At 72.4% G+C, this 112,667-nt stretch carries 107 protein-coding genes and 1 pseudogene (1 of these 108 running past the window's edge); 54 read left to right on the forward strand and 54 right to left on the reverse strand.

All coding sequences use genetic code 11. The features are described 5' to 3' along the window. Window positions 1–2,290: M4 family metallopeptidase (locus ACFPIH_RS30965; protein ID WP_385877872.1), on the forward strand; the 2,290-nt coding region annotated here is incomplete at its 5' end. Window positions 2,291–2,371: 81 nt separating this feature from the next. On the opposite strand, the gene ACFPIH_RS30970 is transcribed toward ACFPIH_RS30965, so the two are convergent. The 3 genes from ACFPIH_RS30970 to ACFPIH_RS30980 are packed head-to-tail and all read right to left on the reverse strand — an operon-like array spanning window position 2,372 to window position 4,457. Then, entirely contained in the window at window positions 2,372–3,130 is a 759-nt protein-coding gene (locus ACFPIH_RS30970; protein ID WP_381175680.1) for a dienelactone hydrolase family protein, read from the reverse strand. 56 nt (window positions 3,131–3,186) lie between these two features. Continuing rightward, window positions 3,187–3,810: an L-threonylcarbamoyladenylate synthase gene (locus tag ACFPIH_RS30975; RefSeq protein WP_381175683.1), complete on the reverse strand. Its 624-nt coding sequence runs from the start codon at window positions 3,808–3,810 to the stop codon at window positions 3,187–3,189. Window positions 3,811–3,866: 56 nt separating this feature from the next. Beyond that, window positions 3,867–4,457: a TetR/AcrR family transcriptional regulator gene (locus tag ACFPIH_RS30980; RefSeq protein ID WP_381175686.1), complete on the reverse strand. Its 591-nt coding sequence runs from the start codon at window positions 4,455–4,457 to the stop codon at window positions 3,867–3,869. 95 nt (window positions 4,458–4,552) lie between these two features. Here ACFPIH_RS30980 and ACFPIH_RS30985 point away from each other — a divergent pair, with 95 nt between their 5' ends. Beyond that, complete coding sequence (locus tag ACFPIH_RS30985; RefSeq protein WP_381175689.1) at window positions 4,553–6,091, forward strand: helix-turn-helix domain-containing protein; 1,539 nt, start codon at window positions 4,553–4,555, stop codon at window positions 6,089–6,091. A 128-nt stretch (window positions 6,092–6,219) separates the two neighbouring features. Here ACFPIH_RS30985 and ACFPIH_RS30990 read toward each other — a convergent pair whose 3' ends face one another. The 10 genes from ACFPIH_RS30990 to ACFPIH_RS31035 form a co-directional block, all read right to left on the reverse strand. Next, on the reverse strand, window positions 6,220–7,443 hold the full coding sequence (locus ACFPIH_RS30990; RefSeq protein WP_381175692.1) for a cytochrome P450 family protein: 1,224 nt from the start codon (window positions 7,441–7,443) through the stop codon (window positions 6,220–6,222). Beyond that, window positions 7,440–8,678: a cytochrome P450 family protein gene (locus ACFPIH_RS30995; protein ID WP_381175695.1), complete on the reverse strand. Its 1,239-nt coding sequence runs from the start codon at window positions 8,676–8,678 to the stop codon at window positions 7,440–7,442. The genes ACFPIH_RS30990 and ACFPIH_RS30995 overlap by 4 nt, the downstream gene beginning before the upstream one ends. Continuing rightward, window positions 8,675–9,298: a GTP-binding protein gene (locus ACFPIH_RS31000; RefSeq protein WP_381175698.1), complete on the reverse strand. Its 624-nt coding sequence runs from the start codon at window positions 9,296–9,298 to the stop codon at window positions 8,675–8,677. The genes ACFPIH_RS30995 and ACFPIH_RS31000 overlap by 4 nt, the downstream gene beginning before the upstream one ends. Further along, entirely contained in the window at window positions 9,270–9,632 is a 363-nt protein-coding gene (locus ACFPIH_RS31005) for a DUF742 domain-containing protein (RefSeq protein WP_381175701.1), read from the reverse strand. Before ACFPIH_RS31005 ends, ACFPIH_RS31000 begins: the two co-directional genes overlap by 29 nt. Beyond that, window positions 9,629–10,051: a roadblock/LC7 domain-containing protein gene (locus ACFPIH_RS31010; protein WP_381175704.1), complete on the reverse strand. Its 423-nt coding sequence runs from the start codon at window positions 10,049–10,051 to the stop codon at window positions 9,629–9,631. Before ACFPIH_RS31010 ends, ACFPIH_RS31005 begins: the two co-directional genes overlap by 4 nt. Next, on the reverse strand, window positions 10,048–11,442 hold the full coding sequence (locus ACFPIH_RS31015; RefSeq protein ID WP_381175707.1) for an ATP-binding protein: 1,395 nt from the start codon (window positions 11,440–11,442) through the stop codon (window positions 10,048–10,050). The genes ACFPIH_RS31010 and ACFPIH_RS31015 overlap by 4 nt, the downstream gene beginning before the upstream one ends. Before the next feature lie 251 nt (window positions 11,443–11,693). Further along, window positions 11,694–12,170: a hypothetical protein gene (locus tag ACFPIH_RS31020; protein ID WP_381175710.1), complete on the reverse strand. Its 477-nt coding sequence runs from the start codon at window positions 12,168–12,170 to the stop codon at window positions 11,694–11,696. A 156-nt stretch (window positions 12,171–12,326) separates the two neighbouring features. Next, the gene (locus tag ACFPIH_RS31025; protein ID WP_381175714.1) at window positions 12,327–13,670 is read right to left on the reverse strand and encodes a DUF3500 domain-containing protein; all 1,344 of its coding nucleotides are present in this window, start codon (window positions 13,668–13,670) and stop codon (window positions 12,327–12,329) included. A 57-nt stretch (window positions 13,671–13,727) separates the two neighbouring features. After that, the gene (locus ACFPIH_RS31030; protein ID WP_381176123.1) at window positions 13,728–14,099 is read right to left on the reverse strand and encodes an ArsR/SmtB family transcription factor; all 372 of its coding nucleotides are present in this window, start codon (window positions 14,097–14,099) and stop codon (window positions 13,728–13,730) included. A 186-nt stretch (window positions 14,100–14,285) separates the two neighbouring features. Beyond that, window positions 14,286–14,660 (reverse strand): hypothetical protein, encoded by a 375-nt coding sequence (locus ACFPIH_RS31035; RefSeq protein WP_381175717.1) that lies wholly within the window; start codon window positions 14,658–14,660, stop codon window positions 14,286–14,288. A 240-nt stretch (window positions 14,661–14,900) separates the two neighbouring features. Here ACFPIH_RS31035 and ACFPIH_RS31040 point away from each other — a divergent pair, with 240 nt between their 5' ends. Next, entirely contained in the window at window positions 14,901–15,353 is a 453-nt protein-coding gene (locus ACFPIH_RS31040) for a flavodoxin family protein (protein WP_381175720.1), read from the forward strand. A gap of 6 nt (window positions 15,354–15,359) precedes the next feature. Here ACFPIH_RS31040 and ACFPIH_RS31045 read toward each other — a convergent pair whose 3' ends face one another. Then, entirely contained in the window at window positions 15,360–15,806 is a 447-nt protein-coding gene (locus tag ACFPIH_RS31045; protein WP_381175723.1) for a hypothetical protein, read from the reverse strand. Between the two features lie 363 nt (window positions 15,807–16,169). On the opposite strand from ACFPIH_RS31045, the gene ACFPIH_RS31050 reads away from it, so the two are divergent. Next, the gene (locus ACFPIH_RS31050; protein ID WP_381175726.1) at window positions 16,170–18,437 is read left to right on the forward strand and encodes a M4 family metallopeptidase; all 2,268 of its coding nucleotides are present in this window, start codon (window positions 16,170–16,172) and stop codon (window positions 18,435–18,437) included. Window positions 18,438–18,506: 69 nt separating this feature from the next. On the opposite strand, the gene ACFPIH_RS31055 is transcribed toward ACFPIH_RS31050, so the two are convergent. Further along, on the reverse strand, window positions 18,507–19,199 hold the full coding sequence (locus ACFPIH_RS31055) for a hypothetical protein (RefSeq protein ID WP_381175729.1): 693 nt from the start codon (window positions 19,197–19,199) through the stop codon (window positions 18,507–18,509). Between the two features lie 188 nt (window positions 19,200–19,387). Between ACFPIH_RS31055 and ACFPIH_RS31060 the strand changes: the two genes are divergently transcribed. Further along, the gene (locus ACFPIH_RS31060; RefSeq protein ID WP_381175731.1) at window positions 19,388–19,660 is read left to right on the forward strand and encodes a hypothetical protein; all 273 of its coding nucleotides are present in this window, start codon (window positions 19,388–19,390) and stop codon (window positions 19,658–19,660) included. A 158-nt stretch (window positions 19,661–19,818) separates the two neighbouring features. Here the strand turns inward: ACFPIH_RS31060 and ACFPIH_RS31065 are convergent, their stop codons facing one another. Together ACFPIH_RS31065 and ACFPIH_RS31070 are read right to left on the reverse strand one after the other, a co-directional pair. After that, the gene (locus ACFPIH_RS31065; protein ID WP_381175734.1) at window positions 19,819–20,865 is read right to left on the reverse strand and encodes a cytochrome P450; all 1,047 of its coding nucleotides are present in this window, start codon (window positions 20,863–20,865) and stop codon (window positions 19,819–19,821) included. A 92-nt stretch (window positions 20,866–20,957) separates the two neighbouring features. After that, the gene (locus ACFPIH_RS31070; RefSeq protein ID WP_381176126.1) at window positions 20,958–21,038 is read right to left on the reverse strand and encodes a tryptorubin family RiPP precursor; all 81 of its coding nucleotides are present in this window, start codon (window positions 21,036–21,038) and stop codon (window positions 20,958–20,960) included. A gap of 271 nt (window positions 21,039–21,309) precedes the next feature. On the opposite strand from ACFPIH_RS31070, the gene ACFPIH_RS31075 reads away from it, so the two are divergent. Then, window positions 21,310–22,155 carry a chitosanase gene (locus tag ACFPIH_RS31075; RefSeq protein WP_381175737.1) on the forward strand — a complete coding sequence of 282 codons (846 nt, stop codon included), beginning with the start codon at window positions 21,310–21,312 and terminating at the stop codon, window positions 22,153–22,155. 49 nt (window positions 22,156–22,204) lie between these two features. Here the strand turns inward: ACFPIH_RS31075 and ACFPIH_RS31080 are convergent, their stop codons facing one another. Continuing rightward, the gene (locus tag ACFPIH_RS31080; RefSeq protein WP_381175740.1) at window positions 22,205–23,539 is read right to left on the reverse strand and encodes an alpha/beta fold hydrolase; all 1,335 of its coding nucleotides are present in this window, start codon (window positions 23,537–23,539) and stop codon (window positions 22,205–22,207) included. Window positions 23,540–23,897: 358 nt separating this feature from the next. On the opposite strand from ACFPIH_RS31080, the gene ACFPIH_RS31085 reads away from it, so the two are divergent. From ACFPIH_RS31085 to ACFPIH_RS31110, 6 genes are all read left to right on the forward strand, one after another. After that, the gene (locus ACFPIH_RS31085) at window positions 23,898–24,281 is read left to right on the forward strand and encodes a hypothetical protein (protein WP_381175743.1); all 384 of its coding nucleotides are present in this window, start codon (window positions 23,898–23,900) and stop codon (window positions 24,279–24,281) included. Window positions 24,282–24,325: 44 nt separating this feature from the next. Next, a complete protein-coding gene (locus ACFPIH_RS31090) occupies window positions 24,326–24,976 on the forward strand; it encodes a hypothetical protein (protein ID WP_381175746.1) in 651 nt (216 codons plus the stop codon). 473 nt (window positions 24,977–25,449) lie between these two features. Beyond that, the gene (locus tag ACFPIH_RS31095) at window positions 25,450–26,937 is read left to right on the forward strand and encodes an MFS transporter (RefSeq protein ID WP_381176129.1); all 1,488 of its coding nucleotides are present in this window, start codon (window positions 25,450–25,452) and stop codon (window positions 26,935–26,937) included. Window positions 26,938–27,437: 500 nt separating this feature from the next. After that, window positions 27,438–28,295, forward strand: a complete 858-nt coding sequence (locus ACFPIH_RS31100) for a DUF1932 domain-containing protein (protein WP_381175749.1) — start codon at window positions 27,438–27,440, stop codon at window positions 28,293–28,295. A gap of 88 nt (window positions 28,296–28,383) precedes the next feature. After that, complete coding sequence (locus ACFPIH_RS31105) at window positions 28,384–31,356, forward strand: glycosyl hydrolase (RefSeq protein WP_381175752.1); 2,973 nt, start codon at window positions 28,384–28,386, stop codon at window positions 31,354–31,356. Window positions 31,357–31,373: 17 nt separating this feature from the next. Further along, window positions 31,374–31,541: a hypothetical protein gene (locus ACFPIH_RS31110; protein ID WP_381175755.1), complete on the forward strand. Its 168-nt coding sequence runs from the start codon at window positions 31,374–31,376 to the stop codon at window positions 31,539–31,541. 19 nt (window positions 31,542–31,560) lie between these two features. Here the strand turns inward: ACFPIH_RS31110 and ACFPIH_RS31115 are convergent, their stop codons facing one another. After that, window positions 31,561–32,472, reverse strand: a complete 912-nt coding sequence (locus ACFPIH_RS31115; protein WP_381175758.1) for an SGNH/GDSL hydrolase family protein — start codon at window positions 32,470–32,472, stop codon at window positions 31,561–31,563. A 175-nt stretch (window positions 32,473–32,647) separates the two neighbouring features. Between ACFPIH_RS31115 and ACFPIH_RS31120 the strand changes: the two genes are divergently transcribed. Next, window positions 32,648–32,911 (forward strand): WhiB family transcriptional regulator, encoded by a 264-nt coding sequence (locus ACFPIH_RS31120; RefSeq protein ID WP_381175761.1) that lies wholly within the window; start codon window positions 32,648–32,650, stop codon window positions 32,909–32,911. A gap of 4 nt (window positions 32,912–32,915) precedes the next feature. Here the strand turns inward: ACFPIH_RS31120 and ACFPIH_RS31125 are convergent, their stop codons facing one another. Further along, complete coding sequence (locus ACFPIH_RS31125) at window positions 32,916–33,584, reverse strand: TetR/AcrR family transcriptional regulator (RefSeq protein ID WP_381175764.1); 669 nt, start codon at window positions 33,582–33,584, stop codon at window positions 32,916–32,918. 107 nt (window positions 33,585–33,691) lie between these two features. Between ACFPIH_RS31125 and ACFPIH_RS31130 the strand changes: the two genes are divergently transcribed. The 3 genes from ACFPIH_RS31130 to ACFPIH_RS31140 all read left to right on the forward strand — a co-directional run bounded on the left by ACFPIH_RS31130 (window position 33,692) and on the right by ACFPIH_RS31140 (window position 35,799). After that, entirely contained in the window at window positions 33,692–34,426 is a 735-nt protein-coding gene (locus ACFPIH_RS31130; RefSeq protein ID WP_381175767.1) for an SDR family oxidoreductase, read from the forward strand. Window positions 34,427–34,647: 221 nt separating this feature from the next. Beyond that, window positions 34,648–34,935 carry a hypothetical protein gene (locus tag ACFPIH_RS31135; RefSeq protein ID WP_381175770.1) on the forward strand — a complete coding sequence of 96 codons (288 nt, stop codon included), beginning with the start codon at window positions 34,648–34,650 and terminating at the stop codon, window positions 34,933–34,935. A 111-nt stretch (window positions 34,936–35,046) separates the two neighbouring features. Continuing rightward, window positions 35,047–35,799 (forward strand): beta-glucanase, encoded by a 753-nt coding sequence (locus ACFPIH_RS31140; protein ID WP_381175773.1) that lies wholly within the window; start codon window positions 35,047–35,049, stop codon window positions 35,797–35,799. 11 nt (window positions 35,800–35,810) lie between these two features. Here the strand turns inward: ACFPIH_RS31140 and ACFPIH_RS31145 are convergent, their stop codons facing one another. From ACFPIH_RS31145 to ACFPIH_RS31155, 3 genes are all read right to left on the reverse strand, one after another. After that, window positions 35,811–36,185, reverse strand: a complete 375-nt coding sequence (locus tag ACFPIH_RS31145) for a roadblock/LC7 domain-containing protein (RefSeq protein ID WP_381175776.1) — start codon at window positions 36,183–36,185, stop codon at window positions 35,811–35,813. A gap of 113 nt (window positions 36,186–36,298) precedes the next feature. After that, window positions 36,299–37,153 carry a hypothetical protein gene (locus ACFPIH_RS31150; protein ID WP_381175779.1) on the reverse strand — a complete coding sequence of 285 codons (855 nt, stop codon included), beginning with the start codon at window positions 37,151–37,153 and terminating at the stop codon, window positions 36,299–36,301. Continuing rightward, on the reverse strand, window positions 37,150–37,500 hold the full coding sequence (locus tag ACFPIH_RS31155; RefSeq protein ID WP_381175782.1) for a hypothetical protein: 351 nt from the start codon (window positions 37,498–37,500) through the stop codon (window positions 37,150–37,152). The genes ACFPIH_RS31150 and ACFPIH_RS31155 overlap by 4 nt, the downstream gene beginning before the upstream one ends. 166 nt (window positions 37,501–37,666) lie before the next feature. Here ACFPIH_RS31155 and ACFPIH_RS31160 point away from each other — a divergent pair, with 166 nt between their 5' ends. From ACFPIH_RS31160 to ACFPIH_RS31175, 4 genes and pseudogenes are all read left to right on the forward strand, one after another. Further along, window positions 37,667–38,032, forward strand: a complete 366-nt coding sequence (locus tag ACFPIH_RS31160; RefSeq protein ID WP_381175785.1) for a hypothetical protein — start codon at window positions 37,667–37,669, stop codon at window positions 38,030–38,032. A gap of 456 nt (window positions 38,033–38,488) precedes the next feature. Continuing rightward, complete coding sequence (locus ACFPIH_RS31165; RefSeq protein WP_381175788.1) at window positions 38,489–38,665, forward strand: hypothetical protein; 177 nt, start codon at window positions 38,489–38,491, stop codon at window positions 38,663–38,665. Continuing rightward, complete coding sequence (locus ACFPIH_RS31170; protein WP_381175791.1) at window positions 38,665–39,921, forward strand: aminotransferase class V-fold PLP-dependent enzyme; 1,257 nt, start codon at window positions 38,665–38,667, stop codon at window positions 39,919–39,921. Before ACFPIH_RS31165 ends, ACFPIH_RS31170 begins: the two co-directional genes overlap by 1 nt. 144 nt (window positions 39,922–40,065) lie before the next feature. Continuing rightward, a pseudogene (locus tag ACFPIH_RS31175) lies at window positions 40,066–40,455 on the forward strand (abortive phage infection protein); the annotation flags it as partial. A gap of 146 nt (window positions 40,456–40,601) precedes the next feature. Here the strand turns inward: ACFPIH_RS31175 and ACFPIH_RS31180 are convergent. Then, window positions 40,602–41,237, reverse strand: coding sequence for a hypothetical protein (locus ACFPIH_RS31180; protein WP_381175794.1), 636 nt, complete (start codon window positions 41,235–41,237; stop codon window positions 40,602–40,604). Beyond that, window positions 41,234–42,892 (reverse strand): serine/threonine-protein kinase, encoded by a 1,659-nt coding sequence (locus ACFPIH_RS31185; RefSeq protein WP_381175797.1) that lies wholly within the window; start codon window positions 42,890–42,892, stop codon window positions 41,234–41,236. The genes ACFPIH_RS31180 and ACFPIH_RS31185 overlap by 4 nt, the downstream gene beginning before the upstream one ends. Before the next feature lie 269 nt (window positions 42,893–43,161). Here ACFPIH_RS31185 and ACFPIH_RS31190 point away from each other — a divergent pair, with 269 nt between their 5' ends. Then, window positions 43,162–43,668: a hypothetical protein gene (locus ACFPIH_RS31190; protein ID WP_381175800.1), complete on the forward strand. Its 507-nt coding sequence runs from the start codon at window positions 43,162–43,164 to the stop codon at window positions 43,666–43,668. A 198-nt stretch (window positions 43,669–43,866) separates the two neighbouring features. Then, entirely contained in the window at window positions 43,867–44,556 is a 690-nt protein-coding gene (locus ACFPIH_RS31195; RefSeq protein ID WP_381175803.1) for a hypothetical protein, read from the forward strand. 7 nt (window positions 44,557–44,563) lie between these two features. On the opposite strand, the gene ACFPIH_RS31200 is transcribed toward ACFPIH_RS31195, so the two are convergent. After that, window positions 44,564–46,195 carry an FAD-dependent monooxygenase gene (locus ACFPIH_RS31200; protein WP_381175806.1) on the reverse strand — a complete coding sequence of 544 codons (1,632 nt, stop codon included), beginning with the start codon at window positions 46,193–46,195 and terminating at the stop codon, window positions 44,564–44,566. Window positions 46,196–46,347: 152 nt separating this feature from the next. Next, the gene (locus tag ACFPIH_RS31205; RefSeq protein ID WP_381175809.1) at window positions 46,348–47,370 is read right to left on the reverse strand and encodes an NAD(P)-dependent alcohol dehydrogenase; all 1,023 of its coding nucleotides are present in this window, start codon (window positions 47,368–47,370) and stop codon (window positions 46,348–46,350) included. Window positions 47,371–47,461: 91 nt separating this feature from the next. Here ACFPIH_RS31205 and ACFPIH_RS31210 point away from each other — a divergent pair, with 91 nt between their 5' ends. The 20 genes from ACFPIH_RS31210 (at window position 47,462) to ACFPIH_RS31305 (ending at window position 64,960) form a co-directional block, all read left to right on the forward strand. Further along, on the forward strand, window positions 47,462–48,262 hold the full coding sequence (locus tag ACFPIH_RS31210) for an SDR family NAD(P)-dependent oxidoreductase (protein ID WP_381175812.1): 801 nt from the start codon (window positions 47,462–47,464) through the stop codon (window positions 48,260–48,262). Between the two features lie 84 nt (window positions 48,263–48,346). Then, entirely contained in the window at window positions 48,347–48,505 is a 159-nt protein-coding gene (locus ACFPIH_RS31215; RefSeq protein ID WP_381175815.1) for a hypothetical protein, read from the forward strand. Window positions 48,506–48,558: 53 nt separating this feature from the next. After that, complete coding sequence (locus ACFPIH_RS31220) at window positions 48,559–49,695, forward strand: acyl-CoA dehydrogenase family protein (protein ID WP_381175818.1); 1,137 nt, start codon at window positions 48,559–48,561, stop codon at window positions 49,693–49,695. 92 nt (window positions 49,696–49,787) lie between these two features. Beyond that, window positions 49,788–50,843: an alcohol dehydrogenase catalytic domain-containing protein gene (locus tag ACFPIH_RS31225; RefSeq protein ID WP_381175821.1), complete on the forward strand. Its 1,056-nt coding sequence runs from the start codon at window positions 49,788–49,790 to the stop codon at window positions 50,841–50,843. Window positions 50,844–50,957: 114 nt separating this feature from the next. Further along, a complete protein-coding gene (locus ACFPIH_RS31230) occupies window positions 50,958–51,746 on the forward strand; it encodes an enoyl-CoA hydratase/isomerase family protein (RefSeq protein ID WP_381175824.1) in 789 nt (262 codons plus the stop codon). Between the two features lie 50 nt (window positions 51,747–51,796). Beyond that, entirely contained in the window at window positions 51,797–52,192 is a 396-nt protein-coding gene (locus ACFPIH_RS31235; protein WP_381176132.1) for a Zn-ribbon domain-containing OB-fold protein, read from the forward strand. Then, window positions 52,189–53,334 (forward strand): thiolase family protein, encoded by a 1,146-nt coding sequence (locus ACFPIH_RS31240; RefSeq protein WP_381175827.1) that lies wholly within the window; start codon window positions 52,189–52,191, stop codon window positions 53,332–53,334. The genes ACFPIH_RS31235 and ACFPIH_RS31240 overlap by 4 nt, the downstream gene beginning before the upstream one ends. A gap of 17 nt (window positions 53,335–53,351) precedes the next feature. Then, window positions 53,352–54,554, forward strand: a complete 1,203-nt coding sequence (locus tag ACFPIH_RS31245; protein WP_381175830.1) for an acyl-CoA dehydrogenase family protein — start codon at window positions 53,352–53,354, stop codon at window positions 54,552–54,554. Continuing rightward, window positions 54,551–55,507, forward strand: a complete 957-nt coding sequence (locus ACFPIH_RS31250; protein ID WP_381175833.1) for a phosphotransferase family protein — start codon at window positions 54,551–54,553, stop codon at window positions 55,505–55,507. The genes ACFPIH_RS31245 and ACFPIH_RS31250 overlap by 4 nt, the downstream gene beginning before the upstream one ends. 20 nt (window positions 55,508–55,527) lie before the next feature. Further along, window positions 55,528–56,784 (forward strand): acyl-CoA dehydrogenase family protein, encoded by a 1,257-nt coding sequence (locus tag ACFPIH_RS31255; protein WP_381175836.1) that lies wholly within the window; start codon window positions 55,528–55,530, stop codon window positions 56,782–56,784. Next, window positions 56,781–57,557 (forward strand): SDR family oxidoreductase, encoded by a 777-nt coding sequence (locus ACFPIH_RS31260; protein ID WP_381175839.1) that lies wholly within the window; start codon window positions 56,781–56,783, stop codon window positions 57,555–57,557. Before ACFPIH_RS31255 ends, ACFPIH_RS31260 begins: the two co-directional genes overlap by 4 nt. Then, window positions 57,554–58,330, forward strand: a complete 777-nt coding sequence (locus tag ACFPIH_RS31265; RefSeq protein WP_381175842.1) for an SDR family NAD(P)-dependent oxidoreductase — start codon at window positions 57,554–57,556, stop codon at window positions 58,328–58,330. The genes ACFPIH_RS31260 and ACFPIH_RS31265 overlap by 4 nt, the downstream gene beginning before the upstream one ends. Beyond that, entirely contained in the window at window positions 58,315–59,112 is a 798-nt protein-coding gene (locus ACFPIH_RS31270; protein WP_381175845.1) for an enoyl-CoA hydratase/isomerase family protein, read from the forward strand. The genes ACFPIH_RS31265 and ACFPIH_RS31270 overlap by 16 nt, the downstream gene beginning before the upstream one ends. A 24-nt stretch (window positions 59,113–59,136) precedes the next feature. Continuing rightward, a complete protein-coding gene (locus ACFPIH_RS31275) occupies window positions 59,137–60,288 on the forward strand; it encodes an acetyl-CoA C-acetyltransferase (RefSeq protein WP_381175848.1) in 1,152 nt (383 codons plus the stop codon). Between the two features lie 60 nt (window positions 60,289–60,348). Beyond that, window positions 60,349–60,969: a TetR/AcrR family transcriptional regulator gene (locus ACFPIH_RS31280; protein ID WP_381175852.1), complete on the forward strand. Its 621-nt coding sequence runs from the start codon at window positions 60,349–60,351 to the stop codon at window positions 60,967–60,969. 183 nt (window positions 60,970–61,152) lie between these two features. Continuing rightward, window positions 61,153–61,512 (forward strand): nuclear transport factor 2-like protein, encoded by a 360-nt coding sequence (locus ACFPIH_RS31285; protein ID WP_381175855.1) that lies wholly within the window; start codon window positions 61,153–61,155, stop codon window positions 61,510–61,512. 40 nt (window positions 61,513–61,552) lie between these two features. Continuing rightward, window positions 61,553–61,933, forward strand: a complete 381-nt coding sequence (locus tag ACFPIH_RS31290) for a hypothetical protein (protein ID WP_381175858.1) — start codon at window positions 61,553–61,555, stop codon at window positions 61,931–61,933. A gap of 79 nt (window positions 61,934–62,012) precedes the next feature. Further along, on the forward strand, window positions 62,013–62,348 hold the full coding sequence (locus ACFPIH_RS31295) for an EthD family reductase (protein WP_381175861.1): 336 nt from the start codon (window positions 62,013–62,015) through the stop codon (window positions 62,346–62,348). A gap of 18 nt (window positions 62,349–62,366) precedes the next feature. Further along, window positions 62,367–63,866: a class I adenylate-forming enzyme family protein gene (locus ACFPIH_RS31300; protein ID WP_381175864.1), complete on the forward strand. Its 1,500-nt coding sequence runs from the start codon at window positions 62,367–62,369 to the stop codon at window positions 63,864–63,866. A 50-nt stretch (window positions 63,867–63,916) separates the two neighbouring features. Next, window positions 63,917–64,960: an MBL fold metallo-hydrolase gene (locus ACFPIH_RS31305; RefSeq protein ID WP_381175867.1), complete on the forward strand. Its 1,044-nt coding sequence runs from the start codon at window positions 63,917–63,919 to the stop codon at window positions 64,958–64,960. Window positions 64,961–64,994: 34 nt separating this feature from the next. On the opposite strand, the gene ACFPIH_RS31310 is transcribed toward ACFPIH_RS31305, so the two are convergent. Genes ACFPIH_RS31310 through ACFPIH_RS31320 form a run of 3 tightly spaced genes read right to left on the reverse strand, consistent with a single transcriptional unit; the run spans window position 64,995 to window position 68,046 of the window. Further along, window positions 64,995–65,753, reverse strand: coding sequence for an SDR family NAD(P)-dependent oxidoreductase (locus ACFPIH_RS31310; protein WP_381175870.1), 759 nt, complete (start codon window positions 65,751–65,753; stop codon window positions 64,995–64,997). Between the two features lie 56 nt (window positions 65,754–65,809). Beyond that, complete coding sequence (locus ACFPIH_RS31315) at window positions 65,810–66,847, reverse strand: phosphotransferase family protein (protein ID WP_381175873.1); 1,038 nt, start codon at window positions 66,845–66,847, stop codon at window positions 65,810–65,812. Next, window positions 66,844–68,046, reverse strand: coding sequence for an acyl-CoA dehydrogenase family protein (locus ACFPIH_RS31320; RefSeq protein WP_385877904.1), 1,203 nt, complete (start codon window positions 68,044–68,046; stop codon window positions 66,844–66,846). The genes ACFPIH_RS31315 and ACFPIH_RS31320 overlap by 4 nt, the downstream gene beginning before the upstream one ends. A gap of 133 nt (window positions 68,047–68,179) precedes the next feature. On the opposite strand from ACFPIH_RS31320, the gene ACFPIH_RS31325 reads away from it, so the two are divergent. Continuing rightward, window positions 68,180–68,824 carry a TetR/AcrR family transcriptional regulator gene (locus tag ACFPIH_RS31325; protein WP_381175879.1) on the forward strand — a complete coding sequence of 215 codons (645 nt, stop codon included), beginning with the start codon at window positions 68,180–68,182 and terminating at the stop codon, window positions 68,822–68,824. A 180-nt stretch (window positions 68,825–69,004) separates the two neighbouring features. Continuing rightward, entirely contained in the window at window positions 69,005–70,948 is a 1,944-nt protein-coding gene (locus ACFPIH_RS31330) for a CASTOR/POLLUX-related putative ion channel (RefSeq protein WP_381175882.1), read from the forward strand. Window positions 70,949–70,954: 6 nt separating this feature from the next. Here the strand turns inward: ACFPIH_RS31330 and ACFPIH_RS31335 are convergent, their stop codons facing one another. Beyond that, the gene (locus ACFPIH_RS31335) at window positions 70,955–72,025 is read right to left on the reverse strand and encodes a LacI family DNA-binding transcriptional regulator (RefSeq protein ID WP_381176135.1); all 1,071 of its coding nucleotides are present in this window, start codon (window positions 72,023–72,025) and stop codon (window positions 70,955–70,957) included. A 184-nt stretch (window positions 72,026–72,209) separates the two neighbouring features. Between ACFPIH_RS31335 and ACFPIH_RS31340 the strand changes: the two genes are divergently transcribed. The 6 genes from ACFPIH_RS31340 to ACFPIH_RS31365 are packed head-to-tail and all read left to right on the forward strand — an operon-like array spanning window position 72,210 to window position 81,555. Continuing rightward, window positions 72,210–73,442, forward strand: coding sequence for an ABC transporter substrate-binding protein (locus ACFPIH_RS31340; protein WP_381175885.1), 1,233 nt, complete (start codon window positions 72,210–72,212; stop codon window positions 73,440–73,442). Window positions 73,443–73,446: 4 nt separating this feature from the next. Further along, the gene (locus tag ACFPIH_RS31345; protein ID WP_381175888.1) at window positions 73,447–74,334 is read left to right on the forward strand and encodes a carbohydrate ABC transporter permease; all 888 of its coding nucleotides are present in this window, start codon (window positions 73,447–73,449) and stop codon (window positions 74,332–74,334) included. After that, window positions 74,331–75,227 carry a carbohydrate ABC transporter permease gene (locus tag ACFPIH_RS31350; RefSeq protein ID WP_381175891.1) on the forward strand — a complete coding sequence of 299 codons (897 nt, stop codon included), beginning with the start codon at window positions 74,331–74,333 and terminating at the stop codon, window positions 75,225–75,227. The genes ACFPIH_RS31345 and ACFPIH_RS31350 overlap by 4 nt, the downstream gene beginning before the upstream one ends. A 28-nt stretch (window positions 75,228–75,255) precedes the next feature. After that, window positions 75,256–76,503 carry a glycoside hydrolase 5 family protein gene (locus tag ACFPIH_RS31355; RefSeq protein WP_381175894.1) on the forward strand — a complete coding sequence of 416 codons (1,248 nt, stop codon included), beginning with the start codon at window positions 75,256–75,258 and terminating at the stop codon, window positions 76,501–76,503. After that, window positions 76,500–78,503, forward strand: coding sequence for an endo-beta-N-acetylglucosaminidase (locus ACFPIH_RS31360; protein WP_381175897.1), 2,004 nt, complete (start codon window positions 76,500–76,502; stop codon window positions 78,501–78,503). The genes ACFPIH_RS31355 and ACFPIH_RS31360 overlap by 4 nt, the downstream gene beginning before the upstream one ends. A 28-nt stretch (window positions 78,504–78,531) precedes the next feature. Further along, complete coding sequence (locus ACFPIH_RS31365; RefSeq protein ID WP_381175900.1) at window positions 78,532–81,555, forward strand: alpha-mannosidase; 3,024 nt, start codon at window positions 78,532–78,534, stop codon at window positions 81,553–81,555. A gap of 41 nt (window positions 81,556–81,596) precedes the next feature. Here the strand turns inward: ACFPIH_RS31365 and ACFPIH_RS31370 are convergent, their stop codons facing one another. From ACFPIH_RS31370 to ACFPIH_RS31400, 7 genes are read right to left on the reverse strand one after another with little or no spacing between them, the layout of a single operon-like run. Further along, window positions 81,597–82,397 (reverse strand): N-acyl homoserine lactonase family protein, encoded by an 801-nt coding sequence (locus ACFPIH_RS31370; RefSeq protein WP_381175902.1) that lies wholly within the window; start codon window positions 82,395–82,397, stop codon window positions 81,597–81,599. Between the two features lie 24 nt (window positions 82,398–82,421). After that, on the reverse strand, window positions 82,422–83,375 hold the full coding sequence (locus tag ACFPIH_RS31375) for a PDR/VanB family oxidoreductase (protein WP_381175905.1): 954 nt from the start codon (window positions 83,373–83,375) through the stop codon (window positions 82,422–82,424). After that, window positions 83,365–84,801, reverse strand: coding sequence for a glutamine synthetase family protein (locus tag ACFPIH_RS31380; RefSeq protein WP_381175908.1), 1,437 nt, complete (start codon window positions 84,799–84,801; stop codon window positions 83,365–83,367). The genes ACFPIH_RS31375 and ACFPIH_RS31380 overlap by 11 nt, the downstream gene beginning before the upstream one ends. A gap of 5 nt (window positions 84,802–84,806) precedes the next feature. After that, entirely contained in the window at window positions 84,807–86,159 is a 1,353-nt protein-coding gene (locus tag ACFPIH_RS31385) for a Rieske 2Fe-2S domain-containing protein (RefSeq protein ID WP_381175911.1), read from the reverse strand. Window positions 86,160–86,198: 39 nt separating this feature from the next. Beyond that, a complete protein-coding gene (locus ACFPIH_RS31390) occupies window positions 86,199–88,151 on the reverse strand; it encodes a primary-amine oxidase (protein WP_381175913.1) in 1,953 nt (650 codons plus the stop codon). Between the two features lie 19 nt (window positions 88,152–88,170). Next, window positions 88,171–89,844, reverse strand: a complete 1,674-nt coding sequence (locus ACFPIH_RS31395) for a gamma-glutamyltransferase (protein ID WP_381175916.1) — start codon at window positions 89,842–89,844, stop codon at window positions 88,171–88,173. Next, window positions 89,841–90,494 (reverse strand): cyclase family protein, encoded by a 654-nt coding sequence (locus tag ACFPIH_RS31400; protein ID WP_381175919.1) that lies wholly within the window; start codon window positions 90,492–90,494, stop codon window positions 89,841–89,843. The genes ACFPIH_RS31395 and ACFPIH_RS31400 overlap by 4 nt, the downstream gene beginning before the upstream one ends. Window positions 90,495–90,631: 137 nt before the next feature. Here ACFPIH_RS31400 and ACFPIH_RS31405 point away from each other — a divergent pair, with 137 nt between their 5' ends. Continuing rightward, window positions 90,632–91,336 (forward strand): GntR family transcriptional regulator, encoded by a 705-nt coding sequence (locus ACFPIH_RS31405; protein ID WP_381175921.1) that lies wholly within the window; start codon window positions 90,632–90,634, stop codon window positions 91,334–91,336. Between the two features lie 29 nt (window positions 91,337–91,365). Here ACFPIH_RS31405 and solA read toward each other — a convergent pair whose 3' ends face one another. From solA to ACFPIH_RS31455, 10 genes are read right to left on the reverse strand one after another with little or no spacing between them, the layout of a single operon-like run. Then, a complete protein-coding gene (gene solA, locus ACFPIH_RS31410; protein WP_385877913.1) occupies window positions 91,366–93,789 on the reverse strand; it encodes an N-methyl-L-tryptophan oxidase in 2,424 nt (807 codons plus the stop codon). Further along, window positions 93,786–96,152 (reverse strand): aldehyde dehydrogenase family protein, encoded by a 2,367-nt coding sequence (locus ACFPIH_RS31415; RefSeq protein WP_381175926.1) that lies wholly within the window; start codon window positions 96,150–96,152, stop codon window positions 93,786–93,788. Before ACFPIH_RS31415 ends, solA begins: the two co-directional genes overlap by 4 nt. 30 nt (window positions 96,153–96,182) lie before the next feature. Beyond that, on the reverse strand, window positions 96,183–96,632 hold the full coding sequence (locus ACFPIH_RS31420; RefSeq protein WP_381175929.1) for a cytidine/deoxycytidylate deaminase family protein: 450 nt from the start codon (window positions 96,630–96,632) through the stop codon (window positions 96,183–96,185). Beyond that, a complete protein-coding gene (locus ACFPIH_RS31425; protein WP_381175931.1) occupies window positions 96,629–97,393 on the reverse strand; it encodes an amidohydrolase family protein in 765 nt (254 codons plus the stop codon). The genes ACFPIH_RS31420 and ACFPIH_RS31425 overlap by 4 nt, the downstream gene beginning before the upstream one ends. Further along, window positions 97,390–98,364: an ABC transporter ATP-binding protein gene (locus tag ACFPIH_RS31430; protein WP_385877917.1), complete on the reverse strand. Its 975-nt coding sequence runs from the start codon at window positions 98,362–98,364 to the stop codon at window positions 97,390–97,392. The genes ACFPIH_RS31425 and ACFPIH_RS31430 overlap by 4 nt, the downstream gene beginning before the upstream one ends. Further along, a complete protein-coding gene (locus ACFPIH_RS31435; RefSeq protein WP_381175937.1) occupies window positions 98,361–99,371 on the reverse strand; it encodes an ABC transporter ATP-binding protein in 1,011 nt (336 codons plus the stop codon). Before ACFPIH_RS31435 ends, ACFPIH_RS31430 begins: the two co-directional genes overlap by 4 nt. Further along, window positions 99,368–100,057: an alpha/beta hydrolase gene (locus ACFPIH_RS31440; protein WP_381175940.1), complete on the reverse strand. Its 690-nt coding sequence runs from the start codon at window positions 100,055–100,057 to the stop codon at window positions 99,368–99,370. Before ACFPIH_RS31440 ends, ACFPIH_RS31435 begins: the two co-directional genes overlap by 4 nt. A gap of 5 nt (window positions 100,058–100,062) precedes the next feature. Then, window positions 100,063–101,148, reverse strand: coding sequence for an ABC transporter permease (locus ACFPIH_RS31445; protein ID WP_381175943.1), 1,086 nt, complete (start codon window positions 101,146–101,148; stop codon window positions 100,063–100,065). Continuing rightward, window positions 101,145–102,062 carry an ABC transporter permease gene (locus ACFPIH_RS31450; RefSeq protein ID WP_381175947.1) on the reverse strand — a complete coding sequence of 306 codons (918 nt, stop codon included), beginning with the start codon at window positions 102,060–102,062 and terminating at the stop codon, window positions 101,145–101,147. The genes ACFPIH_RS31445 and ACFPIH_RS31450 overlap by 4 nt, the downstream gene beginning before the upstream one ends. Continuing rightward, on the reverse strand, window positions 102,055–103,725 hold the full coding sequence (locus tag ACFPIH_RS31455; RefSeq protein WP_381175949.1) for an ABC transporter substrate-binding protein: 1,671 nt from the start codon (window positions 103,723–103,725) through the stop codon (window positions 102,055–102,057). The genes ACFPIH_RS31450 and ACFPIH_RS31455 overlap by 8 nt, the downstream gene beginning before the upstream one ends. 236 nt (window positions 103,726–103,961) lie before the next feature. Between ACFPIH_RS31455 and ACFPIH_RS31460 the strand changes: the two genes are divergently transcribed. Further along, a complete protein-coding gene (locus tag ACFPIH_RS31460; protein ID WP_381175952.1) occupies window positions 103,962–104,216 on the forward strand; it encodes a hypothetical protein in 255 nt (84 codons plus the stop codon). Beyond that, window positions 104,213–104,584 (forward strand): fic family toxin-antitoxin system, toxin component, encoded by a 372-nt coding sequence (locus ACFPIH_RS31465; RefSeq protein WP_381175955.1) that lies wholly within the window; start codon window positions 104,213–104,215, stop codon window positions 104,582–104,584. Before ACFPIH_RS31460 ends, ACFPIH_RS31465 begins: the two co-directional genes overlap by 4 nt. A gap of 12 nt (window positions 104,585–104,596) precedes the next feature. Here the strand turns inward: ACFPIH_RS31465 and ACFPIH_RS31470 are convergent, their stop codons facing one another. The 6 genes from ACFPIH_RS31470 to ACFPIH_RS31495 form a co-directional block, all read right to left on the reverse strand. Further along, complete coding sequence (locus tag ACFPIH_RS31470; RefSeq protein ID WP_381175958.1) at window positions 104,597–106,942, reverse strand: AbfB domain-containing protein; 2,346 nt, start codon at window positions 106,940–106,942, stop codon at window positions 104,597–104,599. 99 nt (window positions 106,943–107,041) lie between these two features. Further along, window positions 107,042–108,229: a S1 family peptidase gene (locus ACFPIH_RS31475; RefSeq protein ID WP_381175961.1), complete on the reverse strand. Its 1,188-nt coding sequence runs from the start codon at window positions 108,227–108,229 to the stop codon at window positions 107,042–107,044. A 179-nt stretch (window positions 108,230–108,408) separates the two neighbouring features. Next, window positions 108,409–109,656, reverse strand: a complete 1,248-nt coding sequence (locus ACFPIH_RS31480; RefSeq protein ID WP_381175964.1) for a GNAT family N-acetyltransferase — start codon at window positions 109,654–109,656, stop codon at window positions 108,409–108,411. Between the two features lie 179 nt (window positions 109,657–109,835). After that, window positions 109,836–110,615, reverse strand: a complete 780-nt coding sequence (locus ACFPIH_RS31485; protein WP_381175967.1) for an SDR family NAD(P)-dependent oxidoreductase — start codon at window positions 110,613–110,615, stop codon at window positions 109,836–109,838. Window positions 110,616–110,652: 37 nt separating this feature from the next. Continuing rightward, the gene (locus ACFPIH_RS31490; protein ID WP_381175970.1) at window positions 110,653–111,315 is read right to left on the reverse strand and encodes a TetR/AcrR family transcriptional regulator; all 663 of its coding nucleotides are present in this window, start codon (window positions 111,313–111,315) and stop codon (window positions 110,653–110,655) included. 56 nt (window positions 111,316–111,371) lie between these two features. Continuing rightward, window positions 111,372–112,262: a LysR family transcriptional regulator gene (locus ACFPIH_RS31495; RefSeq protein WP_381175973.1), complete on the reverse strand. Its 891-nt coding sequence runs from the start codon at window positions 112,260–112,262 to the stop codon at window positions 111,372–111,374. A gap of 128 nt (window positions 112,263–112,390) precedes the next feature. On the opposite strand from ACFPIH_RS31495, the gene ACFPIH_RS31500 reads away from it, so the two are divergent. Continuing rightward, window positions 112,391–112,667, forward strand: the start of a protein-coding gene (locus ACFPIH_RS31500; protein WP_381175976.1) for a DMT family transporter. The gene runs 713 nt beyond the window's last position; only the first 277 of its 990 coding nucleotides appear in the window; it begins with the start codon at window positions 112,391–112,393; the stop codon falls past the right edge of the window.

The raw sequence follows: 112,667 nt of genomic DNA on the forward strand, positions 1-112,667 counted from the left end.
CCCCCACCCCACCCCCCTGCGCACCGGCGGACTGTCCGCCGACCTCACGCCCGCCCAGCGGACGACGCTGATCAAGAGCGCCGAGGCGAAGACGACGCAGACGGCCGACTCCCTGGGCCTGGGCGCCCAGGAGAAGCTGGTCGTCAAGGACGTCGTGAAGGACAACGACGGCACCGTGCACACGCGCTACGAGCGCACCTACGCCGGGCTGCCCGTCCTCGGCGGCGACCTCGTCGTGCACACGTCCCCGGCCTCGCTGGCCGCCGGCACCGTGAGCACGACCTTCAACAACAACCGCCGTACGATCTCGGTCAAGTCCGTGACCGCCACGTACAGCAAGGCCTCGGCCGCGACCAAGGCACTGAAGGCGGCCAAGGCGCTCGACGCCAAGGACCCGGCCGTCGGCACCGCCCGCAAGGTGATCTGGGCCGGCGAAGGCACCCCCAGGCTCGCCTGGGAGACCATCGTCACCGGTCTGCAGGACGACGGCACGCCGAGCAAGCTGCACGTCATCACCGACGCCGCCACCGGCGCGAAGCTCTCCCAGTTCGAGGGCGTCGAGACCGGCACCGGCAACAGCCAGTACAGCGGCACCGTCACCATCGGGACCACGCTGTCCGGGTCGACGTACCAGCTGAACGACACCACGCGCGGCACCCACAAGACGTACAGCCTGAACAACGGCACGTCCGGCACCGGCACGCTGATGACCGACTCGGACGACACCTGGGGCACCGGCTCCGGGTCGAACACCCAGACCGCCGGCGTCGACGCACACTTCGGCGCCCAGACGACCTGGGACTTCTACAAGAACACCTTCGGGCGCAGCGGCATCAAGAACGACGGCGTCGCCGCCTACTCACGCGTCCACTACAGCTCGGCGTACGTCAACGCCTTCTGGGACGACGACTGCTTCTGCATGACCTACGGCGACGGCTCGGGCAGCACCCACGCGCTGACCTCGCTCGACGTCGCGGGCCACGAGATGAGCCACGGCGTCACCTCCAACACGGCGGGGCTCGACTACAGCGGAGAGTCGGGCGGCCTGAACGAGGCCACCTCCGACATCTTCGGCACGGGCGTGGAGTTCTACGCCGCCAACTCCTCCGACGTCGGTGACTACCTCATCGGCGAGAAGATCGACATCAACGGCGACGGCACGCCGCTGCGTTACATGGACGAGCCGGACAAGGACGGCGGCTCGGCCGACAGTTGGTACTCCGGCGTCGGCAACCTGGACGTGCACTACTCCTCGGGTCCGGCGAACCACATGTTCTACCTGCTCTCCGAGGGCAGTGGCAGCAAGACCATCAACGGCGTCACCTACAACAGCCCGACCTCCGACGGCGTCGCCGTCGCGGGCATCGGCCGGGCCGCTGCCCTGCAGATCTGGTACAAGGCGCTGACGACGTACATGACGTCCAGCACCAACTACGCGGGCGCCCGTACCGCCGCCCTCAACGCGGCGGCCGCCCTGTACGGCTCCAGCTCCACCCAGTACGCGGGCGTCGGCAACGCGTTCGCCGGCATCAACGTCGGCAGCCACATCACGGTCCCGTCGACCGGCGTGACAGTCACCAACCCGGGCAGCCAGTCCACCACCGTCGGCACCGCGGTGAGCCTGCAGGTCTCGGCCAGCAGCACCAACAGCGGCACCCTGACGTACGCCGCCAGCGGACTGCCCACCGGCCTGTCGATCAGCTCCACCGGTCTGATCTCCGGCACGCCGACCACCGCCGGCTCCTACAGCACCACCGTCACGGTGACCGACTCCACCGGCGCCACCGGCACCGCGTCGTTCACCTGGACGGTCAGTTCCACCGGCGGCGGTTCCTGCACCTCGACGCAGCTGCTGGGCAACAACGGCTTCGAGTCGGGCAACACCACCTGGACGGCTTCGAGCGGTGTGATCACCAACTCCAGCAGCCAGGCGGCCCGCACCGGCTCCTACAAGGCGTGGCTCGACGGCTACGGATCGACCCACACCGACACGCTGTCGCAGTCGGTGACGATCCCGAGCGGCTGCACCAACACCACGTTCACCTTCTACATCCACATCGACACGGCCGAGACCACCACCAGCACCCAGTACGACAAGCTGACGGTCACCGCCGGGTCCACCACCCTGGCCACGTACTCCAACCTCAACGCGGCCTCCGGGTACGTCCAGAAGTCCTTCAGCCTCGGGTCCTACGCGGGCAGCACCGTCGCCCTGAAGTTCACCGGCGTCGAGGACTCCTCGCTCCAGACCAGCTTCGTCGTCGACGACACCGCCGTGACGACCGGCTGACCGGCACCGCCCGACCGGCGTCCCGCACCCGGGTTCCCCTCGGGTGCGGGACGCCGTCGTCTCCGTCGTCCAGGACCTGTCCTAGGCGAAGGTGCGCTCGAGCAGGTCGAGCAGCGCCGCCCAGTGCCGCTCCGAGGCCTTCTCGTCGTACGCGGAGGTGTCCGCCTGGGTGTATCCGTGCTCGGCGCCCTCGTAGACCTCGTCCGTGTGGCGTACCCCGGCCGCCGTGAGGGTGTCCGCCAGCAGCCGGATCTGCTCCGGCGGCATGGAGGGATCGTTGTCGGCGTGGCCGAAGTACAGCTCGGCGGTGACCCGGTCGGCCAGCAGGTGCGGGCTGTCCGGTCCCTCGGCCGCGAGCTTCGCGCCGTGGAAACAGGCCGCCGCCGCGACCTGCTCCGGGTGCGTCCCCGCGGTCAGCAGCGCGAGCCGGGCTCCCATGCAGTACCCGGTGATCGCCGCCGGGCCTTCCGCCACCAGGGGACTCTCCGCCAGCCAGCGCAGATAGACCGCCGCGTCCTTCATCGCCAGGTCGTTCGTCAGGGACTGCATGATCGGCCACACGCTGCCGAATATCTCCGGGCGGGCGGCGGGGTCGATGAACTCGGGCAGCTCCACCACCGGGGCGCGCCCGTGGCGGTAGAACACGTTCGGCGCCAGCACCGTGTAACCGGCCCCGGCGAGCCGGTCGGCCATCGCCTTCAGATGCGGGCGCAGTCCGAAGGCGTCCTGGTACAGCAGCACACCCGGCCGGGGCGCCCCGTCCCCGGGATGGACCAGATAGGCGTCGGCGACGCCGTCCTCGGTGGGGATGTCGACGGCGGTTCCTTCTACAGAGGTCATGACTCATCGTTGCACGCACCACCGAACCGCCATCGAGGGCCCCGCCCCCGGGGGACCTACTCGAACCGCGAGGTGTCGCCCGCCCCGCGCCGCACGATCACCGCCTCGCCCTCGGAGAAGTCGATCACCGTCGTCGGCTCGGTGCCGCAGTCCCCGGAGTCCAGCACCGCGTCCAGCACATGGTCGAGCTGGTCCTTGATCTCCCAGCCCTGCGTCATGGGCTCCTCCTCGCCGGGCAGCAGCAGGGTGCTGGACAGCAGGGGTTCCCCGAGCTCGGTGAGCAGCGCGTGGGTGACGACGTGGTCGGGGATGCGCACGCCCACCGTCTTCTTCTTCGCGTGCTGGAGCATGCGCGGCACCTCCTTCGTCGCCGGGAGGATGAAGGTGTAGCTGCCGGGCGTCGACGCCTTGATCGCGCGGAACACGTCGTTGTCCACATGCACGAACTGGCCGAGCTGCGCGAAGTCCTGGCACACCAGGGTGAAGTGGTGCCGGTCGTCCAGCTTGCGGATGGTCCGGATCCGGTCGATGCCTTCCTTGCTGCCGAGCCGGCAGCCCAGCGCGTAGCAGGAGTCGGTGGGGTACGCGATGAGCGCGTCGTCCGCCCGGACGGCCTGGGCGATCTGCGCGATGGTGCGCGGCTGCGGGTTGTCGGGGTGCACGTCGTAGTACTTGGCCATTGACCGAGCTTATGCCGTGCGCCGGGCCCATGGTCCGTCCGTACGGCCCGGTGCGGTCAGCCGTTGCCGCCCAGCAGATGCGCCCAGCTGTCGGCGAGCAGCCCGAGCGCCGCCGCCGGGTCGGCCGGTCTGCCGTGCCGCATCCAGTACCGCGACAGCCGGTCGAGCTGGGCGAGCGCCAGGAAGCCGCGCATCCGCCGGGACGTCGGCTCGAAGCGGCCCGCCTGGTCGAGGCCCGCCTCGATGCCGGCGACCACCTCGTCGAACCACCCCTCGACCAGCTCGCGCACCTCCGGGTCCACCGCCGCCGCCTCGTGTGCGGCCAGGACGTACGGCCGGGTCCGCGGCCACCGGTCCGCCGAGGCCCGCAGCCAGTCCGCGATCCCGTCCCTTCCGCCGTCGCGTACGACGGCGACGAGCCGGGCGGAGTCCCCGGCCGAGAGCTCCTCGAACTCGCCGCACAGCTCCTTCATCAGCGCCGTGCGCGAGGCGAAGTAGGCGTAGAACGTCACCCGGGTGGTGCCCGCGGCCCTGGCGATGTCGTCGACCGTCGTCCCCGCGTAACCGCGCTCGCCGAACAGCTCCAGCGCCGTCGACAGCAGCAGCCGACGGGTCATCTCCTTCTGGGCTGCGCGCAGCTGGGCCACGGGACATATGGTACGACAGGTGCATGGGGTAACGTCCTGACCGGAATTCAACGGTTCGGCCCCGACGGGCCGCGAGATACGAGGAGAGCGCCGACATGGCCGGGCAGGACGACCGGAACCGTCACCCCGACGAACCGGACGGCTTCGATCCGACCTGGGCGCAGGAACTCCTCGACCTGCTGCGCCCCACCGGGTCCGACATCCGCAGGATCGTCGACTGGCTGGCCGGCACCCTCGACGCCGCCGTGGCCCTGCGCGACGGGACCGGCACCGCGCTCGCCGGAGTGCCCATGGCCCTCGACGAGCAGCTGGCCGCCGACATCCTGGGCGGCCGGCTCGCCTCCGCCGCCTGGGAGGGCGAGGGCCGCTTCCTGCGCCTGATCCGGGTCGAACTCCCCGGGCCCGGCACGGCCGCGCTGCTCGCCGTGTCCCGCACCGCCCCCTTCGACCGGCGCGCCGCCGACGTCGTCACCCGCACCGCGACCGTCCTCGAACTGCTGCTGCGCGCCCAGCGCACCGCCGCCACCGGGGACCGCCTCGCCCGCGCCACCGCCGACCTGCGGCTCGCCATCCTCCAGCTCCTCATGGTCGAGGACACCGTCGCCGCCCGCCGGGTCGCCGCCGGACTGTGGCCCGGCCTGCTCGACACCGACACCGCCTGCGTCTACGTCGTCGAGAGCAGCCCCGAGGACCGCGACCGGCTCGCCGAGGACTGCGTGGCCGCCACCCACGACCAGGCCCTCGTCGTCCGCTGCCCCGCCATGGACGGCCATGTCATCGTGGTCGTCCCCGGCGACGGCGCCGCCGCCGCGCTGCGCGCCCTGTGCGACCGCAGGCCCGACGCGTTCCTCGGCGGCAGCACCCGCCAGAGCCTCGCCCGCACCGCCACCGCCTACGGACAGGCCGTCAGCGCCCTCGCCGTCGCCCGGTTCCGCCCCGACATGACGGCCGTCTACGCCGAACGCACCCACCCCGAACTCCTGATGGACCCCGAGGCGCTGCGCGCCTGGACGACCCGGCTGCTGCGCCCGCTCGACACCCTCCCGCACCACACCCGCGCCGAACTCCTCGCCACCACCCGGCTCGGCCTGGAGTTCACGGCGGTGAACGCGGCGAAGGTGCTCGGCGTCAGCCGCAACACCGTGCGCGCCCGCATGGAACGCGTCGAGAACCTGCTCGGCACCGACTTCTCCGACCTCACCGTCCGGGCCACCGTCCACCTCGCCCTCAACACCCAGGTCGGCATCGCCGAGGACCCCACCGGCCGTACGACGGCCCCCGCGCGCCTTTCCGACCTGCTCACCGGACCCGCCCTGGGCGCTTGGGCCCGGGACCTCCTTGTCCGCCTCGACGCCGACGCCCGCGACCTGCGGCGCACCCTGCGCACCTGGATCGCCGCCGGCGGCAACGCCGAACGGGCCGCCCAGCTGCTCGGCGTGCACGCCCAGACCGTGCGCGAGCACGTCCGCAGCGCCGAACCCGTCCTCGAACACCAGCTCCTCGCCGGCGGCAGCGACCTCTACGAGGTCGTCCTCGCCCACCTCGCGACCGGCGAACTCGACCACCCCGACCTGCCCGAGCGCCCCGGGAAGGCGCAGGAAACGGGCGATTGGGACTCACCTGTGCACAGGTGAGTCCCCGGCCCCCGCGAACGGGCACCGGCACGATTCACAACCCGGTGACCAGGGACGTAACTTCGAGGAACCGCGGGGGTGCGACCGGCACGGGGGTACCGGTCGCCCTCCTGTGGAGGCGGCGGCCCTCAGCCGCGCAGCAGGACCGGGATCTCCTGCCAGCCGAAGGCGATGAACGAGGGCACCTGCCGCAGCTCCCCGGCCGCCGGGTCGAGTCGCAGGTCCGGGAACCGGTCGAACAGCGCCGGAAGCGCCGTCAGCGCCTCCATCCGGGCCAGCGGAGCCCCGATGCACCGGTGCACACCGATCCCGAACGCGAGATGGTCGTCCGAGGCCCGCGCCGCGTCGAAGACGTCCGCGTCCGCGCCGAACCGCTCCGGGTCCGCGTTGGCCGCCGCGTACGTCGTGATGATGGCGTCCCCGGCCGGGATCGTCACGTCGCCCACCTTCAGATCGCTCACCGCGAACCGCAGCGGCAGAGTGGCGATCGACGGGTGCACCCGCAGCGTCTCGTCCACGACCGCGTCCCAGCCGATCTCCCCGCGCCGCACCGCCGCCAGCTGCTCCGGCGCGCGCAGCAGCGCCACCACCGCGTTCCCGATCAGGTTCACCGTCGTCTCGAACCCGGCCCCGATCACCAGCAGCAGCGTGTACAGCAGCTCCTCGTCGCTGAGCCGGTCGCCCTCCTCGTCGCGCACCCGGATCAGCTCGGTCGTCATGTCGTCGCCGGGATGCTCCGCCTTGTACGCGATGAGCCCGCCCAGCACCGAGCCGATCTGCTCCTGCACCCGGGCCGCGTGCTCCGGGGTCGGATCGGTGGTGTCCATGATCGCCGCGACCAGCCGCACATGGGCCTCCCGCTGCTCCTCCGGGACGCCGAACAGCTCGCAGACGATCCGCATCGGCAGCGGGTGGGCGAACGTCTCCTTCAGGTCGACGGCGTCCCCGCCCGCGTCCAGTGCGTCCAGCAGCTCCGCGGTGATCGCCTCCACCCGGGCGCGCAGCGCCTCGGTACGCCGGTGCGTGAAGCTCGGCGCGACCAGCCTGCGCAGCCGCGTGTGGTCGGCGCCGTACGCCGAGAGCATGTTCACCACACCGATCCAGCCGAGCACCCAGCCCCAGGACGGGTGTTCACCGAGCTCCGGCCACAGCCGCCAGTGTGTGCGCGGGTCCTTGCTGACCTGCGGGTCGAGGATCAGCTCGCGCAGCGTGTCGTACCCGGTGGGCGCCCAGGCCGGGATCCCGCCAGGCAGCTCCACGGGCACGATCGGGCCGAGCGCGCGCAGCCGGGCGCTCTCGGCGTGCACGTCGCTGCCGAACGGGTCGAGGGCGATGCGGTCGGTGACGGTCATGACGGGTCTCCTGAGGGGTCGGCGGCCCGGGGGCTGAAACGGACGGGCAGCGCGGTGAGCGAGCGGTTGAACGGGCCCGGCCGCCAGGCGAGCCGCTCGCGGGGCAGAACGGGATCGAGGTCGGGCAGCCACTGGGTGAGCCGCTCGATGGCCTCGGTGACGATCAGCAGCGTGTGCTGCTTCACCGGGCAGGAGTGCGCACCGGCGCCCCAGGACAGATGCGAGGCGTCGTTCGGATGCCGGCCGGAGACGATCTCCCGCTCGGCGAAGAGCCCGAGCGCCCCGTACGACACCACCACCGGCACCGCCTCCCGCAGCCACACCCCGTGGAAGGCGACGGGCCTGCGCACGTAGTAGATGCCGTAGTTCGACAGCGGCGTCTCGTGGTGCAGCACCTCCACGACCGCGTCCATGACCGGGCGGGCGCCGCTGGTGAGGGTGGAGTAGTAGTCCGGGTTGCCCAGGATCCTCGACAGCGTGTTGGACAGCAGGTTCGCGGTCGGCCCGTAGCCGGCGCCGAGGGTGAGGAACACCTGCCAGGTGACCTCCTCCGGGGTCAGCCCGGCCGGATGGTCGAGCAGCCGGCTCGGCAGGTCGTCGCCGCGCCGCTCGGTCTTGGCCGCGATGAGGTCCAGCACGTACTGGGCGTACTCCGCCTCGCCCTCGCCCGCCTCCGCGCCGCCGTCGATCATCTTGCCGACGCACCAGTTGAGCCGGTCGCCCTGGCTCTGCGGGAGCCCGAACAGGTCGTTGAGCACCAGCGCCATCAGCGGCTCGGCGAAGTCCCCGACCAGGTCGGCCTCGCCCTTCGGCCCGATCCGGCCCACCAGCAGCCGCACCGCCCGGTGCACCCGCTCCCGCAGGTCGTGCGGTTCCACCAGGTCGAACACATCGATGAGGGTGGCGCGGTAGCGGACGTGCGCCGCTCCGTCGGCGAACAGCGCGTTGGGCCGCCAGCGCATCATGCCGAGCACCGGCGAGTCCTCCGGCACGGTCCGCTCCCACGCCCGCGGGTCGTGCGAGAACGTCTCGTCGTCCTGCAGGACGTCCAGCGCCGCCCGCCGGTCCGTGATCAGGTACGCGGGCACGCCCGGTGCCAACTCGGCCCAGCCGATGGGGCCCTGGGCGCGCAGGGCGCCGTAGTAGCTCCCCGGGTCGACGGCGAAGCCGTCCTCCCACAGCCGCACGGGCGCCGTGCGGAAGAAGTCCTTGTGGTCGGCGGGAAAGGTGGTCACCGGGCCTCCACCGGGTCACGGGTGATCAGATGGTCGACCAGCGCGAGAAGCGCGTCGATCGAGGAGTTCGCGTCCCGCGCGTCGCAGGTCACCATCGGCGTGCCCGGCTCCAGGTCCAGGGCCCTGCGCAACCGGTCCTCGCCGTGGTGCCGGGGCGCGTCCGGGAAGTCGTTGAAGGCCACCGCGTACGGCAGCCCGCTCTCCTCCACCAGGCCCAGCACGTCGAACGACGCGTCGAGGCGCCGGCTGTCCACCAGGACGAGCGCGCCGAGCGCCCCGTAGGCGATGTCCTCCCACAGCGCCCGGAACCGCGCCTGTCCCGGCGTGCCGAACAGGTACAGCACCACCCCGCCGGGCAGGCTGAGCCGGCCGAAGTCGACCGCGACGGTCGTCGTCGACTTGTCCCGCACCCCGGCCAGGTCGTCCACCCCCGCCGACGCCTCGCTCAGATGCTCCTCGGTGTGCAGCGGCCGGATCTCCGACACCGAGTCGATCAGGGTCGTCTTGCCCACCCCGAACGGGCCCGCGACCAGGATCTTGACGAGGTCGCGGGCGGTGTCGGGGAGATGGATGCCGTCGTGCGCGGGGCGGCTAGTCGTGCTTGAGGGCGCGGAGGCCATCGGCCACTCTCTTCAGCAGGTCGGGGTCGAACCGTTGGGCGGGCGGGATCGGTGGCCGGGCGAGCACCAGGCTGCGGTCGACGAGGTCGGCCGCGAGGACCCGCACCGCGGACACCGGCAGCCGCAGCAGCGCCGCAGCCTCCACCACCGCGAGGGAACCCCGTTCCAGGGCCTCCAGCAGGGCGAGTTCGGCGGCGGGCAGCTCTTCGGGCCGGTCGTCGCCGCTGAGGGCGAGCACCGTCAGCCGCTCCATGTGCGGGCCGCAGGCCCGGGTCACCCCGCCGGTCGACAGATAGGCGGGGACCAGGGGGCGGCCGGCCGGGCGCCCGGTCACGCCGACGCGGTGTCGTCGGCTCCTCGGGGCGCGGCGGCCATGGCCTTTTCGCCCAGCCGCGCCACCTGGGAGTGCACCCGGTGCGCCAGCAGGTCCAGCCGTACCTCTGCGTCGCCGTAGGCGGCGACGCAGGTGCCGTGGTCCGTGGGCACGATCAGCACGTACCCGAGGTCGGACTCGATGACGATCTGCCGTACCTCGGCCCGCTCCCGGTCGGCGAACGCCGCCGCCGCCGTCCGGCACGCGCCCTGCACCGTGCTGGTGATGGCGGCGACCCGCTCGGCCGACGGCTGCGACAGAGCGTCGGTGTACCCCGTCACCAGCCCGTCCCGGGTCAGCATGACGGCGGCCATCACGTGCGGCACCTGCAGGATCGGCTCCAGCACCCATGCGGTGTCGCCCGTGTCGCGGCTGGTCATCTGGCCGCTCCCCCTTCTGAGTGGTCGTTCTTGACAATGTCGGCGTCGGCGTCGGCATCGGCGTCGGCGGCGTCGGCCGTCCCGGCCCGCGCGGCTGCGGTTCCGGACTGCAGCGCCCCGAGCGCCGCCGCGGCCTCCTCCGGACGGGGTGCGGGGCGCGTGGGCGCCTCTTCCCCGGCTGCGGCGGCCCGGCCTCGGCCGCGGCGGCGGCGCTGCGGCAGGCCGTCGGCGTCGGCCGGGCCCTGATGCCCGGAAGGCTCCGCGACCGGGCTCTCGGTCCCGTACGCGTGTGCAGTGGCGGACCGTGCCGGCGCGGCCTTGCGGGTGGTGCGCGGCGCGCTGGCCGCCGGGGGCCGCTGCTCGGGGTCGATGCTGCTGAGGAGATGGCTTTCGACCCGCAGCACCGCGCGCACCCCGCCGTACGGGGAGGCCGAGGTCAGATCGACGGTCAGGTCGAACTGGCGGGTCAGCCGGCCGACCGCGGCCAGCCCCATGCGCGGCGGATCACCCAGCTCGGTCAGCAGGATAGGTTCGTCGCCGGCCACCAGCCGCTGGGCGCGGTCGCGTTCGTCGCGCGTCATGCCGAGACCCGCGTCGTCGATGGTCACGCACACTCCGTGGTGGACGTGCTCGAGACCGACCACGACGTCCGTGTCCGGGGAGGAGTGCCGCAGCGCGTTGTCGAGCAGCTCGGCGACGATGATGGCGACGGGCTCGACGGCGTGCGAGACCAACGCGGTGCCGGGCTCCAGGTGGTTCTGGACCTTGACCCGCTGGTAGCCCGCGAGCCGGGCCTGCCCGCCGGTCACCGCGTCCACCACGTGGGACTCCTCGCGGGCGAGCCCGACCCAGGCCCCGCAGACCACCGCGGCGACCTGGGCGCGCCGCAGCGACTGCTCGTTCTCGTGGTCGAGCCGGAACAGGGTCTGCGCCAGCTCCGGGTCGTCGTAGCGCTGTTGCAGCCCGCGCAGGGCGTCCTGGAGCCGGTACAGGGCCGCCTGGATCTCCCGGGTCGCACCCCGCATCCCGGCCTGCGCCGCGGCGTCGACCTGGGCGCGCTGGGCGGCCACCTCGGCCTGCATGGCCAGCAGCACGTTCTCCAGCGCGATGCCGAAGGGGGTGCCCACGGTCAGCGGCTGGAGTGTGCCCGGCACATCGAGATGCGGATGGGCGACCTGCCGGGCCGCCGCGGGCACGCGCTGCGCGGCCAGATGCTCGACCTCCGCCTTGAACGCCCGCAGGGTTCCGTCGAGTTGGGTGCGTAGGGCGGTGATCTCCGCGCGCTGCCGGGTCTGTTGCCGTCGCGAGCGCAGCAGCCCGCCGCCGAGGGCGAGCGCGGACAGTGTGCCGGCCGTCAGGCCGCCGGCCACCAAGTCCGGTAATTCCATCATCGATTCGGTTCCAGAAGGGTCGGGCGTCGTTCCGGGGTGCTCGGGGTGAGCAGGGCAGGAGAGGGCCCGGGACGTAGGTACCGGGCACGTGCAGCACAGTACACACCGTCATCGACCGATCCCGCGCGGTTGAGTAAGACTTCGCTCCGAAAGCGCCAGGCTTCTGTTCACTTCTGTGCCGAGTGTCGGAAATTCCCTCGGCGGTGAGTGAGTTGAGCGGCTCGCACTCGGGGCTCGCCGATGGGGGCTCGCTACTCGGCTTCTCCGGCGCCCGGCGGGGTCAGCAGCGCCAGTGTGCCGTTGGCCTGACGCAGCGCCAGCTCCAGTGTCACGGGCGCGTGCAGCGCCCCGGTGCCGGCCGGCGGCACGAGCCACTCCAGGAACCGGGAGGGCCGGTACGGCGGCGGCACCGCGACCCAGGATCCCCGGCCCGCGTACCGCAGCCCCGCGCCGACCCAGCGGCTGTCCGGGTCCGGCGGCAGGAAGAAGCCCACCCGGTGCGCCGCGGTGTCCACCAGCGTCGGCCCCGGCACGGGCAGCCCCGGCTGCCACAGCAGGTCCAGGGCGAGCAGCCCCAGCCGGTCCGGGACGCTCAGCACGTCCCAGTACCGGCCCGCCGCCAGCAGGGCGATCCCCTCGCCCCGGTCCCAGTCCCGTTTGCAGACCCGAGGGTCCTTCGCCGCGGCGGAGAGCCACTCCACGCCGCGTTCCCAGCTCACATCAGTCATCGTCCGGCTCCGTCACACAGACACCAGGGCCCCTGCATGCTGGTAGATATTTCTACCTGGCGGAAGGGGTGGCGCGGCCTGGCGTTTCGGTCTGTTTCGTTCGAGACCCGTACCCCCGTTCGCCCCGCCGTCCGTCACGAACGCGAACGGTACCGATCAGTGGTCGTTCTCCAGGTGCAGCTTCAGCAGGTCCGCTCCGTAGTCGGCGCCGTTGGGGGTGCGGACGATGGTGTGGATGTGCTGCTGGGTGGGGGTGCCGCCCGGGCCGCCCATGCCGCCGCCCCCGTTGCTGTCCTTGTTGCCGTAGGCGAGCGGGGACTGGGCGTCGTACTCGATGAGCACGACGGGGCTGTGCACGCGGTAGTAGAAGGCGGAGGAGTCCTCAGTCTCGCCGATCCAGTAGAAGTAGGTCTCGGCGAGGTGGTCCTCGACCTCCCGCATCCTCACCTCGGCGTGACCGTCGGCCATGTTGCCGACGTACACCCGCACCAGGTCGAGCAGGTTGTCCTTCTGGGTGTCGGTGAACCCGGAGGCGATCAGGCCCTGGTGGGCGAGCTTCAGGTTGTCCTGCCCGGCGCCGGCCCTGAGGTTGTCACCGGCCTTGGTCTCGGAGGAGATGACCTGCCCCCGCTGGGCGTCGGTGAGCGACCGCAGCAGGGTCAGGCCCGCCTGGGTCTCCTTCCCGAAGAGGGCGATCTTCTCGCCGTCGTAGGTGGCGGAGGTCGGCTCGGAGCCCATGAAGGTGGGCGTCATGACCACCTGGTCGCCGAGGACGAAGTAGTTGATGGCCACGTGGTGGCCCTCGTACTGGAAGCCCCACGGGTCGGTGGTGGACGGGGTGCCCATGAAGGTGAAGAAGTAGGCGCCCTCGGTGAGGGTGTCCCGGCCGCCGCCGCTGTAGTCGCCCAGGAAGGCGTTGAGCTTCATGATGTTGCGGGTCTGGGTGAGCCCGTCGGCGGACAGGGCGGCGCCGAGCAGGGCGTAGCCGAGGTTCCGCTGCTTCTCCGTCAGGTCGCCCATGCGGGCACCCTGGCGCTCGTAGCCGTCGACGTTGCTCCACTTCAGCCACTCGTCGTCGTCGACCTCGAAGACGGAGGCCTTGCGCTCCTTCGAGGTCAGCCCGTCGAGGAAGGCCTGCGCGGCCTTGACGACCTTGTCGGTCGACACATCCGTCGAATGCACCGCGTGGATGGAGTACAGGCCGTCGGCGACCTTGCCGTCGGTGGTGACCCCGACGAAGTCGGCGTACTTGACCTCGCTCGCGCCGGGTCCCATGCCCCCGGCCCCGCCGCCGGGTCCCCCGGAGGGCATGCCCGAGGGCGGGCCACCGTAGGACCCGGCGGCGTTCGCCGAGCCGGAGGAGCCGGAGGAGTCGGAGGAGCAGCCGGTCATGGTCGCCATCGCGGCGACGCCGCCGGCGAGCAGCGCCTTGTTCATGAACCAGAGGCGGCTGCGCTCGGCTTCGGGGGTGCGTGGTCGGTGTCCGTGGCTTCCGTGCATACGGATCAACGTTCACGACAAACCTGAAGCAAACCTGAAAGCGGCCGTACGGTCCCGTCAGCGCGGTACCGGCCCGCCCTGCGGAACCGCCACCGGCGGCGGGTCGGCCTGCCGCAGCTCGGCCAGCAGCTCGTTCTGCCCCGCGAGCAGTTCGGTGAGGATACGGCGGGCCGCCCGCAGCAGCTCGGCGACATCGCCGCCGGCCAGCGCGTAACTGACCGTCGAGCCCTCCCGGATCTGCACCACGATCCCGGACCGGCGCAGCACGGCCAGCTGCTGGGACAGGCTCGACGGCTCGATCTCTATCTCGGTGAGCAGGTCCCGCACGGCGACGGGGCCGCCCTGCAGCAGCTCGAGGACCCTGATGCGCACCGGGTGCCCGAGCATGCGGAAGAACTCGGCCTTGGCCTGGTAGAGGGGGACCTGCATGGTCAATCGCTCGCTCCTGCCGCGTTCGATGGGGTCCTGGGGCACGATCCTGGTCGCTCGGCGCTCCGCACACCCCTGTCATGCGCCGATCTGGATGTGCTCAGCTCCCGATATGCCCAGCTCCGGATGTGGCGACATGAAGAAATCTGCAAGTAGTGGGCATGCGAAGCCGAGGACCGCGCCCGGCTACACCTCGAGCTCGTTCTCGATCCGCTTCAGCTGGTGGCGGGCCATGGCCAGGTTGGAGCGCCCGCGGTCCAGGACGAGATAGATGAACAGCCCGCTGCCGTGACGGCCCTTGACCAGCCGGATGAGGTGGTACTGGCTGCCCAGGGTGATCAGGATGTCCTCGATCTCGCCCTTGAGACCCAGGTGCTCCATGGTGCGGACCTTGGCCCGGATCACATCGGTGTTGCCCGCCGCGGCCACGCCCAGGTCGAGCTCCTTGCCGCCGCCCATCGTGCCCAGGGCCATCCCGCTGGTGTAGTCGACGACGGCGGCACCCACCGTGCCCTCGATCGCGGTCATCATCTCCTTGAGTGAGACTTCGACGTTCGCCATGGGGCTCCTCCTGCCGGTTGCGCGGGCCAGGACTCCTCCGGTCCCGCTCGTGCTCCCGAACGTACGGAGCACGTCCGCCTCGGTGCGCGGATGCTCCGGGACTGGCCCGGGAACCTTCGGAACGCGAAGGTTCCCGCACCTTTTTGAACGCGAACAGACGAGACTTGAGCACATCGGCGGTGACACGGCCCGGCGGTGTCGCTTGCGGAGGGCCCGTTCCGGCAGGCAGGGTTCGGTGCCGTGCCCACCTTGCTGATCGTCCACCACACCCCGTCCCCCAACTGCCAGGCGCTGTTCGAGGCGGTGGTCGCGGGCGCTACCGCTCCGGAGATCGAGGGCGTCCGGGTCGTACGGCGGGCCGCCCTCGCCGCCACGGCCTCCGACGTCCTGGAGGCCGACGCGTACCTGCTGGGCACCCCGGCCAACCTGGGCTACATGTCGGGCGCCCTGAAGCATTTCTTCGACCAGGTCTATTACCCGTGCCTGGACGCCACGCGGGGCCGACCGTTCGGCTACTACGTGCACGGCGGCAGCGATGTCACCGGCGCGGTGCGCGCGGTCGAGACCGTCACCACGGGGCTGGGCTGGCGGCGCGCGGCCGAGCCCGTCACGGTCACCGGGGAACCGGGGAAGCCGGACACGCAGGCCTGCTGGGAACTGGGCGCGACGCTGGCCGCCGGCCTCATGGAGTGACCCCCGTCAGTTCCACAGCGGATACGTCATCACGGGTGCGAACTGCGCCGGCCGGTCGCCCGGGTAGGTGAGGGTGATCCGGCTGTAGTGCTCGACCCGGGGGTTCTTCTTCCACGGCTCGGACCGGTCCAGCTTCACCACCACGGGATACCGGTGGAAGGTGCCCACCGCGCAGTACGGGTCGCAGTCGTTGACGACGTTGATCCCGGTGGCCCGCGCCGAGTCCGTGCCCCAGTTGCTCCAGTGCAGCGAGACGAGCCGGCTGTTGCCGTCGCCGCAGGCGAGCAGGAAGTCGGCCGGACGCACCTGCGGGTGCCAGAGGCAGTCGACGAGGACGGGTGTGCGCACCTGCTGCCGGGCCGCGGGCGGCGAGCCGGCGGGCGCGGCCGAGGCCGTTCCGACCGCCGCGGTCAGTCCCAGCGCCGCACAGAACATCACCGCTGTCCTCGTCATGTGTCCTCGCATGCCCCGACGCTACGACGATGCGCGGTGGGGGACCACTCGAACGGCCGAGCGGCGGACGGGCACCCCGTCGGGCACGGCCGAAAATCGGTGCCGAGAGCGGCAATTTGCCTGACGGCCATGGTCAATTCAAGCCGTTGTTTTGGCATTCTCATGACAAGACTGTGCGCGCGGTGCCACTCTTCTGCCGAAGTTCACTGATCCTTCACAGCTTCACCACGCGGCGCAGCCGCAGCACCACCCCCCACCTCCTTCCACCCGCATGCCGTGCAGCGCTCCGGACCGGCGCACCCCGCCGCTCCGTCCGTCCACGGCCCCCACCACGGGCCGACCGTCGTACCGAAGGAGAACCCGTTGCCCCTGCGACACCGTGCCTTCCTCCGGCGCAGACGCGCCACAGCAATCGCCCTGACCACCGTCGGGACCCTGCTCGCCCTGGCGGCTCCCAACGGCGCCACCGCGGCACCCGTCGACCCGGGCCCCGCGAAGATCACCGCCACGCCCCGCGCGGGCGCCGCCCAGACGTCGCTGACGCCGGCCCGCCGCACCGCGATGATCAAGAGCGCCCAGTCCTCGGCCACCGACACGGCCCAGCGGATCGGCCTCGGCGCCAAGGAGAAGCTCGTCGTCCGGGACGTCATCCAGGACGCCGACGGCACCACGCACACCCGCTACGAGCGCACCTTCGCCGGGCTGCCCGTCCTCGGCGGCGACCTCGTGGTGCACGCCAAGAGCGGTAGCACCACCGTGACGAAGGCGAGCGGGGCGACTCTCGCGGTGCCGTCGCTCACCCCGAAGCTCTCCGCCGCCGACGCCGCCGGCAAGGCCGTCACCGCCTCGAAGAACGCCGAGGCCAAGGGCTCCGAGACCGGCAACGCACCCCGCCTGGTCGTCTGGGCCGGCACCGGCAAGCCCGTCCTGGCCTGGGAGACGGTCGTCGAGGGCGTCCAGCAGGACGGCACGCCCAGCGAACTCCAGGTCGTCACCGACGCGACCACCGGCAAGCAGATCCTCGTCGAGCAGAAGGTGGAGACCGGCACCGGCACCGGCCAGTACAGCGGCACGGTCCCGCTCGGCACGACCCTGTCGGGATCGACGTACCAGCTCACCGACGGCGAGCGCGCCGGACACAAGACCTACGACCTGAACCAGGGCACCTCGGGCACCGGAACCCTCTTCACGGACGACAACGATGTCTGGGGCACCGGACTGCCGTCCAACCGCCAGACCGCCGGTGTCGACGTGGCCTTCGGCGCCGCGGCCACCTGGGACTACTACAAGGACGTGTACGGCCGCAACGGCATCCGCAACGACGGTGTCGCCGCCTACAGCCGCGCCCACTACGGCAGCAGCTACGTCAACGCCTTCTGGCAGGACAGCTGCTTCTGCATGACGTACGGCGACGGCTCGGGCAACACCCACCCGCTGACCGCGCTCGACGTGGCCGCCCACGAGATGAGCCACGGCGTCACCGCCGCCACCGCCAACCTGACCTACTCGGGCGAGTCCGGCGGCCTCAACGAGGCCACCTCGGACATCTTCGCCGCCGCCGTCGAGTTCTACGAGAACCTTCCGGCCGATCCCGGCGACTACTTCGTCGGCGAGAAGATCGACATCAACGGCAACGGCACCCCGCTGCGCTACATGGACAAGCCCTCCAAGGACGGAGCCTCGCGCGACGCCTGGAGCTCCACCCTGGGCAGCATCGACGTCCACTACTCCTCGGGCCCCGCGAACCACTTCTTCTACCTGCTCTCCGAGGGCAGCGGCGCCAAGACCGTCAACGGCGTCGCCTACGACAGCCCGACCTCCGACGGCCAGGCCGTCACGGGCATCGGCATCGAGAACGCCGCCGCGATCTGGTACCGCGCGCTGACGACGTACATGACCTCGTCGACGAACTACGCCGGTGCCCGTACCGCCACCCTCTCGGCCGCGTCCGACCTGTTCGGCGCGTACAGCCCCACCTACCTCGCCGTCGCGGACGCCTGGGCCGGCATCAACGTCGGCGGCCGCATAGCCCTCGGCGTCAACCTCGCCCCGATCGCCGACCAGATCAGCGGCGTCGGCCAGGCGGTCAGCTACCAGGTGGACGCCTACACCACCAACACCGGCGCCGGCCTCACCTACGAGGCGACCGGGCTGCCCGCCGGCCTGAGCATCAGCCCGAGCGGTCTGATCACCGGCACGCCGACCACCCTCGGCACCGGCGACGTCACGATCAAGGTCACCGACAGCACCGGAGCGTCCGTCTCGGACACCTTCAGCTGGCGGATCGCCTACGTCTACGCCAGCGCCACCCGCGTGGACATCCCCGACAACGGGGCCGCCGTGGAGTCCCCGGTCACCATCGCGGGCCGTGACGGCAGCGCCTCCGCCACCACCTCGGTGTACGTCAACATCGTCCACACCTACATCGGTGACCTGACCGTCGACCTCGTCGGCCCGAACGGCACCGTCTACTCCCTGCTCAACCGCAGCGGCGGCTCCGCGGACAACGTCGACCAGACCTTCACGGTCAACGCCTCCGCCCAGCCGCTCAACGGCACCTGGAAACTGCGCGTCCAGGACCGTGCGTCGATCGATGTCGGCTACATCGCCCGCTGGCAGCTGACTCCCTGACACACAGCCGGTAGCCACACCGCAGCACACCGCCGCCCGGGCCCGCAGGGGTCCGGGCGGCGGTGCGTGTCAGCCGGGAGGCGTGACGTCGGGGCCCGCGAGATGGGTGAGGGGGGTTCCGTCGGCCCATAATCGCAGGCGGGGGCCGTCGATCAGATAGGTGTGGCCCTGGCGGGCCGCCCAGGCCTCGTCGCGGTGGGTGAAGGTGCCGCGGTGCACGACGAGGCGCAGGGCCGGCCCGCCGTGCCTCCGGGTCCTGGCCCGGCAGGAGCAGGCCGTCTCCTCGTCGGGCAACGGCTCGGCCACCGGGCGGAACGCCACGTCGAGCAGCCGGCCCCGGGCGTCGCGGGCGGCGAGGTGGAGGGTGTCGTGGCGGGGCGGCGGCAGCACCCGCCAGCCGTCCCTGCGCAGGATGCGGGCCACCGCCACCACCAGCGTCGGCATGTCGAGGTCCGCCAGCTCCTGAGCCGTGTAGTGGCCGCCGCGCCGGCGGGCGCCCGGACGTGACCGGCGCAGCGCCACGGCGGAGACGGCGGCGAGTGCCACGACGGCCGCGGCCGCGGCCCAGCCGCCGACGGCGCGGGAGAGGAGTACGAGTCCCACGACGGCCGCGCACCCCAGCAGGGCCAGCAGCGCGAGCGCGGGCAGCACCTCCCGCAGCCGGGGGCCGTCACGGCCCGCCGCGCGCAGCTCGCGCACGGTCCGACGGCGGCGGGCCCACGCCGATCCGTCCCGCGATGCGTGCTCCCGCCTGTCTGCCATCAGGGTCGGCCCCCCAGCCCGGATACCTCGATGTGTGACCAGGAGCGGGATACCCGGCGTCGGCGGGCGGATTCGGCGGATGCCTCCGTGCGCCCCTTTTCCGCGCCGACTTGGCCGAAGTCCGTCTGTCGCCGGACCGGTTCCGCTTCCGGGGGCCGTTGTCAGTGGTGGATGCCAAGCTGCCGGTCATGGACGAGAAGGAGTTCCTGCAGGGCAGGGTCTACGGTGCCGACCACGAGGACGCGGGCCCGCGCCCGGACCGCACCTACGCCGAACTGGTGGGGGGCCCGCTGGACGGGCTGCTGCTCGACGTGACCGACCGGTCCGACCACGATCCGGGCGAGGTGGCGCTGACGACGGAGATCGGCCGCTACGGTCCCGGCGGCCGGGCCCTCTACGTCCGGCGCGCAGCCGACACCCGCCGCTTCGACTGGCAGGGCGACACCCCCGGCACGCCGTGACAGCGCAGGTGCGCGGAACGCATGGCGCCGGAACACGCATGGCGCCGGGACACACGTCGCGGCGGGGAACACGTCACGCCGGAACACAGGTCACGACGGAACACAGGTCACGCCTGAGAACACGTCACGGCGGGGAACACGTCACCTCTGAGAACACGTCACGTACGGATCATGCGCACGTCCACCACGCTCATCAGGCCGGCCAGCGGCACCCTGGCGGCCGTCTGGCGCGGGTCGGGGGCGAGACCGTTGTGCCGGGCGATGTCCAGCATGCGTTCCGCCAGCGGCAGCACCATGTGCCGGCCCCAGCAGCGTTCGTTGGCGTGGCCGAAGGGGAGATAGCCCGGGGTCGAGTCCGGGTCGAGATCCTGCCACCGCTCGGGGCGGAACACGTCCGGCTCGTCCCACAGCGCGGGATCGCGATGGGACAGCAGCGGCAGCATCAGGACGTCGTCCTCGGCACGAATGCGTGGGTCGAGCAGCGCGAACTCGGGGGAGGCCACGCGCAGCAGGTTCCAGGAGACCGGCAGGAGCCGTAGCGACTCGTGGACGATGTGCCGGTTCGGTGTGTCCGGGTCGAAGGGCGCCCCGAGCCAGAGCGCGTTCGCGACCAGCGCCGACACGGTGAAGCACACCGGTGCCGCAGCCCTCCGGTACATCCCCAGCGCGTGCCGTCGCTCACCGTACGTCGAGGCCTCGCCGAGCCGGGCGCCGAGCTTCGAGACCCGCGCGAGTGTCCCGGCGCGCGGTGGGAGGGCGGCGCCCGCCGCCACCACCGTCCAGGTCAGCTTGGGCGTCCATTCCAGGCGTCGGTCGACGAGCACCTTCAGCCGGTACGGGTCGCCGCCGAAGACGGTGTCGCGGAGATGGCGGTGGGCCACGTGGGGCCAGTTGCCGGAGAGGTCGGCGGACAGATCGACGGGCTCGGCGAGCGCGGCACGGACGTCCTGGCCGACGGCCCGCATGACCGTCGACGCCTCGGTCCGCGGGATCGACCGCCCCAGCAGGGGTTTGAACGTCGGCCGTTCGAAATCGTTCGCGGGCCGGCTCGCCATGATGTGCTCGATGAGCCCCGCAGAGGCGACCCCCACGGTGTCGGATTCGAGGCGGAACACGTCATCCCCGAGATGTCCGTCGAGCAGTGCGCCGATCCGCGGGCTGAATTCCACCCGGCGGCGCTGTGTCAGAGAAGGCGACGATGGCATGGCGTCTCCAGTCGGGACCGTCGGAAGGGGAAAGGCGTGCACCCGCGTCCACTGCGGGCGCACGCCCTTCGTTCAATCGCTCACCAGCGGCTTTAGAACCAGATGTACCAGGCGTAGGCCTTCAGGCTCTTCTCACCGGCGATCTTCCTCTTCAGGGCCCCGATCATCTTCATGGAACGCCTCCATTTCGACGGAACTGACGCGGAAACGGAATGAGTAAAACCCCGGTTCTGAGACCCGTCAACGGTGACGGGAAACACGTGGTGGCATCACGCCAGAATTCTCGGGGCAGGTGTGAATTACGCCGTGCGCCCTTGAGTAAAAGCCTATGCACTCTCGGGCAAAAAGACGGTTTTGAATTGGGCTTGTTCGATCGCACGAACATCCGTGCGGAGGGGTTACGGTGCCGGGCGCTCCCTGATAGGAAACTTTCCTGTCAGTTGCATGGAGACGTTCACCCCCCACTCCTCCTCTGGAGGCACTGTGCTGCACCCCTCTCGCCGTACCTTCCTCGCCCTCACCGGCGCGCTTGCGGCCACCCCACTGCTGGCCACCCGAGGAGCCACGGCGGCCCCGGCGGCTGTCGGCCTCGACGACCCGGCGAAGAAGGAGATCGCCATGAAGCTGGTGTCGAGCGCGGAGAACTCCTCGCTCGACTGGAAGGCCCAGTACAAGTACATAGAGGACATCGGCGACGGCCGCGGCTACACCGCCGGGATCATCGGCTTCTGCTCCGGCACCGGCGACATGCTCGACCTCGTGGAGCTCTACGCCGACCGCAAGCCCGGCAACGTCCTCGCCAAGTACCTCCCCGCCCTGCGCTCGGTCGACGGCAGTGACTCGCACTCCGGACTGGACCCGAACTACCCCAAGGACTGGCGCAAGGCCGCCCAGGACAGCGTCTTCCAGCAGGCGCAGAACGACGAGCGCGACCGGGTCTACTTCAACCCGGCCGTCCGCCAGGGCAAGACCGACGGCCTGCGCACCCTGGGCCAGTTCGTCTACTACGACGCCATCGTCATGCACGGCGACGGAACCGACCCCACCAGCTTCCGCAACATCCGCAAGCGCGCCCTGAACAACGCCAAGCCGCCGGCCCAGGGCGGCAACGAGACGACGTACCTCAACGCCTTCCTCGACGCGCGCGTCTGGGCCATGAAGCAGGAGGAGGCGCACAGCGACACCAGCCGGGTCGACACCGCCCAGCGCGTCTTCCTGCGCAAGGGCAACCTCGACCTCGACCCGCCGCTCGACTGGAAGGTCTACGGCGACAGCTACCACATCGGCTGACCGCGCGCCGCGGCCCCGGCCCCGCACCCGGGGCCGGGGCCGCGGCGCGTCAGGGCAGCAGCGGGAGCGCGGCGCAGTTGGAGCCGGCGGTCCGGCCGGACAGCCGGTCGGTCAGCCAGGCGATGGCGTCGCCCTGGTCGGTGAGGAGGGGCGCGAAATGGTTGAGGAGCGCCCGTCCGACAGGGAGCAGCACCACCGGCTTGTAGGTGACGTCGGCGCCCTTGGCGCACCAGGCGACGGCGAGCGCCCGCGCCTGGGCGTGCGGGACGAGGTCGTCCGCGGTGCCGGTCGCCACCCGCACCGGTGAGGCCGGCTTCAGGGCGCCGATGCGCTGGTCGGCCAGGAACGCCTTCAGCGCCGGCTCCGACTGGACGATGTCACTGAGGGAACGCCCGTCGGTGGTCCAGGAGTTGCTGCGCACGGAGTTGTAGGCGAGCAGGGCGTCGCCCACGCACATCGTCGACAGGTCCTCCAGCGCCGCGCGGCCGGCCGCGTTGAGGTGGGCCTCCGCGATCGGCTTCAGCTCGGGGTCGGACTGCATGAAGCCGCTGACCGACCAGCCCAGCGCCCCGGCCAGGTCGCTGCCGTCGATGGCCTTGGTGACGGAGACCAGATCCGCGGGCGGCGCCCCGGTGTAGGTCCCGGCGAGGGTGACGTCGGGGGCGTAGGACGGCTGGAGTTCGGCGGCCGCCGCGGTGGCCCCGCCGCCCTGGCTGTAGCCGAACAGCGCGACCCGGGACGCGGTCGTGAGCGACGTACCGTCGAGGGAGCGGGCCGCGCGGACGGCGTCCAGGACCGCGTGCGCCTCGTCGACCCGGTTGACGTACGTGTGCAGCCGGTCGGTCGCGCCGAGGCCGACGTAGTCGGTGACCACGACGGCGATGCCCCGGGCGAGCAGCCGGTAGATCGCCAGGTCCTCGTAACCGATCGACAGCGTCTCGCCGTTGACGACCAGCGGGTGTTCGAGACCGAGGGAGGCGGCGCACTGGTCGCCCTGTCCCATGGTGCCGGGCGCCACCGCGACCAGCGGGCGCGCTCCGGGGCCCGTCCAGTCGGCCGTCGGCTCGATGTAGGCGCCGGTCACCGCGACCGGCTGACCGGCCGAGTCGGTCGACTTGTACATCAGCCGGGTCGCCCGGCCAGGGAGCGGGCCGTCGATGCCCGGCAGGCTCAGGGCGAGGGGGAGCGGTTCGGAGCGGACCAGGGTGCCGTCGGCGGCCGGGAGTTCGGCGGGCGGGTTGTAGAAGGTGGGAATGGTGACGCCGCGCGAGACCACGGCGTCCGAGTCGGTGGTGGCAGGGGTGGCGGCGGCCGGAACGGCCGTGACGCCGAGGCAGGCGGCAGCGGTCACGACCGCGGCCAGCAGGCGGGTGGGGGTGGGCATGGCGGACCTCCGGAGCAGTGGGGAGGCCCGAGCCTTCGTCTGCGGCTCGGGTAGGGCCTGCGGCCCGGTGGGGGCGGACCGCGCGACACGGGCGCCGGTCGTCCCACCGGTGTCCCGTACCGCTATTGACGAACTGTCAGGACCGTACCGACCGGTAGGTTACCGTGGGTACTCCTCGGTAGGTTACGATTCGGTAATATAGCTGCGGTGGCGCTCTGGCCCTCTCGTTCGATCACAGGTGCCGACGACTCGATCGGCTGTCGGCCTCTTCACGCCAGTTCGTGACAACCGCGGATCATCGGATCCCGCGTCGCTAGCGTGCTCCTCCTGACATGCGCGAAGAGCCAGGAGGCACCCGGTGGATCCCGTCACGCTGGTCACGTCCGCACTGCTCGCCGGTGCGAGCACCGGACTCACGGACGCCGCGTCCGCCGCGGTGCGCGACGCCTGCCACACCCTGCGACAGGCCTGCACCGAACGCCTGCCCGGCCGTCGGCGCGACCTCGGGGTCGACGAAACCCACGCCATCGCACAGGAGTTGGTACACGATCTGGCCGACGCCGCCGCGCTCGACCCCCAACTGGTGCTGCTCGCCCAGCGGGTGATGGCGCTGGCCGACCCCGAAGGCACCCGCCGCGGCGTCTACCAGGTCGCCGTCCACGGCGCGGGACAGGCCGACCTGCGCGGGGCCCGGGGCGTGCAGTTGGGCGACCACAACAGCCAGCACAACACCTTCCACTAGCAGCCCACCAGCAGTCCACTTCCCTCAGCAAGGCAGCCCAGGCGATGACATTCGACCGCACGCGCGGCGCGCAAGCCGGAAACAACAACGTCCAGAACAACACCTATCTGCCGCCCCAGCCGACCGGGCGCCACCCCACCACGTCCCAGTCGGTCACGGCGGGCGACAACGCCACCGTCAACCAGAAGAACACCCAGCTGAAGTTCTCCGTCCCCGTCATCGGCCCGCTCCTCGGCCTCGCCTCCACCCACCCCGTCATCGCCGGCGTCGCTGCCGTGGCCGTCCTCGGCGGGGGAGGAGCCGCCGTCTCCGCCGGTCTGTCCGACCAGGGCGCCTCCTCCCCGTCGACCGGCGTCGTCCGTGGCTTCGTCATGAAGGCGGAGATCGGGGAGGCCCCCGTCGGCTACGACTTCGCCCACACCCCGCCCCGGGTCGCCGGCAACGGCACCGACGCCGTCTACGTCCAGCAGAGCTCCCTGGTCTCCACCGCCGGCAAGCTGGCCGTCTGGAGTTCGAGCGAAGCGCCCACGGCGGCCGGCTGCCGCGACGCCGTCGCCGAGCACCCACAGCGCCGGATCACCGTCGGCACCCAGTTCGTCGTCTGCTACGTCGACGCCAACGGCGACCCCGGCTACATCACGGTCACCGCCTGGCAGGGCGAGTCGGCGGTCGTCGACACCGCTCATCTGGGCTGACGGGCCGCGCCGCGGCGGCACGCCCCGAGCGGTGTGGACTCAGCGCCAACTGATCGTGGACCCTACGCCAACGACACATCGTGCACGTCTGCCGCATCCTGGTGATCACCGGCAACCGGAATGCAGATGTCCGGTGCCGGCGCCGGGTCAGGACCGCGGGGGAGTCCTGGCCCGGCACCGCTCTGTCGCCCGTCTGTCGCCCGGCCCAGCTGTCTTCCGGCCGAGGCGTCTCCCGGCCGCTCTGTCGCCCGGCCGTTCTGTCTTCCGGTCGCTCCGCCGCCCGGCCGATGATCGAGTGGTGACGGTCCTGCCGGGGGCGTACCGTCGAACGGTGGAAACGGCAGTGGACGCCACCGTTCCCTGCGCTCCCGAGGGCCCGCACTCCGAGCGGGCGACACGTCATGAGCAGAGCTTCCCAGGACACCTCCGCGTCGCAGACCTCCGCCCGGAAAGAGGGCGGCGGCGGGAACGCGATGGCGCTGCTGGTCATCGCCTCCTGCCAGCTCATGGTGGTTCTCGACATCACCATCGTGAACATCGCGCTCCCCGACATCCAGCGCGCACTGGACTTCTCCACGACCAGTCTGTCGTGGGTCGTCAACGCCTACACGCTCACCTTCGGCGGACTGCTGCTGCTCGGCGGCAGGGCCGGTGACATCCTCGGCAGACGGCGCGTGTTCATCTTCGGCGTGCTGCTGTTCGTGCTCGCCTCCCTGCTCGGCGGCCTGGCCCAGAACGAGGCCCAACTCCTGTCCGCACGCGCCCTGCAGGGCGTCGGCGGCGCCATCGCCTCCCCGACCTCCCTCGCCCTGATCAGCACCACCTTCCGCGAAGGCCCAGAACGCAACCGTGCCTTCGGGGTGTTCGCGGCCGTCTCGGCGGGCGGCGGCGCGATCGGCCTGCTCGCCGGCGGCATCCTCGTGGAGTATCTGAACTGGCGGTGGGTGCTCTTCGTCAACGTCCCCATCGGACTGCTCATCGCTCTCGCCACGCCCCGCTTCATCAAGGAGTCCGAGCGCCACCCGGGCCGCTTCGACCTCACCGGCGCCCTCACCTCCACCGTCGGCATGGTGCTGCTGGTCTACGGCTTCATCCGCGCCGGTCAGGACGGCTGGCGCGACCCCCTCACCCTCGCCTCGTTCGGCGCGGCCGTCGTCGTGCTCGCGATGTTCGTCCTGATCGAACGGCGCTCCAGGCAGCCCATCACCCCCCTGCACATGTTCGCCGACCGCAACCGGGCGGGCACCTACGGCATCATGCTCTGCCTCGCCGCCGCGATCTTCGGCATGTTCTTCTTCCTGACCCTCTTCGTCCAGAACGTGCTCGACTTCAGCCCGCTTGCCGCCGGCTTCGCGTTCCTCCCGGTCAGCGCGGTCATCGCGGTGGGTGCCGGGCTGGCCTCGCGGTTCCTGCCGACGTTCGGCCCCAAGCCCTTCATGGTCGTCGGCGCGATCCTCGCCGCAGCCGGCCTGGCCTGGCTGACCTTCACGGATATCGACTCCACCTACGCGGGCAGCATCCTCGGACCCATGCTCGTCTTCAGCCTCGGCATGGGCATGGAGTTCGTGTCGCTGACCCTGATGGCGCTGTCCAACGTGTCCACGCAGGAGACCGGCGCGGCCTCCGGGCTCCTCAACGCCACGCAGCAGGTGGGCGGTTCGCTCGGTCTGTCCATCCTGGTCACGATGTACGGCACGGCCAGCCGCAACGAGGCGGAGGACCAGGTCCCCGCCTTCCTCTCCCAGGCCACCCCCGCCGAACGCCTCCAGTTCCGGCGTACCGGAGAACTCCCCGCGCCCTGGGGCGACGAGGTCCTCACCTCCGGTGTGTCCGCCGCCTTCATCACGGCCGCCGTCTTCACCCTCCTGGCCGCCCTCATCGCCGTCCTGGTGATCCAGGTGCGCCCCTCGGACCTGGAACGCCTCCAGGGCGGAACGGGACCGGGCGGGCCCGCGGGGTGACCCGCCCGCCTTCCGGGGGGCGACCATCGCGAAGGGGTGCCGCTCGGCCTCCGGACACAGGCCCGAGTCGTCGGGACGGATCCCGCCCCTCCGGACACAGGCCCGTGTCGTCAGGACGGATCCCGCGATATCCGAGCCGGAGTCCGTCCACGAGTCCCGCGACGGCCGTGGCGGCACCCGCGCGGCGCAGACACGGCGCGGGGCTCGCCGTACGCCCGGCGGCCGGTTCGGCGAGGTACCGGGCACAGGCGAGATCCTCCTCGGCCCGCCCGTCGCCGCCGGTGATCACGTACGTCACCGGGTGGCGTCGACGCGCCCTCAGGTCTCCGTGAGCACGATCCGCTCCGCACCCCGGCGAACGCCCAGGCGGCCGTGGTGAACGCCCGCAGTACGTCGATCACACCCAGGGCGGACGGGACTTGGCCCAGCTCGGCGGTGCCGGCGAAACGAGACTCCACCTCGGGCACGATGCCCGTGGGGCGCCGGGTTAGGGTCCGTGCATGGTTCATGGAGACGTGGGCGTGCTGCATCCGGGCGCCATGGGAGCGGGCGTCGCCGCCCAGGCGGTGGCGGCAGGAGCCACCGTGTGGTGGCTGCCGCAGGGCCGCTCCGCGGCGACCCGGCGGCGCGCCGACGCACTCGGCCTGCGGCCCGCCGCGAGCATCGGTGAACTGGCCGAGCGGTGCGACCTCGTCCTGAGCGTGTGCCCGCCCGCCAACGCCCTCGACGTGGCCGAGGAGATCGCGGCGGCCGGGTTCCGGGGCGTCTACGTCGACGCCAACGCGGTCAGCCCCGAGCGGATGGCCGACATCACCGCCGTGTTCGAGGGCGGCGGCGCGACCGTGGTGGACGGCGGCATCACCGGCCCGCCGCCCCGCGAGGCCGGCTCGACCCGGCTGTACCTGTCGGGCGAGGACACGGCCGTCGCCCGCGTCGCCGCGCTGTTCGAGGGCACCCCGCTCGCGCCGTTCCCGCTGCCGGGCCCGATCGGCCGCGCGTCGGCCCTCAAGCTGTCCTTCGCCGCGTACAACAAGATCTCCTACGCCCTCGCCGCCCACGCCTGCGCCCTGGCCGACGGACACGGCGTGCTGGACGACCTGCTCGCCCTCGCGGCCGAGGCACTGCCCGGCACCCCGCTGGCCGGTCCGGGACGCCTTGCCTCCGCCGGGGCGCGGGCGTGGCGGTGGGAGCCCGAGATGCGGGAGATCGCCCGCGCGAGCCACGGAGTGGGTGTCCCGGCGACCTTCGCCGAGGCCGCCGCGGAGACCTTCGCCCGCTGGGAGAACCACAAGGACGACCCGACGGTGAGCACGGCACGGTTGATCGCCGGTCTCTCGGCGCTCACCGACGAGTCCTGACAGCCTCTTGACCCCGGCTCGCGGCGGGACTTAACGTTCCCGCGTTCACCACTGATTGAAACGTTTCAAACACGCTGGGAGCGCTCCCGTGTCCGACCACGCCCTGTCGCGCCGCACCGTCCTTGCCATCGGCCTCGCCACCGGAGCCGTCGCGGCCGTGGGAGCCGGGACCGCCGCCGCGGCCCCGACGCCCACCGCCGACTGGTTCGCCGCCCCCGCCGCGGACCGACGCCCCAGATTCCGCTGGTGGTGGCCCGACGGGCTGGTGGACCCCGACGAGATCGCCCGGGAGGTCGACCAGATCGCGGACGCGGGCTTCGGCGGCGCCGAGATCGCCGCCGTCCACCACAGCGTCAGGGACAAGTCGCTCCTGGACACCGCCCACCACGGCTGGGCGAGCGCACCCTGGCGCCGTGGCGTCGAGGCCGCTCTGCGACGCGCCGCCCGCCGGGGCCTCACGATCGACCTCACCCTCGGCCCGAGCTGGCCCGTCGCCGTCCCCGGCGTCACCCCGGACGACGAGGCCGCCGCCAGGGAACTCGTCCACGGCCGGGCGTCGTTGGCTGCCGGGACCACCTACCGGGGCCCGGTCCCGCCGCCAGGTCACGCCCCGGCACCGGGCGTTACGCGACAGCGCCTCGTCGCCGTCCAGGCCGCCCGGGTCGAGCCCGCGCACTCCACCCGCAAGGAGACCGGCCTCGACCCCGCCACGGTCGTCGACCTCACGGCCACCGCCACCGACGGCACCCTCACCTGGACGGCACCCCCCGAGGGCGACTGGGTGCTGATCTCCTACTGGCTGCGCGGCTCGGGCCAGCAGCCGGAGTCAGGCCCCCACTCCGCGCCCGCCGCCTACGTGGTCGACCACCTCGCCGCGGCCGGCACCGCCGCCGTCACCGGCTTCTGGGAGCGGCAGTTACTGACCCCGGCCCTGCGCGGCCTGCTGAGAGCGGCGGGCGGCGCGCTCTTCGAGGACTCCGTGGAACTGGAGACCGACGGCCTGCCCTGGACCCCCGCCCTGCCCGAGGACTTCGAACGCCACACCGGACGCCCCCTGCTGCCGTACCTGCCCGCGGTGATCCTCGACAACGGCAACCAGGTCTTCGCCTTCGAGGCCCAGCTCACCCGGCAGATCCGCCACGACTTCTGGGAAACCGTCTCCGGCCTGTTCAACCGTCACCACGTCCGTGCCCTGCGGGACTGGGCCCACTCCCTCGGCATGACCCTGCGCGCCCAGCCCTACGGCCTGCAGACCGACGCCATCGCCTCCGCCGCGATCCTGGACGCCCCGGAGGGCGAGTCCCTCGGCTTCAAGAACCTCGACGACTACCGCTGCCTCGCCGGCGGCCGGGACATGGCGGGGCACCGGGTGCTGTCCTGCGAGGCGGGCGCCTACAACGGGTCCGCCTACAGCACCACTTGGGACCGGTTCCTGCGCACCATGGGCGGCGCCTACGCGGCGGGCGTCAACCAGACCGTCGTCCACGGCTTCTCCTACGCCGCCGCCCCCGGCGCCGAGTGGCCCGGCTTCGCCGCCTTCAGCCCCTACAACGGCGCCCCCGGCTACGGAGAGTCATGGGGGCCCCGCCAGCCGACCTGGCGCCACGTCAACGACATCGCCGACTACCTGGGGCGCGTCCACACGGTCCTGCAGTCCGGCACGGCCCGCGCGGACGTCGCCGTGTTCCGGCAGACCGGCTACACAGCCACCGGCATCGGGGCCTCCTGGTTCACCGCGACCGGCGTCCCGCTCGGCTGGACCCACCAGTTCCTCAGCGGCCCGCTCCTCGACCTGCCGAACGCCACCGTGCGGAACGGCCGCCTCGCCCCGCACGGACCGGCCTACAAGGCCCTCTTCGTCGAGGGCGACTTCTTCTACGGCTCCACCCCCACCCTCGCCCTGCGCGACGCCCGCCGGCTGCTGCGCCTCGCCGAGGCGGGACTGCCCGTCGTCCTGCTCGGCGCCTTCGACCAGGCACTCACCCCGGGCGTGCCCGGCGAGGACGAGACCGACCGGCTGCGCGACGTCCTCGACCGGCTCCTCGCCCTGCCCACCGTCCGGCGCGTCACAGACAAGGCATACGTCGGCGACGCCCTCGCGAGCCTGGGCGTCACCGCCGACGTACGGCACGCCACCGCCTCCACGCTCCTCAACGCCCACCGTGTCACCCGGGACGCCGACTTCTACTACCTGTGCAACGGCAAGCACGCGGAGACGGTCAAGCCGCCCGTGGCCGCGATCGACCACGACATCACCCTGCGCCGCACGGGAGGCGGCGCGAGCGTCCCGTACCGGCTCGACGCCTGGACCGGTGAGGCCGTGCGGATCGCCCGCTACACCGAGGACGGCGACTCCGTGACCCTGCGCGTCGCCCTCCAGCCCGGACAGACGACGATCGTGGCCCTCGGCCGCCCCGGACTCTTCGGCGACCGCCACGCGAGGCGCCCGCACATCGTCGCCACGGACGCCCCCGAGGCCCTGTTCACCCCACGGGGACCGACGATCCGCACGTCCGTACCCGGCACATACACGACCCGCCTCTCCACCGGACGTACCGTCACCACCACCGTCGACACGGTGCCCGAGCCGGTCGTCCCGGACGAGTGGCGGCTGGACGTGGAGGACCGGTACCCGGGATCCGCGCCGACCCGGACCGAGACCGTGCGCCGCACACTGACGCTCGACGCCCTGCTGCCCTGGTCGCGGATCCCGGAACTGGCCGACTCCGCGGGCGTCGGCCGCTACCGCACGACGGCCGTCCTGCCGAGGGAGTGGACGGCGTCGTACGACACCCGCCTCGAGCTGGGACAGCTGAGCGACACCGCACGGGTGACCGTGAACGGCGTACGCGCGCCTGCCGTCGACCGCCTCCACCCCGTCGTCGAGATCGGCGCGCTGCTGCGCCCGGGCCTCAATGTGATCGAGGTGGAGGTCGCGACCCCGCTGGTCAACCGTCTGCGCGTGGCCCGGCCCGACGTCTTCGGCGGTGTGGCCCGGCAGGACCACGGGCTGCTGGGCCCGGTGCGCCTGGTGCCGTACGCCCGGGCTGTCGTCGGCTGACCGTCACCCACGCACGGGTGAAACGATCTCTGCTCAACGGCGCGCCCGCCGACCGGACCGAGATCGACGGCCGACTGGCCGCGGTGAGCCTCGTCCTGCTGAACGGGCGCGTCACCCGTATCCACGCCGTGGCGAACCCCCGGAAACCGACGCGCCTGGACGAACCGGCCGACCTCACCCGGTGAGCCCGCCGCCCCTCGGTCCTCAGCGGCCGTGGCGCGTCAGGCGCTTCAGTACCGCGTCGGCCATGGCCGCCTCGCCCTTGGCGTTGGGGTGGGCGGGGGCCGCGGGGGAGGCGGGGCGCAGGGGTTCGATCCAGCGGTCCGCCGGCGGCTTGCACATGTCGTGGCCGACGGTCGGGCCGTAGGTGTCGACGTACTCGGCGTGGTTCCAGCGGGCCACCAGGCGCAGCATCAGGTTGAGACGCTTCTCGGTGTCCCGGAGGTAGGGGAAGTCCCCCGACGCGAAGGGCACCGAGGGAGCGCAGCCGCTGCCGTCGTCGGGCAACAGGTCGGGATAGCCGACGACGACCACGCGCGCGTGCGGCGCCCGGTGGCGCACGGCCCGCAGCACCTCGGCGACCTTGGGCGCCGTCCTGGCGATCGCGACGGACAACTCGTCGATGCCGGACGCCCCGTAGTGCTGTCGGCACGGACTGCCGGTCGGGTCCTGCGAGGCGACCTGCACACAGGTGGCGATGATGGTGCCGAAGCCGATGTCGTTGCCGCCGATCTGGACGGTCACGAGGTCGGTGTCGCGGTCCACCGCGTCGAGCTGGGGGCCGTTCGTCCCCTGCGGCTTCCACATGTGCTCGGTCGTCGCCCCGCCGCAACTGACGTCCTTGAACGGGCTGCTCCCCAGCCGCGCGGCCACGAGCGACGGGTAGTTGTGGTCGGACCGGGCGCAATTGACGTCCACCTGGGTGGGGATGAGCGGCCCGGAGGTGTACGAGTCTCCGAGCGCCGCGTACTCCTTCGCCCTCCCGCCGCCCGCCCCGTGCGCCGCGGCGGGCGTCGAGGAAGCGGCGACCAGGGCACAACCGCCCAGGGCGGCCAGTAAGGTGACCCCCCTCCGGCGTCGTCCTGCCGGTGTTCCCCCGCGTATGTCGCGCTGCATCGCACTCCTCCCCCTGGGCCCGTCCGGGCCGCCGTACGGTTCGCCGAAGTTTGTATACCGCCGGTAAGGCCCCAGGGCCATAGCCGTGCGGGAGCGCGTGGGATCCGGTGGCCGATGCCATGGCCGAACCGGTCGAAAGTGCCTATATTCCTAGCTGCGATCGCCGGAGGTGCCGATGATGTCCTTGTGTTCGACGAACTGGCGTGAGTGGGCCGCCTGTCGCTTCGAGGACCCCGAACTCTTCTTCCCGGTGGGGGAGGGCGGGCTGTCGCGACGGCAGACCGAGCAGGCGCGGGCCGTCTGTCTCCGGTGCCCGGTGATGCGGGTCTGCGGAGCCTGGGCCGTGCGGCACGGCGAGAACGACGGCGTCTGGGGCGCGATGACGGCCGGCGAGCGGCGGAGCCTGCGGCAGGGCCGCTCGCCCGGGCGCGGTGCCTGACCGGTCAGGCCCGCACCCCCCGCATCAGGTTGGCGACCAGGCTCAGTGCGAACTCCTCCGTGACGGGCAGGTTGGGCAGCAGCAGCCGGTGGTAGCAGGCCCCCCAGAGCTGGTCCACCAGGACCTCGGGGTCGACGTCGGCGCGCAGCTCCCCGAGCTCCCGCGCCCGCCGCAACCGCTCGACCGCCAGCTCCCGGCGCGGGCCCGAGTAGCGCTCCAGCAGGGCGGCGGCCAGCTCGGGGTCGGTCTGTGCCTGGCCGACCAGCTCGGCGATCACCCGGCCGGCCGGGGTCCCGGTGAGCACCCGCACGAACGCGCGCAGCTGCGCCGTCAGATCGGCTTCGAGGTCACCGGTGTCCGGGAAGGCCAGCCGGGACTCCACGGCGTGGAAGTAGCCGTCGAGCGCGAGCGCCCCCTTCGACGGCCACCACTTGTAGATCGTCGTCTTGCTGACCCCGGCCCGGTCGGCCACCGCCTCGATGGTGAACGCGGCCATGCCCCGGTCGAGCAGCAGGCCGCCCGCCGCGTCGAGGACGTCCGCGCGCACCTCGCCCGCGGGGCGCCGTCCACGGCCGCGCCTGACCCGCTCCGGTGGCTCGGGCGATGTCTCCCGCAACGCGTCCTGCACAGTGCCGCCCTCCCGGGAGTCGTCCGACCGGCTCCACCCTGTCATATGGACGCCGCGTTCACTACATGATTATATGGACGTAGCGTTCATAAAAATGCTCACTGTCTGAGTGAACTGTCTGAGTGATGTGTGTCAGAAGCGGAGGCAACACCATGTCCGAGAACACCCGGGTCGCACTCGTCACCGGCGCTTCCGGAGGCATCGGCCGGGCCGTGGCCCGGCGGCTCGCCGCCGACGGCATGGCCGTCGGGGTGCACTACGCGGGCAACAAGACGGCGGCGGACGAGACCGTCGCCGGGATCGAGGCGACCGGCGGCAGGGCGATCGCGGTCACCGGCGACGTCGCCGACGCCGCCGCCATGACCGAGGCGTTCGACGCGGTGGAGCGGGCCTTCGGCGGGATCGACGTCGTCGTCCACACGGCGGGGGTGATGGTCCTCGGGCCGCTCGCCGACTTCGACCTGGACGACTTCGACCGGCTGACCCGCACCAATGTGCGCGGCACCTTCGTCGTGGCCCAGCAGGCGGCCCGCCGGGTCCGTGCGGGCGGAGCGATCATCGGCTTCTCCACCTCGGTGACGCGGCTGTCCTTCCCCGGCTACGCGGCCTACGCGGCGAGCAAGGGCGCCGTGGAGGCCCTGATCCCGGTACTGGCCCGCGAGCTGCGGGGCCGCGACATCACCGTGAACGCGGTGGCGCCCGGGCCCACGGCGACCTCGCTCTTCCTGGACGGCAAGGACGAGGAGACGATCGCCCGGCTCGCCGCACAGCCCCCGCTGGAGCGACTGGGCACACCGGAGGACATCGCCGAGTCCGTCGCGTTCCTCGCCGGCCCGGGCCGCTGGGTCAACGGCCAGGTGCTGTTCTCCAACGGGGGGATCGCCTGACGCCGGAAACCTGAGGAAACCTGCGGGCACCCCGGGAACCCGTACGCGCCATGGCGCGTTGGCGGACCATGGACGCTTCGGGACAGCACGCGCAACGGCTTGTCGTGACCCTCTGGGAGGCCGCCGGCCTGCTGCGGCGGATGGCCTACGCGCAGAGCCTGGAACTGCCGGGAGTTCTCGGCAGACGGGCCCACGCCCACTGGTAGGGGAGCGAGCCGGGCATGCACGTACTGGGCGAGACGGTCCTGCTGCGCGACGGCCGAGAGGTCTGCTTCGCCCTGGAGTTCGGCCCGACCGCGGACGGGTTCTCGGTCGAGAGCGAGGTCACGGTCGACGACGAGCGCGAGGAGTCGGGCGCGCGCCCGGTGCTCGAACTCCCGGAGACCCGTGGTGAAACGCTTCAGGAGGGCCTTGCCGCACTGACCGACCACGCGCGCCGGCTCGCCGGGGCGGGACCCGGGATCCTCCGTCAACTGGTGCGGGAGGAAGCCGGGACCGACGCCCGGTGAAACCGGGTGAACACACCTTTCGATGACGGCCATTCACTCGGACGGGTTGTCTTCGCGGCGAATTCGAAGGACACCCGCATGCCTTGGTCATATGCGGAGCAGCCTCCGGCCATGGAAAACGCAGAAAACCTGGAGAATTCCGCATTCGACGAACTGCCCCCGACCGCCGGGGCCCGGGCCGGACCGCCGGTCGTCTTCACCGCGGACTTCACGTCCACCCGCCAGTGGGTGGCGGGACGTTCGTGGGCGTATCCCGACGGCGGACCGATCAACCCCGGCGACAACAAACTCGACCACCTGGTGTCCGACCCGGCCTACAGCCGTTCCGGCACCTTCCGGGCCACCCGCCGCGGTGACGGGCGGTGGAACGCGGGCCTGCTCACCACGGAGGGGAGCGAGGAGGCCTTCATGGTCCGCGCCGGTGACGTGCTGGAGGCGCGGGTCCGGCTGCCGTACGAGATCGGGGCCTGGCCGGCCATCTGGACCTGGCGGGACGGCGATCAGGAGATCGACGTCTTCGAGTACCACCCCGACAACCCGGACCTCCTGGAGCTGACCAACCACGTTCGCGGAGGCAACCTCTACTACCGCGACGCCGCGATCGCCCCGGGCGCCTGGGTCGAACTGCGCGTCGAGTTCGGCCCGCGGTCCGTGGTGTGGTGGGTGAACGGCAGCCGGGTGTTCGCCGACCGGCAGGGAGTGGGGCGCGGCTGGCACGCCTACCTCATCGTCAACCTCTCGGTGTCCGCGGGCCGTTATCACCCGTCGCCGGACGCCGGGACCACCGAGATGTCGTACGAGGTGAGCCGGTTGCTCGTGTCACGACCGCCCAAGATCCTGGAAGCGCCCGACGACGAGGAGTGAGTGGGCGTGGTTCAGGCCGAGGTGTCCGTTTCGAGAATGGTTCCGAGTTCGGTCACCACGGCGGGTATCTCCCGCTGGAACGCGGCCAGATCGAGACCTTCGTCCGTCACGACCGCCAACAGGGCGCGGGCGCCGACCGCCGTGACGATCACATGGCCCGCACTGCACTGGGCGCTCATCGTCCGCAGGGTCCCGGTCGCGCCCTGGTCGGCGAGGCGGTTTCCGAGGGAGAGGGTGGCCGCCGCGACGGCGGCCATCGACTCCGGGTGTGTCTTGCTGACGTCACTGGCGACCACCAGCCCGTCGACGGTCGCGAGTGTGCTTTCTGTGACACCCATCACCTTGTCCCGCAAGGAGACGAGGATGTCGTTCACAGGGTCACTCATGATGGCTTCTTCCTGGTGTGAGCGGCGCGGGAGCGGTGAAGCGGAGGCGGGGAGAGGGGGGAGGAGAGGAAGGGAAAGAGGGAGGGAGGAAAGGGGAGAGGGGACCGGTGGGGTCAGGGACGGCGCTCGGCGGCGTCCGGGGCGGTCGGCTGTCGGCCGGTGCGGCCGGGCAGACGGCGGGGGAGTTCGGTCGCCGGGGGGACGGGCGCGGTCGGGGTGGCGGTGGGGGCGCCGGGCACCCGCGGTGCCGTGCTCGGCCGCGCCGGTGCCTCGAAGTGGACCAGTTGCAGATCGAGCAGGAGCCGGAGGTCGAGCAGGACGGCGAACAGGCCGCGGCCCAGCGTGAAGGCCAGGTCCCGGGGTGTCCGGCGGCCGTCGGCCGCTGCCAGGAGGTCCCGGTGCCGCGGGGGCAGCACGGCCACGGATTCCGGCAGTCCGGCGGCGGGTGTCGGCTGGATGCGGGCCCGGGTGTACGCCGCGAGGGAGCCGGGCTCGTCGGTCAGCATGGCGAAGCGGCGCGTGGTCTCGGCGACCAGCCGCTCCGGCTGCACCCCGACGCCGGCGTACAGCACCGGGACGGGGTCGCCGACCTCCCAGCTGGTCTGCCGGTTGAGGGAGAGCGCGAAGGCGGCGTCGAAGAGGGCGCCGAGGCTGACCATCTCCAACTCACCGGCACCGACCAGCCCTTGGCCGACGAGTTCCTTCGCCAGGTGCTCGTGTGTGGTGTCGGTGGCGCGCACGGAGGCCCACGACTTCTCCGTGAGACGGCCGGACTTGAGCAGGATCGCTTCGGTCCCCGGAGCGCCGGGAGTCTCCATGGCGACCACGAGTCCGTCGCGCACATGGATGGTCCCGCCCGGAGTTCCGGACACGGAGACGGTGCACGACCTGCGCCCTGCGTGCAGGCCGGACAGGAGCGAGGGCAGGTTGCGGGCGGCGGGCGGTTGGCCGCTGTCGTTCTCGATCATGCCAGCAGCGTGCCCGCGTGCCGGGTCAGATCCTGCATGACCCAGGCGAGATTGGTCCGGTCGCGGTCCACGGTCGCGCAGAGCAGGGCGGGATCGGTGCCGTTGCCGAGGCGAAGGGTGACATGGTGCGTGCTGGGTGTCGTGACGACGATGCTCTCCACCTCGTCGGTGCAACCCGCCTGGCGGAGGCGGGTGTCGGCGATGCCGAGCACGTCGTGGGCGTCCCGGCTCGCGCCCACTTCTCCCAGCGACGCGTAGGAGAGACCCGTCACGGCGTCCACCAGTGCGGCACCGGCGATGCCGGGCGTCTGGAGAACGTCGGTGAGGGCGGCGTCGAGTAAAGCCATCGGAAGCCCCTTCGGTTGCTCTGCCGAGCACAGTACTTTATTTGCCAACTATCGCAAGAGTGGCCAAAGATGAACTCGTTCGAAGCCAAGGGACTCAAAAACGAGCCCGTTTGGCAAAAGCGGACGATCAGTGCCGGCCGGTCTGTAAGGGAAAGAGGGCACCAGCGTGAATATTGAGAGCACGCTCAAGGAAGCGATGGCCATCGACGGTGCCTTGGGGGTGGCGGTCGTGGACTACGAGAGCGGCATGTCGCTCGGGGTGCTGGGCGGAGGTCCCCAGCTGGACCTGGAGCTGGCCGCCGCGGGCAACACGGAGGTCGTACGGGCGAAGCAGCGCACCCTGAAGTCGCTGGGCCTGCAGGAGGAGATCGAGGACATCCTGATCACCCTGGGTCAGCAGTATCACCTGATCAGGCCGCTGGCCAGCGTGCGGGGATCGCTCTTCCTGTACATGGCCCTGGACCGCAGCCGCAGCAACCTCGCCCTGGCCCGTCACCGGCTCAAGGCGCTCGAAGGCACGCTGGAGGTCTGAGTACCCCGAGGCCGGCCCCGGCGGGGGCCGGCCAACGAACGGACCCCGCACCACCGAAGTGGTGCGGGGTCCGTGTGCGAGCGCCGGGCAGGCCTTGCACCTGCATTTCCCCACAGGAAGCGGGGCGTCTTTCCTTGGACCACCAACGCAGTGCCGAGTGATGGAAGTTTCAAGCTCAGCTCTGGGTAAAGCATAGCTCATGGTGAGGGCGGCTCGGAGCGGGGGTGGGCCTCGCTCGGCCGATGGCGCGGGCATGACACCGGTGGCCTGTGAATACACTTGCGCCGACCCGTACCGGAATCCGAGGATCCGAATTGCCTCAAGTGGTCATCGGCACCGGGCAAAGGGCGGACAATGCGATGATGTCGCCGGAACCGGTTTCGGGCCGGTGTCCGACCCGAAGCCGTTCCACCGCGTCGGCCCGCCCGGCCGCTCCACGAAAGCAGAGCCCGTTCCGTGTTCTCCGTCTTCGACGACACGCCGATCTACCACCGCCTCGTCACCGAACGCGGTGACGTGCCCGCTCTGGTGCGTGGTGAGGCCGAACGCATCAAGCGTGACCTGGAGCGGGTCATGGGCGGCGGCCCCGCGCACAACCCCGGCCTGCCGGTCCAGCGCGGGTTCTTCTCCTGATGAGCGTCTCCCTCCGCAAGCCGGTCGCGACGAGCGACGCCGAACTCGGCATGGAGCCGGGGCCGTTGCGGCTGCCCGACGGGCGGCCCGCCATGGCGGCCTGGACCCTCGATCCCGGTCTGCGCCACCTGAACCACGGCTCCTTCGGCGCGGTTCCCAGGGTGGCGCAGGAGCGGCAGAACGCGCTGCGGGCGGAGATGGAGCGCGCCCCGGTCGTCTGGTTCGCGTCGCTGCCCGAACGGGTCGCCGCCGCCCGGTCGGAGATCGCCGACATCCTGCGGGCCGACGCCAAGGACCTGGCCCTCGTGCCCAACGCGAGCGCCGGTGTCAGCGCGGTGTTCGCCGCCCTGGCGGCACGGCCCGGCGGCGACATCGTGGTCACCGACCACGGCTACGGCGCCGTCACGATGGGCGCCGAACGCCTCGCCCGGCGCTGGGGCAGCCGCGTCCGCACGGCTCGCGTCCCCCTGGCCGCCGGCCCCGAGGAGGCCTACGAGGCGGTGCTCGCGGAGGTCGACCAGGACGTCGTACTGATCGTCCTGGACCAGATCACCTCGGCCACCGCCCGGTTGCTGCCGGTGGAGCGTGTCGGCGCCGAGGCGGCCCGGCGCGGAATCACCCTGCTCGTCGACGGCGCGCACGCGCCCGGCCTGCTCGCCGCGCCCGTGGACGGGCTGGAGTGCGACGCCTGGGTCGGCAACCTGCACAAGTGGGGGTGCGCGCCCCGGGGCGCGGCGGCACTCGTCGCCCGCGGCCCCCTGCGGGACGACCTCCACCCGCTGATCGACTCCTGGGGCGCGGCGGAGCCCTTCCCGGACCGCTTCGACCACCAGGGCACGCTGGACGCCACCGGCAGCCTGGCCGCGCCCGCCGCGTACCGGTTCGTCGAGGACACCTGGGGCTGGGACACGGCCCGTCGGTACATGGACGAACTCGCGGAGTACGGCGCCCAGGTCGTCGCGAACGCCTTCGCCCGCGGCGGTACCCCGCCGGAGCCCGTCGACGTCGGTATGCCCGTCCCCGGTATGCGCCTGGTCCGGCTGCCCGACGGCCTGGGCGTCAACCGCCTCGACGCCGACGCCCTGCGTGACCGCGCGCCCGCCGAACTGGGCGTGGAGGCGGCGTTCACCAGCTTCGGCGGAATCGGCTATCTGCGCCTGTCCGCGCATGTCTACAACACCCCTGAGGACTACGAGTACTTCGCCGAGACCTGCGTCCCCGTCGTCGAACGCTGGGCCCGCGAAGCGCGCGGCTGAGTTCGCGGGATGCCGGTACCGACTTAGGTCACCGGGCGCACCGCCCTTCGGCTATCCCGCCGGACCGGGCTGTACACCTCCGTCGCGGTGCTCCCGACCGGTGGCCGACTGTGCGGCGCGCACCGCCCCGACACGCTGGGAGGCATGGACAAGACCCAGGGAATCAGCCGGGCCCGCTTCCTCGGCGGAGCGGCGGCGGCCGGCACGGCGGCGGGCGCCGACGCCATGGACCGGCACGCCACGCGGGGCCAGGACGGGCACCGCGGACTGCGGCACCGGGGCGTCGTCTACACGATCGGGGACGGCGAGACCCCGACGACGGCCTGGAACCCCGCCCGGATGCGCTCCGACCTGCGCGCCGACACGGTCGACGTCACCGGGGACGGCGTGGAACGCCTCGCCGCGACCGCGCACGAGGCGGCCGAAAACGGCCTCCACGTCTGGCTGCAGCCCACCCCCGCCGACATCCCGCAGCGCCACATCCTCGACCACCTCGCCGAGACCGGCCGCGTCGCCCAGCGGCTGCGCCGACAACCCCCGCTACGACCTCGACATGGCGGGCTACTCCATCACCAGGACCGTCCAGGACCGCCCCGGCGACCCGGACTCGCCCTGGCACTGGGAATCCAAGGAGGCCTTCCACGCCCTTGCCCGCCAGTACGGCGGGCACGCGGCTCCGCTCAGGGGCAGTCGTAGGTGAAGCGGGCGCTCGCGGTGCCGCCGTCCGGGGACAGCACGCGCAGCTCCGCGACGGCCGGGTACCTGCCCTGCCCCTGGAACGTCCACAGCAGCCGCAGGCGCACCTCCCGCCGCCCCTCGGGGACGGCCGCACGCAGGACGTCGGAGGTGGTGCCGTCGCTGCGCACCCAGCGGTAGGACAGCTCGCCCTCACCGCCGTCGGTCCGTACCACCCCCACGAACTCCACCGTCCGGTCGCACCCGGTGGCGCGCGCCGGGGCGGTCACCGCGACACCGCGCACCGAGAGGGCGGGCGCGTCGTGCCCGCGCCAGAACAGGAACACCAGCGCGGCGACCAGCACCAGCACGGGAAGCGCGTGCCGCCGCAGCCGGTGGCGCGGACGGGCCGGGGGAGCCGCCGGAAGGACGGCGGTGCGCTCGGCGCGCGGGAGGGCGGCGGTGACGCCCGGTCCGAAGCGCAGGACCGTCCCGTCGACGCGACCGTGGGGCGGCGGAGCGGCGGCGGTGTGGTCCACCACCGTCGTGCCGTCGTCGCCGTGCTGGACCCAGTGGCTGCCCAGGACGGTGGCGCTGTAGTCGTCCCGCTGCGGAGGCCGGCGGTCGGCGGGCGCGTTCATCGGAGCGTGCACTGCCGGGTCAGGAGCTGCTGCGACGCCCCGCCGGACGCGGCCGCGGGGCTGGTCGAGGCCTGCACGATCCAGTAGCAGCCGCTGCCCTGGAAGGTGTGCTCGACGGTGATCGTGTACTGCGTGGCGCCGCTGCGCGCATACGAGTCGACGGCACCGTCCGCGGTCCCGGCAGCCGCCCCGGCGGCGTTGTTCGTGAACCAGCCGACGGAGACGGAGACGGGACCGGTGCCGTCCGTGGTGACGGTGATCGTCGCGGTGGCCGTGGCGGTACCGGTCTGCCGGAACCCGGTGACCGTCACCTCCTTGACGGCGACCGGCGACGGGGAGGGCGAGGGGCTCGTCGTCGTACCGGACGAGTCCGACGGCGAGGGCGAACCGCTGGGCGGAGGGGGGCTCGTCGAGGTGCCGGCGGACGGCGACGGGGCCGGATCGCCGTCGGTGGCAGGAGGGGAGGCCGCACCGCTGGAGGCTTCGGGCACCGGGGAGTCCGCCGTCACCGACGGTGTGGGCGGGGCCGTCGGCGAGGGGAGCGGGCCGGTCTCGGCCACGGGCTCCGGACTGGTGGTGGCCAGCGTCTGCGTCCCGCCGCCGGCGCCCGCCCCCTGGCCGATGCCCTGCCCGAGCAGGAGGGCGACGAGGACGGCCGCCGCGGCCACCGCCGCGCCCGGCCAGGTCGGCCGCCACGCGTGCAGGCGTCCCGCGCCCGGAGCGCGGGCGAGGACCGTGCGCGCCGTGTCGGTGGTCGTTCCGGGCCCCGACGAGCGGCCGGACGGGAGCAGGAACAGCAGCAGGGCCACGAGAGCGGCCAGCCGGCCGCGACCGCGCTCCTCCCAGTCCTCCCCGTACGTTGCCACGGCCGCCCGCTCCAGGTCCGCCACGAACGCCGCCGCGTCCGCCGGCCGCTGGTCGGCCGACTTCGCCAGCCCCCGGCGGACCAGGTCACGCACCGCCTCCGGCACCTCCTCCGGCACCTCTTCCACGGGGACCGGGTCGTGCGCGTGCTGCAACGCCAACTGGGCCAGGTTGTCCCCCGGGAAGGGCTTGCGGCCCGTCAGGCACTCGAAGAACGTGGCGGTGGCCGCGTACACGTCGCCGGCGGGCGAGGCCGGTGCCCCCGTCCACTGTTCCGGCGCCATGTAGGCCGGGGTGCCCGCCACCCCGGTGCTGACGCCCGCGTCCACCGCGATGCCGAAGTCGACCAGCTTGGACACGCCCTCCGGGGTGACCAGGACGTTCGCCGGCTTGTAGTCACGGTGGACCACACCGGCCCGGTGCGCGTCCGCAAGACCGAGCAGCGAACCCTTGAGCACGGCCAGCGCGGACTCGGGGGACAGCGGGCTCTGCCGGGCGAGCAGGGTCCGCAGGGAGACGCCGTCCACCAGCTCCATCACGATGGCGGCGCCCTCCGGCGCCTCGACGTACTCGTAGAAACCGGTCACGTACGGGCTCTCCAGCCCGCCGAGCCGTTCCGCCTCGGCGCGGAAGCCGTGGACGAAACCCGGCCGGGTCAGCAGCGACTCGCTGAGGTACTTCACGGCCACCGGCACACCGGTCGGCTCGTGCACGGCGAGAACCACCCGCCCACTGGCTCCGGAACCCAGCTCGAACGACTCGGAGTACCCCGGTACGGCCCATGTGCTCATCGCCATTCCCCCTTGCCGTGGCGAGCCCTCGCCCTCGTGGCCCCGGGAACACCGGGCCACGGCACCAGAGACACGTTTTCGGCCGACGCGGTTGCAGTCCAGCCATGGGCACCCGTCACCGCGATCCGCGCACCGGCTGTCGTGTCGGCCGTCGTGTCGGTGAGGAAATGTCAGTGGCCTGATGAAGAATGCGAGCGGAAAATGAGATCAACTACGCCCGCACGGGGTAGGCGCTCCAGAGCCGCTGTCCCTGAAAGAGGTCACCACCGATGTCTGCCGCTGCCGACCAGCCACAGGTTCTCAACGCCCCTGCCGTCACGCCCGGTTGGGGGATCGAGGACATGGCCGAGCCCGAACGCGGCCGACAGCGTGGAGACCAGGCCGGACGCCCGTCCAAGTCGGCCCGTGCCAACGCCCCGTTGAGCCGCTCGGAGATCGAGATCCTCCGCGTCATATGCGACGCCCGTCACTCCGTGTTCGTCAGCGTGCACGCCAACGGGCGTCGTCGGTACGGCTACTGGCGTCCGCTGGACTCCGCCACCGGCAAGGGCGGTTGTTACGTGGCCCTGCCGACCGCCGAGTGCGACCAGCTGTACGAAGTCGGCCGGATCGCCCTGGGCGAGCCCGTCACCGACCCCAGCCGGACGACCTACCGGGTCCGTCCCGTGCCCGCCGCGGGGCCGCCCGCCCGTGTCCCCGCCCCACCCGCGCCGGCGGCGGCGCCCGCACCGGTACGCAGCGTGCGTGCCGTGCGGGCCGGGGTGCGCGCGGCCTGAGGAGTCGGCGAGAAACGAGGACCCCCGGCGCGGCGCGGGGCGGTCGGTCCGTACGTACCGGCGTCCTTGCCGTTTCGGGCAAGAATCCGCTGGTCAATGGTGCACGCCTGCTCTCCGGGCGTCGTCTGTGACAGTGCTGTGACCGGAAGTATGGCCTCCGTCACAGCTGGCTGATCGTGGCCCGATCAAGATCAGCGCATGCGGAGAAATTTGTTGGCGGTCCGTGAGGCGGGGCGTCCCGTCGTGGCCGTTCTGGCGGCCGGTGGCGTTGTCGCGGGGGTCCTCGTCGGCTGGCCGGGCCTCGACACCGTCAACGGGTGCGGGCTGTCGAGCGAGAAGTACCCCTCGCAGACGGCGCAGGACTGGGTGCGCAACGCGGATGTGGTGGTGGTCGCCCGCGCCGACGAGGAACGCGAGAGCGGGCGTGAGGAGTTGGGGGCGGGGGCGTACAGCTACCGGCTGGAGCGGACCGTCGACATGAGCGTCGAGGACAAGGCGTTCGAGTCCTCCGAGCGGTCCCATCCCACGGTCGGGGGCGAGCTGGGCTATGTCGGCGCGGGCTGGAAGGTGCGCCGTTCCGACGGCAAGACCCGCGTGGACGACCTCACCGGCGACGCGCCGCGTGTCGTACCCGGCCACACCTACGTCCTCGCCCTGCGCTGGGAGGAGGAGAAGTGGGTGCCGCTCGGGGAGGGCTCGGTCGTGCCCTTCGACGGACAGGAGGGCGGGCGCGGCGAGTGGTGCGGGCAGGTCCTGGAGCCCGACGACTACGCCCACGGCGAGCGCCTCGGCCGCTCGAGCGACCACAGCATGGAGAAGGCACTCCTCGGCAAGGGCCGGCCGGCCCTGAAGCAGGCCCTGGACCGGGCGGCGCGCAAGGAGTCGTAGCCCCGCGTCACCGGTGCGCCGGAGCCGGGGCCGACAGCAGCGTGAGGTAGTCGGAAAGGGCCGCCTGCGTGCCGGCGAGGGGGAAACGGGCACCGAGCTGGCCGTCCGGACGGACGACGAAGCCGGTGGGGCCGTCGGGCCGGTACAGCCGGGCGAACTCCCCGGCCGCGTCCCGGTACCCGGGGAAGGGCAGGACGTCGGGGGCGACCGCCGTGGCCTCGTGGGCGCGGATCGCGACGGCCTCCAGACCGTGCCCGGCGGCAGCGGCCCACGCCTCGGCGAGATCCGTGCGGTCGGCCGCGTACAGGAGCACGACGTGTTCCGCCCGGCCGCGCAGGACGTCGAGCAGCCGGAGCGGGTAGCCGGCCGCGGGCGCCTCGAGTCCGGGGCAGTCCGGCGCCCGGTCGCCCGGCTGGGGCGCGTCGACGGGGCCGTGGACGCCTCCGGCGAGCGGGCCGTCCCGGTAGCCGACGAGCAGTTGTGCCTCGCGCAGCAGGACGGTCCGCGGGTCGTCGGGGTCGGTCTCGATGCCCTGGGTGGCATGGCGGACCGTCCGGCCGACGACCTCCTCGCCGATCGGGCGGCGCTCGTCGTCGTAGGTGTCGAGCAGGGCCGCTCCCGCCTCGCCCCGCACCACGAGGGCGAGCTTCCACGCCAGGTTGCAGGCGTCCTGGACACCGGTGTTCATGCCCTGGGCGCCGGTGGGCGGGTGGATGTGGGCGGCGTCGCCCGCGACGAAGACCCGGCCCTCGCCGTAACGGTCCACGATGCGGTGGCTGATCCGGAAGACGGAGGACCAGCGCAGCCGGGACAGCACGGCCGGCCGGGGCGCCAGCCGGTCCACCACGGCCTGGAGATGCGCCAGTTCCGGAACGCGCGCGCCCTCAAGACCGTGCGCCACGCCGTCGGGTGCCCGTGTGGACAGCTCGGGCGGCACCAGCATCGACATGCGGTAGCGGCCGGTGCCGGGCAGCGGGATGCACACCAGCAGGTCGTCCGTGGAACCGTCGTCGGCGCGGTGCATGGACCGTACGCCGTAGCCGTGCGGCAGGTCCCAGTCGGTCTCCACGTCGCCCAGCATGTACTCCTCGGCGAAGGCGTCCCCCTCGAAGGCGAGCCCCAGTTCCTTGCGGACCGTGCTGTGCGCGCCGTCGCAGCCGATCAGATAACCGGCCCGAACCTCCTCCTGCCCACCGGAGGCGGTACGCAGCCGGGCGGTGACCCCGTCCGCGTCCTGCGCGAACGACAGCAGCTCGGTGCCCCGCTCCACGGCCGTGCCGAATCCGCCGACGTACTCCTCCAGCAGCCGCTCGGTCTCGTACTGCGGCAGGGCCGCGAACCGGTACGGCACCTCGGGCGGCAGGTTGAGGTCGATGCGGGCGACCTCATGCCCGTTGACGAGGATCAGCTGGCCGCGCATCACGGCGGCGCACTCCAGGACGGTACGGGCCAGGCCCATCCGGTCCCAGAGCTCCAGGGTGCGCGGCTGGACACCGACCGCCTTCGCGTACGGCAGCCTGGCCGGCAGCTTCTCGACCAGGCGGCAGCGCACCCGGTGCCGGCGCAGTTCGGCGGCGGCGCTCAGGCCCACGGGGCCGGCTCCCACGATGAGTACGTCGGTGGTCGGTGTGTGCACCACGGGTGCCTCCCAGCGCCTGGCCCCGGCCCAGGTCCCGAACTCCCATGGTCGCCCAGGGGTGTCCGGACGGCGACCCGGAGCAGCGGCACCCGGATGGTCGCCGGTGTTGCGGAGTCCGGGGACGCCGTTGGGGCGCGGCGCCGGGACCGCCCTCATCCGGGCACCAGCACCGCCCGCCCCCGCACCTCTCCCCGCCGGAGGCGGCCGAACGCCTCGGCCGCCTCCGACAGCGGGAACCGCTCGGTCTCGACGTGGAGCGCACCCGAGCGCGCCAGGGCGACGACCTCGCCGAGTTCGGGCCGGGAACCCCAGAACGGCAGGGACAGCCGGAAGCCCGGCGGCAGGACGCCCGGCTTGCGCACGGTCAGCCGGCCGCCGCCGCTGCCGACCAGCACGAGTTCCCCGCCCGGCCGCAGCACGTCGACGGCGAGCCCGACCGTGGCGTCGTTCCCGACGAAGTCGAGCACGGCGTCCGCGCCCACCCCTCCGGCCGCCGCCCTCAGCACCCGCGCGGTGTCCGCCCGCAGCAGGGTGCCCTCGTGCGCCCCGGACCTTTGGGCGAGCGCGAGGGCCTCCTCGCGGATGTCCACGGCGAGCACCCGGCTCGCGGTGGTGGCGCGCAGGATCTGGACCGCGAGGTGCCCCAGTCCGCCGACGCCGATGACCACGGCGGTGGTGTCCTCGCCCAGCGCGTGCCGCACTCCGGCGACGGCGGCGTACGACGTCAGACCCGCGTCCGAGAGCGGCGCCGCCTGCTCGGCCGACAGGTCGCCGATCGGCACCAGATGGCGGGCCGACGGGACGAGCAGGTACTCGGCCATCCCGCCGTCCCGGCCGAGCCCGACCCCGTGCCAGCCGAGCTCGCCGCGCCGGTCGCAGAGGTTGTCCCGGCCGACGGCGCAGCGGGGGCAGTCTCCGCAGCCCCAGGGGCCGTGGACGACGACGCGCTCCCCGGCATCGGATCCCGTGGCGACCCGGCCGGCGACCTCGTGGCCGAGGGTGAACGGTGGCCGGTAGGGGAGCGCGCCCGGCGCCGCGTCGATCACGTGCAGATCGGAGTGGCACAGTCCGGCGGCCTCCACCTCGACCAGCACCTCCCCCTCTCGGGGGACCGGGCGCCCGACCTCGCCGAGCACCGGCTCCCGACCCCAGTCCAAAAGTCGCACCGCCCTCATGAATCACCGTCCCGGGTCTTGTCAGCAGGGCGCCGGTGACGATAACAGAGATGAAGTCGGTTCAGTATCAGGCGTAGGAAGGATGTGCGGGATGAGCGGGGAAGTGCAGCTGGCCCGGTTCGAGGGCAGGGTCGCGATGGTCACCGGCGCCGGTTCGGGCATGGGTGCGGCCGTCGCGCGACAACTGGCCGCCGAGGGGGCGAGGGCCGTGGTCCTCGCCGACGTGAACCTCGAGAGCGCCGCCGCCGTCGCCGGGGAGACGCCGGTCGGCCGTGCCGTGCGGCTCGACGTCGCGGACGCGGACGCGGTCGACGCCGCCGTCGAGGCGGTGGTGCGGGAGCATGGGCGGCTCGACGTCCTGGTGCACGCCGCGGGGGTCGACGACCCGGAGGCCAAGCAGTGGATCGCGGACGCGCTCGGCGCGGGGCGCCCGCCCGAGGTGACCGACCGGCTCCCGGACGCGGCCTGGCGGCGCGTCATGCGGGTCAACCTGGACGGAACGTTTCATGTGCTGCGGGCGGCGGTGCGTGTCATGCGGCCGGCCGGGGCGGGCGCGATCGTCGTCATCGGCTCCTCGTCCGCCTTCGACACACCTGTCGGCTACCCCCACTACGCCGCGTCCAAGGCGGGGGTGCACGCGCTGAGCCAGGCCGTCGCCAAGGAGGCCGTCGCCTTCGGGATCCGGGTGAACGTGGTCGCGCCCGGTCCGACGGAGACCGGGATGGCGGTACGCACGCCCGCGCTGCTGCGCACCGGTTTCGCCGACCCGAGGGTGCGGCCGTACGCGACGCCCGAGGAGATCGCCGACATCGCCCTGTTCCTGGCCGGTGACGGCGCGGCCAACCTGGTCGGAGCGGTGCTGCTGGCCAACGGCGGCCGTTTCACCGCCTGACGCCCCCGGCGGAACGAACTGGTGCAGGGCTATTGCCCCCTCGTGATCTCGTACCTACCGTTCATGAAGTGAGTTCAGTTTACGGTGAGTGAGGAGGTGGTCGACATCGAGGTGGGGTCGTCCTGCACGAGGGCGCAGTCGCCGTCCCGCGGCGAACCCGCCGAACCGGAGTTCCCCGCCCGCGCAGAGCGGGCCTGTTTCGACGGCCAGGACGACGCGCCCGTGGCCGCCGCACGCGGCTGAGGTCCACCCACCGTCCCCACCCCTTTGTACGACACGAGCACGATGGAGCCCCCATGCACCTCCGTCACCCGGAGATCGATCCCCAACTACTGTCCGAGACCGAGGAACACCGGGAACTCCGCACCGTCCTGCGGGACTTCCTCGCCGACGTGAGCGGGCCCGAGGAGGTGCGCAAGCACCTGGCCACCCCGCGTGGCCACGACGAGACGGTGTGGGCACGCCTGGCGGGCGAGATCGGCGTGCACGGCCTGGCGATCCCCGAGGAGTACGGCGGCTCGGGCTTCTCCTTCGCCGAACTCGCCGTCGCGCTGGAGGAGTCCGGGCGCGCCCTGTACTGCGGGCCGCTGCTGCCCACCGTGGTCCTCGCCGCACACGCCCTGCTCCACAGCGCCGACCGCCGGGCCTGCGAGCGCTACCTGCCCCGGATCGCGGACGGCACCCTGACCGCGACCGTGGCCGGCCTCCACGACGACACACCCGGCGTCCGCGCCGAGTACGGCGCCACGGGCTGGCTGCTGCGCGGCGCGGCGGACTTCGTACTCGACGGAGCCGACGCGGGGATGATCGTCGTACGGGCCGAAACCCCCGACGGCACACGGCTGTTCACATGTGAGCCCGCCGCGGACACCTGTCCGCGCACCCCGCGCCGGGTCCTCGACGAGACGCGCCGGCAGGCCCTGGTCGAGTTCCGTGGAGCACCCGCCACCCCCCTGGGCGAGCCGGATCCCGTCACCACCACGGCGGCGATCCTCGACACCGGCCGGGCCGCGCTCGCCGCCGAGCAGGTGGGCGGTATCGGCCACGCGCTGGACGCCACGGTCGCGTTCGTCGGTGAGCGGCAGCAGTTCGGGCGTCCGATCGGCTCCTTCCAGGCGGTCAAGCACAGGCTGGCCGACGTACTGGTCGCACGGGAGGCGGCCCGCTCGGCCGCCGCCTACGCGAGCGCGTGCGTGGCCCTCGCCTCGCCGCAGCTGCCGGTGGCCGCGAGCGCCGCCGCGGCGGTCTGCTCCGAAGCCTTCCTGCTGGCCACGGCCGAGTACGTCCAGCTGCACGGCGGGATCGGCTTCACCTGGGAGCACCCGGCGCATCTGTACGTCCGCCGGGCCCGCAGCGGCGGAGTGCTGTTCGGCACCGCCGACCAGAACCGCGCCCGGCTCGCCGGACTCGTCGGCCTCACCCGCCAGGGGTAGGTGCAGGTCTCAACCATTCTATTGAAGTCAGTTCAGTTTGGTGGCAGTCTCAAGGGTGTCGCAGCGAAGCGGGACGACACCGAGGAGGCGCGATGCTGGCCGCCAGGCTGTACGGAGCCAAGGATCTGAGGATCGAGGAGATGCCCGAGCCCGAGCCGGGGCCGGGCGAGGTGAAGATCCGCGTGGCGTACGCGGGGATCTGCGGTACCGATGTGCACGAGTACTTCGAGACGCCTCGTGCCACGCACGAGCCCAACCCGCTGACCGGCGCGACCCTGCCCCAGACCCTGGGGCACGAGTTCGCCGGGACCGTGGTGGCCTGCGGGGAGGACGTCGACCGGGTCACGCCGGGCGCGCGGGTCTGCGTACGGCCGATCCGCACCTGCGGGGTGTGCCCCCGCTGTACGTCCGGACTCTCCCATCTGTGTACGGCCCTGGCGGCGATCGGGGTGACCTCCCCGGGCGGCGGACTCGCCCAGTACGTCGTCGTGCCCGCCGGCTCCGTGCACCCGCTGCCGGACGGCCTCTCGCTGGAACAGGGGGCGCTGGTCGAGCCCATGGCCGTGGCCCTGAACGCGGTCGAGCGGGCCCGGGTCCCCACCGGGGGCAGTGCGTTGGTGACGGGCGCGGGCGCGGTCGGCATGGGTGTGCTCTTCGCGCTCCGGGCGCGGGGCGTCCACGACGTCCTGGTGGCGGAGCCCTCGGCGTCCCGCCGTGCGGCGGCCGAACGGCACGGCGCCCGGGTGCTCGACCCCGGCGCGGTCGACGTGGCCGAGGAGGTGCTGGCCCACACCCGGGGCAGGGGCGTGGACGCCGCCGTCGAGTGCGCGGGCCGGCCCGAGGCGCTGAACGCCGCGATCCGCGCGCTGGCCGCACAGGCGCCGGTGGTGATGGTGGCCCTGTACTCCGGCCCGGTCGCCATCGACGCCTCCGTCGTACGCCTGGCCGAACTGGCCCTGCTCGGGGCCGAGGCGTACCCGGACGGCGTCTTCGAGCGGGTCATCGAGCACATGGCCGCCGGGCACTACCCGACGGACGGCTGGCTCGACCACATCCCGCTGGCCGACACCGTCGCCGGGCTGCACGACGTCCGTGACGCGCGGCGGCTCAAGGTGCTCGTCGACATCCCGGCGCGGGACGGCGGCTGACACCGATCCGGGTCCGGGGCTTGACAGTGGATCACGCGCTCCGCAGACTCGTAATGAATTCAGTTCAGTTTGGTTCTGCTCGGTGGTACTCGGCTCAGTGTGGAGGGATCGAAGATGGCAGTGGAAGACGAGATCCAGTTCGAGCGCGACGGTCACGTCGCCCGCGTCTGGCTCAACCGCCCCTGGAAGAAGAACTGCGTGACGGTGCCGATCCTGGACCGGCTCGACGAGATCATCACCGAGGTCGACGAGGACCCCGAGCTGAGGGTCCTGGTGGTCCGCGGTCGCGGTGGCACGTTCTGCTCGGGCTTCGACCTGGACAGCCTGAAGGCGGAGTACGTCGGCAAGTCCAACGCGATCGACGTCGCGGTCAAGTCCGCGAAGGTGTGCGACCGCCTCTACTCGATGAAGACCCCCTCGGTCGCCGTCCTGGAAGGCTATGTCACCGCCGGCGGCTTCGAGATCATGATCTCCTGCGACTTCGCGATCGCCGTGGACGACGCCAAGATCGGCGACTTCCACATCCGCCGCGCGCTGTTCGGCGGGGCCGGCCCGATCTACCGCGTGCCGCGCATGATCGGCATCCGCAAGACCAAGGAGCTGATGCTCACCGGCAAGCTGCTCTCCGGCACCGAGGCCGTCGAGTTCGGCCTGATCAACAAGTCCGCCCCGGCCGACAAGCTGGACGAGACGGTCCAGGACTTCATCGGCGACCTCGTCGACAAGAGCCCCTTCATGATGTGGCTCACCAAGATGACGATCGACCGGAGCCTCGACGCCGACATCCAGTCGCTCATGGTGATGGAACACCTCGCCGTCGGCGTGGCCCTCAACTCCGAGGACGCCAACGAAGGTGTCTCGGCGTTCCTGGAGAAGCGCGAACCGAAGTGGCAGGGGCGCTGATCCCGATGACCGCGGAGTCGATGGCCGGGGAGCCGATGCCCGTCGCGTCGATGGCCGGGGATCCGCCGGCCGGTGACGCGCCGGCCGGGGATCCGCGCGGCCCTGCGGCCCGGCTCCAGGGCTCGCGCTGCTCCGGCTGCTCGGTGACGGTCTACCCCGCGGACGACGCGTGCCCACGCTGCGGGGGGCCGGCCGACCCGGCCACCCTGTCCGCGCAGGGCACGCTGTGGACGTGGACGGTACAGCGGTACGCCCCCAAGTCACCGCCGTACCGGGCCCCGGCGGACGGCTTCACGCCGTTCGCACTCGGCTACGTCGAACTCCCGGAAGGCGTACGGGTGGCCGCCGTGCTGGATGTCGAGTTCTCCGAGGTCAGGATCGGCATGCCCCTTACGCTGACCGCCGGAGACGGAGTGCCCCGGGCCCACCGTGAGGAGCGCCCATGAGCACCGACGTCCTGATCTGCGGCGCCGGACGGACCCCGTTCGGCCGGACCGAGGAGAGCGGCCGCCGGCTGGCGGTGCGCGCGGTGAACGCCGCGCTGGCCGACGCCGGCCTCGACTGGTCACGGGTACGGGCGGCGTTCGGCGGCAGCGACAGCGCCGGACTCGCCGACACGCTCGTGGCCCAACTCGGCCTGACCGGACTGCCGTTCGTGAACGTCAAGAACGGCTGCGCGACCGGCGGCAGCGCACTGCTCTCCGCCGTGAACGCCATCCGCTCCGGCATGGCGGACGTCGTCCTCGCCGTCGGCTTCGACAAGCACCCCCGAGGCGCCTTCGACCCACGCCCGGAGGACTGGGGACTCGGCGAGGAGTACGGCAGCGACGGACTGATGGTGACCACACAGTTCTTCGGCATGAAGATCCGCCGCTACATGCACGACCACGGCATCACCCCGGACACCCTCGCACTGGTCGCCGAGAAGGCCTACCGCAACGGGGCGCTGACCCCCGAGGCCTGGCGCCGCAAACCGGTGTCCGCCGCCGAGATCCTCGACTCCGGCATGGTCAGCGACCCGCTGACCCGCTACATGTTCTGCTCCCCGGGAGCGGGCGCCGCCGCACTGGTCCTCTGCTCACCCGAGGTGGCCCGCACCCTGGACGGACCGTCCGTCACCCTGCGCGCGGCGGCCGTACGCACCCGGCGCTTCGGCACGTTCGAGGTGTTCAGCCCCTGGATCCCGGCGGGCGAACCGACCAGCGTCAGCTGCGACGCCTCGGCCGCCGCCTTCGAGGAGGCGGGCATCGGCCCCGACGAGGTCGACGTCTGCCAGCTCCAGGACACCGAGAGCGGCGCCGAGGTCATGCACCTCGCCGAGTGCGGATTCTGCGAGGACGGCGACCAGGAGCGGCTGATCGGCTCCGGCGCCACGGAGATCGGCGGCACGCTGCCGGTCAACACCGACGGCGGCTGCATCGCCAACGGCGAACCCATCGGCGCCTCCGGACTGCGCCAGGTCTACGAGGTCGTCCAGCAACTGCGCGGCAGGGCCGGCGACCGCCAGGTCCCCGGTGCACCCAGGACCGGCTTCACCCATGTGTACGGCGCCCCGGGCGTGAGCGCCTGCACGGTGCTCTCCCGCTGAACCCAGGAGGTGACGACATGACCCGTATCCCCGAACCGGAGGAGTTCCGCGCCCTGGCCCGGCAGTGGCTCACCACGGCCGCCCGGCCCCGCGCCGCCGACGGGGAGTGGGGCAGCGGCTCCGACTCCGTCGCCGTGTTCGAGAACCGGACCGAGCGCCAGGAACGCGAGCACACCGCCCGCACCCAGGAGTGGGAACGCACCCGCTTCGACCAGGGATGGGGCGCGCTCAACTGGCCGGCCGTGTACGGGGGGCGCGACCTGCCCGCCTACTACGAGCAGCTCTACCGCGCCGAGGAAGCCGCCTTCGACGTGCCGCAGCGCACCGAGATCTTCCCGGTCACCCAGCAGCTCGTCGCGCCCGCGATCGGCATCTGGGGCACCGACGAACAGAAGCTGCGCTGGCTGCGGCCCATGCTGCGCACCGACGAACTCGCCTGCCAGCTCTTCTCGGAGACCGAGGCCGGCTCCGACCTCGCCGCCGTTCGCACCAGGGCCGTACGGGACGGCGACACCTGGGTCCTCGACGGCCACAAGGTGTGGACCTCCGGGGCCCGGGTCGCCACCTGGGGCGTCGCGGTGTGCCGCACCGACCCGCAGGTACGCAAACACGCCGGCATCACCGTCTTCCTGGTGCGCATGGACGCGCCGGGCGTGACCGTCCGGCCCATCCGGCAGATGACCGGCGGCGCCAGCTTCAACGAGGTCTACCTCGACGGCGTCGTCGTCCCCGACACCGACCGGCTCGGACCCGTCGGCGAGGGCTGGCGGGTCACCCTCAGCGTGCTGGCCGCCGAACGGCTCGACTCCGGAAACCTCGGGCTCGACAACGCCGACCGGGCCCTCGACCTGGCCAGGAACCTGCCCCGCCCGCTCACCGACGGCGAACGCGGGCGGGCCGCCGACCTCTACGTCCGCGCCCTCGTGCAACGGCTCATCGCCCTGCGGGTGACCGGCGCCCTCGTCGCCGGGCGCGAACCCGGCGCGGAGGCCTCGGTCGGCAAGCTGTACGCCACCGAGACCATGCGCCGCACGACCGATCTGGCAGCGGAGCTGCTCGGCCCGAGCCTCGTCGCCGACACGGGGGAGTGGGGCACGTACGCCTGGACGGAGCACCTGCTCGGCGCGCCCGGCTACAGCATCGCGGGCGGCACCGACGAGATCCAGCACAACATCCTCGCCGAGCGTGTGCTCGGCCTGCCCAAGGAGCCCGCCCGATGAGCACGGCCACGGAGACGGCGGAGCTGGCGGTCCGGGTCCGCGCCCGGCTGGGGGCGTCGGCGGGGGAGTTGAGGACCCTGCCGGGCGGCCACTCGGGGCTGACGTACTCGATCGCCGTGGGGGACGCGAAGTACGTCGTCAAGGCCGTGCCCCCGGGACAGCGGCCCGTCGGACGCAACGACGTCCTGCGCCAGGCACGGGTGCTGGGCGCACTCGCCGGTTCCGATGTGCCCGTGCCCGGCGTCGCCGCCGTCGAGGCGACACAACCTGCCTGGTTCGCCATGGAGTTCGCGGCGGGAGAGGCTGTCGAACCCGTACTCGACGAGCCCGCGCTGTCCCCCGGGACCGCCCGCGCCCGGATGCTGGAGATCGCCTCGGTCCTACGGCGGCTGCACGCCACCGACGTCCGGGCACCGGCCCTCGACGCGCCGGAACCCCTCGACGCGGCCGGTGAACTGGCCCGCTGGAGCCGCACCATGCACGCCGTCCCGGCCGAACTACGGCCGGGAGGCGAGGAGTTGATCGAACGCCTCGCCGCCGAGGTGCCCGCCGGACTCCCACCGGTCCTGCTGCACGGCGACTTCCGGCTCGGCAACGTGCTGTGCGTCGGGGAGCGCCCGGTGGCCGTCGTCGACTGGGAGATCTGGAGCGTCGGCGACCCGCGCATCGACCTCGGCTGGTTCCTGCTCTTCGCCGACCACCGCAACTTCCCGAGCCTGGGCCGTGCCGTCCCCGGGCTGCCCACCGAGGCCGAACTCCTCGACGCCTACCTCGACGGCGGCCCCGCGCTGCCCGCGATGGACTGGTTCCGGGCCCTGGGCCGGATGAAGATGGCCGCGATCATGGGCCACAACCTGCGCCGGCACCGCGAGGGCAAACATCACGACCCGGACCAGGAACGACTGCCGCCCACCATCGCCGCGATGATCCGCACGGCGCGCGACCTCCTCTAATCCCGCAAGAAGGAGCAACCGTGGATTTCGCCTTCTCGCCACGGGCGAGTGAACTCCAGGACCGTATGCGGTCGTTCATGGACGAGTACGTCTTCCCCGCCGAAGCCGTCTACGACCGGCAGCTCGCCGAGGCGGACGACCCGCACGCCCTGCCGCCGGTGATGACGGAGCTGAAGCAGAAGGCACGCGCCGAGGGCCTGTGGAACCTCTTCATGGCACACGGCGACTGGGGCGCGGGACTCACCAACCTCGAATACGCGCCGCTCATGGAGCTGGCCGGCCGCTCGATCATCGGTCCGGAGGTCTTCAACTGCTCGGCGCCCGACACCGGGAACATGGAACTGCTCGCCCTGTACGGCACGCCGGCCCAGCAACAGCGCTGGCTGCGGCCCCTGTTGGCGGCAGAGATCCGGTCCTGCTTCGCCATGACCGAACCCGAGGTGGCGAGTTCGGACGCCCGCAACATCCGCACCCGCATCACCCGCGACGGCGACCACTACGTCGTCAACGGCCGCAAGTGGTACACCTCCGGGATCCTCGACCCCGACTGCCGGCTGATCATCCTGATGGGCAAGACCGACCCGGACGCGCCCACCTACCGACAGCAGAGCATGCTCCTCATCCCCCGGGACACCCCGGGCATCACGGTCCTGCGCGATCTGCCCATGTTCGGCTACACCGACCGGCTCGGCCACGGCGACGTGCTCTTCGAGGACGTCCGGGTGCCGGTGGAGAACATCCTCGTCGGGGAGGGGGAGGGCTTCGCCCTCGCCCAGGGGCGGCTCGGGCCGGGGCGTATGCACTACGCGATGCGCGCCGTCGGATTCGCCGAGCGCGCCCTGCGGCTGATGTGCGAACGCGCCACCGAACGCGTCGCCTTCGGCGGGCCCCTCGCCGAACGGGGCGTGGTGCGCGAGTGGATCGCCCGCAGCCGTATCGAGATCGAGCAACTGCGGCTGCTGGTCCTGAAGTCGGCGTGGCTGATGGACACCGTCGGCAACGCCGCGGCCCGCATGGAGGTCGCCGCCATCAAGGTCGCGGCCCTGGACGTCGCCCACCGGGTCGTCGACCGCGCGGTCCAGACACACGGCGCGGCCGGGGTCAGCGACGACACCGTGCTGGCCCGGCTGTACGCCGTCACCCGCGCGCTGAAGATCGCCGACGGCCCCGACGAGGTGCACCTGCGCACGGTGGCCCGTCAGGAACTCGCCCAGTACGAGAAGAAGGCCCAGACGAAGGCCCAGGAGAAGGCCCAGATGAAGGCAGGGACAGCGTGAGCGGCAACACCCTCGACGGCAGGGTGGCCGTCATCACCGGCGGATCCCGCGGCATCGGCCTGGGCATCGCCACCGCCTACCGCGCCGCCGGCGCACACGTGGTGATCGCGGCCCGCAAGCCGGCCGGACTCGCCGAGGCGCGCGAGCAGTTGGAGCGTGTCAAGGGCGACGGCGGCCTCCACACCGTCGTGGCCAACGCCGGCGAGCCCGACCAGGCCGAGGCATGCGTGGAGGAGACCATGTCCCGCTTCGGCCGGGTCGACATCCTCGTCAACAACGCGGCGACGAACCCGTACCACGGCGACCTGCTCGACCTGGACCTGCCACGTGCGGAGAAGACCGTGCGCGTCAACCAGTACGGCATGATCGCCTGGACGCGCTGCGCCTGGCGGGCCTGGATGGCCGAGCACGGGGGCGCCGTCGTCAACATCGCCTCCGTGGGCGGACTGATCGTCGACCCGCACATCGGCTACTACAACGCCACCAAGGCCGCCATGCTCCACATGACCCGGCAGCTCGCCTACGAACTCGGGCCCCGGGCCCGGGTGAACGCCATCGCCCCCGGACTGATCAAAACGGAACTGGCCCGCGCCGTATGGGAGGTCCGCGAGCCGATCCTCACCGCCAAGCTGCCGCTGCGCCGCCTCGGCACGGTCGAGGACGTCGCGAACGCGGCCCTGTTCCTGGCGTCCGACGCCTCCTCCTGGATGACGGGCCAGACCCTGGTGCTCGACGGCGGCGCCACCGCCCTGCCGATCGGGGTGGACGAGTGACCGCGCCGCCGCGAACCGCTATCGACCTGTTCTCGCTCGAGGGCAGAACGGCCGTCGTCACCGGAGCCTCCGCGGGGCTCGGCGCCCGCTTCGCCACCGTCCTCGCACAGGCCGGCGCCACCGTCTTCGCCGCCGCCCGACGCATCGACCGGCTCAAGGAACTCGCCGACTCCGACGCCCGCATCCACCCGGTCGCCTGCGACGTCTCCCTCGAAGCCGACCGTACGAGACTGGCCGCGACGGCGCTGGCCGGCACCGGCCGGATCGACGTCCTCGTCAACAACGCCGCCGCCCCGGGCCGCACCCGCGCCGCCGACGAGACACCGGAGGACTTCGCCGACGTACTCGGCGTGAACCTCACCGCGCCCTTCCACCTGGCGCGGCTCACCGCCGAGGCGCCGGCCCCGGCAGGTGGCAGGAGCATCATCAACGTCGCCTCCATACTCGGCCTGGTCTCCGCCGCGCCCCTCGGCGGCGCCAGCTACTCGGCGTCCAAGGCCGGACTGATCGGCCTGACCCGCGAGCTGGCCGGACAGTGGGGCGCCGACGGCACCCGCGTCAACGCGCTCGCCCCGGGCTGGTTCCGCACCGAGATGACCGAGGACCTCTTCGCCGACGACCGCTCCGGCCGCTGGGTCGAACGGGGCACCCTGCTGGGCCGCGGCGGCGACGCCCACGAGCTCGACGGCGCACTGCTGTTCCTGGCCTCGGACGCGTCCTCGTACTGCACCGGGCAGGTCCTCACCGTCGACGGCGGATGGACCGCGCGATGACCGTGACCGCCGACATCGGGGACGACGGCCTCGCCCATGTCACCCTGCGCCGCCCCGCGGCGGGCAACGCCATCGACCTCGCGACGGCGCGCGGACTCCTCGACGCGGCCCGCGCCTGTGAGCGCGCGTCCGTACGGGCCGTGCTGCTCACCGGTGAGGGACGGTCCTTCTGCGTGGGCGGCGACCTCCGGGAGTTCGCCCGGTTCTCCGGCGGGGCACTGGAGAAGCACCTCCTCGCGGTGACCGACGCCCTGCACGACGCGCTGCGCACGTTCGCCGCGCTCGACGCGCCCATGGTGGCCGCCGTCCAGGGAGCCGTCGCGGGCGCGGGCATCGGCCTGGCGGCCGCCGCCGACGTGACCCTCGCGGCGGCCGACGCCTCGTTCACCGCCGCCTACACCGGCATCGGCTACTCGCCCGACGCCGGTGTGACCTGGTCGCTGCCCCGCCTCGTCGGACCCAAGCGGGCCCTGGACCTGCTGCTGACGAACCGCAGGGTACCGGCGGCGGAGGCCGCCGCGATCGGACTGGTGAGCCAGGTCGTCCCCACCGGACGGCTCGCCTCCGAGGCCGCCCGGACGGCCGGGGCCCTGTGCCACGGCCCGACCGCCGCCTTCGGCGCCACCCGCCGGCTCGTCGCCGCCGGACTCACCTCGGATCTCACCACCCACCTCGACCGCGAGGCCCGGGCCCTCGCCGCCGCGGCCTCCTCCGAGGCGGGGCGTGAGGGCGTGGCCGCCTTCTTCGAGAAGCGGGCGCCCGACTTCCCGCCCGGGACCTGAACCCACACATCAAGGGAGCCCACCGTGTCGCAAGCATTCGTCGTCGGAGCCGTCCGAACCCCCGTCGGCCGCCGCAGGGGCACCCTCGCCGGTGTGCATCCCGCCGATCTGGGCGCCCATGTGCTGCGCGCCCTGCTGGAGCGCACCGGGGCCGACCCCGACGCGATCGACGACGTGTACTTCGGGTGCGTCGGCCAGATAGGCGCCCAGACCGGGAACATCGCCCGCACCGCGTGGCTGTCGGCGGGCCTGCCCCACCACGTACCCGGTACCACCATCGACCGGCAGTGCGGTTCCTCCCAGCAGGCCGTGCACTTCGCCGCCCAGGCGGTCGGTTCCGGCGCCGCCGACCTGGTGATCGCGGGCGGAGTCGAGGTGATGAGCCTCGTCCCCATCGCCAGCCCGATGACCGTCGGCGAACAGGCCGGACTCGGCAGCCCCTACGCCGGGGCCGGCTGGCGCGAACACTTCGGGGACCAGGAGGTGTCGCAGTTCCGGGGCGCCGAACTGATCGCCGAGAAGTGGGGTGTCTCCCGCGAGGACATGGAGCGGTTCGCGCTCACCAGCCATGAGCGGGCCCTCGCCGCACAGGCCGGGGGCGCCTTCGACGACGAGATCGTCCCCGCCTTCGGACTCACCGCCGACGAGGGTCCGCGCGCCGACACCACGCTCGAGAAGATGGCGGGACTCAGGACGCTCACCGAGGGCGGCCGGCTGACAGCCGCTGTTTCCAGCCAGATTTCCGACGGCGCCGCCGCCCTGCTGATCGCCTCGGAGGAGGCCGTGAACCGTCACGGCCTGACCCCGCTGGCCCGCGTGCACACCATGGCCGTGACCGGCTCCGACCCGATCCATATGCTGACGGGCCCGATCCCCGCCACCGAGAAGGTCCTCGCCAGAGCGGGTCTGACGATCGAGGACATCGACCTGGTCGAGATCAACGAGGCTTTCGCCTCCGTCGTCCTTGCCTGGCAGAAGGAGATCGGCGCCGACCCCGCGAGGGTCAACGCGTACGGAGGCGCCATCGCGCTCGGCCATCCGCTCGGCGCCACGGGCGCCCGGCTGATGACCACCCTCGTCCACCAACTGCGCAGGACCGGCGGGCGCTACGGTCTGCAGACGATGTGCGAGGGCGGTGGTATGGCCAACGCGACGGTCCTCGAAGTTGGCAACTGAGTTCAACTTGGGTTTACTCTCGGGTACGCACACGGTGGGTGACGGCCATGGAGAGGGAGCATGACGAGGATCGTTGAACCGGAGGCAGGACCGAGGTCCAAGCGCGCCGCCATTCTCACGGCCGCGGTGGACTGCTTCGGCGAGACGGGCTTCGAGGCCACCAAGTGGTCCACCGTGGCGGAGCGGGTGGGCATCGGACAGACCGCCCTCTACCACTACTTCGAGTCGAAGACGCACTGTCTGCTCACCATCATGCGACTCGAACTGCAGCGGTCCCACGACCGGTTCGTCGAGGCGACCGAGGATGCGGCCGACCCCGTCGAGGCACTGCGGGCCGCGGTCCGCGCGGCGTACGACGTCTCCCCGCAGGAGGTGCTCCAGATGCGCATCCTGCAGAACCACATGGACCTGCTGTCCGGCTCGCGCCGCTCCAAGCGCGAGGAGGCGGAGCGCGTCGCAGCCCGCCAGCTGGTCCAGGTCGTCGAGCGGGACTGGATGAACCTGCTGGTGAAGGGCATGGCGCAGGGCGCCTTCCCGCTGCGGGACGCCCAGCTGCTCGGCGCGAGCGTGCTGGGCCTGATCGTCAGCGTGTGGCGCTGGTACCGGCCCTCGGGGCCGACGCCGCTCTCCGAGATCAGCGACCTCATCGAGGGCGCCTGCGTACGCATGGTCGCCGGCTGACCCCCGGCGCTCCTGCCCCGCAGCCCCCTTCCGGCCCCCGACGGACATCCGTCGGGGGCCGTGCCGCATGACCATTGCCAGGTGTGTGACCACCGCATTAAGATTTCCATCGAGCTGAACTGAACTGAACTCAGGTTGACTGATAACCCGCACCGAATACCGTACTGCGAGAGAGGTTCACTCATGGCCGGTGTGCTGCGCGCCTACATGGCACGTATGGACAGCGATCACCCGGAGCAGGCGCTCGACCTGCTCGAACCGGACTTCCGCTTTCTCATCGCCCTCCCGGGCGGCGAGGCGACGGGACACTCCAAGGACGACTTCGCCGCGTACATCGCCGGCCGCAACGCCGTCGAGCGGTCCCACGAGATCCTCCGTTCCAGTTCCGACCGCGATCTGGAGACCGTGTACGGAGTGGTGACCGAGGCCGGGAAGACCGTCGGGTCCTTCCTGTCCGCCGCCGTCGTCACCCCGGACGGCCGGATGGCCCGCTACCAGTCGTACTTCTCCACGACCTACGACCTCATCGACCGGGCGGACTGACGGCCATGACCGTCGACACACAGGTCGTAAAGGAGCCGACATGACCGACACCTCCACCGCACCCGCCCCCTTCCTGACCGCGTGGTTCGAGATCCTCGACAGCGACGAGCCGACCAGGATCCTCGACCTGATCAGCGACGACTTCTCGCTCTCCATCCTGTTCTCCACCGGCGACGGCAACGCCACCGACTTCGCCGGGGACCGCGCCGCGCTGGTCGGCTACCTCGAGCAGCGCGAGAAGGGCACCCGTACCCACCACCGGCTGTCCGCGACCACCCTCGGCCAGGACGAACTCTTCCTCGGCGAGGTACGGCGCTCGGGCGTCCCCGAGGCGAGCTTCGTGGCAGCGGGACGGGTGGACGCGAAGGGGCGGCTGCAACGGCTGCTCATCGGCCGCTCGTCGCAGATCCGCTTCGACTGAAAGTGATTCGCTCGAAAGTGATTCGCTCGAAAGTGATTCGCTCGAAAGTGATTCGCGCGAACGTGTTTGGAGGACAGCCATGTACAACCTCGTCCTGCTGGCCGCACGGCCCCCGGACTGGACGCACGAGCGGTTCATCGCCTGGTGGCGCGGCGACCACGCCGAACTGACCTACCGGCTGCCCGGCCTGCGCGCCTGGCGGCACACCGAGATCGACCAGGCACTGGAGCCCCGCTCCGAGGGCTGGGACGGGCTCTCCGTGCTGAGCTTCGACTCCCCCGAGGACCTCAAGGCGGCCCTCGCGAGCCAGGAGTGGGCGGACGCGGTGGCCCAGGTCGGGGACATGAAGGGCCGCCGCATCGCGGTGATGGGGCACGAGGCGGAGATGTTCACCACGGAAGCCGGCACGGCATAGCCAGGAAGCGGTAGCGGTATGCGACAGGTAGTGCGGGAGTTCCAACGCAGGGCCGAGCAGGCGGACTTCGTCGCCGTCGTGGACGACACCGGCAGCCATACGGCACGCGAACTGCTGGCCGAGGCGGCCCGGCTCGCCGACGCGATGTTCCCGGACGGCGCCGGCGGCACCGTCCTGCTCCAGGCGGACAACTCGTGGCGCACCGTCGCCGGCAGCCTCGCCGCGGGCATGACCGGCGGAGTCCTCGCGGTCGTCAACCGGCACACGTCGTCCGCCGAGTTCGCCGCGGCCTTCGAGGACATCCGTCCGGACGCCGTCGTCGCCGAACCGTCGGCGCACGACGAATGGGCGCTGCCCGAGCTGCTGCCCGGCCGCACCGGCACGGTCCTCGACGGCTGGACCTGCCGGGTGGCACCCGGGCCGCGTGACGTGTCGCGGTGGTCGGGCGGCGTTCTCATCGGACTGACCTCCGGCTCCACCGGACGGCCCAAGGGCGTCGTGCAGTCCGAGGAGGCCCTGCGCTACGCCGGCCTGAACACCATCGACATCAATGGCCTGACCAGTGGCGATGCCGTGGCCGCGATCGTGCCGCTCTCCTCCACGGCCGCATACTGCTTCGGCGTCTATCTCTCCCTCCTGCTCGGCGGCCCGCTCGTCCTGACGGCGAAGTGGGACCGCGCCGTCGCGCTGCGCCGGATGGCGGAGAACGAGGTCCGCTGGACCATGTGTGTGCCGACGATGGCGCTCCAGATGGGCGCCGAGGCAGCCGGATCCCGCGTTCTGGCCGGGGTCCGCTCGATCACGGTGGGCGGCGGCCCGATGGACCGCGGCGCCCTGGGCCGCGCCGAACGGTCCCTGGGCACCAGGATCCTCCGCGTGTTCGGCATGTCCGAATGCCTCGGACACACCTCACCGCGGCCCGAGGACCCCGAGGAGATCCGGCTCGGCCGGGACGGCCGCCCCTTTCCCGGCACGGACCTGCGCGCCCTCACCCCCGACGGGGCCAGGACCGGCCCGGGCGGCACGGGCCGGGCCCAGGTGCGCGGTCCCTCGCTCTTCCTGGGCTACGCCCGCGACGGCGGGGTCGTGCCGCCGGAGCTCACCGCCGACGGCTACTTCGCCACCGGCGACCTGCTGATGACCCACGAGGACGGCACCGTCAGCATCATGGGCCGCGAGAAGGACATCGTCATCCGCGGCGGCCGCAACATCGACATCACCGAGATCGAACGGGCCGTCGCCGGATACCCGCGGGTGGCCAGGGCGTGCGTCGCGGCCGTGCCCGACGAGGTACTGGGCGAACGGGTGGCGCTGCTCGTCGTCACCGAGGACGGCGCCGGCATCGACCTCACGGAGGTGACCGGACACCTGGAGAGCGTCGGACTGTCCAAGACCAAATGGCCCGAATTCGTGTACGAGGTCGAGGAGTTGCCCCAGACCAAGGTCGGCAAGCTCGACCGGGCCGGGGCCCGCGCACTGGCCCACCGGCTGCGCGCGAGAACGCCCGAGTCGACCTGACCCGAGGGCGTACCCGACCACCAGCAGCACACCACCAGCAGGAGAGAGACATGACGACAGCGCGGTTCGACCAGGGCCCGTGGGCAGCGTCCGGAGTCCAGACCGTACAGCCCGGAGTGCACCGCGTTCCCCTTCCCCTGCCCAACGACGGGCTGCACGCCGTCAACGTCTATCTGCTGGAGCATCTCGCGGACGACGACGGGATCGTCATGATCGACGGCGGCTGGGCGATACCCGAGGCACGCAAGGTGCTCGAGGAGGCGCTCGCCGCCATCGGCCGCGATCTCGGCGACATCAGCCACATCCTGGTCACCCACATCCACCGCGACCACTACACGAACGCCGTGGAGCTGCGCCGGCTGCTGGGCTCGCGGGTGTACCTGGGAGCGGGGGAGCGGCCCGGCCTGGAGATGCTCGACCGGCTGCGCAGCGACGAACCCGCCGGATCACTGGAGACGCTGCGCCGGGCGGGCGCGGCCGAACTCGCCGACCGCATCGCGGCGATGCACCACGGCGGCTACGACCCGAGCGTGTGGGAGGCCCCCGACCGGTGGCTCGGCGCGGAGACCCTCCGCTTCGGCGACCACGCGCTGCACGTCGTACCGACTCCCGGGCACACCAAGGGACATGTGGTCTACCTGGACGAGCAGCGCGGTCTGCTGTTCTCCGGGGACCACGTGCTGCCGCACATCACCCCGTCCATCGGCTTCGAACTCGCCGAACCGGGCGGCAGGCCGCTCGCCGACTACCTGGACTCGCTGCGGCTGATGACCCGCTACGCCGACGCCCGGCTGCTGCCCGCGCACGGACCGGTCGCGGACAGCGCCCACACCCGCGTCGCCGAGCTGCTCACGCACCACGACAACCGGCTCGCCAAGAGCCTGACGGCGCTGGGCGAGGACACCCTGGACGCCCATGCCGTGGCGCGCGAACTGGGCTGGACGCGCCGGGAGGTGCCGTTCGCCGAACTCAACCCGTTCAACCAGATGCTCGCGGTCAACGAGACCGCGGCGCACCTGGATGTCCTCGTGCTGCGCGGCCGGGCCACGGTGCTTTTCGTGGACGGGGTGAACCAGTACACGCGCGTGCGGTGAGGAACGAGGGGGCACAGGTCGTGCCCCCTCCCCGTCAGCGCGCCGTCCAGCCGCCGTCCACGTACAGCTCGGAGCCGGTGACGAAGCTCGCGTCCTCGGACGCGAGGAACGCCACCGCCCCCGCGACCTCGTCGGGCCTGCCGAGCCGGCCCATGGGGGTGCCCTCGATCATCGCGGTGTGCCGGGGTGTGCCCCGCCACAGTTCGCGCGAGAGGGGTGTCTCGATGAAGCCGGGGTGGATCGAGTTGACCCGGACACCGCGCGTGGCCCAGTGCAGGGCCGCGTTCTTCGTCATCAACCGCACCGCGCCCTTGGCCGCGTGGTACGAGAACTGACTGCCGAAGCCGCCGACGGTGCCGAAGATGGACGCGATGTTGACGACCGAGCCCCCGCCGGACCGCTCGATCGCGGGGCCGCCGTGCTTCATGCCGAGCCAGACCCCGCCCTGGGTGACGGCGATGACCTTGTCCCAGGACTCCCGCGTCTCCGTCTCCACGGTCCGCATCTCGGCGATGCCCGCGTTGTTGACGAGCACGGTCAGTCCGCCCAGCTCGCCGACCACCCGCTCGACGACCCCGCGCCACGCGTCCTCGTCGCTGACGTCCAGCGCGAGCCCGAGCGCCCGCGCCGCGTCGGCCTCCAGCTGCCCGGCGAGCTCGGCGCAGCGGTCCTTGTCCACGTCGGTGACCACCACCGTGGCACCCTCGGCGGCCAGCCGCCGCGACACGGCATCGCCGATTCCCCCGGTCGCGCCGGTGACCAGGGCGATCTGTCCGGCCAGTCTGTCGTGCACGGTTCCTCCTTCGTCCCGAGTGTTGCCGGTCGTGCCGGTCATGCCCGCCATGGCTGTCAGGGCCGTCGGGGCAGGAGTTCCAGCCCCGAGCGCAGCAGCGCCGGCACGGCCGAGCCGACCCGGTCGAAGCCGGTGCCCACGGTCTGCCCCGACAGGAAGCGGGCATGGATGCCCTCCGCGATGACGGCGAGCTTGAAACAGGCCAGCGCCCGGTAGTACGGCAGGGCGCCGACGTCCCGCCCCGACCGCTCGCCGTACCGTTCGGCCAGCTCGTGGCCCGGCGGAAAGCCGGGGTTGGCGGTCGGGACGTGGCGGGCTCCGAGGACCGGCTCGCAGGTGGGATCCCAGTACATGAGGAGCATCCCGAGGTCGGCGAGGGGATCGCCGAGCGTGGCCATCTCCCAGTCGACGATCGCCGCGATCCGCCCGTAGTCGCCGGCCGCCAGGATGGTGTTGTCCAGCCGGTAGTCGCCGTGCACGATGGCCGACGGTCCGCTCGCGGGCAGCGCGCGGCCCAGCCGGCCGTACAGCTCGTCGAGTTCGGGCAGCGTACGCGTGGCGACCTTGTCCCACTGCCCGCGCCAGCGCCGGACCTGGCGTTCGAGATAGCCGTCGGGGCGGCCGAAGTCGCCGAGTCCGACGGCGGAGGCGTCGACCGCGTGCAGGGCCACCAGGGCGTCCACGAGTGCGTCGGCGGCCCGCCGCGCCTCGGCCGGCGGCAGCCCGGCGGCCGCGTCTCCGTCGCGCAGTACGACGCCGTCCACGAAGTCGACGACGGAGAACGGCGCTCCGATCACCTCCGGGTCCGTGCAGGACAGCACCGCCCGGGCGACCGGTACGCCGGTGCCGCCGAGCGCGGCGACCACGCGGAACTCCCGGTCCATGTCGTGCGCGGTGGGCGTCAGCACCCCCAGCGGCGGCCTGCGCAGTACCCACCGGTGTGTCCCGTCGGTCACCTCGTACGTGAGGTTGGACCGCCCGCCCTGCAGCAGCCGGACCGACAGCCGGCCCGCGCACTCCGGCACATGGCGCTCGAAGTACCGTCGCAGCGCGGGCAGGTCGACGCCGACCACGGCCGTCTCCGACGCGGTCACCGCGCGTCCACCCGCTCCCGCGTCGCGCGTACCGCGCGCTTGGCGATGGCCCAGCGATGGGTCTCGGACGGGCCGTCGTAGATACGGAAGGGACGCACCTCGCGGTACAGCCGCGACAGCGGGGCGTCGCCCGAGATGCCGAGCGCGCCGCACACCTGTACGGCCCGGTCGACCACGCGGCCCACCGCCTCGGAGACGTACGTCTTGGCGATCGAGGTGTGCTGCGCGGCCGAGCGGCCCTGGTCCAGCTCCCAGCAGGCCCGCCACAGCACCGCCCGGCCGGCCTCGATGTCGATCTCGGAGTCGGCCAGCATCTGCTGGACCATGCCGAGGTCGCCCAGCGGCCGGCCGAACGCGGACCGCGCCGCCGCCCGCTCCAGGGCGACGTCCTGCGCCCGCCGCGCGACGCCGAGCCAGCGCATGCAGTGGGTCATCCGCGCGGGGCCCAGGCGCACCTGCGCGTAGGCGAACCCCTGGTCCACCTCGCCGAGGACCGCGTCGTCGCCGACCTCGCAGCCCTCGAAGAGGACCTCGCTGTGCCCGCCGAACAGCCCCTGGTCCAGCGTGTCGATGTTCCGGACGATCTTCAGACCCGGGTTGTCCGCGTCGACCAGGAACATGGTCGCGCCTCCCGCGTCTCCCGGGCCGCCGCCGGTGCGTGCCATGCAGATCGCGAAGGCGGCCCCGTCCGCACCGCTGATGAACCACTTGCGGCCGTCGATCCGCCAGCCGCCGGCGGTCCTCGTGGCGGTGGTGGCGAGCGCCCGCGGGTCGGACCCGGCGCCCGGCGCAGGCTCGGTCATCGCGAAGCAGGACCGCACCTCACCGGCGGCCAGCGGGCGCAGATACCGCTCCTTCTGCCGCTCGGTGGCCACCACTTCGAGCAGATGGGTGTTGCCCTCGTCGGGCGCGGCGCAGTTCAGCGCGAGCGGCCCCAGCAGGGAGTAGCCGGCCGCCTCGAACACCACCGCCTGCCCGCACAGGTCGAGGCCGAGGCCGCCCCACTCCGGGCCGACATGCGGAGCGAACACCCCCGCAGCACGGGCCGCTTCCTGAAGCCTCCGGCGCAGCGGCTCCGGCCCGGCGTGGACGTTCCCGTCGCAGGCCTGCTCCTCGGGCAGCACCACGTCCCGTACGAACTCGGTGGTGCGCCGTGCGAGGTCGGCGACCCTCTCGTCGATGTCGAACCCGATGGCCACATTCACTCCCGAGATTGGCTACTGACCATTAGCCATGACATGCCCGAGGATGCCCACGTGTCAAGGGTCTCGGCTATAGTGGCTGCTCAGGCGTGACGGGGTCGGCTAATAACCAGTAGCTTCAGGAGTCCGGTTGAGTTCAGCCCAGGGAGGACCGTACGAGCGGGCGCACCGGCCCGTGCGGGCGGAGGGGGTGCCCGTGCACGACCGCCGGTCGGCGATCCGGCAGGCCGCGCTGCGCCTCTTCGCCGAGCAGGGCTACCGGTCCACCACCATGAGCGACATCGGGGCGGCCGTCGGCATCCGCGGGCCGAGCCTCTACAAGCACGTGGCCTCCAAGCACGAGCTGCTGGCCGAGATCATGGTCGGCACGATGGAGCAGCTCATCGCCGACAACATCGCCGCCGTCGGCGGCGGCGATGTCGTCGGCGAGCCACGCGAGCAGCTGCGCCGCGCGGTGGAGGCGCACATCCGCTACCACGCCCGCCACCGCCTGGAGGCGTTCGTCGGCAACCGGGAGATCGGCAGCCTGGAACAGCCCGACCAGGAGCGGGTGCTCGGCCGCCGCAGCGACTACGAACGGCGCTTCCGCGAACTCATCGAGCGCGGCGTCGGCGAGGGCGCCTTCCAGGTGCGGTCGGCCAGGATCGCCTCGTACTCGATCCTCGACATGGGCATCGGCGTGTCCAGCTGGTTCCACGACGGGGGCGAGTTCTCCGTCGACCAACTGGCCTACCAGTACGGCGACATCGCGCTGAGAATCGTGGGCGCCGAATGACAACGCCTCCCGCCGCCTCCGCGTCGGTCGAGTCCCGGTCCGGTCTGTCCGGTGTCAGCAAGGAACTCTCGCGGCTCCCGAAAGGATGAATGATCCGGCCGCTCGGCGTGTCGCGGGCGTGGGAGCAACACCCTTCGGCTCAGAAGACGGGGAACCGTGAGTCGGCCGTAGGGGGCGTGGGTGGCAGAGCGGTGGCGGCGGGATTCGCTGCGCGACAGGGCGCGCTATCTGTTCGACACGACACTGGCCCGCAGCACCGGCACGCTGCTCGGCTGGCTGGCCGTGTGCTGTCTGGCCGTCGTCGTGCCGGTGAGCGCCCTGCTGGTGTGGACGGACCCGAACGCGCCGAGCACCCTGCCCGGACGTCTGACCGCCGTGTGGCGCACCAGCACCGAGACCCTGCGCCTGGGCGGCGCGACCGGCGCGCCGCTGCGCATGCTGCTCTCCGCGCTGCTCGGGCTGATCGCCCTGCTGTGCGTGTCCACCCTGATCGGTGTGATCACCACGGGCCTCGGCGAACGGCTGGCGGAACTGCGCAGGGGCCGCTCGACGGTGCTGGAGCGGGACCACGTCGTCGTGCTCGGCTGGGCGGACCAGATCCACACGGTCGTCGGCGAGCTGGCCGCAGCCCGCGCCGGCCGGGGACCGGCCGTGATCGCCGTCCTCGCCGACCGGGACCCGGCCGAGACGGAGACGGCGCTCAGGGCCGGGCTGCGCGACCTCGTCGACGTCCGGCTGGTCTGCCGTACCGGATCGCCGACGGACCCCGGGGCGCTCGCACTGGTGAACCCGGCCGCCGCCGCCTCGGTACTGCTTCTCCCGTCGGAGCGTGCCGACGCGGACCTGGAGGTCGTACGGGTCCTGCTGGCACTGCGGACCGTGTGCGGGGACGAGCCGGGGCCGCCGGTGCTTGCCGCGCTGCGCGACCGGCGGTATCTGCCGGCCGCGCGGCTGGCGGCCGGCCCGCGGGGCACGGTCCTGGAGACCGATCTGACCACGGCCCGGCTGCTGGTGCAGTCGGCCCGCAGCCCCGGGCTGCCGGCCGCGCTGCGGGACCTCCTCGACTTCGCCGGAGCCGAGTTCCATGTCCTGGACGTCCCGGAGGCAGCGGGAACCCCGTTCGCGGAGCTCGCCCTGCGCTTCGAGACGGCCTGCGTCGTCGGGCTCCTGCCTGCCGACGGCCGCCCGCTGCTCACCCCGCCGCCGGAGACCGTCGTGGGCCCCCGGGACCGCCTGGTCGTCGTCGCCCACGACGACACGGCCGTCCCGGCCTTCGACGGCCGCGCGTACGTCGACCCCTCGGCCGTCGCCGCGCCGGGACCGCAGCCCCAGGAGCCCGCACGGACACTCCTGCTCGGCTGGAACCGCCGCGCGCCCCTGGTCGTGGACGTCCTGCGCCGGACCGCCCGGCCGGGATCCGTCCTGCACGTGCTCACCGGCGGCCCGGACCCGGGTGCCCTGCCGGACGCCGGACGGCTCGAGATCGTCCACCACGTCGGCGACCCGCTCTGCCCCGAGACGCTGCGGGACCTCGACGTGTTCGGCTACGACAGCGTCCTGGTGCTGGGCCCCGACACGGGAGCGGGCCCCGAGAGGCCCGACGACCGGGTCCTGCTGACCCTGCTGACGTTGCGCTCGATCGAGGAGGACACCGGCCGGCCGCTGCCGGTCGTGGCCGAGCTGTGCGACTCGCGCAACCGGGCGCTGGCCCCGCTGGGCCCGGCCTCCGACGTGGTGGTCCGAGGGGAGCTGACCGGCCTGCTGCTGGCGCAGATCGCCCACGACCCCGCCCTCGCCGCGGTGTTCGACGAGGTGTTCGCCGTCCGGGGCGGCGCCCTGGCCCTGCGCCCCGCCGGGCACTACGTTCGGCCCGGCCGGGAGGCGTCGTTCGCGACGGTCGCGGCGGCGGCCCTGGACCGCGGCGAGTCCGCGATCGGCTACCGCGCCGGCGCGGACGCCGACGGCGTCACCCTGTGCCCCGGCAGGACCGAACGGCGTGTCTGGGCCGCCGACGACGAGATCCTGGTGGTCACAGCGGCCCCCGCCGGAGCCGACGGCACGCTGCCCGGGATGCGGCGCGACCAGCACGAGGGTGACTCCCCGGTGGGCGCGTCGTCGGGATGACGTGGCTCACTCCGGCGTCCGGCGCGCGTCCGCAGTCTCCCGTGTCGCCCCCGTGCTGCCCCGCAGGATCAGCCCCGGCACCGGCACCCGTACCGTCCCCGCCGGGCCCCCGTCGAGCAGCGCCATCAGCTCCCGCGCCGCCGTCCGCCCGAACTCCACGCTGTCCCGGGACAACGCGGACAGCCACGGCTTGACCATGCGGCACAGCGCCGAGTCCTCCCAGGACACCACCGACACGTCGGCCGGTACCGCGAAGCCCAGTTCGGCCGCCGCGGCGACTCCGGCGAGCGCCATCACGTCGTTGTCGTAGATGAGCGCGGTCGGGGGCGCGGCGGAGCCCAGGACCCGGCGCGTGACCGCCGCGCCCTGCGCGTCCGAGTAGTCGGTCGGCACCGACTGCACCTCCGTCAGCCCGCGCCGCTCCGCCTCGGCGCGCAGGGTACGGATCCGGCGCTGGGTGTGCGCGAGGTCCGGCAGCCCGGCGATGTGCACGATCCGCCGGTGCCCGAGCGCGTACAGCTCGTCCACCACCGACGCCATGGCCCCCGCGTCGTCCGCCCACACCGACGACAGCCCCGGGTGGCGCTCGTCGGGCGCGCCGCCGATCACCACCGCGGGCAGGCCGAGTTCGTCGAGCAGCTCGGGCCGCGGGTCGTCGGTGCACGGGTCGACGACCAGGACGCCGTCCACCCGGTGCTCGGCCCACCAGCGCCGGTACACCGCGCACTCGTCCCGCACGTCCCGCCCGATCTGGAACAGCAGTCCGAGATGACGCTCCGCCAGCACCTCCTGGATCCCCGAGACGAGCTGGAGGAAGAACGAGTCCACGCCCAGCGTGTGCGCAGGACGGGCCAGTACCAGGCCGACCGTGGCCGCGCCCTCCCCGGACAGTGCGCGGGCCGCCGTACTGGGCCGCCATCCCAGCTCCTCGGCGACCCGGCGCACCCGCTCCCGGGTGACCTCCGAGACCCCCGGACGCCCGTTCAGCGCGAACGAGACCGCGCTCTGCGAGACCCCGGCGCGCTGCGCGATGTCCTGCATGGTGGGCCGTCGCGCCGGTGACCGCTTACCTGGCAAGGCGTTCTTCCCCATTCCCGCGACAATTCCCGGACAGTATGCACTAATGCGCTTCAGCTCAACAGGCCTAATGCGCATAAGCAACTAATGAAATTAGCTTCGCATGCGCCATTGACGGGCATGTCAACCGCCGTGCAAGGTCTGCGTCGTTGGCCAACTCCACCGCAAGGGAGGCAGTTTCACCGTGCCTATTTCCCGCAGAGCCCTCGCCGCCGCTGCCGTCTGTTTCGTCCTCCCGCTGAGTGCCTGCGGTTCCGGCGGCGGCGACGGTGGCTCGGCCGACGCCTCGGGCAAGGTCGAGGGCGACATCACCTTCCAGACCTGGAACCTGCGCGCCAACTTCAAGTCCTACTTCGAGGGTGTGATCGCCGACTTCGAGAAGAAGTACCCGGGCACCGACGTGAAGTGGATCGACCAGCCCGCCGAGGGCTACGCCGACAAGATCAGCGCGGACGCGGCCGGCGGTACCCTCCCGGACGTCGTCAACGTCTCGCCCGACCTCGTCGCCCCCCTCGCCAAGGCCGGGCTCGCCCTCGACCTCGACAAGGCCGCCGGCCAGTACGGGAAGGAGTACCTGGACGGGGCCTGGGCCAGCCACCGGATACCGGGCATGTCAGGGTTCCAGGAGGCCGGACTCGACCCCGAGCAGCCGCCGAAGACGTACGACGAACTCTTCGCCGACGCCCTGGAGTTGGCGCGGAAGAGCGACGGGAAGGTCGCCACGCTGGCCAACGTGCCCACGATCGAGGACTTCGGCCGCTACGGCGTCCCCCTCATGAACGGCGAGGGCACCGCCTTCGCCTTCAACGACGCGAAGGGTGTCGAACTCCTCACCAAGTACAAGGAGTTGTACGACGCCAAGGCCCTGGACCCGCAGGCGCTGACCGCGACCCCGGAGTCCTCCGGCAAGAAGTTCCTCACCGGGGCCGTCGCCATGAACCCCGGCAGCGCCCTCGACCTGGACAACTTCAAGAAGCAGGCGCCGAACCTCTACAAGAACATCGGCATCACCGACCAGATCACCAGCACCGGCCACGTCAACATGTATGTGATGGGCGTGATGGTGAACGCCCAGAGCAAGCGGAAGCCCGCCGCCGTCGCCTTCGCGCACTACGTGACCGACGCCGAGCACCAGATGTCGTTCGCGAAGCAGGTCGCCATCTTCCCGAGCACCGCCGGTTCGCTGGACGACCCGTACTTCACCAAGGAGGACGGCACCGACGAGACCCGCGTCCGGATCGCCGCCGCCAAGTCCCTGAAGAACGCCGTCAACTACACACCCGTGCTGTTCAGCGAGCAGATGAAGACCGCGCTGCGCAACGAGGTCGCCAAGGCGCTGCAGGGTAAGCAGAGCCCGGAGGAAGCTCTCGACAACGCTGTCAAGGAGTGCGACACGCTGCTGAAGCAGCAGGGCTGAACCGATGGCCACCCTCTCGAAAGTGCGCCGCCAACTGCCCGTCAGTCCCTGGCTGTTCGCCGCCCCTGGTCTGCTCGTCGCCGGCGCCTTCGTGCTCTACCCGTTCCTGTCCACGGTGGCGAACTCCTTCACGGACCGCCGCACCCTGATCCCCGGGGAGTTCGTCGGCCTCGCCAACTTCCGCGAGATGCTCCACGACGACATGTTCTGGATCGGACTGCGCAACAGCACGCTCTACGTCCTCGGAGTCGTCCCCGCCCTCGTGGTGCTGCCGCTGCTGCTCGCCCTCCTGGTGCAGAAGAACATCCCCGGCATCACCTTCTTCCGGTCCGCCTTCTACACCCCGGTCGTCGCCTCGATCGTCGTCGTCGGACTCATCTGGGTCTGGCTGCTCGACGAACGCGGCCTGGTCAACTCGCTGTTGGAGACGGTCGGCGTCGGCCGCGTCGGCTTCCTCAGCGACCAGTGGCTGCTCCTGCTGAGCGCGATGGCGGTCACGGTGTGGAAGGGCCTCGGGTACTACATGATCATCTACCTGGCCGCGCTGGCCGGTGTGCCGCGCGAGCTGCACGAGGCCGCGGCGGTGGACGGCGCGGGCGCGGTACGCCGCTTCCTGACCGTCACCGTGCCCGCGGTCCGCTCCACCATGGTCCTGGTCGGGGCGCTGTCCTCCGTCGCCGCGTTCAAGGTGTTCTCCGAGGTGTACCTGATGGCGGGCCCGAGCGGGGGACCGGCCGGTGAGGACACCACGCTGGTGATGCTCGTCCAGCGCACCGGCACCGGTCTGACCGGCCGCGTCGGCTACGCCTCCGCCCTCTCCGTGGTCGTCTTCGCCGTCACCGTCGCGCTGATGCTGCTCGTGCTGCGGGCCGACCGGAGGGACGGGACATGAGCGTCCTGGAGAAGGCACGGCCCGCCCCCGTGATGGACGAACCGCGGATCACCGATGAGCACGGCCGCCGCATACGGCCCTGGGAACTCGCCCTGCGCTACCTGCTGTTGCTCGCGGTGCTCGCCCTGACCGTGGGCCCCTTCGTATGGCAGCTGTCCACCTCGCTCAAGAGCCCCACCGAGGACATCTACAGCTCCCCGCCGAGCTTCCTGCCCGCGCACCCCACCGTGCACAACTACGAGCGGGTCGCCGACACCATCCCCGTGTGGGACTACGCCTTCAACTCGCTCAAGGTCGCCACCGCCAACGTCGTGACCAACTGCGTCGGTTCGGCCCTCGCCGGCTACGCGCTCGCCCGGCTGCGCTACCGGGGCCGCAGGGTGGCGACGCTCGCCTTCGCGCTCGCCATGCTGGTGCCGGTCGAGGGCATCATCATCGCCCAGTTCACCACCATGCGGGAACTCGGCCTCAACAACACCCTCATCGGCGTCGTCCTGCCTGGCTGCATCGGCGCCATGAACGTCCTGCTGATGCGCAACGCCTTCCTCAACCTGCCCTACGAGATCGAGGAGGCGGCCTTCGTCGACGGGGCCAACGTCTGGCAGCGGTTCCTGCGGATCGCGCTGCCCTCGGTGAAGGGCACGGTCGCCGTGGTCGCGATCTTCGCCTTCATGGGAGCCTGGGACGACTTCCTGTGGCCGCTCATCGTGCTCAGCGACCCGTCCAAGTTCACCCTGACCATCGGCCTCAACTACCTGCACGGCACCTTCGCCAACGACGAACGGCTCGTCGCCGCCGGCACCGTCATCGCCGTGGCACCGCTCATCGCCCTCTTCGCCTGTCTCCAGCGGTACTTCTTCCGCGGGGTCGGCGAGGGAGCGGTCAAGGGCTGACACCCCCACTCAGTGCAAGGGACACCGCATGCCTCCTGCCGTGCGCTTCGGCGTCAACTACACCCCGAGCGAAGGGTGGTTCCACCACTGGCTGGACTTCGACCCGGACTCCGTACGCGCCGACCTCGACTCCATCGCCGCCCTGGGCCTGGACCACATCCGGGTCTTCCCGCTGTGGCCGTACTTCCAGCCCAACCGCACCCTGATCCGGCCCCGCGCCGTCGAACAGCTCCGCGCGCTCGTCGACGCCGCCGGGGAGCGGGGACTCGACGTCAACGTGGACGGTCTCCAAGGACACTTGAGCAGCTTCGACTTCCTCCCCGCCTGGACCCGCACCTGGCACCGGCGCAACCTCTTCACCGACCCGGACGTACTGGACGGCCAGGCCGCCTATCTGCGCACGCTCGCCGCCGCCCTCGCCGACCGGCCCAACTTCCTCGGCATGACCCTCGGCAACGAGGTCAACCAGTTCTCCGCCGGGCCGCATCCCGACCCCGACCGGGCGACCGTCGCGGAGATCGACGCCTGGCTCGAGCGCATGCTCGCCGCCTGCGAGGAGGGCGCGCCGGGCAAGCCGCACCTGCACGCCGAGTACGACGCGACCTGGTACCAGGACGACATGCCGTTCGTCCCGGCCCAGGCCGCCCGCCTCGGCGCGGTCACCGCCGTGCACTCCTGGGTCTTCAACGGCACCGCCCAGCGCCACGGCCGTACCTCCGTCCCGGCCGAGCACCACGCCGCCTACCTCGTCGAGCTGAGCAAGGCGTGGGCCCAGGATCCGCACCGTCCCGTCTGGCTCCAGGAGGTCGGCGCACCCGCGCCGCTCGTCCCGGCCGAGCACGCCGCCGCCTTCACCGAGGCGACCGTACGCAACGCCCTGGACTGCCCCGACCTGTGGGGCATCACCTGGTGGTGCTCCCACGACGTGTCCCGGGACCTCGCGGACTTCCCGGAACTGGAGTACGGGCTGGGCCTGCTGACCAACGACCGCGAGCCCAAGGACACCGCCCGGGCGCTGGCCCGCGCGGCGGCCGAGCCCTGGGCGGCCCCCGCGCCGCGCACCACCGCGCTCGTCGTCCCCGCCGACCCCTCCGTCCGCTCGGTCTGCGCCCCCGGCGGAGCCGTCTACGACGCCTTCTTCCGGCTGACCGCCGACGGCGCCCGCCCCACCACGCTCCTCGACACGCACGCCGACGACAAGGACCACCTCGGCGCGCGCGGCATCACCGAAGTCGTCACTCCCGAAGACGTACTCCAAGGAGGCACCCGCTCGTGAACCCCACCAGACGCACCGTCCTGCTCGCCGCCGGAGCGGCCGGCGCCGCCGCCCTGTTACCGGCCCGGACCGCGACCGCCGCCGCCTCGGCACCCGCGCCGTACGCCGCCTACTGGTACCCGGACTCCCTGCCCTCGGGCACCCCCGGCACCGGCATCACCTGGCGCGGCCTGAAGAGCTGGACCGCCGCCGGCGACACCGACCTCGCCTTCAACGCGGCGTCCGTGCCGCTCGCGCCCCGCTTCACCCCGACGCCGGCGAACTCCACCGCCCGCTCCGGCCAAGCCCGTATCCAGTCCCTGGTCTCCTTCGGACCCACCTCCGTCAACCCCTCCCAGGGATCGGCCACCGCCGACTACTACGCGTTCACCCACTGGGCCTACATCGACGAACTGGTCTTCTGGGGCGGGTCGTCCGGCGAGGGCCTGATCCTCGCCCCGAACGCGCCGATCGTCGACGCGGCCCACCGGCACGGGGTACCCGTCCTCGGCAACATCTTCCTGCCGCCCGTCGCCTACGGCGGACAGCTCCAGTGGACCCGCGACCTGGTCCAGAAGGACACCAGCGGCCACTTCCCGCTCGCCGCGCAACTAGTCGCCGTCGCCGCCGCGTACGGCTTCGACGGCTGGTTCGTCAACGCCGAGACCAGCGGCGGCAACACCGCCCTCGGCACCGACATGCTGGGCTTCCTGACCGAGCTGAAGTCGCTCGCCGCGGCCCGGGGACAGCGGGTCACCTGGTACGACTCGATGACCGTGAACGGCACGGTGAGCTGGCAGGGCGCCCTCAACACCCAGAACCAGGCGTTCTTCCAGACGGCCGACGACATGTTCGTGGACTTCCGCTGGTCGGCGAGCACCCTCGTCTCCTCCGGGACACGGGCCGAGCAACTCGGCCGCAGCCGCTACGAGTTGTGGGCGGGCGTCGACGTGGAGGCGAGCGGCTCGAACAGGTCCGTGAACTGGGACGCGATCGTGCCCACGAACAGGGCGCACATCGCGTCCCTGGGCTTCTACCGGCCCGAGTGGACACGCAACCACCTCCCCTCGGGCGGCAGGGCACCCAGCGACTTCCACGCGGCCGACGACCGGTTCTGGACCGGCCGCTCACTCGACCCGTCCAAGCCGGACGGCACGGACACCTGGCGAGCGCCCGCCGTGTCGGTGGCCGACCGGTCCACGGTGACCGCCCTGCCCTTCGCGAGCGTCTTCAACACCGGACACGGACTGCGCTGGTACGAGGACGGGACGGTCACGTCCGACACCCCGTGGAACCACCTCGGACTCCAGGACCGGCTGCCGTCCCGGCAGTGGGCGGTACGCACCGACGGGACCCGGCCGACCGTGGCCTTCGACTTCGCCGACGCGTGGCACGGCGGCAGCAGCGTGCTGGTGTCCGGCGCCCTGGACCGGCCTGCGGTCCTTGACCTCTACGCGACCCGACTGCCGCTCACCGAAGGCACGGTCGTCGAGCTGACCCACCGGACCGACGCGGGCGGCGTGACCGTCGAGCTGGCCGTGGCCACCGCGGAACCGGGAACGCCGGGGGCGACACCGCCGTACACCTATCTGCCGCTCGACGCGGGCGGCGACGGCTGGCAGACCTCGACCGTGACGCTCACCGGGCTCTCCGGAACGATCCACGCGCTCGGTGTCCGGCTCACCGCGACCGAGGGCCCGGTGCGGTGGCGCCTCGGCGCGCTCGCCGTACGGAACGAGGCCGCCACCCCCGCCACCCCCTCCGGCCTGCGGATCACCGCAGCCTCCGGAGGCGACCTGCGCCTCGCCTGGGACGCCTCCCCGGACGGCGTACGGCACCACACCCTGCACCGTGTGCTGCCCGACGGCACCCGGCGCTTCCTCGGCGGCACCTGCCAGGCGGCCTACTTCCTCGCGGGCCTGACGCCGGAGCAGGGCGAGCAGACGGCACGGTTCGAACTGCGTGCCGTGGGGGAGCTGTACACAGCGTCGGACCCCGCCACCGTGACCCACCCCTGGTAAACCGTCCCCCAGCCTTGGAGCACCCCCCATGCATGACGACCGCAACCTGGTCGAAGCCCGCCTCAAGCGCGTCCTCGACGAGCGCATCCGTCCGGCCGTGTACCCGGAGTCCTTGCCGTTGGACGTGAGCGTGTGGCACGCACCCGGCGAGCCCGTGCCCGTCGCCGAGGGACTCGCGGCCGAGCCCGGGCCGATCGAGGTGGGCGCCCGCTGGGGTGCTCCCTGGGGGACCAGCTGGTTCCGCGTCACCGGCACGGTCCCGGAGGACTGGGCCGGCCGGACCGTCGAGGCGCTGCTCGACCTCGGTTTCGACGAGAACATGCCCGGCTTCCAGTGCGAGGGCCTGGTCTACCGGCCCGACGGCACCCCGGTGAAGGGCCTCAACCCGCGCAACCAGTGGGTCCGCGTCGGCGCACCCGTCGAGGGCGGCGAGGAGGTGCGCCTGCACATCGAGGCCGCCTCCAACCCCGTCATCCTCGACTACCACCCCTTCCTGCCCACCCGGTTGGGCGACAAGGAGACAGCCGGCAGCGCACCGCAGTACACACTCACCCGCATGGACCTCGCCGTCTTCGACGAGACCGTGTGGCAGCTCGTCCTGGACCTGGAGGTGCTCGGCGAGCTGATGGCCGAGCTGCCGGTGGAGTCCGACCGCCGCTGGGACATCCTGCGCGCGGTGGAGAAGGCCCTCGACGCGATCGACCTCCAGGACGTGAACGGCACGGCGGCGCGCGCCCGGGACCTGCTCGCCGGTGTCCTCGCCGCACCCGCCGTCCCCTCCGCGCACCGCGTCAGCGCGGTCGGCCACGCCCACATCGACTCGGCCTGGCTGTGGCCGCTGCGCGAGACGGTCCGCAAGGTGGCGCGCACCACCGCCAACATGACCGCCCTCCTGGAGGACGAGCCCGACTTCGTCTTCGCCATGTCGCAGGCCCAGCAGTGGGCATGGGTCAAGGAGCACCGGCCCGAGGTGTGGGCGCGGGTGAAGAAGGCGGTGGCGGACGGGCGGTTCGTACCCGCGGGCGGCATGTGGGTGGAGTCGGACACCAACATGCCGGGCTCGGAGGCGATGGCCCGTCAGTTCGTGCACGGCAAACGGTTCTTCCTCGACGAGTTCGGCGTCGAGAACGACGAGGCCTGGCTGCCCGACACCTTCGGCTTCGCCGCCGGACTGCCGCAGATCATCAGGGCGGCGGGCTCCAAGTACCTGCTGACACAGAAGATCTCGTGGTCCCGGACGAACAAGTTCCCCCACCACACCTTCCGTTGGGAGGGCATCGACGGCACCCGGATCTTCACGCACTTCCCGCCCGTCGACACCTACAACTGCTCCATGAAGGGCAGCGAGATCGCCCACGCGGCCCGCAACTTCAAGGACAAGGGCGTCGCCCGCCACTCCCTCGCCCCCACCGGCTGGGGCGACGGCGGAGGCGGCACCACCCGCGAGATGATCGCCAAGGCGGCCAGGCTCCGCGACCTCGAAGGCTCCGCCACCGTCACCTGGGAGACCCCGGCCGCCTTCTTCGCCAAGGCCCACGCCGAACACCCCGAGCCACCGGTCTGGGTCGGCGAGCTCTACCTGGAACTCCACCGCGCCACCCTGACCAGCCAGGCCGGCACCAAGCAGGGCAACCGCCGCAGCGAACACCTCCTGCGCGAGGCCGAACTCTGGGCCGCGACGGCCGCGGTGCGCACCGGATTCCCGTACCCCTACGAGGAGTTGGACCGCATCTGGAAGACGGTGCTGCTCCACCAGTTCCACGACATCCTGCCCGGCTCCTCCATCGCCTGGGTGCACCGCGAGGCCCGCGCGACCTACGCCCGGCTGGCCGCCGAACTGACGGCGATCATCGAGGCGGCCCAGCGCTCCCTGGCCGGAGAGGGCACCACCCCTCTCGTCTTCAACGCCGCCCCGCACACGCGTGACGGCGTCCCCGCCGGCGGCGCCAACACCCCCGCCGCGCAGGGCCGTACGACCCTCACCGCCCGCCCGGACGGCGGCCACCTCCTGGACAACGGACTGCTGCGCGTCGAGATCGACGCCCGTGGACTCGTCGTGTCGGCCTACGACATCGAGGCCGACCGTGAGACCGTCGCCCCCGGCCGGACCGCCAACCTCCTCCAACTCCACCCCGACTTCCCGAACATGTGGGACGCGTGGGACGTCGACGAGTTCTACCGCAACACCGTCACCGACCTCACCGACGCCGAGGAGGTCACCGCGGGCGAGGACGGCGCGTCGGTGCGGATCGTACGGTCCTTCGGCGCGTCCCGGGCCGTCCAGGTGCTGTCGCTGCCGCCGGGGGAGCGGCGGCTGGTGATCGACACAGTGGTCGACTGGCACGAGACGGAGAAGTTCCTCAAGCTCGCCTTCCCCCTCGACGTGCACGCCGAACGGTACGCGTCCGAGACCCAGTTCGGGCACTTCCACCGGCCCACCCACACCAACACCAGCTGGGAGGCAGCCCGGTTCGAGGCCTGCAACCACCGCTTCGTCCACCTGGGGGAACCGGGATGGGGCGTCGCGGTCGTCAACGACTCGACCTACGGCCACGACGTGACCCGCACGGTCCGCGACGCCCCCGGCGCCGACGGCGGAACGACCACCACCCTCCGGGTCTCCCTCCTGCGCGCCCCGCGCTTCCCCGACCCCGAGACCGACCAGGGCGTCCACCGCTTCCGGCACGCGCTGGTGCCGGGCGCGACGATCGGCGACGCGGTGCGCGAGGGGTGGCGGATCAACCTGCCCGCACGCACGGTCGACGGCGCCCGGGAGGTCGCTCCGCTGATCGCCGTCGACCGGGACCAGGTCGTCGTGACGGCCGTCAAACTCGCCGACGACGGCAGCGGCGACGTGGTGGTCCGTCTCCACGAGGCCCACGGCGCCCGCACCCGCGCCACCCTCACCGCGGGCTTCGACATCACCGACGCCACCGCCACCGACCTGCTGGAACGCCCCCTCGCCCCACAGCCGGTCGAAGCAGGGGGCAACCGGATCTCCCTGCGCCTGCGCCCCTTCGAACTGGTGACACTCCGGCTGCGCCGGGGTTAGGTGTCCTTCGTCGGCGGGCGTGTCCGCGCCCGCCGACGCTCCTACCGGCCGGTCAGCCTTCCGATCAACTCCGGCCAGACGGCGGGGTCATGGCCGGGGACCAGTTCGTAACCCCTCTCCCGCGCCAGGTGCTTGAGGCGCCGGATGGGCGCCACGGTCGCCTCCGGAGGCACCCCGATGGCCGCGCCGACCGGATGCTCGCCGGTGATGTTCTCGGTGAGGTCGGCCGCGTCGAAGGCGAACACGTAGCCGCCGCCCCCGGCGAGGTCCACCACGAAACTCTGGTGGCCCGGGGTGTGCCCGGCGGTCAGCACCGCCGTGACCCCCGGCGCGATCTCGGTGTCGCCGTCCGCCTGCCGCCAGTCGATGCGTGGGTCGTCGAAGTCCACCCGGAAGATCGTGTTGCGTTCCACCTCGGGCCGCCCCGACAGCCCGTAGGCCAGTTCGGCCCGCTGGATGTGCACCGGCACCCGGCCGGCGAAGTGCTTGAGCCCGCCCGCGTGGTCGGCGTGCAGATGACTGACGGCGACCGCCGTGACCTCCCCGAGGGCGACGCCCACGGCGGCCAGCGCCTCCTCCAGGGGCTCGCCCGGACCGGGCAGTTCCGGCTGGTAGGAGGGGGAGGGGTAGAAGCGCCGCCGCAGGGCGGGATCCCGGAGCAGGGCGGTGTTGAAGCCCGTGTCCAGCAGCAGCCAGCCGTCCTCGCACTCCAGCAGGATCCCCGGCACGGGCTCGCGGACGCGTTCGTCGCGGGGGGCGCCGTGCACCGACACCGACTTGGGCAGTTCCTCCCAGCCGAGCAGGAGCGGCAGCACGCGCCGCACTCCGGGCCGTGGGGGCATGGTTTCCTCCTTGTGTGGGGGTTCTCAGAGGTCCAGTTCGAGGACCGGTGAGGCGGAACGGCTGACGCAGATCATCATCGTCGTGGCGGTGGCGCGCTCCGACGGCTCGATCACCGTGTCGCGATGGTCCGGCGACCCGGCCAGCACCGGTGTCTCGCAGCTGCCGCAGTAGCCCTCCTCGCACGAGTAGGGAACCTCCGGCTGCCGCTCCCGTACGACGTCGAGCACCGACCGGTGCGCGGGCACCGTCAGCCGCAGGCCGGACCGGCCCAGTACGACGTCGAAGTCCCCGTCCGGGCGGGCGGCTTCGGGCCCGGCGGCCGAGGCGGCGAACCGCTCCACGTGAACGGGCCGCTCCGGTACGGCGGTTCGGCACAGCGCGGTCACCGCGTCCAGCATCGGCGCCGGACCGCAGGCGTACACGACGTGATCCGGCGGGGCCGCGCCGATTTCCGCGGCCAGGTCGGGCAGGCCCGCCTCGTCCTGGGGGACCAGCAGGACCCGGTCCCCGCCGAGCGCGGTGAGTTCTTCCGCGTAGGCGAGGCGCGAGCGGTCCCGGGCGCCCAGCACCAGCCGCCAGGGCAGCTCACCGGCCGCCAGCTCGCGGGCCATGGGCAGCAACGGGGTCACTCCGACGCCGCCCGCCAGGAACAGATAGCCCGCGGCGGGGACCAGCGGAAAGCGGTTGGCCGGCCCGTCGACCGTCAACTCCCTTCCCACGAGAGCCGTTTCGTGGATCTCGCGGGAGCCGCCACGGCCGTCCGGCTCCCGGTGCACGGCGATCGTCCACGCCGAGCGGTCGGTGACGTCACCGCACAGGGAGTAGGAGCGCCGCAGCCCCGAAGGGAGTGTGACGTCCACATGGGCTCCGGGTTCCCAGGGCGGTACCGTGCCGCCCGTCGGCCGGGTCAGGCGCAGCTCCAGCACGTCCCGGGCGATCCAGCGCGCCTGCTGGACCAGGAGGGTTTCAGAAGACACGGAAGTACTCCCGCTGTTCCCAGTCGGTCACCTCTTGGCCGAAGCGGGCGATCTCGGCGCGCTTGACGCTGCTGTAGTACGCCACGAAGTCCTTGCCGAGGCGGTCGGCGAACACGCGGTCGGAATCCAGCGCGTCCAGTGCCTCGCCCAGTGAGCGCGGGAGCGGTTCGGCCCGCGCGGCGTACGGCTCGTCGGCGGCCGGTCCCGGGTCCAGACCGCCCGCGACTCCCTCCAGGCCGGCGGCCAGCTGGGAGGCCAGATAGAGGTAGGGATTGGCGGCGGGCTCGCCGATCCGGTTCTCCAGGCGAGTCGATGACGGGCCGTCACCCAGGACACGCACCATCGCGCCCCGGTTGTCGCGGCCCCACACCGCACGGTCGGGCGCCAGCGACTGCGAGCGGAACCGTTTGTAGCCGTTGAGGGTGGGCGTGGAGAAGGCGGTGGTGGCACGGGCGTGCCGCAGCAGGCCGCCGAGGAAGGCCGCGCCGTAGGGGGAGAGACGGGGCCCGTCGGTTGCGGCCGTCCCCGGCTCGGCTGCGAAAAGGCCGACCCCGTCGCGCAGCACGCTCTGGTGCAGGTGCCACCCGCTGGAGAACACTCCGGGCAGCTGGGGGCGGCACATGAAGGTGGCGTGATGACCGTGGCGCGCGGCGATCTGCTTGACGGCGCCGCGCAGCAGCACCATCGCGTCCGCGGTGCCCAGCCCGTCGGCCGGTTGCAGCGTGATCTCCACCTGGCTCGGGCCGAACTCGACCTCCAGACTGCGCAGCGGCAGTCCCAGCCCCTCGATTCCGGCGCGCAGCACATCGAGGACCGGGTCGAGTTCGTCGTAACGCAGTTCGCTCAGGTACTGGTAGCCGTGGTTGAGCATGCCGACCTCGGGTGCGGCGCCGGGCTGCCCGAGGTCGGCGGAGCCCAGGCGCGGATCGTCGAGCCGGAACAGGTGGAACTCCACCTCCAGACCGGTGCGGTAGGTGACCCCGCCCGCCTGCCCCAGCACGGAGCGCAGCAGGCCCCGGGTGCACAGCGGGACCGCCGCGCCGGAGGTGAAGCGCAGGTCGCACAGCAGCCAGCCGGTCCCCGGCGACCAGGGCAGCATGCGGAACGTGAGCGGATCGGGCACCATCACCATGTCCGCGGCTCCGCGCAGTTCGGGCAGACCGAGCGGCGTCTCCTTGGTGAACAGCGGGAACACGGTCCGGCCCGAGGTGTCCTTGGCCAGCAGGGACGAGGCGATGCCGGTCCCGTCCCGGAGCACGTTGGCCACCTCGCCGGCGGTGACGGTCTTGCCGCGCAGCAGCCCGTGCTGGTCGGCGAAGACCACCCGTACGACCTTCAGCCCGCCGCTCTCGGCGCGGGAGCGGATCTCCTCGGCGGCGGCCGTCTGCTCGGCCGTCCACAGTCCGTGGCGTTCGACGAACCCCACGCCCCTCAGCCGTCCGTTCCCACGGGCCGCGCCCAGGCGCTGCCGGCGCGCTGCTTCGCGGTGACGGCCTGCCAGTGCTCCGCCCAGCCCTCGGTGGGGCCGATGCCGTCGAGAGTGACGGGACCGCGTACCTCGGCGGCCTGCGCGGCGGGCAGCACGAGCGGCGGGTCCTCGCCGCGTTCGACGGCGGAGATCGCCTCGCCCAGCATCCGCCGGTACATCACGATCGCCTTGTCGGAGCGGCCCAGATGCTCACGCGTACGGTCCTGGATCGCGCCCTGCCCCTCCACCGCCCACTGGTCGTGCACGTTGATGTCGGTGCCCAGCCCGGTGTACGTGGTGGTCGACTGCTCGACCGGGTCGTAGCCGTAGCCGTTGGCGCGGCCGAATCGGGGCCGGTAGTCGGGGAGGGTGACCGCGTCGACCCGCTGGCGGCGCATCTCCTCCCGGTCGACCGGGGCGCCGACGCTGGTGAACAGGGCGTACCAGTAGCAGGAGGCGTCGTCGATCGGCACATGCCACTGGGTGATCGCGGTGTCGGCGTCGAGCGGGATGTGGAAGCCGTGCGGGAAGACCTGATGGGTGACGCGGACATGGGTGCTGCTGCCGTCCATCGGCCGGCCCTCGGTGTCGGTGCCGTCCAGGGCGCGCAGGGCGGTGATACGGATCCCGTAGGGCGTGCGTACGGCGTCGATGTCGGGGCGGCCGTACTCGCGCAGGATCTTCGTCATCGGCAGGTCGGTGCCCCGCGAGGCGGCGCGGAACTGTTTGCCGTAGCCGTCCTCCGGGTCCTCGTCCTGGAAGAAGCGGTGCAGGTAGGAGGCGTGGGCGGGGTCGATGCCGACCTCCAGGGCCTGCAGCCAGTTGCACTCCAGCAGGCCCTTCCAGGCGAACGCGTGCCCGGCGGGCGCCTCGAAGCAGTCCAGGGCGGGCAGTTCGGGCGGCTCGCCCGGGCCGAGGTAGCCCCAGACGATGCCGTTGATCTCGCGGACCGGGTAGCTGCCGAGCCGCACGCGGGAGGCGAGAGGGCTGCCGGCCGGTTCGGCCGGGGTGTCGAGGCACGCGCCGTCGCGGCCGAAGAGCCAGCCGTGGAAGCAGCAGCGCAGGCCGCCGTCCTCCAGTCGGCCGAGTGCCAGGTCGGCGCCGCGGTGCGGGCAGCCGCGGTCCACCAGGCCGAGTGCGCCGCGCTCGTCGCGGAACAGCACCAAGTCCTGGCCGAGCACCTTCGGCGCCACCAGGGGCCGTACGCCGTCGAGTTCCTCACTCAGGGCGACGGGCTGCCAGTAGCGGCGCATCCAGGCACCGGCGGGCGTGCCCGGGCCGGTTCTGGTGAGCCGGCGGTTCTCTTCCTCACGCATCTGATGCCTTTCTGTTGTGCGAGGTGCCGTCCGGTGTCCTCATCCGCAGCAGTGGTCGTCGGCCGCGCCGCCGGTGGCCGGCGCGTGGCACGAGGAGGGGGCGGGTACGTCCAGGGCCGGGTTGCGGTCGAAGAAGCCGTCCGGCTCCAGACGCAGTCTCGCCCTGGCCACCGGCATCACCGGCCACTCCTCGGGGCGCGGGAAGTGGTGCGAGCCGACCGTGGCCCACAGCACCAGGTCCGTGCCGTCGAGCGACCGGTCCTCCTCCTGCCAGCGGTGCACCCCGTCCGCGCCCGGCTCCGCCTGGTTGGGGTACTCACCCGCGACGAACCGCCGCGCGGGGTCGTACTCGGTCGCCCACAACTGCTTCGCCACGAACGGGGCGCGCCGCGCGCACACGCTGTCCGGACGCACCGGCAGCACCGCCGTGTTCTCCACGTGCACCCGATACGCGGTCGGTTCGCCCATCCGGTTGCGGGCCTCGGTGCTCTCCACCCGCCAGTGCAGGGCCCGGGAGGCGTCCGTGCTCCGCCCGCCCTCGGCCTCGCGCAGGATCGGCCGTACGACGGTCCGCGCGGCGTTGCCGTAGGGGTCGAGCGCGGGGTCGGGCTCGTGCTCTGCGGTGACCTCGACCAGACGGTTGGCCGTGCCGTCCACCGCCATGTCCAGCCGTACGGCGAAGAAGTGCTGGTGGTTGGTGACCGCGACGCCCGGTGCGACCCGCCGGGCGTAGGGCGTCTCCTCGTCCTCCGTGACACCGGTCGCCGAGAGGATGCCGGTCATCTTGATCTCCAGCATGACCGAGCCGTCCTGGTACAGGGACCAGTAGAAGCCGTAGTCGTAGTTGGCGACCGTGGCGAACGCCGAGATGATCAGCCGGCGGGAGCGGCGCACCTCCGTACGGCCGGTACGGCCGTCGTGGTGCTTCCAGAGGATGCCGTCGTCCTCCTCGTGCAGACAGATCGCGTTGGGGATGACCCGGGGCACGCCGTCGCCGCCGAGGACGGCCGCGTCGAAGTACTGGATGACGCCCAGACAGTCGCAGCCGAGGGCGAGGGAGTTGGTCAGCGGACCGGCGCCGTACTCGCCCCAGTCGAAGAAGTTCTTGCGGTACTGGGTGGAGGCGGTGTCGAAGTACGGCACGTACATCTCGTTGACGGACGCGCGCCGCAGCACCCGGCGCGGCCCCCGGCCGGCCGCGTCGAAGGTCAGGTCGTGCAGCACCAGGCCCTCGCGGTGGCTGAAGCCGACCCGCACCGACCAGCCCTGCCAGTCGACGCGCCGGCCGGTGACGGTGAAGCTCGGCCCCTCGGACTGCACCACCTCCAGGGGCTTCAGACCCGCCCGCTCCGGCACGGTCCCCGCGGCGAACACCCCGGACTCCTCCGACAGCGGCACGACCCCGTGGTCCTCGACGTACAGCACCTCCATCGACTCCATGTCGATGATCGGCACCACGCCCTGCACGGGCCGGGCGTAGCCGTTGTCGTCCTCGGACGTGCGGTGCCACACGCTGCCCCAGGTCAGCCGGCGCCCCCGGTGCGCGGGCGGTTCGAAGCCGCCGATCGACTCCGGGTCGACCATGACCAGCGACACGTCGTGGATGCCGCGCAGCGCGAGCGCCTCCCGGAACCTCGGGTCCGCCCGGCACACGGCGGCGGCCTGCCGGGCCTCCTCAGAGGAACAGCCCGGACTGCGCACGTCCAGCTCACGCCAGGCCGTGGACCGTGGCTCGTCACCGAGTACGAGGTCGACCTCGTGGGCGAGGTGCGCCGAGGGGTGGATCACCACGGCCCGCGCCCGCCGCACGTCGCCGACGGCCGCCGTGCGGGCGTGGTGCTCGTCCAGGGCCACACCCCAGAACCGGGCGTCCTCGGTGACCCGGGGGTCGTCCCGCAGCACCTTGACGGCGACGGCGAGTTCGGCGGGCGTCAGCGGATCCAGCGGGTGGGGCGCGGCGCCGGGCGCGGGCTCGGGGGCGAGGGTGCTCATACGTGCCTTCCTTGCGGGCTCATGGGTGCGTTCCTTCGGGGGTGATGCGGGTGGTGCCGGGTTCGAGGCGTACCGTGCCGCCGTCCGCGCGGGGGTCGGAGGCGCCGTCCAGCCGCCCGTCCCGCGCCAGCCGCACGACCTGGGTGTGACCCGTCAGATCGGTGGGTCCGGCGGGGACGACCACCGGAAGCCCCGCGAACGGCTCGGTCGTCGTGGCCGGGACGGAACCCGGCTCGGCGAGGAGGGTCTGCTCCTCCCGGCCGATGTCGCGGGCGCCGATCACCCAGCGCGGACGGTCGAGGACGGCCGCGGGATCGGCCGCCGGGTCGGCGAGCGACGGCAGGGTCTGGGCGAGGATCTGCGGCTGGGCCCGGCCCCCCTGGCAGCCCGCCGCCAACAGCAGGGCGTCGGACCGGCCGAGCACCGGACACAGCGTGTGCGGCGGTCGCGCGCCCGGCCGCAGCACCCCGGGATGACCGGGCGCGAGGCTGAACGCCGAGCCCCGGTTGTGCAGCACGATGCCGGTGTCCGGGTCGCACAGACCGGAGCCGAACGTCTGGTACACGCTCTGGATGAGCGACACCGCCAGCCCCGAGGAGTCCACGGCGGTCACCGCGACGGTGTCCCCGGAGGGCCGGAACGTCGGCCTCGGAGGGAGCGCGCCCGCCGGCGGGGCCGGACGCAGCAGCCCCTCCATGTCGAGCGGTCCGCCGCGCGGGTCGCCGAGCAGCCGGTCCCGGGCCGCCGAGGCGTCCTGGCAGCGGGCGGCCAGCAGCCGGGTGCGCTCCGGCTCGGGCAGACCGGCCGCGAGGGCAGCCGCCTCCAGCAGCGCCGGCAGGATCACGCCCTGGCTGGGCGGGGGAGCCGCCCACCAGCGGGTGCCGGCCACCTCCAGGGACAGCGGCTCGGCGAGTTCGGCCCGGTGCTCGGACAGGTCGGCGGCGGTGAGCGGACTGCCGAGGCGGCGCAGGCCCCGCGCGAGGGCCTCGGCGACCCCGCCCCGGTAGAACGACGAGGGATCGGCGGCCAGTTCCCGCAGAACCTCGGCCAGTCGCGGCTGCGGCAGCGGAGCGCCCTCCTGGACCGGGCCGGGCGGAGCACCCTCCTGGACCGGGCCGTGCGGCGCACCCTCCCGTACCGAGTGGATCGGCGCGACCTTCCCGAGCGAGCGGGGTCGCGCGCCCTTTCCGCCCGAGCCGCCGAACAGCGCGGACAGGCCCGGGTCCGCCGCGATCTGCGCGGCCCGGTCGCGGACCGCGCGGGCCAGCCCGGCCGAGATGGTGGCGCCGTCCTCGGCGAGCGCGGCGGCGTCCCGCAGCGCGGCGGACAGCGCCCCCGCGGTGCCGTACGAATGCGCGAGCGCCGACCAGCCCGCCACCGCGCCGGGCACGGTCACGGTCTGCGGACCCTGCGCGGGCATCCGGGCGTCCGCCGCGCGCAGCGCCTCGACATCGACGGCCCGGGCGGCGGCCCCCGCCGACAGCACCGCCCGCACACTCGCGCCGGGCGCGTGCACCAGGGCGATCAGGTCGCCGCCCAGCGAGCACTGATGGGGATAGACCACCGTCAGCGCCACCGCCGCGGCGAGGGCCGCGTCGACGGCGTTGCCGCCGCGCCCGGCCGCCCGCGCGGCGGCCTCCAGCGCCGCCGGGTGGGGCGCGGCCACGACCATTCCGGGGCTGCCGCCCGTCACGCCTCGTCCCGGGGCAGGAGCAGGGTGCGTGAGGGGGCGGCCTCGGCGCCCTGCAGGGGGATCGGGAGCGAGAGCATGTCGTACACGCCTGCCGGGGTGTGCAGCAGGTCGACCACCTCGAGGATCAGCACGTCCGCCGCGCAGAGCAGCCGGTGGGTCTCCCAGTGCGTGGTGTGGGCGACCGCCTCGATGCTCAGATAGTCGATGCCGGCGGTGCGCACCCCGGCCTCGATGAGCCGTTCCGCGCCGTCCGGTGCCAGGCCGACCCACTCCCGGGCCTTCCAGGGACTGCGCAGTACGCCCGCCGAGTTGCTGGTGCGCAGCAGCACCCGCTCCTCCGTGCCCAGCCCCGCGGCGTCGAGGTCGGCGGCGGTGATCTGCTCCTCGACATGGGTGAGGTCGAGCACCCGGGCCGTCCCGTTGAGCGCCGACAGGTCGAGGCGGTCGACCGTCTTGCCGCCGTCGACGAAGTGGGCCGGGGCGTCGATGTGCGTTCCCGTGTGCGCGCCGATGCGCCAGCGGCTGACGTTGGAGGGGTCGCCCGCGGTGCGCGACTCGACGACCTCCATCTCCGGGCGCCGGCCCCAGTGCAGCATGCCGGGGTGAATGGGCACGGAGACGTCGATCGCCTTGGTGAGGTCGAGGTTCATTTCACGCTCCTATTGGATGCGGATACTCTGTGAATGGATCCAATATCAGTGGACTGCGGACATCGGCGGCGGCGTGGCAGACTGCTCCACCACCGCGCGGTCCCCGTCAGCCCCCGAGAAGGGTGAGACCCACTCCGATGACGCCCCAGACAGACGAAGGCGCCCTCGTCGACGACATCGCGGCCCGTATCCGCACGCGGATCATGAACGGGGAGCTCGCGATCGGGAAACCGTTGCGCCAGGCGGCGTTGGCGGCCGAGTACGGCGTCAGCCGTACCCCCGTGCGCGAGGCGCTGCGCCAGCTCCAGCACGGCGGACTGATCGAGATGCAGCCGCACCGCGGCGCGGTGGTCCGGGTGCCGGCGCCCTGGGAGGTGCGGCAGGCCTACGAGGTGCGTGCGGAACTGGAGGGCCTCGCCGCCCGGCGGGCCGCCTCCCGGATCACCGAGGGCCAACTCGGTGAACTGCGCCGCCACAACGACGTCCTGCGGGCCGCCGCGCGGGGGCCGGCCGCTCACGACCACGCCGGCGCCCCGTCGGCCACCACGGCGGCCAACGACTGCTTCCACACCGTGGTGTGCCAGGCGGCCGACAACCCGTGGCTGAGCCGGATGATCGACCGGATCAACGAGAGCTTCCCGCGCAACGTGTCCTCGCTGGCCCTGGCCGGCGACGAACGTCACCGGCTGCTGAACATCCGGGAACACGACGCGATCGTCGCCGCGTTGACCGACCGGGACCCCGACCGGGCCCAGGAGGCGATGCGCGAGCACGTCCTCAGCTCCGGCGAACACCTGACGGCCTGGTACGAGCGGCGCTCCCAGATCGTCTTCCACGGCTGACCCGCCCCCGCGCACCCCGGTGGACGCCCTCACCGGGCACCACCGGGCACCAGCCGGGCCGGGGACAGAAAGCCCAGGTCCGGCCGGGGGCGCGCACACACCAGGTCGGCCAGCGCCGCACCGATCGCCGGACCGAACTTGAAGCCGTGCCCGGAGCACGCCGAGGCCACCAGCGCCTGCGGCACGCCCGGCACCTCACCGACGACGAAACGCCGGTCCGCGGTCATGGTGTACAGGCACGTCAGACTCTCCGTCACCGGACCCGCGCCGGGCAGCACCCGGGCCACCGCCCGCGCCAGCAGGGCCAGTTCCTCCCCGGTCGCGGCGGGGAGCTCGGACCGCGGGTCCCAGGACGGGCCGGAGTCGAGGCCCGCCTTGAGCCCGCGCCCGTCGGCCGCGGGGAAGCCGTACAGCAGTCCCTCCGGCAGATCGACCGAGAAGCCGCCCAGCCCGGCGCGGCCGAGCTGCCCCTCGGGATCGGCGGCGAAGTAGGCGTTCACGATCCGAGTGACCGTCAGATGCCCTGCCAGAGAGGGCACTTGGAACCCCGTCCACGGACCGGCACACAGCACCAGACGGTGGGCCCGCACCTCCCCGGCCGCCGTGCGCACCACCACGCCGTCGCCCTCCGGCCGCCAGTCCGTGACGGGCGTGCGGTCCTCGATCCGCGCCCCGGCCCGCTCGGCCAGGGCCAGTTGGGCCCGCAGGGTTCCGGCCGCGTCGATGATTCCCGCGCGCGGGTCGTGGATCGCCGAGAACCCCTCCGGCAACCGCAGCCCGGGGAAGATCCGGGCCGCCTCCTCGGGACCCACCTCCCGGCAGCCGGGGCCGCGCAGCGGATCGGGACGGCCGTCCGGCGCCGCGTACAGCCCGCCGGTGACCTCGACCAGCCGGGTCTTCGACGCGTCCTCCAGCTCGGCCCAGGCGCGGTAGGCGGTGTCGACGAGACCGTCCCAGTCGGGGTGCGGATAGGCCCGGCGGATCATCCGGGTGGCACCGTGCGAGGAACCGAGGTCGTGGCCCACCGCGAACTGCTCCAGCCCCAGCACGTCCAGACCACGCTCGGCCAACTGCCGCAGAGCCGCGCCGCCGTGCACCCCGAGCCCGACGACCACCACGTCGTGACGCCGTCCGGCACGGGACCGCGGGGCACGCGCGGGAGACCCGGCTGCCTGCGGCGTACGGCCTTGGTCGCGCACCGCCGGAGCGGCCGGCGGCGCTCGGTGCGCGTCGGCCGCGATCTCCGCCACCGCCCCCACCAGGGCGTCCAGGTCCTGGTCGTCGGTGTAGACGTGCACCGAGGCCCGTACCACCTTCGTCAGACCCCGGGGATCCATGTCCCACCGGCCGTGGTCGGCCGGTACGGCGATGAGGTGGACCCGTCGAAGCGCCAGCCGGCGCTGCACCTCACCGGCGTCGAGTCCGTCCACCACGAAGGTGACGAGCGCGCCGCCCGCCGCCGGGGGGTCGGTGACGCGCACGCCGGGAAGTGCGCGCAGGCGTTCACGCAGCGCCGCCGCCAGCCCGGCCAGGTGCGCGAAGACGGTCCGGGGGCCGAGCGCGTGCAGGTCGGCCAGCGCCGAGCCCAGTCCGAGGCGCAGCGCGTGGGCCGCCTCCCACAGCTCGAACCGCTTGGCGTCCGGGGCCAGTTCCCAGCTCCGCTCGGCCGTCCAGCGGGCCCCGCGCACATCGGGGGCCTGCGGTGCGAGCGTCTCGAGGAGCGGTCGGCGCACGGCCAGCAGACCGGTGCCGCGCGGGGCGCGCAGGAACTTCCGGCCGGTGCCGATCAGGAGATCGCAGCCGAGGGCGGTCATGTCGACGGGCAACTGGCCCAGCGACTGGGTGGCATCGAGCAGGAACGGCACTCCGTGGGCGCCGGACAGCGCGCCGATGGCGGCGGCCGGCTCGACCAGCGCGGAGGAGGTCGGCACATGCGCCGCGGTGACCAGGGCGGCCGGTCCGGCGCGCAGCGCCGACTCCAGCGCGTGGAGATCGGTGGCGCCGTCGGGCCCGTTGGGCAGCACCTCGACCCGTACGCCCGTGTCGCGCTCGGCGGCCAGCAGGTGCAGGGCGCTGCTGACATAGCTGGAGCGGGCGGCCAGCACCCGGTCGCCGGGCCGGACGCGCAGCGCCGACACGATCCGCTGCCAGCCCGCGGTGGCGCTCTCGACCAGGGCGACCTCGTCGGCGTCGACGCCGAGCAGCGTGGCGGTGTGCGCGTAGACGGCGGCCAGGTCGTCGGCGGCCAGCTTGGCGGCCTCGTAGCCGCCGTGCAGGCTCTCGGCGCGCAGATGCCCGATGACGGCCTCGACCGTGCCGGAGGCGAGCAGGGCGGCGCCGGCGGCGTTGAAATGATGACCGGTGGCGCAGCCGGGCGTGCGGGCGCGCTCGGCGGCCACGTCGAGAGCGGGGACGGAGGGGGCGGCGGACCCGGTCGTCACGGGGGCGCTCACAGCGCCATCGTGACGCTCTTGAGCTCGGTGAACCCCTCGGCGGCGGCGTCACCGAGGTCCCTGCCGAGACCGGACTGCTTCACGCCGCCGAAGGCCACCGCGGGGTCGAACTCGTTGTAGGTGTTCACCCAGACCGTGCCCGCCTCCAGGGCGGCGGCCGTGCGGTGCGCGCGGCTCAGGTTCGTGGTCCACACACCCGCCGCGAGCCCGTACTGGCTGTCGTTGGCCAGCGCGATCGCCTCCTCCTCGGTGTCGAAGGGCAGCACGGCCGCCACCGGCCCGAAGATCTCCTCCCGGGCGATCCGCATGTCCGGGGTGACGTCCGTGAACACCGTGGGCCTGACGAACCAGCCGGGCCCGGGCAGGGATTCACCGCCCACGGCCACCGAGGCGCCCTCGGCACGGCCGAGTTCCACGTAGCCGGTGACGCGGTCGAACTGCTCCCGCGAGACGAGCGGGCCGATGTTGACGCCGCCGGACAGCCCGGGGCCGATCCGCAGTGCCTCCACGGCCGGGACCATCCGGCCGAGGAACTCCTTCAGGACCGCGCGCTGCACCAGCAGCCTGCTGCCCGCCGTGCACATCTGCCCGGAGTGCCCGAACACCGCGCGGACGGCGGCCGGTACGGCGGCGTCCAGGTCGGCGTCGGCGAAGACGATGTTGGCGGACTTGCCGCCGAGTTCGAGCGTGAGCCGCTTGACCGACGGCGCGGCCGAGGCCATGATCATGCGCCCCACCTCGGTGGACCCGGTGAACGAGACCTTGGCGACCCCGGGATGCCCGACCAGCGCAGCCCCGGTGCGTCCGTCGCCCGTCACCACGTTGACGACACCCTCCGGGACGCCGGCCTCCAGGCACAGCGCGGCCAGGCGCAGTGCGGTCAGCGGGGTCTGCTCGGCGGGCTTGACCACCACCGTGCAGCCCGCCGCCAGGGCGGGAGCGAGCTTCCAGGCGGCGATCATGAAGGGGAAGTTCCACGGGAGTACGGCGGCGACCACGCCGACCGGTTCGCGCACGCTGTACACGTGCCGGCCGGGACCGGCGGCGTGCACGGTGCCCGTCAGCCGGGTGGGTGTGCCCGCGAAGTGCCGGACCGCCTGCAGGCCCAGGTCCACGTCGCCGCGGGCCCGTTCGATCGCCTTGCCGTTGTCCAGGGTGTCCAGGACCGCCAGCTCCTCGGCGTCCCGCTCCACCAGGTCCGCCAGGCGCAGCAGCACATCGCGGCGGTCCCGCGGCGGCAGCGCGCGCCAGCGGCCGTCGCGGTGCGCGGCGGAGGCGGCGGCGACCGCGGCGTCCACGTCCTCCGCCCCGGCCTGGGCGATCGTGGTGAGCCGTTCCCCGGTGGCCGGGTCGAGGACCGGGATCCGCCGCGTCGAGACCCCCGTGGTCCAGTCGCCGCCGACGAGCATGGGCTCGCACTCCGGCAGGCGGGGGAGAGTGGTGCTGGGGTCCAAGGTGTTCTCCTTGTCGGTCGTGGCGCGGCCGGGCACCCGCAGGGGGAGGGGGGCCGTGGTGTCAGGACGGTGTGCCGGGGCGGTGGACCGCGCTGGGCCAGGGCTCGCGGACGGCGGCGGCGACGCTCGGGCGGTGGTCAGCACACAGCGGTCGAACTCCTCGCGCCCGTGCTCCGCGTCGGCCTCGGTCACGTCCCTGCCCCACACACCGGTCTCGCTGACCTGGTCCATGCGGTAGTCCCAGAACGAGTCGACATCGACGTGGGAGACGGCCCGCTCCATGCGCACAAGGCCGGGTGCCAGGTGCAGCATCACCGAGGTCTCGAAGTAGTTGGCGTGCATCAGCGCGCGGCCGTAGGTGACATGGCCGTCGACCTCAGGGCCCGGGTACATCGTCACGTACCCCAACGCCCGTACCCGGGCGTCCCGGTGACGCACCCTCAGTTTCTCGGCGGAGACGTCGAGCGCCCCGTTGTTCCAGATGTGGCCGTTGAGCAGGACGAACTGCCGTACTCCGCAGTCGTACAGGGAGTCGATCACGTCCTCCACGACGGCGATCAGGGTCTCGGGGCGCAGCGCCACCGTCCCGGCGAAGCCTCCGTGCGAGGCGGACACCCCGAAACTCAGCGGCGGCAGGACCGGCACGCCGGTCAGCGCGGAGACCCCCAGAGCGACCGCCTCGCAGATCCGGGTGTCCACGGCGAGCGGCAGGTGCGGCCCGTGCTGTTCGGTGGCGCCGACGGGGATGACGACGGCGTCCCGGCCGGCGACCGCGGCCTCGGCCTCCGGCCAGGTCAGCTCCTCCCAGGGCAGCGGCGCCCCGGTTCCGCCCAACTGCGCGGCGAGCGCGGGGACGTCCAGTCCGGTGGGGACGTGCAGGCCGTTCGGCCCGGTGATGACGGACGACATGTCTCTCTTCTCCTCAAGGGCGGTGGCCGGTCACCAGCGGCGCCGGCTCTTGTCCGGCAGAAGGTCCAGGGCGCGCACCGGGGCGGGCCTGTCGTCGTCGACGGTGGTGATCCACACGACGGCGTCCGGGCAGTAGTCGCTGATCAGCTCGCGGCACACCCCGCACGGGGCGATGATCCGGAACTGCCCGGCCGGCTTGATCTGGACGGACACCACCGACGTCACCTCCAGCGCCGCGCCGGCCGCGAGCGCGCCCCGCGCGGTGCCCAGGGCGACGCCCTCGGCGCAGACCGAACTGCGCCGGCAGGAGCCCTCGACATGGACGCCGGTGTGGATCCGGCCGTCGGCGGTGCGCAGCGCGGTGGCCACCTCGTGGCGGTCGCGCCGCCAGACCCGGTCCAGCAACGCCTGGGCCACCGCCAGGAGTTCGGTGTCGCCTGCGCTCATCTGCGGCGGGGCCGCCACCGGCGCCGTGGTCATGCGGTCAGCCCCAGCAGCCGGGCCATGTTGCCGCCCTCGACCAGCGCGCGGTCCTTCTCGTCCTCGACGGCCTTGGCGATCTTCATGCGCTCCAGGTCGAAGTCCGACCCCGGCCATTCGCTGCCCATGAGGATCTGCCGGGGGCCCAGCCGCGCGTACGCCCGCTTCACGTCGCTCATCAGCGTCGCCGACGTCTCCAGATAGACGTGCGGCTGCCGTTCGGCCACGATGATCGCCTCCGGTACGTTCCACACCGCGCCCATGTGCGCGATGACCGTCGGCACACCGGGGTGGTCCCGGGCGATCTCCTCGATGGCCAGCGGCGCGCAGAACGCGTCGTCGAGCGCGTTGACCAGCACGATCAGTCCGCGCCGGGCACAGGCCTCGAACACCGGGTCCAGGAGGCCGTGGTCGGCCACGTGGTAGCCGTGCAGGCTGGGGTGCAGCTTCAGTCCCACCAGACCCGCGTCGGCGATCCGGTCGATCTCCTCGATCGCGTCGTCGGCCTGCGGCAGCACCTGCCCGAACCCGAAGAACCGGTCCGGGAACGCGGCCACCAGCGAGGCGATGAAGTCGTTCTCGATCCGCTGGGCGAGCGAGCACACCATCGCCATGTCGACCCCGGCGGCGTCCATCCGGTCGAGGATGCGGCGCGGATCGAAGGGTTTGTACGGGGGAGGGGCCTCGCCCTTGCGCGCCCCGGTCAGGTAGTCCGAGCGGCCCCGGACGTCCTGCGTGGTGTTGTACGCGTCGATGATCAAGAGGACTCCTCACTCACGGAGTGCAGCGGCAGATGGCAGCGCACACTGCGGCCCGGCGCGACCTCGCGCAGCTCCGGGTGGCGGATGCGGCACAGGTCGGTGGCGAACGGGCAGCGCGTGCGGAAGAGACAGCCCTCCGGCGGATGCGCCGGGTCGGGCAACTCGCCCTCCAGCGGCTGCCGTTCACGGGCGGGACCGGGGCGCAGCACGGGCACGCCGGCCAGCAGCGCGCTGCTGTAGGGATGCGCGGGCGCGGCGAAGAAGTCGTCCCGCGAGGCGGTTTCGATGATCTCGCCGAGGTACATCACCGCGACCCGGTCGGCGATGTGCCGCACGACACCGAGGTCGTGGGAGATGAACAGCATGGTCAGCCCGCGGTCGCGGACCAGGTCCGAGAGCAGGTTCAGCACCTGCGCCTGGATCGACACGTCCAGCGCCGACACGGCCTCGTCCGCGACCACGAACTGCGGCGAGGAGGCGAGCGCCCGCGCGATGCCGATGCGCTGGCGCTGGCCGCCGGAGAACTCGTGCGGCCTGCGCCCGCCGGCCTCGGCCCCGAGGCCGACGAGGTCGAGGAGTTCGGCCACCGCGCGGTCCGCCTCGGCCCGGCCGGCACCCCGGGCGCGCAGCAGCGGCTCCGCGACGATGTCGGCGATCCGGCGCCGGGGGTTGAGCGAGCCGAAGGGATCCTGGAAGACCATCTGCAGCTCGGCCCTGGTGCCGGGCAGCAGCCGGCCGCGCAGCCGGGTCAGGTCGGCGCCGAGGAAGTCGATCCGGCCCGCCGAGGGGTCCACGACCCGCAGCAACGCGCGGCCGAGCGTGGACTTGCCGCACCCCGACTCGCCGACCAGGCCGAGCGTCTCGCCCCGGACGATGTCGAGGTCGACGTCGCGCAGCGCCCGGACCCGGCCGCCCGACCGCCCCGGATACTCCACCCGCAGCCCGCGCGCGCTCAGCAGGACGTCGCTCATCCGCCCACCCCCGCCCGGGTCTTCTCGGTCAGCACACAGGCGTCGAGGTGATCCGTGGCGCCGTGCCGCCGCCGCAGCACCGGACGGACCCCGCACGCGTCGTGGGCGAACGCGCACCGCGGCCGGAAACCGCAGCCCGTCGGCCGTTCGATCCCGGTGGGCGGGCTGCCCTCGATGGCCGGCAGCCGCGCGGGCACCGGCCCGTCGAGCGGGGGCACCGAGCCCAGCAGCCCCATCGTGTAGGGGTGCTGCGGGTGGAACAGCACCTCGTCCCGCGTGCCCTGCTCCACGATCCGGCCCGCGTACATCACCGCCACCCGGTCGGCGACCTCGGCGACGACCCCCAGATCGTGGGTGATCAGCAGCACGGACGTGCCGTGCTCGCGCTGGACCCGCTTCAGCAGCGCCAGCACCTGGGCCTGGATCGTGACGTCGAGCGCGGTGGTCGGTTCGTCGGCGATCAGCACTGCGGGGTCGTTGGCCAGACCCATCGCGATCATCACGCGCTGCCGCATGCCCCCGGAGAGCTGGTGCGGATAGGCGCGGGCCGCGCGTGCCGGGCCCGCGATGCCGACCTCGCCGAGCAGTTCGACGGCCCGCCCGGCGGCCGTGGCACGTGTCACGTCGCCATGGGCGCGGATCGTCTCCGCGATCTGCGCGCCCGCCCGGTGCAGGGGGTTGAGGGCCGCCAGCGCGTCCTGGAAGACGACCGTCACGTCCTTGCCGCGCACCTTGCGCAGCTCGCGCTCGGAGGCTCCCACGAGTTCCCGGCCACGGAAGGAGACCGAGCCGCTGACATGGGTGCGGGGTCCGCGGTTGAGCCCGACCAGGCTCATCGACAGCGCGGACTTGCCCGACCCCGACTCGCCGACCAGCGCCAGGATCTCGCCCCTGCGCAACGTCAGGTCCACGCCGTCCACGGCAGGCAGCCGGCCCCCGGGCACGTCGAACCCCACGCGCAGCCCGCGGACTTCGAGCACCGGCTCCGGTCCGTCCGGCGCGGTCATACGGCGCCGCCGACGGCCAGCGCGGCCCGGTCGATCAGGTCCGCGACCCGCTCGGGCCACACCAGGGTCGTGTAGTGGCTGCCCGGCACATGCTCCACGGTGGCCTTCATCCGGGCCGCCATGTCGTTCTGGATCTCCGGGCGCAGCGTGCGGTCGTCGTCGGCGACCAGGTACCAGCTGGGCAGCGACCGCCAGGCGGGGACACCGGTCGCCTGCGTGAAGATCAGGTTCTCGGCGCGCCGCCCCTCGGCCTCGACGACCGCCCGCTGCCCGGCCGACAGATCGGGGCCGATCTCGGCCCAGAACTCCGGACTCGGCTCGGACTTCCAGTCGCCGTTCGGCCCGCGCCGCATGTACTTGGAGATCTCGGCAGGCGGGTAGCGTTCCACGATCTCGTTGACGGTCTCGCCCTCGTCGGGCCCGAACGCGGCGATGTAGACCAGCCCCTTGACGCGGAGGTCGCGCCCCACGTTCGTGATGACCGCGCCGCCGTAGGAGTGCCCCGCCATCAGCACCGGCCCCTCGGTCCGCTCCAGCACGGCCGCGGTCTCGGCGATGTCGTCCGCCAGGGAGGTCATCGGGTTGGTGACCGTGAACAGCCGGTGGCCACGGGCGGTCAGCAGCGGCTGGACCGCCGACCACGTCGTGGGCCGTCCGCCGGCACCGTGGACCAGCACGACGTCCATGCGGGTCATCCTTTCCGTAGGCGCGGGTCGAGGACCGTGTACAGCAGGTCCACCGCGTGGTTGACGAGGGTGAACAGCAGGGCGATGGCGAGCGCGGCACCCTGTACCACCGGGTAGTCGCGCTGCAGCACGCCCTGCACGAGCAGGCGTCCGACGCCCGGGTAGGAGAAGACCGTCTCGGTGATGACCGAGCCGCCCAGCAGGGAGCCGAACTGCAGGCCCAGGACGGTGACGATGGGCAGCCAGGCGTTGCGCAGCACATGCCGGCGCACCACCACGCCCTCGCTCAGGCCCTTCATGCGGGCGGTGCGCACGAAATCGTCGTCCAGCACCTCAAGGACGGAGGCCCGGACGATCCGCGTGATGAAACCGGCCATCGACAGCGCGAGCGTGACCGCGGGCAGGATCAGGTGCTGGATCCACGGCCAGACCAGCTCGGGCCGGTCCTGGAGGATCGCGTCCAGCAGGACGAAGTTCGTGGTGGGCCGGTAGTCCAGGGCACTGGGCAGCCGGCCGATGACCGGCAGCCAGCGCAGCCACACGCCGAACACCACGATGCCGAGCACCCCCAGGGCGAACCAGGGCAGGGAGAAGCTGACGGTCGCCACGGCCCGTGTCGAGGTGTCGATCCAGCTGCCCTTGCGCAGCGCGGCGACCACTCCGCTGACGACACCGATCAGCACGGAGACCGTCATGGCGGCGAGGGTGAGTTCGACGGTGGCGGGCAGCGCGTCGCCGAGCAGGCCGAGCACGTCGTTGGAGCCGTAGAAGGAGGTGCCCAGGCGCAGATGGACCAGATCGTCGAGGAAGTGGCCGTACTGCGTCAGCAGCGGCTGGTCGAGCCCGAGCGCCTTGGTGACCCGTTCCTCGTTGGCGTCGAACTGCTCGGCCGTGGCCGTGCTGGCGCCGCCCGCGAGGGAGGTCGCCGGGGAGCCCGGCAGCAGCCGGATCGCGAGGAACACCAGGGACGCCAGCGCGAACAGTACGACGGGGACGGCGGCCAGCCGGCGCAGGAACACCCAGGCCGCGCCCGAGGGCAGGGCCGGACGCGGCAGCCGCCTTCTCGCGAGGACACCCGGTACCGCGCTCACACAGCTCCCCTCGGGTCGAGGGCGTCACGCAGGTCGTCTCCGACGAAGTTGCACGCCACGACGAAGAGCAGCGTCAGCGTGGCGGGCAGCACCACAAGGCGGGGGGCCGAGAACAGGAACTCCTGACCGGCCTGCACCATGTAGCCCCAGTCCGGCTGCGGCGGCTGGATGCCCAGCCCGAGATAGGACAGACCGGCGGCGAACCCGGCCGCGATCGACAGCGTCATGACGACCTGCGCGAGCAGCGGTCCCGCGATGTTGGGCAGCACCTCGCGCACGAGGATGCGCGGCGCGCCCGTGCCCCCGAGCCGGCAGGCGACGACGTAGTCCCGGGCGGCCTCCCGCGCCGTGAGGGCCCGGGCCAGCCGGGCGAGCCCGGGCGCGAGGGAGATCCCGATGCCGAGGACCAGACTGACCGTGCCCGGCCCGGCCGCCGCCACCAGCAGGATCACCAGCAGGATGGACGGGAAGGCCAGCGCCAGGTCCACCAGCCGCATCAGCACCTGCTCCACGAAGCCGCCCGCGTACCCGGCGACCAGCCCGATCAGCGTGCCGACGCCCGCCGCGAGCGCCGTCGCCGCGAACGACACCAGCAGCAGCGGCCGGGCGCCGTGCACCAGCCGGGCCAGCTCGTCCCGCCCCAGGTCGTCGGTGCCCAGCGGATGGCCCGCCGAGCCGGGCCCGAGCAGCGCCGAGGAGGTCTGGCGCAGCGGATCGCCCTGCACGAGGAGCGGCCCGACGAGGGCGACCAGCACCAGTCCGGCCAGCAGCAGCCAGGACAGCAGCGCGGGCCAGGACCGGGCCACCGTACGTCCGCGCAGCCACCCGGACCGGCGCGGGCGGACCACGCCCGACGGGGGCTCCGCGACGGCGGGCACGGTCGCGGCTTCCACCGCGGCCGTGGTGTCAGACACTGGCCTTCTCCATGTAGCAGCGGTGGTTGGCCAGCGCGTCGGTGTTCATGCCCTTCACGTCCGAGCCGCTGACCACCAGGTTGCTGAAGCAGGCCAGCATCGAAAGGACCATGTACTCCTCGGCCCATCTGCGCTGGATCCTGGTGTAGGCGGCGGTGCGCTTCTTCGTGTCGGTGAGGTTCTTCGCCGCGTAGAGGTCGTCGGCGAGGGAGGCCGTGCCGTCGAGGGTGTCCATGCCGGAGAGCTTGGAACCGTAGATGCTGGTGGGGCTGGCCATGGCGCCCACCATGTCGTCCGGGTCGGGCACATACGTGTTGCGTTCCCAGATCATCAGGTCGTGGTAGTCGTCGTCCTTGTCCAGGAGCCGGCTGAAGTAGGTCGCCGGGTCGACGGAGGTGGTGGCGACCTTGAAGCCGACGTCGGTGAGGTTCTGGGCGATGATCTGGGCCGCCTTGGGGTGCCAGGAGTCGCTGGCCGCCATCAGGCGGATGGTGCGCCCCTTCGCCCCCGCCTCCTCGACGAGCCGCTTCGCCTGGGCGGTGTCCTGGGTGCTGAGATCGGCGAGGGCGGTGTCGTAGCCGCTCTGCGCGGGCGGGATGGCATACCCCTTGGGCTCGGCACCGATGCCGTAGAAGGCCTGCTGGAGGATGGCCTTGCGGTTGATGGCCAGGTTGATGGCCTTGCGGACCTTCAGCTCCGGGACGCGCCGGGCGTCGATCATCATGATCGCGTCGGCGTTGTGCGGGGTGTCGTACACCTTCACCGAGCCGTCCTTGCGCAGCTGCGTGACCGCGGAGTACGGCGCGAACTGGGTAGCCGACACATCCCCGCTGAGCAGCGAGCTGACGATCGTCGACGGGTCCTGGACCTGGCGCAGCACCAGCCGGTCGATGGGCGGCTTGCCCAGCCGGAAGCCGTCGAAGGCCGTCAGCGTGATGGACTGCCCGGCGGTGGCGGCGGAGAGCGCGAACGGTCCGGTGCCCACGAGGTGCTTGCCGATGTCGGCGCCGTACTTCTCCAGCGCGGCCTTGGAGATGATCCGGCCGCCGATGTCGGACAGCTTGCCGAGCACGGTCCGGTCCGGCTTCTTCAGGACCAGCTTCACCGTCAGGTCGTCGGGTGCGGTGAGCGAGACGACGTTGGCGCCCATGCTGGCCAGCGGCCGGGTCGCCCCCTTGGGCAGGGTCTTGTCCTCGGGGTCGAACTGGCGGCCGAGGCTGGCGAGTACGTCGGCGGAGGACAGCGTGGTCCCGTCGTGGAACTTCACGCCCTCGCGCAGAGCGAAGGTGTAGGTGAGCTTGTCGTCGGATATGGTCCAGCTCTTCGCCAGGTCCGGGGTCGGTTCGTTGGTCTCGAAGGAGATGAACGTCAGCCCGCGGCAGATGCAGTCGACCGCCATCCAGTCACCGAGAGACGTGTAGAAGGCGGGATCGTTGACGGCGCTGGTCGCGTCGATGGCCAGGGTGAGCGTGCCGCCCTTGCCACTGCCGCGCGCATCGTCGGCGGCGGCGCCGCACGCGCTGAGCAGGGCGGGCAGCCCGAACCCCACGCCCACCCCGAGCAGGCCGGCGCCTCGCAGCATGGTCCGGCGGGACACGGCCTGCGCGGTGGCCGCGGACGGGGCGGAGGCGGGCGAGGGCGATCGAGGTGTCTGGTCCGGCATGGGGCCTCCTCGGGCACCGATCCTGAGAATGGATTAAATCTGCGCTGGATTGGATCCAAAAACATGCTCAGCGGTCCCGGATTCCCTCTCGTGTCCCTCCGGTTAAAGCCCTGTGAACCGGACGCCCCGCGGCGCGGGCCAGGTTCGGCACATGTCAGAGATCAGCTGCCGGGCGGCCCGCCGACCACTGCACGGTCGTCCTTCCCGAGGTGCTACCACCCTGCTAGCTTTCGGGTATGACCTCGCCCAGGAAGCAGACACAGGTGCGGCTGGAGCCCGATGTGCTCGCCGCCGGCAAGGACGCCGCCGCTGCCCGCGGCCTGGACTTCAACAAGTACGTCGAACGCCTGATCATCGAGGACACCACCGGCGCCCGCGCCGCGGGCATGGCCGCCGCCCAGCGTCTGATCGAGGAGCACGGAACCTTCCTCGACGACCTGGAAGAGGAACTGGACGCGCAGTACGCCGGCCGGCCGGGTGCGGCCGCGTGATCCTGCACATCGACGAGTCCTGGATCCTCGAGGTCGCCGAACGGGCGGGCCACCGCGACCCGGCCGTCGACGACTACGGCGTCCCGGTCGCGGCGGTCGCCCGCCACCGCGGCGAACTCCTCGACCAGCCGCTCTACGACGGCCCCTACGCCCGGGCCGCCGCCCTGGTCCACGCCCTGGGCCGGATGCGCTGGCTGGAGCGCTCCAACCTGACCGTGGCCTGCGCGGTCGCGGTCATGTACCTCGAGGCGTCCAACATCCCCGTCAGCCCGACCCGCGAACAGCTCACCGCGCTGGCCCACGAACTGAACCACCCCCGTTGCACCGCCGAGCAGATCGCGGCGCTGCTGCGGACCTGGAAGCCCTAGTCCGTCCTGGCTTCAGGGCGCCCAGGGGGCGTCGACCGCCCAGGTGGTGTCCTCGGTGAAGAAGGCAGGTTCGTCCCAGGCGTGGGTGCCGCCGAGTCGGGCCAGCCACAGTGCGGCGTCGATGTGACGGAGGTACTGGAGAGGGTAGTTGGCGGCGGACAGCCGCACCCCGCCGTCGGCCCGCACCGGGCACCAGGTCGCGTCCGCCTTGTACAGCGCGGAGTCGCCGCCCGCCTCGCGCCGGACGCGGAAGTCGCGGTGGCGCAGATACTCACCGGGGTAGTTGCGCGACTCGAACGAGTAGCAGAGCCGGTTGGCCAGCCCCGGCCGGACCTTCCAGGTGGCGTCCTGCTTCAGCAGATCGCCGCTGGCCGAGGTGACCACCTCGGTGTAGCCGAGCCCGTCCTTGTGCCGGATGTAGCGGTCCGTGAAACCGGGTGTCCTCACCCGCAACGAGACGTACTGCTCCACCGGCAGCTTCACCGTCGGCCCGACCGTGCGGGACGCGGCGACAAGGGCCTGGTTCGCCGCCCGGACCCGGGCCTCGTCCACCTTGACCACCCGGCGGTCGTAGGTCAGCAGCCCGTTCGCCTCGTTCTCCACGTCGGTGATCTGTGTGTAGACGGACGCCGACAGACCGCCCGCGGGCATCGAGTTCTCCCGGATGCCGTCGAGCAGCCCCACCAGCCGGTTGTCCAGCGCGGCCGGGGTCGGCTGGTCCTCGTAGCTGAAACCGCCGCCCGGATACCACTCGTGCCCCGACACCCGCAGGCCGAGCCCGCCGAACTCGCCCAGCACGGAGGCTCGTACCGACTCCGTGGGCGTGTTGCCCGGCCCGACGTAGTTGTGGTTGTCGACGACGTCGCCGTTGCCGCCGTCCTGCGCGCCGCAGCAGTTGACGCCGCTCATGTTGTCGACGAGGCGCGAGGGGTCGTACGCCTTGACCATGTCCGCGATGCGGGCCTGGTCGTACTGGCCCCAGCCCTCGTTCTGGTCGACCCACTGGATCAGCGCGGGCGAGCTGCGGTGCTGGTCGACGATCGCGCGGTACTCGTTCTCCCACTGGGTGCGCGCCGCGTCGTCCGGGCTCTTGCCGCTGTCCATGGACGGCATGTCCTGCCACACCAGCAGCCCCAGCCGGTCCGCCCAGTAGAACCAGCGCTGCGGCTCGACCTTGATGTGCTTGCGGACCATGTTGAAGCCGAGGTCCTTGTGCTTCTGGAGGTCGAAGCGCAGGGCGTCGTCGGTGGGCGCGGTGTAGATGCCGTCGGGCCAGAACCCCTGGTCGAGGGTGCCGGTCTGGAAGACGAACCGGCCGTTCAGCACCGGTCGGCGCACTCCGTCCACGTCCTGCACGGCGATCGACCGCATACCGGCGTAGCCCCCGACCCGGTCGGCGCCCCGGACACCGGTGAGTTCGGCCGTGACGTCGTACAGGAACGGGTCGTCGGGCGTCCACAGCCGGGCGTTCGGCACGGGTACGGCGATCTCGGCGCCCAGCATGCCCGTGGCGCTGCCGACCCGTGTGCCGCCGCTGGACACGGTGACCTTCACCCGGGCGGCCCCGGTGCCGCGCACCGTCACCCGAAGGGTGCTGTCGGACAGACCGGGGACCATGTCGAGGCGGGTGATGTGCGTCGCGGGCGTCGGCTCCAGCCACACGGTCTGCCAGATCCCGGACGAGGCGGTGTACACGATGCTGTGGCCGGGGTGCGCGGTGACGTCCTGGACGCGCTGCTTGCCGATGGCCTGGCCGCCGCCCTCCGTCGGGTCGTACGCCGAGACGACGATCGTGTGGGTGCCGCCGCGGTTCAGCAGGGATGTGATGTCGTAGGAGAAGGAGTCGTAGCCGCCGCGGTGCGCGGCGCCCGCCCGCCGGCCGTTGACCCAGACCGTGGTCTCCCAGTCGGACGCGCCGAAGTTGAGCTGCACACGCTGCCCGGACCAGTCCGCCGGGACGGTGAAGGTACGCCGGTACCAGAGCCGGTCGTCCGCGGTGATCTTGCGCTGGATGCCGGACAGCGCGGACTCCGGCGCGAACGGCACCCGGATCCGCTCGCCGAACACGGCGGGCCGACCCGCGTCGCGGGCGGTGACCGCGAAGTCCCAGATGCCGTTGAGGTTGGCCCAGTCGGGGCGGGTGAGCTGGGGTCGCGGGTAGTCGGGCAGCGGATGGTCCACGGAGACCCGGTCCGTCCAAGGGGTGGACAGCGGCGGGGTCTTGGGCGTCCAGGCGGCGCGCCCGGCGGCCGGGGAGGGCGCCGCGCCGGAGACCAGCAGGGAGGCGATGACCAGGAGGACCGCCGTCACGACGGCCGGGAGGTTTCTGGAGGCGGGTAAGCGGAACGGGTGCGGCATGGTGTTCGCTCCAGGGTGTGCGGGGGAGGGGTTCCGTGGCGTCACCCACGGACGTGGTACGTGGTGTCACCCACGGAACCCCACAGTTCGCGAGTCGGGTCAGTAGGTGTGCAGCGTCAGCCCGTACCGGCTGAGGATCTCGTTGACCGGCTGGAACCAGGTCTCGCCGCCGCTGGAGCAGTTGCCCCAGCCGCCCGAGGTGACGCCCTGCGCCTGGTCGCCGCTGATGAACGAGCCGCCGGAGTCGCCCCCTTCGGCGCAGACGTTCGTCTTCGTCATCTGATAGACGGAGCCCTGGCTGTAGTTGACCGTCTCGTTCTTGGCCAGCACGGTGCCGCAGTGCCAGTGGGTCGTCGAGCCGGAGCGGCAGATCGAGGCACCCACGGGCGCCACGGCGGAGCCGCGCACCAGCTGGTCGGACACGGTGCCCCAGCCCAGCACGACCGGTACGGTCCACCAGCCGCTGCCCACGTTCACCCAGGCGTAGTCGTCGCCGGGGAACGTGGAGCCCTGGAAGTTGCCGATGTAGGAGCCGTCCCAGCCCCGCACACCCGCGCCGGCCTGGCCGCAGTGTCCCGCGGTGACGAACCCGCCGTAGACCGAGAAGCCGATGGAACAGCGCACGTTGCCCGTGTAGTACGGGTCACCGCCGACCGTGCCCGCGGCCATGGTGCGCGGGGCCTCGGCGGTGGTCTCGACGGTGACCGGTCCGACGGCGCGGGCCCGCGTGAGGAACCGCTGGACATCGTTGTCGGCGAGCCTGTCGCGCACCGCCGTGACGACGACCGTGCTCGCCGCCGGGTCGACGTGCCAACTCGCCACCCCCGAGGGAGCGGAGAGCTTGTCGATGCGCGTCTTCGCCGCGTCCAGCACCCGTGCGCTGTGCTCGACGACGCGGACGTCGGCTCCGGCCTTCCGAAGCGCCTGGCGGGCCGCCGGAGTGGCGTCCGCCGTGACGGCCACGGTCAGCCGTCCGGCGGTGGCGTCGAACCAGGAACCTCCGTAGGCGGCCCCCGCGGTGCGCCGCGCCTTGGGTTCGAGGGTGGTCGCGGCGCGTTCGGCCTCGATCCGCGCCACCGCCTGCTCCTCGGTGAGCCCGAACTCCTGCCGCATGGCGCGCAGCAGGCCGTCGGAGGCGGGGGCGTCGGAGGCGTTCACGGTCGTCGACGCGGTGGAGGCCGTCGTCCCGCTGCCGCTCGCCGCGGCGGGGAACGAGCCCGCCCCGCCGAGTCCGGCCAGCAGCAGAAGCGCGGCCACGGTGATGTGTTTGAGCCTCATGTGTCTCATGCGTCTCATGGGGGTTGCCCTTCGTCGTTCCAGGGGGTGGGGATGGAACAGCCGATGAGTGAGAGCGCTCTCAGATGTGGCGCGGCAGAGCCTAGCCCTGTCGCGGTGTCAGGTCTATGCCAATGCGGGAGCTGTTTCTGTGAGGACGCTGAGGGCGTTGAAGACGCTGAGGGCGACGGTCAGAACCAGTGCAGGCAGTGCGGCGAGCGCTCGGCGCGGAAGAGGGCGTCGGCGAGGGTGGCCGCACCCGGGCGGTGGGCCCGGATGTGTCCGGCACGTACGAGCGTGCTGGGGGCGGTGCCGCCGAGGTAGACCGAGCCCAGGTCGCTCACGTCCAGGGACAGGTCGGGCTCCCGGTCCGTCGGGACGCAGTCGGCCTTGCCGTCCCGGACGGTCAGCAGGTAGCGGCCGTGCTCGCCGAGGAACGGGTCGTCGACGTCCAGGACGAGCTCGCCGTCCGTGAACCAGCCGCGCGCGGTCAGCGCACGCGGGACGTCCAGCAGCCGCACCCAGAGCCAGTCGGTGTCGCCGCTCACCTGGCCGGCGCGGAAGTCCGCGAACTGCCAGCGCAGCGGGTGCCCGGGCGGGAAGTGCTTGAACACGACCTGAGTGACCAGGTCGTGTCCGAGCACGAACCGGGCCAGGGCCGTGAAGACGGCGTCGTCGGTGGCGATGGTCTCGTCGACCGTCAAGGTGTTGGCCTCGTCGAGCGCATAGCTGGCGTACCCGTCCGGGACGCTGCCGGCGTCCCGGTGGACGGCGACGTAGCGCGGTGCGGGAGCGACCGGGGGCTGCCCCGCGCCCAACGTCCACCAGCGGTGCGGCCGGGACAGTGCGCCCGGTTGTGCGCGGCGGTACCGGTCGTAGACCTCCTCCAGGATCTCGCCGCACTCGGCCCGTCGCAGCAACTCGACCGTGCCGGTCGCCGGGACGGTCGCCGAGCCCGTAGCCGGGGCGTCGGACGTTCCGCGCGCCCGGGGGAGGGTGAGGGCGCCCTGGTGGCGCTGCACCGTCAGCTGCTGCGTGTAGGTCGCCGGTCCGTAGCCGAACCTCCGGTAGATCAGCGCCTCGGAGGACAGCAGTACGGAGAGGAACTCCCCTCGGGCCCGCAGCTCGGTGAGCTGATGCCGCATCATCGCGCTGAGCACGCCCTGGCGTCGGTGCGAGGGCAGGACGCCGACGAAGCTCACCCCGGCGGCCGGGGCGATGATCTCACCGGGCAGGGTGAGCTCGAAGGAGTACGCACCGGCGGTGCCGACGGGCCGCCCGTCCACCGTCACGGCGAGCAGGCTGCGGTCCAGTTCGAGCGCCGACCACCAGACCCCGCCGCCGCCCTCGGCCGGCGTTTCGGGGAAGCGCCCGAACGCGGCATGGAGTGTGTCGACGAAGACGTCGAGGTCCTGGTCGGTCGTGGGACGGATCTCCATCGCTGCCGCTGCCTCCCCGGGATACGGCACCACGACTCGTGGTGCCCCGCCACAGTGCAGCGTCGAGCCGTGGCCAGCAAGCGGATTACGGCCGCCGGGCCCGCGGCCGTAGCGGTCCCGAAGGATCGGGCGGCGGTCCTGTCGTCCGCCGGCCGCTCGCCTTCCCGGGCAGCCCCCGCCTATACGGCGGTGTAGGCGCCGTCGACCAGGTGGTAGCTGCCGGCCACGAACGAGGCGCGGTCGGACAGGAGGAAGGCGATCAGCTCGGCGACCTCCTCGGGCCGCCCGAGCCGGCCGGCGGGGTGCAGGCCGACGAGACCGTCGTAGGCAGCCTTCTCCATGTCCTGAAGGAGCGGGGTCTCGATGAAACCGGGACCGACCGCGTTGACCCGGATGCCCTGGGCGGCGTACTCGGCGGCGGCCGACTTGGTCAGCCCGACCACACCGTGCTTGGCGGCGACGTAGGCGGCGGATCCGGCGAAGGCGACCGAGCCGAGGATCGAGGACACGTTGACGATCGCGCCGCCGCCACCGGCCGCCTCGATCGCGGGCAGTTCATAGCGCATGGAGTAGAAGACGCCGTCGAGATTGGTGCGTACGATCCGGTCGTAGGCGTCGATGTCGTACTCGCCGGTCTTGGCGCTCGGGCCGCCGATCCCGGCGTTGTTCACGGCCAGGTGCAGGCCACCGAAGGTCTCGACGGCGAAGCGCACGGCGGCCTCGACGGACTCCGGGCGCGTGACGTCCAGTTCCACCGCGGCGGCCGTGAAACCCTCCGCCCGCAGGGCGGCGGCGGCCTTCTCGGCGCCCTCCGTGTCGTAGTCGCCGATGACGACGTTCGCGCCGCCCGCGCCCAGACGGCGGGCGGTGGCCAGCCCGATGCCGGAGGCCGCACCGGTGACGAGGGCGGTCCGCCCGGCGAACTCGGCGGCGGGGTCGGGAAGGGGGCTGCTGCTCATGGTGACTCCTTGAGAAGGGTGGGCGGTACGGGGCCGGTCAGTGGCCTCGTCGGTGCCGGGCCGCCTCGGCGGCGGTCTCGGTCAGGGCGTCGTAGGCCCGCTCGACCAGGTCGGCGAGGTCCGCGGCGCCCGAGTCGTCGCCGGCGTGGCGCGCCCAGACGCGCAGCGCGGCGGTGAGGACACCGGCGGCGGCGTCCACGACGACGGCCGGACGGAGGTCCTCGACGTCATCGGTGCCGAGCCGTGCGGCGAGGATCCGGATCGACTCCTCCTGCGCGTCGACCCGGATGCGTTCGTACGCGGCGAACAGCGCGGGCTCCCGGTTCACCAGGGCCAGCAGCCGCCGCATCCGCGGCCGTACGTGCCAGGCCGGGTTCTCCCGGTCGGCGAGCCAGACCCGCACCGCCGCACGGTAGGCGGCCAGCGGCGGCTCGTCGGCGGGCCGCGCACGCAACAGCGCGTTGATCCGGTCGCCGTCGCCCCGGACGAAGTCCAGCGCTGCCGCCTCCTTGCCGGTGAAGTGCCGGCTGAAGGTGCGCCGTGTGACGTCCGCGCGTTCCGCGATCGCCTCCACGGTGGTGGCCGCGAGACCGTGTTCGAGGATCAGGTCGATGGCGGCCGTGGCCAGCGCGTTCCGCGTCTGGCGCGTCTTGCGCCGCCGCCGGTCCTCGGCCGCACCGGCGGGCTCCGTTGCCTTCATACCGCCGAGGCTACACCCGTTGATGTCTCATTGGGACATGAGTCCCGATGGGACATTCATGTGTGCTGCGACCTGAGGGCGTCGAGCAGGGCGCGCAGCGCGGGCTGGTCCAGGGAGGCCTCCCGGACCGCGGCGTGGATCGTCCTGACGGGCTCCGGGTGGCGCAGTGGGCGGACGACGACCCCGGGGTGGCGGGTGCCCAGTCCCAGCCGGGGGATCAGGCTGACTCCGAGGCCGGCGGCGACGAATCCCTGGGCGGTGGCGTAGTCCTCGGACTTCGCGGTGACGTCGGGGCTGAAGCCCGCCGCGGCACAGGCGTTGAGGATCGGGTCGAGACAGGGGCCGGGGGGTTCGCTGCCGACCCAGGGTTCGCCCGCGAGACCGGCCAGATCGATCACCTGCTGCTCGGCCAGGGGGTGTCCGGCGGGAAGCACCGCCTGGTAGGCGTCGTCGAGCAGGTGCACCGTGCGGATGCCCTGGAGGTGGGCGTCCGCGGGCCGGCCGACGACGACGGCCAGGTCGGCGTCGCCCCGGCACACTTCCGCCAGGGCGTCGTCCGGCTCGGACAGGCGGGGATCGATCGCCACGCCGGGGTGCTCGCGGCGGATCCGGGCGAGGGCGGGGGCCAGCAGGGTCGGGCCGACCGAGGCGAAGTAGCGGACGGCCAGCCGGCCCGTGCGCCCGGCGCGCAGGTCGGCCAGCGCGGTCTCGGCCTCGGCGAGCTGCTCGCCGATGGCGGCGGCGTACCGGGTGAGCAACTGCCCTGCCGCCGTGGGCCGCACGCCCCGGCCGACGCGTTCCAGCAGCGCGATCCCGGTCTCCTTCTCCAGCGCCGCCACCTGCTGGCTGACGGCCGAGGGGGTGTAACCGAGGTGGGCCGCCGCCGCGGTCACCGACCCGCTGGTGACCACCGCGCGGAGCACCTGCATGCGTCTCACATCAAGCATGTAGCACAACTTAACAGAAGTGCAGAACCTTTCACTTGTCCTTCCTGGTTGGGTACGGGACCGTTCATCGGGGCTCGGACGTCGATCGGGGCTCGGACGTCCATGTGGGCTCGGACCAGGAGGCGACGGTGAACCGTGTCGGTGTCGGTGGCGGCGGGAGTTGGGCGGGGCTGCGGATCTGTGTGCTCGCCCTGCTGTGGGGATCGACCTTCCTGTGGACCGAGTTGGCCCTGGAGGCGCTGACTCCCGTGCAGGTGACCGTAGTCCGCTGCGTCCTCGGAGCGGTCACGCTGCTGGCCGTCTGCCTGGGGACGGGCCGGCGGCTGCCGCACGAGCGGGCCGTCTGGGGGCGCGTCGTCGTGGCCGCCCTCTTCTGCAACGCCGTGCCGTTCGCGTTGTTCAGCT

Source organism: Streptomyces vulcanius (assembly GCF_042653945.1).
Lineage (GTDB): Bacteria > Actinomycetota > Actinomycetes > Streptomycetales > Streptomycetaceae > Streptomyces > Streptomyces mangrovi.

Bases quoted from the DNA above. Each gene is read 5' to 3' on its own strand.
- ACFPIH_RS30970 (WP_381175680.1), bottom strand. From the start codon at position 3,130: ATGACCTCTGTAGAAGGAACCGCCGTCGACATCCCCACCGAGGACGGC.
- ACFPIH_RS30975 (WP_381175683.1), bottom strand. From the start codon at position 3,810: ATGGCCAAGTACTACGACGTGCACCCCGACAACCCGCAGCCGCGCACC.
- ACFPIH_RS30985 (WP_381175689.1), top strand. From the start codon at position 4,553: ATGGCCGGGCAGGACGACCGGAACCGTCACCCCGACGAACCGGACGGC.
- ACFPIH_RS30990 (WP_381175692.1), bottom strand. From the start codon at position 7,443: ATGACCGTCACCGACCGCATCGCCCTCGACCCGTTCGGCAGCGACGTG.
- ACFPIH_RS31000 (WP_381175698.1), bottom strand. From the start codon at position 9,298: ATGGCCTCCGCGCCCTCAAGCACGACTAGCCGCCCCGCGCACGACGGC.
- ACFPIH_RS31010 (WP_381175704.1), bottom strand. From the start codon at position 10,051: ATGACCAGCCGCGACACGGGCGACACCGCATGGGTGCTGGAGCCGATC.
- ACFPIH_RS31015 (WP_381175707.1), bottom strand. From the start codon at position 11,442: ATGATGGAATTACCGGACTTGGTGGCCGGCGGCCTGACGGCCGGCACA.
- ACFPIH_RS31020 (WP_381175710.1), bottom strand. From the start codon at position 12,170: ATGACTGATGTGAGCTGGGAACGCGGCGTGGAGTGGCTCTCCGCCGCG.
- ACFPIH_RS31025 (WP_381175714.1), bottom strand. From the start codon at position 13,670: ATGCACGGAAGCCACGGACACCGACCACGCACCCCCGAAGCCGAGCGC.
- ACFPIH_RS31030 (WP_381176123.1), bottom strand. From the start codon at position 14,099: ATGCAGGTCCCCCTCTACCAGGCCAAGGCCGAGTTCTTCCGCATGCTC.
- ACFPIH_RS31035 (WP_381175717.1), bottom strand. From the start codon at position 14,660: ATGGCGAACGTCGAAGTCTCACTCAAGGAGATGATGACCGCGATCGAG.
- ACFPIH_RS31045 (WP_381175723.1), bottom strand. From the start codon at position 15,806: ATGACGAGGACAGCGGTGATGTTCTGTGCGGCGCTGGGACTGACCGCG.
- ACFPIH_RS31055 (WP_381175729.1), bottom strand. From the start codon at position 19,199: ATGGCAGACAGGCGGGAGCACGCATCGCGGGACGGATCGGCGTGGGCC.
- ACFPIH_RS31060 (WP_381175731.1), top strand. From the start codon at position 19,388: ATGGACGAGAAGGAGTTCCTGCAGGGCAGGGTCTACGGTGCCGACCAC.
- ACFPIH_RS31065 (WP_381175734.1), bottom strand. From the start codon at position 20,865: ATGCCATCGTCGCCTTCTCTGACACAGCGCCGCCGGGTGGAATTCAGC.
- ACFPIH_RS31070 (WP_381176126.1), bottom strand. From the start codon at position 21,038: ATGAAGATGATCGGGGCCCTGAAGAGGAAGATCGCCGGTGAGAAGAGC.
- ACFPIH_RS31075 (WP_381175737.1), top strand. From the start codon at position 21,310: ATGGAGACGTTCACCCCCCACTCCTCCTCTGGAGGCACTGTGCTGCAC.
- ACFPIH_RS31080 (WP_381175740.1), bottom strand. From the start codon at position 23,539: ATGCCCACCCCCACCCGCCTGCTGGCCGCGGTCGTGACCGCTGCCGCC.
- ACFPIH_RS31090 (WP_381175746.1), top strand. From the start codon at position 24,326: ATGACATTCGACCGCACGCGCGGCGCGCAAGCCGGAAACAACAACGTC.
- ACFPIH_RS31095 (WP_381176129.1), top strand. From the start codon at position 25,450: ATGGCGCTGCTGGTCATCGCCTCCTGCCAGCTCATGGTGGTTCTCGAC.
- ACFPIH_RS31100 (WP_381175749.1), top strand. From the start codon at position 27,438: ATGGTTCATGGAGACGTGGGCGTGCTGCATCCGGGCGCCATGGGAGCG.
- ACFPIH_RS31115 (WP_381175758.1), bottom strand. From the start codon at position 32,472: ATGCAGCGCGACATACGCGGGGGAACACCGGCAGGACGACGCCGGAGG.
- ACFPIH_RS31120 (WP_381175761.1), top strand. From the start codon at position 32,648: ATGATGTCCTTGTGTTCGACGAACTGGCGTGAGTGGGCCGCCTGTCGC.
- ACFPIH_RS31125 (WP_381175764.1), bottom strand. From the start codon at position 33,584: ATGACAGGGTGGAGCCGGTCGGACGACTCCCGGGAGGGCGGCACTGTG.
- ACFPIH_RS31130 (WP_381175767.1), top strand. From the start codon at position 33,692: ATGTCCGAGAACACCCGGGTCGCACTCGTCACCGGCGCTTCCGGAGGC.
- ACFPIH_RS31135 (WP_381175770.1), top strand. From the start codon at position 34,648: ATGCACGTACTGGGCGAGACGGTCCTGCTGCGCGACGGCCGAGAGGTC.
- ACFPIH_RS31140 (WP_381175773.1), top strand. From the start codon at position 35,047: ATGGAAAACGCAGAAAACCTGGAGAATTCCGCATTCGACGAACTGCCC.
- ACFPIH_RS31145 (WP_381175776.1), bottom strand. From the start codon at position 36,185: ATGAGTGACCCTGTGAACGACATCCTCGTCTCCTTGCGGGACAAGGTG.
- ACFPIH_RS31150 (WP_381175779.1), bottom strand. From the start codon at position 37,153: ATGATCGAGAACGACAGCGGCCAACCGCCCGCCGCCCGCAACCTGCCC.
- ACFPIH_RS31155 (WP_381175782.1), bottom strand. From the start codon at position 37,500: ATGGCTTTACTCGACGCCGCCCTCACCGACGTTCTCCAGACGCCCGGC.
- ACFPIH_RS31170 (WP_381175791.1), top strand. From the start codon at position 38,665: ATGAGCGTCTCCCTCCGCAAGCCGGTCGCGACGAGCGACGCCGAACTC.
- ACFPIH_RS31180 (WP_381175794.1), bottom strand. From the start codon at position 41,237: ATGAACGCGCCCGCCGACCGCCGGCCTCCGCAGCGGGACGACTACAGC.
- ACFPIH_RS31185 (WP_381175797.1), bottom strand. From the start codon at position 42,892: ATGAGCACATGGGCCGTACCGGGGTACTCCGAGTCGTTCGAGCTGGGT.
- ACFPIH_RS31190 (WP_381175800.1), top strand. From the start codon at position 43,162: ATGTCTGCCGCTGCCGACCAGCCACAGGTTCTCAACGCCCCTGCCGTC.
- ACFPIH_RS31195 (WP_381175803.1), top strand. From the start codon at position 43,867: ATGCGGAGAAATTTGTTGGCGGTCCGTGAGGCGGGGCGTCCCGTCGTG.
- ACFPIH_RS31205 (WP_381175809.1), bottom strand. From the start codon at position 47,370: ATGAGGGCGGTGCGACTTTTGGACTGGGGTCGGGAGCCGGTGCTCGGC.
- ACFPIH_RS31210 (WP_381175812.1), top strand. From the start codon at position 47,462: ATGAGCGGGGAAGTGCAGCTGGCCCGGTTCGAGGGCAGGGTCGCGATG.
- ACFPIH_RS31220 (WP_381175818.1), top strand. From the start codon at position 48,559: ATGCACCTCCGTCACCCGGAGATCGATCCCCAACTACTGTCCGAGACC.
- ACFPIH_RS31225 (WP_381175821.1), top strand. From the start codon at position 49,788: ATGCTGGCCGCCAGGCTGTACGGAGCCAAGGATCTGAGGATCGAGGAG.
- ACFPIH_RS31230 (WP_381175824.1), top strand. From the start codon at position 50,958: ATGGCAGTGGAAGACGAGATCCAGTTCGAGCGCGACGGTCACGTCGCC.
- ACFPIH_RS31235 (WP_381176132.1), top strand. From the start codon at position 51,797: ATGGCCGGGGATCCGCCGGCCGGTGACGCGCCGGCCGGGGATCCGCGC.
- ACFPIH_RS31240 (WP_381175827.1), top strand. From the start codon at position 52,189: ATGAGCACCGACGTCCTGATCTGCGGCGCCGGACGGACCCCGTTCGGC.
- ACFPIH_RS31245 (WP_381175830.1), top strand. From the start codon at position 53,352: ATGACCCGTATCCCCGAACCGGAGGAGTTCCGCGCCCTGGCCCGGCAG.
- ACFPIH_RS31250 (WP_381175833.1), top strand. From the start codon at position 54,551: ATGAGCACGGCCACGGAGACGGCGGAGCTGGCGGTCCGGGTCCGCGCC.
- ACFPIH_RS31270 (WP_381175845.1), top strand. From the start codon at position 58,315: ATGGACCGCGCGATGACCGTGACCGCCGACATCGGGGACGACGGCCTC.
- ACFPIH_RS31280 (WP_381175852.1), top strand. From the start codon at position 60,349: ATGACGAGGATCGTTGAACCGGAGGCAGGACCGAGGTCCAAGCGCGCC.
- ACFPIH_RS31285 (WP_381175855.1), top strand. From the start codon at position 61,153: ATGGCCGGTGTGCTGCGCGCCTACATGGCACGTATGGACAGCGATCAC.
- ACFPIH_RS31290 (WP_381175858.1), top strand. From the start codon at position 61,553: ATGACCGACACCTCCACCGCACCCGCCCCCTTCCTGACCGCGTGGTTC.
- ACFPIH_RS31295 (WP_381175861.1), top strand. From the start codon at position 62,013: ATGTACAACCTCGTCCTGCTGGCCGCACGGCCCCCGGACTGGACGCAC.
- ACFPIH_RS31300 (WP_381175864.1), top strand. From the start codon at position 62,367: ATGCGACAGGTAGTGCGGGAGTTCCAACGCAGGGCCGAGCAGGCGGAC.
- ACFPIH_RS31305 (WP_381175867.1), top strand. From the start codon at position 63,917: ATGACGACAGCGCGGTTCGACCAGGGCCCGTGGGCAGCGTCCGGAGTC.
- ACFPIH_RS31345 (WP_381175888.1), top strand. From the start codon at position 73,447: ATGGCCACCCTCTCGAAAGTGCGCCGCCAACTGCCCGTCAGTCCCTGG.
- ACFPIH_RS31350 (WP_381175891.1), top strand. From the start codon at position 74,331: ATGAGCGTCCTGGAGAAGGCACGGCCCGCCCCCGTGATGGACGAACCG.
- ACFPIH_RS31355 (WP_381175894.1), top strand. From the start codon at position 75,256: ATGCCTCCTGCCGTGCGCTTCGGCGTCAACTACACCCCGAGCGAAGGG.
- ACFPIH_RS31365 (WP_381175900.1), top strand. From the start codon at position 78,532: ATGCATGACGACCGCAACCTGGTCGAAGCCCGCCTCAAGCGCGTCCTC.
- ACFPIH_RS31370 (WP_381175902.1), bottom strand. From the start codon at position 82,397: ATGCCCCCACGGCCCGGAGTGCGGCGCGTGCTGCCGCTCCTGCTCGGC.
- ACFPIH_RS31385 (WP_381175911.1), bottom strand. From the start codon at position 86,159: ATGCGTGAGGAAGAGAACCGCCGGCTCACCAGAACCGGCCCGGGCACG.
- ACFPIH_RS31390 (WP_381175913.1), bottom strand. From the start codon at position 88,151: ATGAGCACCCTCGCCCCCGAGCCCGCGCCCGGCGCCGCGCCCCACCCG.
- ACFPIH_RS31400 (WP_381175919.1), bottom strand. From the start codon at position 90,494: ATGAACCTCGACCTCACCAAGGCGATCGACGTCTCCGTGCCCATTCAC.
- ACFPIH_RS31405 (WP_381175921.1), top strand. From the start codon at position 90,632: ATGACGCCCCAGACAGACGAAGGCGCCCTCGTCGACGACATCGCGGCC.
- ACFPIH_RS31415 (WP_381175926.1), bottom strand. From the start codon at position 96,152: ATGTCGTCCGTCATCACCGGGCCGAACGGCCTGCACGTCCCCACCGGA.
- ACFPIH_RS31420 (WP_381175929.1), bottom strand. From the start codon at position 96,632: ATGACCACGGCGCCGGTGGCGGCCCCGCCGCAGATGAGCGCAGGCGAC.
- ACFPIH_RS31430 (WP_385877917.1), bottom strand. From the start codon at position 98,364: ATGAGCGACGTCCTGCTGAGCGCGCGCGGGCTGCGGGTGGAGTATCCG.
- ACFPIH_RS31435 (WP_381175937.1), bottom strand. From the start codon at position 99,371: ATGACCGCGCCGGACGGACCGGAGCCGGTGCTCGAAGTCCGCGGGCTG.
- ACFPIH_RS31440 (WP_381175940.1), bottom strand. From the start codon at position 100,057: ATGGACGTCGTGCTGGTCCACGGTGCCGGCGGACGGCCCACGACGTGG.
- ACFPIH_RS31455 (WP_381175949.1), bottom strand. From the start codon at position 103,725: ATGCCGGACCAGACACCTCGATCGCCCTCGCCCGCCTCCGCCCCGTCC.
- ACFPIH_RS31460 (WP_381175952.1), top strand. From the start codon at position 103,962: ATGACCTCGCCCAGGAAGCAGACACAGGTGCGGCTGGAGCCCGATGTG.
- ACFPIH_RS31470 (WP_381175958.1), bottom strand. From the start codon at position 106,942: ATGCCGCACCCGTTCCGCTTACCCGCCTCCAGAAACCTCCCGGCCGTC.
- ACFPIH_RS31475 (WP_381175961.1), bottom strand. From the start codon at position 108,229: ATGAGACACATGAGGCTCAAACACATCACCGTGGCCGCGCTTCTGCTG.
- ACFPIH_RS31480 (WP_381175964.1), bottom strand. From the start codon at position 109,656: ATGGAGATCCGTCCCACGACCGACCAGGACCTCGACGTCTTCGTCGAC.
- ACFPIH_RS31485 (WP_381175967.1), bottom strand. From the start codon at position 110,615: ATGAGCAGCAGCCCCCTTCCCGACCCCGCCGCCGAGTTCGCCGGGCGG.
- ACFPIH_RS31490 (WP_381175970.1), bottom strand. From the start codon at position 111,315: ATGAAGGCAACGGAGCCCGCCGGTGCGGCCGAGGACCGGCGGCGGCGC.
- ACFPIH_RS31495 (WP_381175973.1), bottom strand. From the start codon at position 112,262: ATGCTTGATGTGAGACGCATGCAGGTGCTCCGCGCGGTGGTCACCAGC.